The following is a 115,343-nucleotide window of genomic DNA, read 5'->3' on the forward strand; positions in this document are numbered from 1 at the left end:
TAATGCTAAGTATAAAAAGATGGTTGAAAGAATTATTAGCAACCGTGTTATAACAGGCATTTCGGTTATTGTAGGTATTGTGGCTTTGGTTATAACAATGGCAACCACAAAGACTGGACTTATCCCCGATGAAGATACAGGTGTACTTTTCGCAACTATTTCTTTGGAACCTGGTATGTCGCAAGCAGAAACGCAGAAGGTAACCAAGCAGATTGATGCGATGCTAAAGACAAACCCCTACATAGAACGCCGTGTGCAGCTCATTGGTTACAACTTCATTGCTGGTCAGGGTTCAGATCAGGCAACCTTTATTATTAAGCTGAAACCATTCGAAGAAAGAAAGTATGGTTTATTCGATCGTATAAAATCTGTATTTAATGGCGCAGGTATTGCTGGTTTATTTATTGACCCTACATCGTCTAATATGGTGTTGGGAATGATTTACAAGCAAACAGCAAGTATTAAAGGTGCACGTGTTTTGGCTTTCGGACCTCCAATGGTGCCTGGCTTTGCTATGTCGAACGGTTTGACTATATCTATGGAAGACCGTACGGGAGGCGATTTAAATAAATTCTTTACTATTACTCAAGAATATTTAAAGGCATTAAATGCACGACCAGAGATTAGCAATGCACAAACTTCGTACAATCCGAACTATCCGCAATATATGGTAAATATAGATGTAGCTAAGGCTAAACAAGCAGGAACTTCGCCTGCAGCCATTCTTTCTGTATTGCAAGGTTACTATGGCGGTATGTATGCATCTAACTTCAATGCGTATGGCAAGCTGTATCGTGTAATGATTCAAGGAACAGTGGAAAGCCGTATCAACGAAAATGGATTGAACGATATATATGTTAGAACTAAGGGTGGAATGTCGCCTGTAGGCGAATTCTGTTCTCTGAAACGCATATATGGTCCTTCTAACATCGCACGTTTCAACCTGTTTACATCTATCACAATAAATGCACAAGCTGCTGATGGCTATTCGTCTGGAGAAGCTATTAAGGCTGTAGAAGAGGTTGCTAAACAGAAGCTTCCTGCAGGATATACCTACGAATTCTCTGGTTTGACACGTTCAGAGCAAGAATCTTCTAATTCAACGGGTATTATCTTCGCTCTGTGTCTTGTTTTCGTGTACCTTATTCTTAGTGCACAATACGAAAGCTACATACTTCCATTGGCTGTTATTCTTTCCATTCCGTTTGGATTGGCAGGGGCTTTCATCTTTACAATGTTGTTCGGCCACAGCAACGACATCTATATGCAAATATCGCTTATTATGCTTATTGGTTTGTTGGCAAAGAACGCTATCTTAATTGTTGAGTTTGCATTGGAACGTCGGCGTACGGGTATGGCTATTAAGTATGCTGCCATTCTTGGTGCCGGAGCACGTTTGCGCCCTATTCTTATGACTTCTCTTGCAATGGTAGTTGGTTTGTTGCCACTAATGTTTGCAAGTGGTGTAGGTAAGAATGGTAACCAAACACTGGGTGCCGCAGCCGTAGGTGGAATGTTTATTGGTACGCTTTGTCAAGTGTTTATTGTGCCTTCGCTCTTTATGATATTCGAATATCTACAAGAGAAGCTGAAACCTATAGAGTTTGGAGACGAAGAAAACAAGCAAATTGCAAAGGAATTGAAACCTTTCCTTGGGGGACCAGCAAGTGAATACGAGGTAGAAGAGTAAGGATTACTAAGAAAGTAAGAAAGTTATGAATATAAGAAAGATAATTATTATAGGACTTGCAACTATGTCGCTGACTGGTTGCAAAAGCCTATATGGAACATACGAACGCCCAGAAGTGAAGATGAATGGAATTGTGCGAGACCCCGTAAACGATGAAGCAACGTTGGAGGGAACTAACAATTTTGGCCAGCTACCATGGCGCAGTATGTTTACCGACACATATCTGCAGGCAATTATAGAAAAGACTTTGGCTAATAATCCAGATCTTCTCAATGCTGCACTTAATATTGATATTGCCGAACAGCAACTCAACTCTGCCAAATTGGCGTTCTTGCCAACGGTTGCACTCACACCACAAGGCACCATATCGCACTTTGGTTCACACGTTGAAGCTACTAAGTCGTACACGTTGCCTATAACAGCAAGCTGGGAGATTGATCTTTTCGGTAAGCTACGCAATGCTAAAAAGGCGGCACAAATGTCTATGATACAAATGCAAGACTATAAAGTGGCGGTGCAAACAAAACTTATTTGTAACGTTGCTAACCTTTATTATACGTTGCTAATGCTCGACCGTCAGAATAAAATAGTTACCGATATGGCTACACTCACCAAAAGCACATGGGATATGATGCAACTGCAAATGGATTATGGTAGAGCACGTTCTACCAGCGTGCAGAGTGCACAATCGGCATATTACAGCGTTCAGACACAGGCAACTGATATTAAAAGACAAATTCGTGAAGCTGAAAACTCGCTAAGTTTACTAATGGGCGAGCCTGCGCACAGCATTGCTCGCGGAACTTTAGACAACCAGAATTTACCTTCTAACTTTTCTGGTGGCGTAGGCGTAGAGCTATTAAGCAATCGTGCCGATGTTCACGCTTATGAAATGTCATTAGCGCAATGTTTTTATAATGTGAACGAAGCACGTGCTCGCTTCTATCCGTCGCTCACCATAACAGGAACTGGTGGTTGGAGCAACGGCAATGGAATGGTAAATCCAGCAAAGTTACTTTTCAATGCTATTGCAGGTTTAACTCAGCCCATATTTATGCAAGGAAAACTTAAAGCCGGGCTACGTGTGGCTGAAGACCAATACAAAATAGCATACAACAAGTGGCAAAACAGCATACTCACTGCAGGCTCAGAGGTAAGCAATGCACTCGTAGCATACAATGCTGCTAACGAAAAGAACCAGCTTTACACACAACAGATAGATATTCTGAAAAAGAATGTAGAACAAACACAAATGTTGTACTCGCAAAGTTCAAGTTCGTATCTCGAAGTAATTACAGCACAACAAAACTTGCTTAACGCTGAAATATCGCAAGTGCAAGACCAATTCTCTAAGTTGCAAGCCATTGTAAACCTTTACTATGCACTTGGTGGAGGGTCGAAATAAGTTTCTTTAAAATACATTTACAAGTATGAGTAGTGAGATTAGTCCAAAAGCCGATGTTTCGCCAAAAGCTAAAATAGGCGACGGTTGCAAAATATTTCCATTTGTTTATATAGAAGACGATGTTGTTATTGGCGACAACTGTGTTATATTCCCATTCGTAAGCATCTTAAATGGTAGCCGAATTGGAGCCCGAAACAAAATTCATCAGTGCACTGTTATTAGTGCATTGCCACAAGATTTTAATTTCGTTGGCGAAAAAAGCGAATGTATTATTGGCGATAACAATATTATTAGAGAAAACGTGGTAATAAACCGTGCTACACATAGAGGGTGTAGCACCGTTATTGGGTCAGACAACTTTCTTATGGAAGGTGTACACATTAGCCATGACACCAAAGCGGGCAACCACTGCATATTTAGCTATGGAGCCAAAATTGCAGGCGATTGCGAGATTGCCGACCACGCAATCTTCTCGTCAAGCGTCATTCAAAAAGCAAATACACGTGTGGGAACTGCTGCCTATATAACAGCAGGAACTACCTTTGCGCGCGATATTCCACCGTATATCGTAGCAGGTGGCAATCCTATTGCTTACGATAGCGTAAATACATCTATATGTAGAGAACTGGGAATTAGCGAAAAGGTTATAAAACACATTGCTAATGCTTACCGCTTAGTGTTCCACGGACAAACTTCTGTGTTCGATGCTTGTTTACAAGTGAACGACCAGGTGCCCGATTCGCCCGAAATTAGAAACATAGTAGAGTTTATTCAGAAAACAGAACAAGGTATTATTTGCAAACTGTAAACACAAGAAAGATACTTAACAAAAGTCCTGCCAACTGCCTTAACCAGCGTTTGACAGGACTTTTGTTTTATACAGACCTGAGAAAACTGCAACAAGAAAGGCACAGACACAGACAGCAAACAGGTTTGCGCTTCTAAACGAAACAGACTTACAAGCTATGGAAACATACGCCGAAAAACACAGAAACACCTACAAGATTTTGCTATATAACGAGGAAACAAACACGATAGCACGTATACACCGTAATTTTCACCCTACTTTCTTTCGTTTCTCTCAGGATATTGTTGTATTTTTGTAGTTACCAAATTGTGTTACTTAAATTAAGCAACTATCTACTTAAACTTAAATAATAATCTATTTAAACTTAAGTAACTGTCTACTTAAATTTAAGTAATAACATTAGATAGGGATATAATTATGATTCATCAAGCATATAATCATCATTAAAACACCATTAAAATACCATTACAACGGTGATAAATACAAATTAAAGTGTATTTAAACAAAACAGAAACCCATAAATATAAAAAAAGAATCAATATGAGTGTAGATTACAAGCTATTAAAAAACTATAGTACATCGGCAAAAAAGACTGAATACAGAGCAGTGATTGTGGAAAACCAAAAGGTTGGCTTAAGGCGAATAGCCAAAAACATAGAAGGAGCTATGTCGCTTACAAGTGCCGATATTGTGGGAGCAGTGGCTGGTTTGTGCGATGAGATAGTACACAACCTGCAGTCGGGCAAGAGCGTACACTTGCCAGGACTTGGTCATTTCTCACTCTCCGTAAAGGGCGACGTGTACGAAGATCCGCGCACACATCACTACAGGCTGCGCAATGCCAAAGTTCGCACGGTGAAGTTTCGTCCCGATAAGGAGATGATGGAGGCACTCAGAAACACCGAATTCGTAAACGCTACCTATAAATACAACAAAACAAAAGTGCCCACAGAGTCTGAAATAGACGAAGCCATTGACGCATTGCTTGCCGAAAATACTTTCTTCACAGTAGAAGAGTTTCGCTTTCAGCTTAATTTGTCAAGTTCGTACGCATATCGTATCACAGCAAAATTAGAAAGCAAGGGCAAAATACGTAACATTGGGCGCGGTCGCACCAAACTGTTTACACGTGTTGAAACAGAAAAGTAAGCGCACAGAAAAAGGCACCAAACAGTTAGCGTTCGGTGCCTTAATAACATTTGTACAATTCTGCTTACATTAAAGCAAAGTTTTGAACTTTTCGTCGAGCTTGTCTTTAGATGCAGCACCCACAAACTTGTCTACCAATTCACCATTCTTAAAGAATAGAATTGTAGGAATATTGCGTACTCCATAATCAATGGCAATGTCGTCGTTATCTTCTATATTGCACTTTCCAACAACAATTTTGCCGTCGTAATCGTTAGCCAATTCAGATATAACTGGACCTATCATCTTGCATGGTCCACACCATGTTGCCCATAAATCAACTACCAATGGCAATTCGCCATTCTTATAACTCTCGAAGTTCTCGGTTGTAATTTCTACTTCCATGTCTTTTAGATTTTTGTTAAACAATTATATTTTAAATTTCATTTAATACTCCAAACACTGTGCCAACTTTCTTAGTTTGTCAGTTTATCTTATATTCCATATTCTCTTCGTTGGCAATAAAGTCGAGCAACGAGCGGTCTACATCAACCCCTTTGTTGCGATAGTGAAGCGTTACAGAAGCTTGGTCTGCCGTGTGTAGCTCAAAGTAAAGCTGCGTATCGCCTTCGTTTCGCTCTACCAACGAAACCAGTTCCGAAACAGTACGGTCGTCCACAGTAGATGTATCCATCATAATCGTAAACTTTTCCAGTCGGTGTTTCTTTACATCATATAGTTGCTCCACGTTCTGTATCTTCAGTTCAAACAAATTACTGTTGCGATATCGTGGCTGACATTTTGCCGTTATAAAGATAGTATAATTCTCTTTCATTAGTCCATTCCATCGCATCCAGTCGTCGCCAAACAAAGTAAGTTCGCCCGAGTTCTTAAAATCCTGAATGGTAACAATACCAAAAGGTTTGCCCGTTTTCTGCGAAAAGCGTTCATTTACGCTAGTTATAATTCCGCCAAACGTAATTTCATCGCGTTCCGACAGTTTTTCTAAATCAGCCCCTCGTCCAATTTCTTCTATATGCGTGTTACACATATTGTTCATTATCACGCTGTAATCATCTAATGGGTGGGCTGAAAGGTATATGCCAATTAATTCGCGTTCATTGTTCAGTTTCTCTACACTTGGCCAACGGTCGGCCTTTGGAATAGGCGGTTGCGCAATCTCTATCGCATCATCTCCACCAAAAAGCGAGTGCTGCATTTGTGCCTTTTCTTGTTGGAACAATTGTCCATACTTAATTAACGAGTCGAGAAAACACACACCTTTTGCATTTACACCAAAGTATTCTTCGCGCTGTAAGCCTAATCCATCAAAGCTACCACTCTTTGCTAAGTTTTCAAAAGCCTTCCGGTTTACATTGCTAAGGTCTATACGTTCAACAAAGTCGAATATGTTTTTATACGGTCCATTCTTATCTCTTTCGCTTACAATAGCCATAGCTGTACCCGTTCCCATTCCCTTTATAGCTGAAAGACCAAAACGTATGCCTCCCTTTTTATTCACGCTGAACCCTATCTGACTTTCATTTACATCAGGACAAAGCGTTAATATTTTAAGAGCCTTACACTCTTCCATCAGCTTTGTTATTTCGGTAATCTGACTGAAGCGGCGTGTCATTAAAGCTGCCATAAATTGTGCTGGATAGTGTGCTTTTAAATAAGCAGTTTGGTAAGCCACCCACGAATAACACGTAGCGTGCGACTTGTTAAAAGCATAGCTGGCAAACTTTTCCCAGTCGCCCCATATCTTTTCCAACACTTCGGGGTCGTGCCCATTGGCTTTTCCTTGCGCAAGGAACTTAGGTTTCATTTGGTCTACAATGGCTTTCTTCTTTTTTCCCATCGCCTTACGCAAAGCATCGCTTTCGCCACGCGTAAAGTTAGCAAGCTGACGACTAAGCAACATCACTTGCTCCTGATAAACCGTAATGCCATACGTATCTTTTAAATACTTTTCCATGCACGGAATATCGTACTTTACCAGCGAAGGATCGTTTTTACGCTTAATAAAGTCAGGAATATAATCCATAGGTCCCGGACGATAGAGTGCATTCATTGCAATAAGGTCTTCGAATACAGTCGGATGCAATTCGCGCAGATATTTCTGCATTCCTGCCGATTCAAACTGGAACGTTCCTACAGTTTGCCCACGCTGATAAAGCCGATAGGTGAGTTCATCATCAATAGGAATATTGTCAATATCTATTATATCGCCTGTGGTTTGCTTTATAACTTTACACGCTTCCTTTATTTCTGATAGGGTTTTCAAGCCAAGGAAGTCCATCTTAATAAGTCCTGTTGATTCTATGACGTGTCCATCATACTGCGTTACAGGAACCTTCTTTTCTGGGAAATCTGGGTCAGTGGCAGTAGAAACCGGCACCCAATCGCTAATAGGATCGCGACAGATAATGAATCCACACGCATGAATACCAGTGGTGCGCACCGTACCTTCTAACATTTTAGCATACTTAATAGTATTTCGTTCGCGCGCATCTTCACTTACTTCAGCTTCTTGCAATAATGGAGTGCAAGCAATGGCATTGTTTAAATTCATCTTCAAGCCATCTGGGAGACGTTCTGGAATAGCCTTACAAAGTCGGTTTGCTAATTCTATAGGTAATCCTTCTACACGTGCAACATCTTTAATAGAGTTTTTGGTTGCCATCGTACCATAAGTAATAATGTGTGCACAGTTCTCTTCACCATATTTATCTGTTACCCATTGTAACACTCTTCCACGTCCATCATCGTCGAAGTCGGTATCAATATCAGGAAGGTTTACACGGTCGGGATTTAAGAAACGTTCAAAAAGCAAATCATATTTCAAAGGGTCTATACGTGTTATTCCTAAACAATAAGCAACAACCGATCCAGCAGCAGAGCCACGCCCAGGTCCAACCATCACCCCAAGTTCATTGCGTGCGGCATTAATAAAGTCTTGAACTATAAGAAAGTAACCAGGAAAACCCATCGTTTTCATAACGTGCAACTCGAACGTTACAGCTTTCTGAACATCTTCTGGAATAGGATCGCCATAGAGTTTCTTAGCCCCATCGTGTGCTAATTTAGATAAATAGTCAGCCTCAAACTTAATACGATAAATCTCTTTATAACCTCCTAAACGTTTTATTACTGCTTGTCCGTCCTCTGGAGATAATGGATTCTCGTCATTCTCATCTGTAGTAAATTCTTCGTAAAGTTGCTGTTCCGTGAACTTTTTACGCCATTCTTCTTCTGTTCCAAAGCTCTCTGGAATTGGAAAGACAGGCATAATAGGTCCATTATCTATACTATACATCTCTACCTTATTGAGAATCTCCAAAGTGTTGCTCAGTGCTTCTGGTACATCAGCAAACACATCGTTCATCTCCTCGCGTGTTTTAAACCATTCTTGTTTCGAATAACGCATTCGTGTAGGCGAGTCCAAACTTTCTTGTGTTGCAAGACAAAGAAGGTGGTCGTGTGCTTCTGCAGTCTCCTTATCTTCAAAGTGACAATCGTTAGTACACACATATTTAATATTATATTCTTTTGCAAATTGCAACAATACCCTATTAACCTTCTGTTGTAATGGAAAAGCATCTCGATTGGCAACTAGCGTTGGGTCCTTTACTTCATGGCGTTGTAACTCTAGATAAAAATCATCGCCGAAAACTTTTTTATACCATTCCACAGTCTCGCGCGCTGCATTCATATCTCCCTTTAAGATATTACGTGGAATCTCACCAGCTAAGCAAGCAGAGCATACTATTAGCCCTTCATGGTATTTCTCTAAATCAACACGGTCAGTACGTGGGCGATAATAAAAGCCATCTACCCAAGAGTGCGATACTAATTTTATAAGGTTTTTATATCCTTGATAATTCTTTGCTAACACTATAAGGTGGTAACCAGAATTATCGTGCATATCCTTTACCTTATTCTCTTTTCGTCTTCGCGCTACATACATCTCGCAGCCGAAGATAGGTTTAAAAGGTTCTTCTCCATTCTTCTTCCGCTTCTTATTGATATTAGCACAGTAATCTGAGAATTCTTTTATTCCGAACATTACACCATGATCGGTAATAGCCATACCCTTCATACCATTTTTAATTGCCTTATCAACAAGATTAGGTATTTTTGACTGTCCGTCAAGCACCGAATAATATGTATGAACGTGTAAATGTACGAAATCTTCCATTGTTTATTATTATATACTGCTATTCTTTTTGGGATTTCAAAGATACTACTTATACACGAGATACCAAAAGAATAAGAGTAAAAATTTGTGAGAGTAATAAAAAATAATTATCTTTGCATTCGTTAAAAACCATACTACCACAGAATGGGAAGATTTAAGAGGAAACTCAAGAAAATAAGATTACATCACGAAGGCACAGACCAGCTTCTATATGGAGGTATCGGCATTGGACTGATAGCTCTTTTATTATGGTTTGGTATAGCCTCTAAAATACCTTTTTGGATATTTATAGCCATCTTTGGAACTATTTATTGTATAGTTTTAAACTTCTATCGTTGTCCTATCCGCTATTTTGATGGAGAAGATACGGAAAAGATTGTTGTAGCTCCAGCCGATGGGCATATAGTTGTTATAGAAGAAGTTGATGAGAATAAATATTTTCATGAACGACGAATTATGGTATCTATATTTATGAGCGTTTGGAATGTACATGCCAATTGGTTCCCTGTAGATGGAACTGTTAAGTTTGTGAAACACTTCAATGGAAATTATCATAAAGCATGGTTACCAAAGGCAAGTGAAGAAAACGAACATGCCGATATCATCATTACAACTCCTGATGGAAGAGATGTTCTATGTCGACAGATAGCAGGTGCTGTTGCGCGGCGTATTGTAACCTATGCGAAAGAGAAAGAAGAATGTTTTATTGATGAGTATTTAGGCTTCATAAAATTAGGTAGCCGCGTTGATGTCTTCTTACCAATAGACTCTGAGATTTGTGTAAAAATGGGACAATCTACAGTAGGAGACCAAACAGTGATAGCAAGACTTAGCTAATTAACAAATATACTTTGAATATGGCTATTAAGAAGCACATTCCCAACACTATAACTTGTTGCAATCTTATATCAGGTTGTATAGCCATTGCATACGCTTTCAGTGGCAAGATTGAAATATCGTTTACATGGATTATCATAGGAGCTGTATTTGACTTCTTCGATGGTATGTCTGCACGATTATTAAAAGTAAGTTCTCCAATAGGAAAAGAACTTGATTCTCTTGCTGATATAGTAACGTTTGGTGTTGCTCCATCTACAATTTTGTTTAGCAAACTGGGTATAATGTCTTATCCTTCCCTTCTTGAATCATTACGTGGCATTCTACCTTTTATTGCATATATTATGGCTGCATTCTCTGCACTACGATTAGCAAAATTCAATCTTGATGAACGACAGACTCTCGGATTTATTGGATTACCAACTCCTGCTAATGCTCTCTTTTGGGGTTCACTTCTTATCGGACTTGGTAAAAGAATAGATTCCTCTCCCCTTATGTGCATTTTCATAATCGTAGGAATCTTCATAAGCTCATGGTTAATGGTTTCCGAAATTCCTATGTTCGCACTTAAATTTAAGGAATGGGGATGGAAAAAGAATCAGATTAAATACATATTCTTGCTCACTTGTATTCCTCTAATTGCCATATTTGGTATTACAGGGTTTGCCATCATTGTAGCGTGGTATGTAATTATATCGTACATTATAAAGAAATAAAAATCAATGGGTTTTAACTCCAAGTAAGACCTATAAATAAGGAATTATGATTCTCTTAAAATTTATCTTTCTTATATTCATTGCATTCTTTGTCATTCTATTCTTTATAGCTTTCAAGTTCTATAAAGTTATAACACGTACGCAACGTAGATTTCGCCATGAAAATACAGAGGAAGGAATAAATATTAACGGTAACACCATCGTAGATCATCGCCCAAAATCTAAACGCGACAGAAAGATAATTGGCGACGATGAGGGTGAATACGTTGATTTCGTTGACAGCAATACTGAATCTAAAAATAATAAGTACTAATAGAATGCTCTTCTTTTAAAGAAAAGACGCAGAGAATATTTGTTTTCCAAAATATTTTACTTTTTTTAAACAAAGAAAGCTAATAACTCTTTTTTATAGCTATTGAAAGCTTTCATATAATAACTTAAATAAAGGGACTTATATTCCCCATCAGAATAAATAGCTTTCTGCTATCTTTATATAAGACCACAAAGATTATTATTTGTTATGATATCTAATTCGCAACTGACAGATATCTGAGACACAACTGACAGATATCTGAAACGAGCGTGACAGATATCTAAAACAAGAGTGGCTAAAATCTGATTATTCTTATATCCATCTGAGATATTTCGCCTGATTTGCGAATAAACGGTAAATGCTGTTTAGAATATCCTCTCCTATTTTCTATAGAGGCTTAATCTGCGTTCTCCTTAACCAAATCTCGCTAAAAAAAGAGTGCAAAGGTTTTCCATTCACCTTTACACTCTTTGCTGTCGGGATGACTGGACTCGAACCAGCGACCACTGGTCCCCCAGACCAGCATTCTAAACCTACTGAACTACATCCCGTTTAGAATTAACGGTGCAAAATTAATTACTTTTTAAGAGATTAGCAAACTTTTAAGAGTATTTTTCTAACATTCCCAACTTTTATTTGTATTTTTGTATAGCAAAAAGAAGACTTTAGAACAAATAGAAAAGGGTCTTAAAAATCCAATGGATTAACAATATGCAATACAAAATAACACCCCCATCACATATAGAAGAGACTATACAACTCCCTGCATCGAAGAGTATTAGCAATCGTGCACTAATTATTCATGCACTTGCAGGTGGAAAAATTGTACCCAACAACCTGTCTACCTGTGATGACACCGTAGTTATAGAACGCGCTTTTAAGAATAATCCTTATGAGATAGACATCAAAGCTGCAGGCACTGCAATGCGCTTTATGACCGCCTATCTAGCTGTAAGTAAAGGCGAACATATTCTTACAGGAACTGCACGAATGAAACAACGACCTATAAAAATATTGGTAGATGCTCTCCGTTCGCTTGGAGCGGATATTCAATACATAGAAGAAGAGGGATTTCCACCAATACGCATCAGAGGCAAAGAACTAAAAGGTGGATACGTAGAAATAGCAGGCAACGTTAGCTCGCAATATATTTCAGCATTGTTAATGATAGGACCTACATTCGAAAAAGGTTTAAAACTGAAACTTGTGGGTAATATTATTTCTAGACCATACATCGATCTCACACTGAATTTAATGCACGAATATGGTGCAGATGCAGAGTGGACAGATGTAGATACAATAACTATCTACCCTAAGCACTACACAGAACGCAACTACACAATAGAAAACGATTGGACAGCAGCTAGTTATTGGTATTCCATTCTCACGCTGATGAATGATAGCAAGTCGTACATTCGCTTTACAGGACTTAAGAACGGTTCTCGTCAGGGCGACTCTGCTATAAAATATATCTTTTCGTTATTAGGTGTAAAAACCATTTTTGCAGATAAAGAGATGGACGAACTTACAGATGTAACCATCACTAGAAAGCCACAGATATTGTCTCGTTTGGAATACGATTTTAAGAATCAACCAGACTTAGCACAGACACTAATAGCCCTCTGCCCCATAATGAATATTCCCTTTAAGTTTACCGGGCTAAGCAGTCTTAAACTAAAAGAAACTGACCGTATAGAGGCTATGAAAAACGAAATGGCAAAGCTAGGTTATGTACTACACGATTCTAATGATTCTGAAATGACGTGGAATGGTGAACGCTGCGAGGTTTCTAACCCCATAATAATAGACACTTATAAAGACCACCGTATGGCAATGACCTTTGCGCCTTTAAGCATTAAACTGGGTAAACTCTTCATAAATAATCCAGAAGTAGTATCAAAATCGTATCCACATTTCTGGGACGATTTACGAAAGGTAGGTTTCTCAATAAAAGAAATAGAACAAGAATAGAACAAAATTTATATGAATATTATACTTATAGGAATATTGATTATAGTAGGAATGGGCATTATTGTTGGTGTCTCAACTCTAATTAGTCGGCATAACAATGCAGAACCCGACATTATTATACCTGCATCTGGCGATTGCACTACTTGTAATGGCTTAGATGAAAGTTGTGAACAAACTTGTATGATGGAGGCTGCTATAAAAGAAGTAGAATATTACAACGATGAAGAACTAGACCGTTTCAAAGGAATAGAATCGAACAAATATACAAACGATGAAGCTGAAGAGTTCGCAGAAGTGCTCTACACAATGCGTCCTGACGAGGTAAAAGGTTGGAATAGAAGTCTTATTCTTCGTGGAATTAATGTTCCCAACCAGATAAAAGATGAGTTAATTGCAATGATTGAAGGCTAAGAAACAAGAAAAAACTATAAGTAATATACTTTAAAGACAATAAAAACAAACTTTCAAGAGTTTATTAATACGTGAAGTTGAAGTACGCAAAATATATCTATATCGCATTCGTAGTAGCACTTACTATACTTATAGTAAGCTGTTCAACCAAAAATAACACCTCGCAAACACGATGGTGGCATGCTTTTAATGCCAAATACAATACATATTATAATGGTGCACAAGCTTACATCGATGCATCGTTAGAAAAAGAAAATGGCAATAAAGACAACTTCACTGAGATGATTCCGCTTTACACTGTAGGCAACAAAGCTAGCAAAGACTTAGGAAAGGCTAACTTTGAACGCGCAATTGAAAAAGCAGAAAAGGCAATTGCACGCCACAGCATAAAGAAGAAACCAGAATGGAATAAGTCGAGACGTAAAACAGAGAAAGATATTGAATGGTTATCGCGTAGAGAATACAACCCATTTCTATGGAAAGCGTGGATGCTTATGGGGCGGTCGCAATTTTATAAGGGATCTTTCGAAGATGCTGCTACCACTTTTTCTTATATGAGCAGACTCTATCGAACACAACCTGCCATCTATGGTAAAGCTCGAGCATGGTTAGCAAAATCGTACATAGAGGCAGGGTGGCTTTACGATGCAGAAGATGTTATCCGCAATATACAACGAGATTCGATAGATTGGCGTGCTGTTCGTGAATGGGACTATACCTTTGCCGACTATTATATACATACGGGAGAGTTAGATAAAGCTGTACCCTATCTACGTAGAGTTATTAAACAGGAGATGCGACGCAAACAAAAGGCACGCGAATGGTATCTTATGGGACAAATTCAGGCTGCACTTGGTAATAAAGATGCTGCTTACAATGCTTTCCAACACGTAATTCGTTCAAATCCTCCCTATGAGTTAGAGTTTAATGCACGTGTTGCTGCAACCGAAGTGATGGCAGCTGGACAAACCAAACAAATGGTGAACCGCCTGAAACGTATGGTTGCATCTGACAAGAATAAAGATTATCTAGACCAGGTATTCTATGCAATGGGAAACATTTATCTTACCAACAAAGATACAATAAATGCTATTGCTGCCTACGAACAAGGATACAAAAAATCTACACGCAGCGGAATAGAGAAAGGTGTACTACTTTTGCGATTAGGTAACTTGTATTGGGAAAAGGAAAAGTTTAGCGATGCGCGTCGTTGCTATAACGAAGCACTTGGTCTACTAGATAAAGATCGTAAAGATTACGAACAATTGTCAGAGCGTACAAAGGTTCTTGATGAACTAACACCACATACAGAGGCTGTGCAGCTACAAGATTCGTTGCAATATCTAGCTAAATGTCCAGAATCAGAACGCTTTGCAGCTATCGATAGAGTAATAAATGCACTAAAGAAGAAGGAAAAAGAAGAACGAAACCGACAAGCTGAACAAGAAGCTACACAGCAAATGGCACAGAATGGAGGCATTAATGCAGACAACGACAATCCGCTTCAACGTCCAACTCGCCCCAACAGACAACAACAAGATGCCACATGGTATTTCTACAATCCCATAGCGGTGCAGCAAGGTAAGGCAACGTTCCAACAATTGTGGGGTAAACGTGAAAACATAGACAACTGGCAGCGTATTAACAAAACTGTAGTTGGAGGCATAACCAACACAAATGAACTCTCCAATGCTCAACGAGACTCTATTGCAAAAGAAGAGGCAAAGTTAGACTCAATTAGTAATAAACGAGATTCAGCACAAAACGATCCACACAAACGTGCATACTATTTAGCACAAATACCATTTACACCAGAACAGTTAGCAGCAAGCAATAAAATTTTAGAGGCTGGCTTACACCATTCAGGTGTCATTTTCAAAGATAGGTTAGACAATCTTCGCTTAGCCGAAAAAGCCTTACGCCGTGTAAGCGATAACTATCCTGACTACGAACAAATGGACGATGTGTATTATCATCTGTATCTTTTGTATATGCGTAAAGGCGAAACTACTTTGGCTAATAGCTATATAGACAAACTTAAAACGAAATATCCAAAAAGTCAATGGACAGCGTTGCTTACTGATCCCTACTTTAAAGAGAACGCAAAGTTTGGAGAACATATTGAAGATTCACTATATGCATCTACTTACGAGGCATTTAAAAACAATCGTTTCAGCGAGGTTGCTGCCAATAAACGCATTTCCGATGAACGTTTCCCAATGGGAGCAAATCGCGATAAATTCTTGTTTATAGATGGATTAAACAAACTTAACCAAGGTAACATCAATGGTTGCATAGACGAAATGAAGACCGTTGTAGAGAAATATCCACAAAGTCGTATCAGCGAAATGGCAGGAATGATTGTGAATGGTGTAAAAGCTGGAAAGAAAATACACAATAGCAAGTTCGACCTTGGTGATGTTTGGAACTATCGTACCAATGTGCTGAACGATAGCGACAGTATCAAACAAGTGAAGTTCTCACCCGATAGGGACATAGATTTCAAGTTCCTGTTGGTGTATAATCCTGACTCTTTATCAGAGAATAAACTGCTTTTTGAGATGGCACGCTTTAATTTTACAAGCTTCTATGTACGCAACTTCGAAATAGAAATTGAAAATATAGAAGGTTTACACCAAATGGCTTTGTCGGGCTTCAGAAGTTTCGATGAAGCATACCAATATGCACGCCAACTTTTCAATAATAAGAATGTAATAGCTCAGTTAAGCAAAGACACAAAGGCTATTATTATTAGCAACAAGAACTTACAACTCATAGGAACATCGTTTAGCTATAAAGATTACGAAGACTTCTATGCTAAACACTTTGCTCCATTGCAAGTAACGAAGCACTATCTACTGTCTGAGCCTGCTGAAGTGGCAACACCACGAGAGAAAGAACGTGATTTGCAAGAAGAAATAGAAAATAAAAATCCAACAGAAACCGACCTTAATGCTCGTGAACAAGGATTAGAGCCTATAGATAATGGAATGACCATTCCTATTGAAGATGAGAAAAAAACAGAAAACAAAAAAGTTGCTCCAACAGAAATAGTTGTTCCTGCAGAAGAACCTGCTAAAAAGGAAGAACCAAAGGGTAATACAAATAACAACGAAGTTATTATTCCTGTAGAAGAAACTACGAATAAGAATAATTCGAAGAACAATGTGAACAATACAGAAATAGTTGTTCCAATAGAAGATTCTTCTAAAAAGAAAAAAACAGGAAACACCATCAACAATACAGAAATGGTGATACCGATAGAAGGAACATCTAACAAAAAAACAGAAACAAAGCCAATTGAGCCTAAGAAAGAACAAAAAACTATAGAACAGATTGGTAAGAATGTTGTTACAATAGACAATAGTGTTATGGAGATTCCGTTAGATTCAGAAACTTCTTCACCTCAAACAACAGTTGGTGCGCCTTCGAATAAACAGAAAACAGTAAAAACAAAAAATAGTGAAACTACTTCTGATAAGAAGAAACTACAAAATAGCAAGAATGCTCAGAAGCCTCAACAGCCTTCTGAAAAGAAAGAACAACCAAAGAAAAAGAATACAGATAGTACTGTAATATATTTCGATGATGATGTTAAAACAACAGATAAAAAGAAGAAGGAATCACAGAAACAACAACCACTCGATTACGATTTCGATGACGAATACTACGATTTAGGCGGTTTTTAACAAACCACGAAATTACAAATAAAGAGTTGCATAAAGCAACGCTTCTAAAGAAAAAGAAAGGAAAAACAATATATGAGCAACGGACTTTTATTATGGGTAGATGACGAAATAGAACTTCTCAAAGCCCACATCATATTTCTTGAGAAAAAGGGATACGAGGTAGTAACCGTCAGTAACGGCGCCGATGCTATAGAACAATGTAGCATACAAACATTCGACCTTGTTCTCTTAGACGAGCAGATGCCTGGTTTATCAGGACTTGAGACCTTGCAGAGAATGAAGGAAATACAGCCTACAACACCCATTGTTATGGTAACAAAGAGTGAAGAAGAGAATATTATGAACCAAGCTATTGGTGCAAAAATTGCCGACTACCTAATTAAACCCGTTAATCCTAGCCAAATATTGCTAACATTAAAAAAGAATATTCATCGCCGAGAAATTGTAACCGAAGTGGCACAAACTGGATACCAACAGGAATATCAGCAGCTTACAATGCAAATAAGCAATTGCCGAGATTTCAACGATTGGGTGGAAGTATACAAAAGGTTGGTGAAATGGGAACTAGAACTTAGTAGCGCAGATAGCAATATGACTGAAATGCTAACTATGCAAAAAGAAGATGCTAACAATGGTTTCGCAAAATACATAGCCAAAAACTATCTGAATTGGGTGTCGCCAAACAATGGAAAAAATAAAGAAACAGTATCACGCCCACTAATGAGCCCCGATATATTTAAGACATGTATATTTCCCACAATAGATAAAGGCGAAAAGGTTTTCCTCATCGTAATAGATAATCTTCGGTTAGACCAATGGCGCATATTATCAGGAGAACTTGCTGAGCTATTCGATATAGACGAAGATTTCTATATGACTATACTTCCAACGGCTACACAATATGCTCGCAATGCCATTTTCAGCGGACTAATGCCTCTACAGATAGCGCAAATGTTTCCAAACCTATGGGTAGACGAGGACGAAGAAGAAGGCAAGAATCTAAACGAAAAACCTCTTATTCAGACACAAATAGAACGTTATCGACGACACGATAAGTTCTCCTATCATAAGGTTTTCGATTCTAACGGTGCAGAAAAGTTTATGCAGCAGCTTAACAATCTGCAACAAAATAATCTGAATGTATTAGTGGTAAACTTCATCGATATGCTTTCGCACGCTCGTACAGAGATGAAAATGATACGCGAATTGGCAAGCGACGAGAGCGCCTACCGTTCTTTAACTCTTAGTTGGTTCAAACATAACGTATTGGCAGACGTTTTCAGAGAATTGGCAAAATCCGATTATAAAATTATTCTCACCACCGACCACGGTTCTATTCGTACAACTAAACCTGTGAAAATAATTGGCGATCGCAACACAAACACCAATCTTCGATACAAGTTAGGCAAAAATCTTAGTTACAACTCAAAAGAGGTGTTCACAATAAAAAATCCACAACAAGCACAACTCCCTGCACCAAACCTTAGCACAAGCTATGTGTTTGCAACAGGCAATAGCTTCTTTGCCTATCCAAACAACTACAATTACTATGTGTCTTACTACAAAAATACATTCCAACACGGTGGCATCTCTATCGAAGAAATGATAGTTCCACTTATAACACTAACACCAAAAAGTGCTAAACTAACAAAGAACACAAAAAAATAACAACAATGGAAATTAAAATAGAAAGCTTAGACACCATTCACGAGGCTGCAAAACTGTTTATAAACAACATTGGTAACAACAAAGTTTTTGCCTTTTATGGCAAAATGGGTGTAGGCAAAACTACCTTTACCAAAGCCATTTGCGAAGTTTTAGGTGTACAAGATGTTATTACATCGCCTACTTTTGCTATTGTTAACGAATATACCGATGGAAATGGCAACCCTATTTATCACTTCGATTTCTATCGCATTAAAAAGTTAGAAGAGGTTTACGATATGGGCTACGAAGACTATTTCTACAGTGGAAACCTCTGTTTGTTAGAATGGCCAGAACTAATTGAGGACATTTTACCCGAAAATGCAGTTAAGGTACACATAGAAGAACAACCTGATGGCACACGCATTGTGTCGTTTTAACCCAAATATCGGTCGTTAGAGTCTAAACATATTTTGGTCTAATTATCAATTTGGGTTTAAGAATACCAGAATATGTAGAGAATGGCTTAAAGCTCTAAAAATACAAGCAATTTTAAAATACAACTAACAAAAAATGGGGCGCTCTTTGTGCCCCATTTTCATTATCTTTTATGGGTGTGGCTGTCCGCCACCTCCTCCAGCAGGTTTCTCTTCTGTCTCTTTCGGTTTCTTTCGTGCAGGATTGTCCACCTCTACCTTAATATCGCCCAAAGACTTGCGCACCGACTCTTTCCACGTTACCACTATATGTGGACGTTTCAACGATGTTACACTAACATCTTTTTCGTTGGCTTCCATCTTCGAGGTTATAACTGTGCGAAGCGAGAAAATATCGCCTAAGTCTAAGGCTCCACCCAACGATACAATCTCTTTCACAATGTTGCGCAACGTAATCAACACATTTCTTACATCGCCTTCGCTCAACGATGTTTCGCGCACAATACGCTCCACTAACCATGTAGACGAAAACCTGTTAGGTGCTTTAGGCACTGCACTGTAAGCCTTCTGACCTTTTCTAGGCCCCACTTTCAAAATACTCTCTTTTACTTTAAAAATTATCATACGTAAAAAATTAAAGATTAATAAATATAAGGTCCACCACATTTGGTAACACCTCTGTTAGTAACTCTATATTCAGTCTATTAGCCTTCTATTTCTAATTCGTTTTATTGTTCAACCAAAAGTTGTTTCATACTTTAAGTTAAAGTCCTCTTGTTGTTTAACTTAAAGTCCATTCGTTGTTTAAGTTAAAGTATCTTCGCACTTTAAGTTAAAGCACAAACAGTAGCATTTGTCAAACAGACATTCAGTAGATGTAGAGCAGATTCATTTCGCCCATATCCACGTAGATTCTCGAACCAATTGTATCAACAAATTTGTTTTTCACTTGTGCCATAGTATTCCTCGCACTCATGATATTTCTTAATATATGGCAGCGACTCACGTCGCCACCACATTTATAAAATAGATTAACTGAAACTATATTTGTATATCTTTTAGCGAACATTCGCTGTACAAATACTTTGTTCGCTACTACAATAATTTCTATTTGTTAGAAGGCACGTTGTTTGTATCTTCATCCATATCATCGAAAGAAAAAGTATTTTCTTTTGCCTGACCGCCACCACCGGGACCTGCTCCCTGTCCAATAGGAATTGACAGACAAAACATTTTCTCTGTTTCTACACGATGGTTCTTACACTCAGGTTGATTGTATGTTTTCTTTTCCATTTTCTTCGTTAGGTTTAAATTTTATAGAATTTCTTGCCATTCACAATATACATTTGTCCGCTCTCAAGCTTATTGTAGTCGTTGCCCATTTGTTTGCCATCTACAGAGTAGAATGGGTATTTGCCACTCTTAATATCAGTATTCGTTTCTGTTTCAAGCGCTTTAATACCATCTGCAGTGTTATCGTCTTCTAATACCATAAAGAAACTTGGGGCAGCTACTGCACCCGTAGGACTGCTAATGAAGCAGCGGAAAGGAGCAATAAAGTCGTTTGCAACACCACTTTGCACTTGCCACCACTTGTTGCCGTTAAGGTAGTAAGCTTTCTTAGCAAAAGCTTTATCGTTGCGTATCTTTAATGTAGTACCATAAAACTTCCAATTGCCATCGTTACTTGCAACAACCGCAGTGTTGTCTATATTAGGTGTCGCAGGAACTGTTACATTATGCATTGTAGGCAATGTATGGCTTTGTCCATCTGTAACCTGAACCAGATAAGGGGTGTTTGCTTGCAAGCGAGTTCCATCTGGTAATGGTGAAAACATAAATGCCTTGTCGCCATTAATATCAGTACCTTTACTTGTAAGTGTATAAGCACGCATACCAGTAGGCAGGTCAGTTGGGTAAGGAAGGTAGAGTGTGCTTACAGCTTTGCCAGCAACATTAGAGAATACACGATCGTAGCTTGCCTGTGTTGCAGTAAAAGTACGTGGACTTTCAAAGCTTTCTTCATCATCTATATGCAAAGTTGCACATACTCCTGCGCGCACTACGTTATCGGTACTTGTGAAAGTTGATTTACGGCGAATATGAAATGCTTGATTAGACACTGCGTTTGTAAAAAGAAGTGCATTGTCATGAGTCTCATAAAAAGGATATTCGGTAGACTGAACTAAAGGACATTCTGAGAAATCATAATAAAGTACACCTTCTGTCTCTTCAGGAAAATTAAAAAAATTATATGCAAAAGCAAGGTTCCCTAATTCATGTAATTGACAACCAGGCTCTGCTACAAATCGCCTAATTAATGTATGGAAAAAACCTTCCCCCATATTCTCATTATAACTATAATTTGAATACCCTGTTAATGTTGAGGGAAGAATCACTTTTTCAGCTGTAAAATAATAATTGAAAGCAAAACTACTAATATTTCTTACTGGATACGTATTAGTACCATCACTAACATAAGCAGGTATATGTAAGACATCACCAGTATAGATTGTATGTGTATTCGTCTGACCATTAGATGTTATTGTATTGTTAATAATTAAAGGACCACTTACGCAATGCTCTTCATTATCACCACGATCTAGCACAGCGCCACCATTTCCATCTAATGTAAATGTCCAAGTTAATCCCTCTGCGTCTGTATAATGATAATATGTTTTTGCTTGTATTTTTCCTGACGACAATCCTAAAAGGAGTAGAATGAGAGTCGTAATTTTTGTTTTCATAAATGTATTCATTGTTTTTGTTTGTATAAGTTTATTGTCGCATTTGTTATGTTGTGTTATGAATAAAAACAATCTTATTTTCGTCTTACGCACAATTGGTGTAAGCACAAAAAAGAACAAAGGAAACTCACAGGAGTCCTTTGTTTACAAGGGTTGCGTGCGGTCCTTCACGCGCGCGTACGCAAAAAATTAGAATTTTAGTTAGACCTGGCTTTACTAGAGAGAGAGAGAGAGAGAGAGAGTATACAAATATTTGGAACTACCAAATATTTAGCTATCTTTCTTTCATCATTTTCTTTCTTTAACATTGAGAGTAAAGCAGATGCCTTTTGAGAATATATATCTCCTAAACATAATTTTGCAAGCGAAACAGTTGCACTTACACCTTTATTATACAAGGCGTAGAACAATGTTATAATTTGTTGGTTTATTTGTATCACTTGTTAAATCTGTTTTAATCTGGGGGCAAAGGTAACAATATTAATTAAAAACTGCAAACAAATTAAGAAAAAATATCAAAATAACACGAAAACAAGTATAGAGAATATCGGCAGAGAGCCGTGTTTACTGTGGTTCAGGCTGTTTTTTCTCTATATTAGCAAAAGTACTTACACCTTATTATATAAGAGATACCCGAAGTTGAGTTATAAAACACACGAACGTATACATTGAATTTGGCAGAACGATGGAATAACTGTACCTTTGCACCTATGATAGATACATCTTCGTTTCAAGGAAAAACGGCAAAATATTACACCTTAGGGTGCAAACTTAATTTCTCTGAGACTAGCACTTTTGCTCGTATGCTGCGTGATATGGGTGTACGAGAAGCCAAAAAGGACGAAGTAGCCGACATTTGCCTTATAAATACATGTTCGGTTACAGAGGTTGCCGACCATAAATGTAGACAGGTTATAAACCGTATGGCAAGACAAAACCCAGGTGCTTTTATTGTGGTTACAGGTTGCTACGCACAATTAGAAAGCGAACGAGTTGCCAATATTCCAAACGTAAACTTGGTATTAGGAAGTAACGAGAAAGCAGACTTAATACAATATCTTAGCAATGCATGGAACAACTTTGACGGACAAGCAAAACAAGGTAGCTACCATTCGGTAAAAACAAAAGATATTGTGAAGTTTCAACCCAGTTGTTCCAGAGGTAACCGCACACGCTACTTCTTAAAAGTTCAAGATGGTTGCGACTACTTCTGCACTTATTGCACCATACCTTTTGCACGTGGGTTTTCGCGTAATCCTAATATAGAATCGCTCGTAAAACAAGCCGAAGAGGCAGCAGCAGAAGGAGGAAAAGAAATTGTATTGACTGGTGTAAACATTGGCGACTTTGGTAGAACAACAGGCGAAAGTTTCTTAGACTTGGTGAAGGCTTTAGACAAGGTGGAAGGTATTGAACGTTTTCGGATAAGTTCGCTCGAGCCAGATCTTATTGATGATAAACTTATAGAATTTTGTGCACAATCGCGTGCTTTTATGCCGCACTTCCATATACCATTACAGAGTGGTTCAGACAAAGTGCTAAAGCTAATGCATAGGCGTTACGACACAGCACTGTTTGCCCATAAAATAAACCTTATAAAAACAATTACACCAGATGCCTTTATTGGTGTTGATGTTATGGTAGGCTGTAGAGGCGAAGAACCACAACTGTTTGATGAGTGCTACAATTTTATTTCATCGTTACCCATCACACAACTCCACGTATTTCCTTACTCTGAACGGCCAGGCACATCGGCTCTTTCCATACCATATATTGTAGACAATAAGGAAAAGAAACGTCGTGCACAGAAGCTGTTGCAACTTTCTGACCAAATGACACACAATTTTTATGCAGAGCACATAGGACACGAAGCAGAAGTGTTGTTCGAGAAAGCTGTACGAGGAAAAGCAATGCACGGATTTACTAAAAACTATATTCGGGTAGAGCTTTCGCCTGCTCAAGTTAAAGAATCGTACGACAACCAGATTATGAGAGTACAACTCGGCGAATTTAACTTCGATAAATCTGCATTAAAAATAGAACTATTATGAAAGTAGCCATTGTTATTTTAAATTGGAATGGTAAGGCGATGTTACAGAAATATCTACCATCGGTAGTTAGATACTCGCAAGACGAAGCTGAAATTATTGTAGCCGACAATGCTTCTACCGACGATTCTCTACAATGGTTAGCCAAAGAATTTCCAAAGGTAAGAACCATTGTGTTAGACCAGAACTATGGTTTTGCTGGAGGCTATAATAAAGCATTAAAACAGGTAGAAAGCGAATACTACATATTGTTAAACAACGATGTAGAGGTAACACACCACTGGCTAACAGAACTAATAGAAGAAATGGACGCAAAACAGACTATTGCTGCTTGCCAACCTAAATTGCTTTCCATTTACAATAAAGATAACTTTGAATATGCAGGAGCTGCTGGTGGTTTCCTGGATAAATATGGCTACCCATTTTGTAGGGGAAGAATATTCGAAAATGTAGAAGAAGACAACGGACAATATGATACAAATTCGGAGATTTTTTGGGCTACAGGAGCTTGTCTTATGATACGCTCTAAAGATTACTGGTCGGTAGGTGGATTTGACGAACGTTTCTTTGCACACAACGAAGAAATAGATTTATGCTGGCGACTACAACTGAAGGGACGAAAGATATTTTGTTTCCCAACAAGTTGTGTTTATCACGAAGGCGGAGGCACACTACCAAAATCGAATCCAAGAAAAACTTTCCTTAACTTCCGTAACAACTTAACAATGCTATGGAAAAATCTTCCTGAGGAAGAATTAAAATATGTAATGCGTGTTAGATGGGTATTAGACTATATAGCGGCTCTACAAATGTTGCTATTAAAGTTTAATTGGCGCGATTGCTTTGCCGTTATAAAAGCAAGACGAGACTTTAAGAGATGGCGAAATTTGTTTGAACATACTAAACAACAAGGCTACAAAGACAAACGCACCCCCTACTCTATTCTCTGGCAATACTACGCAAACAAAAAAGATACATTCAGTAAATTAGAAAAAGAATAGGCATAGAACTATTGCACAAAATATGTGTAAAGATAGTAAACCGAATGCTGTATTTTAAGATTTTTAGCAGAGTAGTTGTACGATTAAATATTTTTAAGTACTTTTGCAGTTAAAGAACAGATTAAATTAGTCAAAAAAAAGAAGTAGTGAGAAGAGTTTATTACATATTGTTTGCATTGTGTATAGTTCTAACAAGCTGCCATATAAAAATTTCTTCTGAAGAGGAAGAAAATAGTAACATTGTGCAAATAGAACGTTACGATCGCTTAGAATATCGTTACCTAACTACAGGCGATTTCTCGGCGTTGCAACAAATGAACACTGAATATCCAATGGAAACACGTACGCTTATAGAAGATGTGGTAGAACTTGGGAGTGCTACCGACCCCGATATAAATGCTAAATTCTTAAAGTTCTATCAAGATACCACACTGCAAGCGCTTATTGCGTCTGTAGAGTCGGAATATGCAAATGTCGATGACTTAAACGAACAACTTAGTGCTGCTTTTAAATACTTAAAACATAAATTGCCAAATATAGACGTGCCGCGTATCTATGCGCAGATATCTGCATTAGACCAAAGCATTGTTGTGGGAAATGGAACTGTAGGAATTTCGCTTGATAAATATTTAGGTGAGGACTTTCCACTCTATCTAAAATACTACACACCATTACAAAGGCAGCAAATGACACGCGACCATATAGTCTCCGATTGTTTATCGTTTTATTTAATGAGCGTATACCAATTAAAAGACTTTGATAGTCGCCCACAGTTTGAGCGCGATCTTCATATAGGGAAAATTCATTGGGTAGTTAATCAGGCTTTAGGGCATCGTATATTCCGAACAAAATACGTTGTAGCAGTAGAAAACTATATGCAAGAACACAATAATGTATCGTTCGATGAGCTTTTAAGAATTACCGACTTCTCTAAATTTAAGATGTTGTAATCAATAGGTTTTCATAAAGTTTAATATAGTTTGCTCTACAATACATCAGTCAGCCATTAGACCACAACATATTACATCTTGTTTATTCCATTTGTTTCCGTCGGTCGCTAATGTAAAGGTAGTGGTTTAAACGTACTGATTTTTTTAGATATCTCTAACTTGCAAATTAGATATCTGTGACGTTCGTTACAGATATCTGTCGTGCTGCTATTAGATATCTCAATTTTTTCTATCTGTTTATCGTCGTTGTTTAAAGAATTGTTGCATCAACAGTTTACATTCTTCTTCTCGCACACCTTTTGTTACAATAGTTCGTTTGTGGAGTGCTTGTGGAGCAAAGGCAGAAAAGCCACGTTTCTCGTCGCTACAACCATAAACAACACGCCTTATTTGTGCCCACCCCAATGCACCTGCACACATTACGCAAGGTTCTACCGTTACATAGAGCGTACAGTCTTGCAAATATTTTCCGCCCAATTCGTTAGCAGACATCGTTATGGCTTGCATCTCTGCATGGGCAGTAACATCTATCAAAGCCTCTGTAAGATTGTATGCTCGTGCTATAATTTTATCTCGACACACTATTACAGCACCAACAGGAACCTCTCCCTTCTTAAAAGCTTCTTCTGCTAACATCAAGGCGTGTCCCATATAAAACTTGTCTTTTTCTATTTGTTCTTCGCTACTCATATCTTCTTATATATAGCACGCAAAATTACAATATTAATCTTATAATTGGGAAAAAAGCCATACCTTTGTGGCACAATAAGAACAGACAAGCTGTTTTCTTTTATTTTTCAACAATCTATCATTTCGAATAGTATGGCATTACACAACGAAACCGGCAAATGGGGCGAACAAATAGCATGCAAATATCTTATGCGCGAAGGCTACAGAATTGTAGAAAGAGACTGGAAATATGGTCAGCGCGATATAGATATAGTAGCCATTGAAAACGATGTTTATATATTTGTAGAGGTTAAAACACGTAGAAACGAACGATTTGCCAATGCCGATACTGCTGTAACACCACAGAAAATACGTTCCATTTCTATTGCAGCTAATGCATATATTAAGGGGCATTGTCTAGACCGTGAAATACGTTTCGATATAATAACCATTGTTGGAGTACCCGATAAATACGAAATACGACACGTTAAAGATGCCTTTCTACCATTTATTTGATGAGGAAAAACAAAAACAGCAACTATACTTTTACTTGTATGAACATTATTCGAAAGATACGAGCAGCTTTTCAAAAAGAAAAGATATCGACAACCAAAATAGTGCGGTTAGAAACGGTAAGTAGCACGAACGACTATTTAAAAACTTATACGCCTACAGAAACAGAACAAATGACGGTGGCTGTGGCTGACTTTCAAACTTCCGGACGCGGACAAGGTTCTAACTCGTGGGAAAGCGAAGCAGGCAAAAACCTATTGTTCTCTGTACTCTTACACCCCTCCGAAGTACCTGTTGCTTGTCAGTTTCTACTATCAGAATATGGTGCCTTATCGTTGCGAGAAGCATTGCTACACTACGTAAACAATGGTAGCATTACGCTGAAATGGCCTAACGATATATATTGGAACGACAAAAAACTAAGCGGTACACTGATAGAAACCAAATTAAGTTGTGGCAGAATTAAAGACTGTGTGTTTGGTGTAGGACTAAATGTAAACCAAACGGAGTTTAAAAGCGATGCACCTAATCCAGTTTCACTTAAACAAATCTTAGGAAAAGAAGTTGATCGAGAAGAATTATTGCAACATATTATTGAAGCATTTGAACGCAACTACGAACTTATTCGTAGTGCAAACTACGGTACAATTGCAGCAATGTATCACGATGCATTGTATCGGTCGAAAGGTTTTTATACTTACGAAGATGCAAACGGAGTGTTTGAAGGAGCCATCGTTGAAGTGGAAGACGATGGACACTTAATTCTTCGAGATAAAGAAGGAACTATTAGAAGTTACGAATTTAAAGAAATAAAGTATGGCAAGATTTAAAAGAATTCTACTAAAGCTTTCTGGCGAAAGCTTAATGGGCAAACAAGGATATGGCATAGATGCAGAACGCCTTGAAGACTATGCACGCCAAATTAAAGAAATACACGATATGGGTGTGCAGATTGGTATCGTAATTGGTGGAGGCAACATCTTTCGTGGCTTAACTGGTAGCCAGAAAGGTTTCGACCGTGTAAAAGGCGACCAGATGGGTATGTGTGCAACCGTTATTAATTCGCTCGCATTAAGTTCGGCGTTAGGTGCTTTTGGTGTTAAATCGAAAGTGATGACGGCAATACGTATGGAACCTATTGGCGAGTTCTACAACAAATGGAAAGCAGTAGAAGCACTCGAATCTGGATACGTTTGTATATTTTCAGCTGGTACAGGCAATCCCTACTTCACCACCGATACAGGTTCGAGCCTGCGTGGTATAGAGATTGAAGCCGATGTTATGTTAAAAGGTACACGTGTAGATGGTGTGTACACAGCAGACCCTGAGAAAGACCCAACAGCTACTAAGTTCTCTGAAATTACTTACGATGAGATTTACAACAAAGGATTAAAGGTTATGGACCTTACTGCCACTACTATGTGCAAAGAGAATAACCTTCCTATCTATGTTTTCAATATGGACATTGTTGGTAATCTAAAGAAAGTTATAGATGGCGAAGATATTGGTACGTTAGTACACAATTAAGTAAATGTAGCAAACATAGTATATCTCATATTCACACAATGAGTATCCTATAGTTATAAGAACTCTATTTATAGTGCTCGTATATTATTATGAGATAATTCATAATAAGAAATACATATTCTTCAGAGACACTATAAATAGAGTTCTACACTACTAACGCTATACCAAACGTTGCTTGGTATATTATAAATTGCTTCCATTCTCAACACAACTTGTTGAATTAAATATAGAAGTTATTCTTAATACATTTAAATGCACATTAAAACTAAATATCTATATAGTCGTTAATATAATACACCTTTCCTACTTGTGTTTAGAAAAAAAGTAGTATATTTGCGCTGCATTCGTATTTGCGGCATGCAACTATGAAAAAGAAATCTCAAAACATCAATGACTATGATTAAGAAATATGTAGATGAAAATGAAGCTAGAATGCTCGAAGAGCTTTTTAGCCTGATACGCATTCCAAGCGTAAGTGCACAACCAGCTCATAAGGAAGATATGGTACGCTGTGCTGAAAGATGGAAAGAATTGCTTTTGAAAGCAGGTGTAGACAAAGCAGAAGTAATGCCTTCAAAGGGCAATCCAATGGTTTACGCAGAAAGAATAGTAGACCCAAATGCAAAAACTGTTTTGGTTTACGGCCACTATGATGTAATGCCAGCCGAACCATTTGAACTATGGAAAACTGAGCCATTCGAACCAGTTATAAAAGATGGTCATATCTGGGCACGTGGTGCTGACGATGATAAAGGTCAATCGTTCATTCAAGCTAAAGCTTTTGAATATATCAACAAGCACGACTTGTTAAAGCATAATATGAAATTCATCTTTGAAGGCGAAGAGGAAATAGGCTCTGGTAGTCTTGGTCCATTCATCGAAGAACACAAAGATTTGTTGAAGTGCGATGTAATTCTCGTATCCGACACATCGCTTATTGGTGCTGATGTACCATCTATAACAACAGGTTTGCGCGGTTTAGCCTACTGGCAGATAGAAGTTACAGGTCCAGACCACGACCTTCACTCTGGTACATTCGGCGGTGCAGTGGCTAATCCTGCAAATGTTCTTTGTAAGTTGATAGGAGATGTAACTGGTCCTGATGGCAAAATACGTTTCCCAGGATTCTACGATGATGTAGAAGAAGCATCAAAAGAGGAACGCGAACTTGTTGCTTCTATACCTTTCAACGAAGAAGAGTATAAGAAATCGCTCGGCATAAAGAATATATTTGGCGAAGAAGGCTATAGCACAATCGAGCGTACAGGCTATCGTCCATCGTTCGATGTATGCGGACTTTGGAGTGGTTATCAAGGCGAAGGTGCAAAAACCGTAATTCCTTCAAAGGCGTACGCAAAGATATCTTCACGTCTTGTACCACATCAAGATTATAAAAAGATTGGGCAGCTTGTTGTAGACTATTTCAATAAGGTGGCTCCCGATACTGTTAGCGTGAAAATAGAAATGCTTCACGGTGGTTACGGTTACGTTTGTCCTATCGACTTCCCTGCTTATAAAGCTGCTGAACGTGGATTTGAAAAAGTATTTGGTAAGCGTCCATTGCCAGTTCGCATAGGTGGAAGTATTCCAATCATCTCTACATTTGAGAAATTACTAGGTACGAAGAGTGTGCTAATGGGCTTTGGTTTAGAGTCAAATGCAATTCACTCTCCAAACGAAAATATGCCAGTAGACCTTTGGAAGAAAGGCATAGAAGCCGTTATCAACTTCCATTTGGAATACGATAAAGAAGCATAAAAAACAATACTAACACATAAAAATCCCTGTCGCATCTGATTGTTTGAGACAGGGATTTATTTATATTTTGTAAAACAATTACACTTTATAGCCTTACAGCTTTCTTAATATCCTAAAAAGATAGCTTAAAGTTTTGTTATATCGGAAACTTACAATACCTTTGCACCCACATTTACAATATTTTTTGGGCTTGTATGGATTTGACGGCAAGACGAAATGGTATGTAAGCATGCGGAGCATTGATGACTGGCTCCTAAATCTCGGTTATCGAACAATTAATTGGCGAAAATAATTACGCTCTCGCTGCCTAATCGAAGTACAGTAGATTACTGGCTTTATTCGACTATTAGATAGTTGAACGAGACACTGCTCCAAAGATGTTGTTCCGAATCGTAGGATAAAGCGGTGCAGGTTAAATCGGAAATAGTTTGTGTAAGCCTCGTTGCACAAATGAAGATTTAGAGGATAAGGCATTGGTTGGTGGTTCAGGTCTTGCCAATGCTCGAAAACCAAAGGCTGAAATAAGCATGTAGAAAGCGTATGGTTTCCTTGTGCGGACCGGAGTTCGACTCTCCGCAGGTCCACTTTTAACAAACAAACTATTGGCAATTCACCAATAGTTTGTTTGTTTTTATATCTGCTTTTTACTGATTTAAACTATATTGTTTAAATTCAGAGAGCATATAGATGGGAGAGTTATAAGCAATCTCTACTAAATGTAGATTTATGCATCGGTCGCAAATATAGATAATAAATACATAAATTCAAATTTATCTGACACTTTCTCGAATAGTCTCTACTCTTATTTAGTCGGCCGTTTGCTTACTCTATCTCAATTTCTTGGGTACGTATGGAGATATCTTTACTACATTATATTCAGTTTCTCCGTAGGAACTATTAGTTTTATACCTACGAAACTGTGAGTTTATACGCAGGAACTATAAGTTTCATACCTACGAAACTGTAAATTTCTATGGAGAGACAATTTATAAAGTATATACTTTTCTGTTAAAAGTACCGTGTGTTCGAGAGTAAACGTTGTATAAAAAAGAGTGAAACCATTAGGGGTTCCACTCGAAACTATCAATGAATTCATCGAAATTCGGCTCTAAATCTGGGCAAATGGCTTTGAATACTTCTGCTATTTCGGCTTGCTGATTCTCCGAAATCAGCTTATCGCCTCGTCTGGCTTTAAAGTAAAACGATCGAGATGGAAAGCAATATTGCACCTCTTTGCGCATTAGTTTTAATTTCTTTGCCGGAACTTCGTCGTAAATGTGGCGCATTCCTTTGGCAAAACGTTTCAGCTTTGCTTCTACAAACCACTGGCAAGGTTGTGTTTCTGTGCGAGTTTGCATATAGCGCGGGTCTACAATTTCTATAATTTCGTTGTCGTTTTCTCTACGTTCCAACTTCATTGCCAGTGCTCGCAAACATTGTTCAGCCCGTTTACACTGCTGTTTTGTGGCTATGCAATGTGTGTAATTGTATGGTACGTCTTCTCGTTTTATTTCCATAATGTATTGATTTGTCGTAAAAATAGTACAAAGAATATACCAGTAAAACGGTGTCGAACGTATTTTTATTTCATTCGTTTGGTATTAAAGTATTTTTTAATTAATTTTGCAAATGAGTATTAATAACATCCCTAAAAGCTAACAAAAAACAATCTCATATGAAAAAAGTAATTGGTTTTATTTTGTGTTTAATGGTATTAGGTGCCTGCAGTAGAACACAAGAAGAGAAAGCTAACCTTCTTATTAAGGAAGATATTCAAAAAGTATTAGTGAAACCTGATACTTATGAACCTATTGAAACGAAGTTAGACAGCGCATTTGCACCATATGATACACCAGAGTGTATGGAAAACATATTAAAATGTGTGCAATTATTTATAGAATTTAAAAGATATGAAGAGAACATCAAAGATGCAAGATCTATGATGACGATATTTGAAGATAACTTAGGTTCTCCCTATTTAAAGAATGAGTATAATGAACATAAAGCTGAATATAAGGAAGCAACAAATAAAAAGAACGAAATAGAAAGACGTTTAAAACGTTCGGTCAATAAATTAAGAGAACTTGCAAATGCTAAACGTGAGTTTATTGGATACAAAACTATGCATCATTATCGTGCTGATAATAACGCAGGAAATACGGTCTTAGGAACAGTTTTTTATCTTTTTGATAAAGACATAAATACTATACTTATATCTTTTTCCGAAGAAGAAATCAAACTTATGCAAGAAGCTTCTGAAGAACTGGGGGCAATAGAATAAGTAAAAAACGAATAATCTACTGAATAAAAAAGAGCAATTATAATCGCTGATGAAACGATTATAATTGCTCTTTACTATATAGACGAATCGGATTTTATAGTCCTTTGTCTATCTCACGCAGCACGAATACGGCGTCGCCAACCGTCTTTATGTTTGAAACTATCATTGAGCGTTTGCCGTTTTTTTCCTTAATGTTGCAACGGCGAGGGTTTGCAGCAATATAATCAATACATTTTCCGAAGGCGTTGCTCTTATAGTATGCACTGTTTAGATTGGACACAAATTGCATTTGCAAGGTGCTTTGTTTCAAAATTAGCTTTTCACAACCAAGGTGTTTACCCAATCGGCGGAGCGAAACTACTTGCATTAATTCTATTCCTTGACGTGGAATTGGTCCGAAACGGTCTTCCAATCGTTTGCGATAGGCGTCTAATTGTACATCGTTTTCAATGTTATCGAGTTCGCGATAAAGCAACATTCGCTCTGAACTTCCAGGTACATACGTGTCGGGGAAATACATTTCGAGGTCACTTTCTACGGCACAATCGTCTACAAAATCATCGCCAGAGAGCTGTTTTCCTTCTGCCATTTCCTCCGTATAAAGGTCTTGAAACTCATCGTTCTTAAGTTCAGTTACAGCCTGATTCAATATTTTCTGATAAGTTTCGTAGCCTAAATCTTCCATAAATCCACTTTGTTCAGCTCCAAGAAGATTGCCTGCGCCACGAATATCGAGGTCTTGCATTGCCAAACTGAAACCACTACCAAGGTCAGAAAATGTTTCCAAAGCCTCCAAACGACGCCGTGCATCTGGATTTAAAGCTGCCAATGGCGGTGCAAGCAAATAACAGAAAGCTTTTTTATTAGAACGTCCCACGCGTCCACGCATTTGGTGAAGGTCTGAAAGTCCGAACTTATGTGCATCGTTTATTATGATGGTGTTGGCGTTTGATATGTCGATACCGTTTTCGACAATGGTTGTTGAAAGCAACACATCGTAATCGTGGTTCATAAAACCAATAATAATTTCTTCCAACTCTTCGGGTTTCATCTGCCCATGTCCTATTGCTACACGACAATCGGGCACATTTTTCTTAATAAGACTTGCTAATTCGGGCAAGTTTGCTATTCGGTCGTTCACAAAAAATACTTGTCCGTTGCGACTCATTTCAAAGTTTATTGCATCTGCAATTACGTCTGCCGAGAAAGTTGCAATTTCTGTTTGAATAGGATAACGGTTGGGCGGTGGAGTTCGCATAATACTCATATCTCTTGCTCCCATTAAAGAAAACTGTAAAGTACGTGGAATTGGTGTTGCCGACATAGTAAGTGTGTCGATATTACTTTTCAGTTGGCGTAGTTTTTCCTTTGTCGATACACCAAACTTCTGCTCTTCGTCAATAATAAGTAAGCCAATATCTTTCCATTTCACATTTTTGCTTATCAGCTTATGCGTTCCCACAAGAATATCTATCTTCCCTTCAGCTAAATCCGTTAAAACTTGTTTGGTTTGTTTAGCGGTTCTTGCTCGCGAAAGATAGTCTACTGTAACAGGCATATCCTTTAGTCTCTTCTTGAAAGTTTGATAATGTTGGAATGCGAGTACCGTAGTTGGCACGAGCACTGCCACTTGTTTTCCATCGGTTGCAGCTTTAAAAGCTGCGCGCACTGCAACTTCTGTCTTGCCAAAACCTACGTCTCCACAAACTAATCTATCCATTGGACGAGAACTTTCCATATCTTGCTTCAAGTCTTGCGTTGCTTTCAGCTGATCGGGTGTATCTTCGTACAGGAAAGAAGCCTCCAATTCATGTTGCATATACGAGTCGGGCGAGAAAGAATAGCCTTTTTCATGGCGACGTTTAGCGTATAGTTTTATTAAATCGCGGGCAATATCCTTAATGCGTTTCTTTGCTTTTTCCTTAAGTCTATCCCAAGCTCCAGAGCCGAGAACTGAAAGACGTGGGGCAGCATCGCCACTATCTGCACGGCGATACTTACTAATTTTGTAAAGCGAATGGATAGAAACGTCAACAATATCGTTGTGCTGATACACCAAACGTATCATTTCCTGATAAGATTCGCCAGCAGGAACACGCACTAAACCTGCAAATTTGCCAATACCAAAATCAACATGAACAAGAAAATCGCCTGGTTCCATCTCTTGCAATTCTTTCATTGTAAGAGCCATCTTTCCTTGTCGGGCTTTATCTGACTTTAAACTGTATTTATGGAAACGATCGAATATTTGATGGTCGGTAAAAAAACAAACTTTCAAATCGTTGTCTACAAAACCTTCATGAATGGTTCTGTTAACGGGTATAAAAGGAATGCTATCTGCTACTGAAGTTGTTTCGGCTTTGCTATCTATTTCTTTACTATTGAATATATCGCGCAAACGAGCTGTTTGTTTTTCGCTGTCTGCAAGAATATAAAGTTTATACCCTTGCGACAGATAATCTTTCAATGACTGCGTAAGCAATTCAAAGTTTTTGTGGAAAAGTGGCTGAGGCGATATATTAAAATGTATAATAGCCTTCGCATTTGTATGCTTTGTTCCAAATTCAATTCGCTTAAAATTTAGAGCATCATCATTAAATTGTTGTGCCGTTACAAGTTGAAGATTTGCCTGCAGTTGCTTTCTCAACTCGTTTTGTTCTATCTCTGTTTTGCCTTCAAGTTGTTCGGTAAGTGCTTGTGCAGTGAAGCCTTCGTTGTAAATACGCTCAATTGTGTCATGAATATACAACAAATCTTTCATAACGAGAACCGAATCTTTTGGAAGAAACTGCAAAAAAGGTATTTTCTCTTCGCTCAATGTTGCCAATTCTGGTACAATTTCTACCTTTTCTTTTTTATCCTTCGATAACTGTGTTTCCACCTCGAATGTACGAATTGTGTCTACATCGTTACCGAAAAAATCGATACGATATGGTAATTCACTCGAAAAAGAATAGACATCAAGAATGCTACCACGCACGGCAAACTGACCTGGTTCATACACATAGTCTACTTGTTGGAAGCCATAAGAGCGTAAAGTTTTCTCAGTTTCTGTTAAGTCTATCGTCTGTCCGACGCTTATAGACAAAGTATGTTCGTCTAATTTATGTTTGGCAACCACCAATTCTGCCAATGCCGAAGGTTCAGTAACAATACAAAGAGGCAACGAAGATGTAGTTTTTTCTTCGTTAATAACAGACAAATGCGACAAAACTTCAGTACGTAAAATCTCGTTTCCGGCATCGCGTTGACCATATTTTACAGCTCTGCGATAAGAGGAAGGAAAGAATAAAACTTCAGCAATTTGTTCGTTTGCATTGTCGGGCATTGCTATTGTCTTTAAATCATTATAGAAATAGCCCGCTTCGTCGTTATCGTTCAGCACAAAAAGTACTGTTTTTTGCCATCTTTTTACTATTGAAGCAAAAAACATTGGTGTGGCAGAAGCCAATAATCCTTGAAGAAAAATGGTTCGTACCGACTTTTCCTCCATTGTTTTTATCAAAGCATTGCCTTGAGGCAATACCCCATATAATTTCTGTATGTCTTGTATATTCATCGCAATTATTGCGTTTCAACAAACTGTTAGATTTTACCTTTTTGAAGTACAAAGATACAACTTTTGCCTTAAATATAGACTGGAATTTATGTAAGAAAGTTGTGGAAATGGTTGCAGAATGACAATGGATAATGGTAAACTTCTAAAAATGGGACTTATATAAAGCTTATGTTCTTTTGATTATTAGGAAGAACAAAGCACTACTTTTCAAATAGAAAGTAAAACCTTTCGAGAGGGAGAATATAACTAATGGAGAAAACATAATTAGATTTTATTAAAAATATAATTAGAATTTCTGAATTTATAATTATGTTTTTTATTTTTATAATTATATTCCACACTCCATCTAATTCCATTTCAAAAACTTCGATATATTCTCCGTTTTGATTTCTTAAAATAATACCAAAAGAATCAGTAAGTAATGCGTATATTTTTATAAAAACAAGAATATAGAGGCAGTAAATAAGTGTAAAACAAAGAATAAACACTTAGGATTGCAATAGAAGATATAAAAAGCTGTATTCTATTAAAGAAAACGTGCAATGGAGATAAAAACAGTATATATAAAAAAGGAGGTAAACAACTGTGAATGTGCTTACCTCCCTACTTAATAAGTTTATATTTCTATTTTACTTGTACTACAAGATATTTGCTTGTACTCCAGAATGTTTGAGGATCGTTAATGCGAAGAATATACTGTCCTGCTGCATCTTTCGTAAGAGAATAGCTGTTGCTTGGGTGAGCTGTAAGAATAGTAGCACTCTTACTGTACAATTTAACTTCGCGTGTAGAACGAATATCTATCTTTGTGAAATAGTTTTTGTTGAAACTGCCTTGTAAAACCTTTCCACCAGAGAGAATTTTTTGGTCCTTAAGCTCCTTCTTCGTACCAAAAACATACCAACCCGTATTTAGTTGTACATCTTGCGAAGAGATTGTTTCGCTCTTTTGGTTCGACTCAGTCTGTAAGTTTGCCTTTTCTGTTTCTAAGTTTTGCTTTGCAGTAGTCAGGTTTTCTTTATCTGCTTTTAAGTTAGAAACATCGCTGTTCAAGCCAGTAATAGTCTGGTCGAGTTCCTTTATGTGGATATTTTTAGAAGCTAGTTCCGCACGAAGTGCTTTAAGTTCATTATCCTTTTGTGCTAATTGTGCAGTCATCTGCGTAAGGGTCTTTTTCATTTCTTCACCCTTAAATCCAGTTTCTTGTAGTTGTTTTTGGAGTTTCTTTATCAAATCGCGATTTTCCTGCATACGTTGAGCAATAAATTGTATATTCTCTCTTATCTGTGCAGTTTTATCTCCTTTTTCTCCTTCTTTCGCTAAAGTAACTCTATTTTCTGCTGCATTAATCTCAGCAAATCCTTGTTGAATCTGATTAAGCGTAGCCATCATATCGTTTACTTCATTATCACGAGCATTAATAATAGCACGCAAAGAATCGTTTTGAATTTCTGCTGGATTAAGTGTAGACTTTTCTTGTTTGCAAGAAGCAAGTGCTATAGCACCGCAAGCTGCATAAATTAATAGCTTTTTCATATTCTATCTATTTTCATTATACTTCGAAGAGTGTTGATCTTCGTTTATATCTTTTCGTTTCTTCTCTTTTTCTTTTCCCGCCAACACTATAACAAACTCGCCTTTGGGTGTAGTTTCTTTGAAATGTGCAAGCACTTGAGCTAAAGTTCCACGAACACTTTCTTCGTACACCTTAGATATTTCGCGACAACAACTAACCATACGACTATCACCAAATACTTCTATGAATTGTTCCAATGTTTTTACGATACGATAAGGAGATTCGTAAAATATCATTGTACGAGATTCGTTGGCAAGACTTTCTATTTGCGTTTTACGTCCTTTTTTTTGTGGCAAGAAACCTTCGAAACAAAATCGGTCGCACGGAAAACCACTCGATACAATGGCAGGAATTAGGGCAGTAGCACCTGGAAGTGTTTGAACTGTAATGCCAGCTGCAATAGCTTCACGAGCCAAATAGAAACCTGGATCGCTAATTCCAGGCGTACCTGCATCTGATATAAGCGCAATTGTTTCGCCAGCTTTTAATCTGTCTACTATTTTTGCAGCTGTTCCGTGTTCGTTATATTTGTGATGGGATATTAAATGGTTTTTTATATCGAAATGTTTCAACAAGTTACTCGACGTACGAGTATCTTCACAGAGTATTAAATCTGCTTCCTTAAGAATACGAATGGCACGAAATGTCATGTCTTCCATATTCCCTACTGGTGTTGGTACAAGATATAAAATTCCCATAAGTGATGCAAATGTAAATGAAAAGTATTGAATGTCAAAATTAATTAGGATTTTTTACATGTAGTTTTATTTCATATTCATATAAAAACAAATAAAACACTGTTTTAGAACATAAGATATAATGTATAAAGAATGAATGTTTTGGATAGAAAAAGACCAACAAGTGTTTGTTCTGAGAACTAAACCTTGTTGGTCTTATTGTTTTTACTAACTCTTATTGCTTTTACTAATAAGGTTGTGTGTGTTACCTTATTAAGTTATAATGATAGGATATGTTTCCTACTGTATTTTACTTCTTATAGTTTTCAATACCTTTATTTAGGAAGTCGAGATAACCTGGAATGTCTTCTTTGTAAACGAAGCTACCACTAAGTGGTTTTCCATGATTGTCTACCGTTACATAGAATGGTTGTGCCAGATATCCGAATTTAGATTCTTCCAAATAACTCCATTTATCGCCGACTGTACGTAATGTACGTGTTGTTCCATCGGGACGTTTTACTTTAATAGGTTCTTTCAGCGGAGTTTTATCGTCTACGTAGAGCGAAATCAATATGTAGTCGTTGTTAAGTTTCTCTGCAACTTCTGCGTTTGTCCACACTGCACCTTCCATCTTACGGCAGTTCACACAACCAAATCCTGTAAAGTCGAGCAAGACTGGCTTTCCTGCTTGTGCAGCAGCACGCATACCTTCTTCGTAATCTTTGTATTTTGGTTCTACTTCTTGATGGTGCAAGTTGAAGTCTTGTGTGTAAATAGGTGGTGCGAATGCACTAACAGCTTTCAAAGGTGCACCCCAAAGACCTGGAACCATATATACAGTGAAGGCTAAAGATATCATACCAAGCATAATTGCTGGTACTGGCATAGCTGTTTGTGTTTGGTCGTCGTGTGGGAATTTAACTTTACCAATGAGGTAGAGTCCCATTATTCCGAAGATAACAATCCATATTGCGAGGAATGTTTCTCTGTCGAGTATACGCCAGCCGTATGCAAGGTCGGCAACTGACAAGAACTTGAAAGCGAATGCTAATTCTATGAAGCCTAATACTACCTTAATCATATTCATCCATGAACCTGATTTAGGTGCTTGCTTCAGCCATGTTGGGAACAATGCAAACAGTGTGAAAGGCAAAGCTAATGCAAATGCAAAACCAAACATACCTATTGCTGGTGCTACCCAGTCGCCACTTGTTGCTGCTTGTACAAGAAGAAGTCCTACTACTGGTGCTGTACAAGAGAATGACACCAAAGAAAGTGTGAATGCCATCAGGAAGATGGAAAGCAAGCCTGTTGTTGCTGCTGCTTTATTGTCGATTGCATTTCCCCACGATGCTGGCAAACGGAGTTCGAACCAGCCAAAGAAGCTCAATGCGAATACTACCAACATTAGGAAGAAGAAGATGTTGAACGGTGCGTTTGTTGCGAGTTCGTTCAGTTTCTGCGGACCGAACAGGGCTGTTATAACAGCTGCCAAGCCCATATAGATTACGATGATTGAGATTCCGTAGGTTACGGCGTCGCGAATACCTTTCTTCTTGTCGTCTTTAGCACGTTTTAGGAAGAAGCTTACTGTCATTGGAATAATAGGCCATACGCAAGGTGTTAGCAAGGCTATGAAACCTCCTACGATACCCATAAGAAAGATTCCCAATAACGACTTGTCGTTGTTGTCTTTTTCTGCGCTAAATGCTTTCAGTTCTTTAATTACGGGTTGCCAAAGTTCTGAAGCTGTTGCTGCACTTGTTCCTGCTGATTGCACAGAGTCGCCTGACATTGTTCCGCCCAATTCGGCTGTCTTTGCTGTATCTGTGGTTGCACCTGGTGCAGCTGCCACTTCGCCTATTTCGTTTTCTCCCTCTTTGGCTGCTGTGTTTTCTGTTGCTGCTGGTGCATCAGCCGGTCCGTTTCCTGAATAGCTAAACTCTACTGAAGAAGGTGGCATACACATTTCGTCGTTGCATGCGCCATATTCCATATAGCCTGCTATCTTATAAGTTTTGCCTGTTATTTTATATTTCTGTACGAAGCTTACACTGTGTTCGAAGTAGCGTAGTTTCATTTCGAACACTTTGTCGAATACGTTTATTTCTTTACCACGTGGTGTTAGCTTACCCATTGGCTGTGCGCCTTCAGCTTTTTCTGTGGTGAGTGCTGCTGATGTTGGTCCGCCAGATGGTAGTCCTGTTGAATATACGTGCCAACCTGCATCGATTTTACCTGTAAAAATAACATCTACCTCTGTTGGCGATACTTTCTTTTGTTGTACACTAAAGCGTACTGGGGTTTGCGCCATTGTTGTAAGACTGAATAACGCAAACAAGGCTAAAAGAATCTTAGATTTCATTGTTGTTAGCTTATTTAAATTGTTGCTATTTTGTTCTGTTTTCATTTGATGTTGTTTGAGAATGGAAAGATTACTGTTTGCAAAGGTAATGTTATTTTTTTAAAAACAAAATCATTATGTTATATTTGTGCTTTCTTACTGTTGTTTTTTCGCCTTGTAAATGCTGTGAAGCCCGTATTACGGTGGTGTTAAAGAGTATATATAATAAGGTGAAACCAACGAGCTGAATGGTTCAACGCATAAAACATTACGAACTAAACAATGCCTATTCAGTGTGTTTTCAAGCAATTACTATTAATAACTTCATTGTTCTTTATTAGTTTATTGGCAATTTCTTATTAGCTTATTACCAATTACTTATAAGTTTTTGATAGAAAGCTTATAAGCTTTCTGTAAATAGCTTATAAGCTTTTAGCGAATAGCTTATAAGCTTTTTGATAATAACTTATAAGCTTTTTATTTATAGCTTATAAGTTTTTTTGGCTCTATCTGTTGTAAAAACCGAAGGAATTAAGTATCTTTGTGCTGTTAATGTAGTAAAAAGGCTTCTGAAGACTAATTCCTTCGGCTTCGGAAAGACAGAATAAGGGAGGAGTTATTACTAACTTATGGCAGGAAAATCATTGAGTTACATTTTGGTAGAGCGCAAACTAAATGTTGGTCCGAAAGGCAAACAGATTATGCAGATTGCACAGCCTACGAATCGTCGTCGGGTTGATTTTGAAAACTTTTGTGCACAAGTGGCTCGTGCTACCACATTCACCCGCCAAGAGGTGGCGGCTGTTTTAAGCTATTCAACAGAGATAGCACGCGAGATTGTTGCAAGTGGCGACATTGTGGAATTTGGCGATTTGGGTACACTTAAACCATCGTTTAAAAGTAAAGCGGTGCCTAAGGGCGAGAAGTTTAAGCCCAATGTGCATATAGAGAAAGCTGTGGTAAAGCTTTCGCCATCGGCTAAATATTTCACGTTGAACGATGTGTCGTACGAACAAGTGAGTAAGTCGGAGAAGAAAAGTAAGCTGTAGGGAACCGAATTTGATGGGTTTCGTATATACTATGATGCCTACAAACACAAAGTATGCCGTCTAGAAGTATCTGGACGGCATACTTTGTGTAGAATATAATGTGGCGGTTATGGCCGAATAAGTTTCAACGAACAACTGCGCTTAGCTCCACAGAGTGTAAGAACGTAGACTCCTGAAGGTATGCTGGTTGCATCTATTCGGGCATTGCCTGAATGTATTGCAACTTCGGCAAGTTTACAGCCTGTAAGGTTGTAGATTGCAACTGTATTGAAGTGGTGCGATACGTTCGATAGAACTATGCTGTTTTCGTTGTTCTGCACGGTTGGTGTTTCGCTGTTCACAGCCTCTACGGCATCTGGCGTGGCTTCAACAATGTTAAACTCTTTCCAAGTGTGCGAGGTGCTGTAAGCCTGCTTGCTTCCTACTGGTACACTTAGCGTGCACGTTTCGTGTTTTACACCTTCGAACACATCGTCTGTGTAGGTGTTCTCTACTGGTTTAATGTTCTTAACTGTTAAGCTGTTTAAACCGCTGCAGCCACAGAATGCTCTGTATCCGAACTCGTTGAAAGCAGGCGAAAACTCTAGTTTCTCAATATTTTTGCAGTACCAGAAGGCAAAGTCGGCAATCTTCTTTGTGCTGACATTCATCGTAAAGGTCTTGTCGTTCTTTCCGTTTGGATAAATGTAGAGCGTTGTGTAATTCTTGTTGTAAAGTACACCATTCTCTACAGCATACTTTTCGTTGTTGGCATCAACTTCGAACAATTGGAGGGCAGCGCAACCAAGGAACGGATTGTCTATAAGTTTGGCAGCCGACATACCTAACGCCACTCGCTTCAGTCCGAGACATTCGGCAAAGGCAGCGTAGTCTATCATCTCTGTCGCCATAGGTATTTCGAGCGATTCTATGCCGTGATTGTGGAAGAATGCTTTCTCGCCAATTGTCTTCAATCCGCTTCCTAACTTTAGTCCTGCCATATCGTTGCAATTCAGAAATGCTTCGTTTTCAATGATTTCCAATGAATTTGGAAGCGTAACGTTGTGTAGTTTCTTACAGTTCTGAAACGCATATACAGCAATGTGTTTTAGCCCTTCTTTCAGTTCTATAGTTTCTAAGTTGTGGCAATCTTGAAAAGCATTCTTGTCTATCTTTGTGAGCGATGCGGGCAGTTCTGCTTTCTTCAGTGCCTCGCACATACCAAAAGCACCTTCGGGCAAGGTGGTGATGCCTTCAGGAATTTGAATCTGTTCCAGTCCGTTTGCACCAAAGAAAGCTTCAATTGCCAGGTCTTGGAGCGATTTTGGCAGCGTCAGCTTCTTTAGCATGGGTGTTTGGTCGAATGTGCGCTTGTTTATCTTTGTTACACCATCGGGTATAGCCACTTCCTTTAGCTTAGCACAATAGGTAAACACGTAGTTGCCCATTGTTTTTAGTTTAGATGGCAGCTGAATGGTTTCCAATGCATCGCAAACACCAAATGCTGTGCTTTGTATCTCGGTAACTTCGTCTGGAATTACAACTTCTTTCATACTGACGCATTTAAAGAATGCACCGATGCCTATTTCTCGAATATGTTTTGGAAGCACCACCGACTCTATGCTGCAACACTTAAAGAATAACTTTTCGGGCAGCAAGGTGGGTTTTGTTCCATCAACAAAATACTTTCTGTCCTTCCCCATATCGTCGGTAAAGATGTAATAGCTATCCGATGTGTCGCCTGTAGATACAAAAGAAACTTCGGATAGGTCTATTCTTTTCAGCGTTGTGGGTATCAGCGCACCATATTCATCAGCCCCGCAGAACTTTCTTACCCAACGCAGGTCGTAACTGTTCAGTGGTCCAACTATCTTTAGAGTGTCCACAACATCGAGCCACACATTCTCGGGAATCTTGTCTTCAAGTTCTCCTGCTTTATCCACACTTACCACTACCTTCTTTATTCTATCGCCTACTTCTTCCTGACAGCCTGTTCCATCGCCTACTACTGAAACCAGCCAGCCCTTGTCTGTTGCAATCTTCGTGTTGCTCACTTTGGCAGCTCCTGGCACATCATTATATAGCAGAATGCCGTGCAAATCGCTCTCGTCGTCCTCTGGTCGTTTTTCTCTCAACGAACGATACATTGCATTCAGGGCACACGCATCTAACTTTGTGTTGTTCACCGAAACATAGCGCAGATTTTTACAGTTATCGAAACCAATGCCAGTGCTGATGGGATTGCCCGCAATGACAACGTCGAGCAGACTTGTACAGTTGCTGAAATCGAGTTGCTCAATTTTGTTGTTACCACAATTTATAGCAGAGAGCTTTGTTTGTGCAGTCAGGTTGAGCGTGCCTATTTGGTTGCCGTCACAAGTAAGATTGTTTAGCAATGGTAGTTTTGTTGTTTCTATCTGTGCAAAATTGCAACTGCTGCAATTGAGCGAGGTGAGCGAATGTGGAAAATCTGCCGTGTTTAATTTCGGATTTACCGAGCAGTCTAAGTTTTTCATACTTGTACAGCCTGTTAGGCTCAGTGTGGCAAGGTTGTTAGAAAAACAGGTAAGTGTTTCCAATTTATTCAGTCCGCTGACGTCGAGTGTAGTTAGCTGATTGTTGTTACACACCAGCGATTCAAGGTTTCGACAGGCTGATAGGTTCAGACTTGTAAGAGCGTTGCCTTCACACGATAGAGCTTTAAGTTGTGTCATTCCCGTTAGGTCGAGTTGAGAAAGCTCGTAGTTGTTGTCTATTCCTAACAGCTTCAGTTGTTTTGTTTGCGATAAATCGATTGCCTTTAGTCCAGCAGCAGGCACCATCAACGTGTCAATCTTGTTGTTTGTTGGTAGTGAGAGTGTGCGCAATGGCCGTCCTAATCCTACGGCTACATACCTCAATTCGCTATTCTTGCTCAAATCGTATTCGTCCACAAGCGTCTGCAAGGCGTCAAGATGCTTTAGTTTAGGACAGTTCTTTAGGTTCAAGTGTTTTAGTTGCGCGTTAGATGTGCACATTAATAATTCCAATGTAGGGTGCGATGCAAGCGTCAGTTCCTTAAGTCGGTTATTGGTAAGAATAAGGCTATCTATCTTAGAATTATGCGTTAGGTCGAGTTTTTCTAACGGAGAGTCTTGCACGTATAGAAGTTTCAGTTCTGGATTGTCCGATACGTTCAGGTCTTTTACAAAATTCTTTCGCGAAATAAGGTGCGTTAGCATAGGCAGTTTCGTAACGTCAAGCGTTGTTAGTTGGTTGTTGGAACACTCTAACACTGCAATGTTGCCATAAATAGTAAGGTCTTGTGTTTCGATGTTTCCCTGTATTCGTGTGGCTGTCTTGTTGAGTTTTCCCTTGTGAGAGTTTCCATCGCCCCAATTAAGCGTATACTCTCCCTCTTCTGCACCCATAATTAAGAGTGCATATTTACTACCAATCTTACCCGCAAAGTGCATCTTCACACAAGGGGTATTAGGCTGATTGTGTTCTGCTCGCATAACGTTCAACGAGCCTAATAGCATAAAAATAGCTACTAATAGCATTTGTTTCATATACTTTTTCATACAGTCTTTAGTTATAAGTTGTTCTTGTTTCAGAACACTAAGGTTATTACTACTGAGCAAAGTTAAAGCAAATTATGCAATAAACAAAATATTCGAACTAATAAAACAAGCTATATACATATTCTATTTACACCTTATTATATTATATATAGTAGATTGCAGAAGAATGTCTAAGAAATTAATAATTATTGCAAAACAACCATTGCTTCACATTTCTATTTATACAGAATATTTATTTTAAATATTAGAATAGACATCTTTGATACACAAAATTACCTAATAGATTATCGTTGCTAAACAGCTGCATAATATTAAATGGTATAAAAAGAAAATCTCATTCTATAATATTAGAAATGAATTTACGTTAATTCATTACATATTACATAACTGATTTAATTCGGAAAAAGAGTTATCAACTTAACCGAATTAAGATGCATTTACGCTAGTTATTGTATATTTGTTACATAGCTGCATACTTAAAATAAAAGTGAAATTTATGAATAAACATTTTAAAAGAGGACTAATATCTATGAGTTTATGGATATTATTCGTTATAGTAGTCTGGGGTTCATATCTGTATATAACTAAAAGACCATTTAGTTATTTCATAGACGAAGAAACTGGAGGTTTTATATCAGCAACTTTTTTTCTATCGTGGGCACTCATTTGGTTTGGTATCGGACAACACTACAGTAAAGATTATGACATAAAGAGAAATATATTCGAGCAGAAAAATCAAGGTATTGATACTAAATATCTTAACTTAATGTTCAGAAAAATATACTTTGCAAACTTTGCTAAGACGCTATCTTCGCTCTTCTTTATTTCTGTTCCGTTTTATTTGGCAGCCAACGTAAGAGATTTACCATCTTTAAAAGATTGCATAATAATTGGTCTACTTATGCTGCTTTCTATCACTTCTTATCTATATTATAAAAAGAATAAAGAGAAAATATAAACAGTTGCTACTGTCTGTCCAGCAATCTAATAGAATGTTTCTGAATTTAGAAACAACAACTAAATGTTAGTTACTCTTCTTTCAGATATCTGTAACTTCCGTCGCAGATATCTATCGCGTTCGTCTCAGATATCTGTGAGTTGTGAATTAGACATCATAACAAACAACAGATTTTATTTAGTGATATTATAATGCCTAATAGTTATTTAGTCTGCTGCAGAGTTAGGAAATCTTTTACTTGCATTGTTTTAATTTAATCATTATTATAAGCCTCTAAGCAACAACACATTATTCAGAATTTTGTTATATCGGAGCGGAAATCATTATATTTGCCAGCTTTTTCAAAATATACTCTTTTCTTTTTCACAGAGTCTACATTTAGACACATAAACAGACAACTATAATGCAAAAAAAATAAGAGTACTTATTTAAAAGTACTCTTATTTGAGCCTCTTGTCGGATTCGAACCAACGACCCCGAGATTACAAATCACGTGCTCTGGCCAACTGAGCTAAAGAGGCGAGGTGGGCAAGCGGTTCTTATCGCGTCGCTACAACCTTCTGCCCTTGCTACGTTCCCGTCCTGGGGGATTAAAAGGGAGCTGACCGTAAGAGACTTGCCCATTTCTCTTTTCATTATTGAAAAGCGAGTGCAAAGATAGCAAGTTTTTTCTGAATAAAACAAGTTTGTGGTCCTCTTTTTGCGTTTTTAACAAAAAAATATAATTTTACGATGGCTATACATTATATATTATATAATTTCCGTATTTTTGCAGTATGAATAATGAAGAAATAAAACAACTTCGCGTTTACGCACGATACGATGGAATATACTTAGCAATAATATGGGCTGTTAGCTTTACTTGCTTTTTATTATTACCATTGTCTCCTATTTTCTCTACTTTCAGTTCATTGCTAACAATATCAACACCTTTCTTTGTAGCATACCGACTGAAAATATATAGAGAAATAGGTTTGAATGGAGTTATTTCGTTTAAGCGTGCCTATTTCTATTGTATGCGTGTCTTTGTAAATGCAGCCTTGCTTTTTAGTTTATTGCAATGGCTTTATATGACTTATTTAGACAATGGAAAGGTGATACGCATAATAACTTCTGTAACATCTCTTTCCGAATACAATAGCTTTTTTGCTGCAATGGGAATAGATAGAAAAGAATTTATTGCAATGTTACCAGAAGCTTTTTCGCCAACACCAATGGCTGTAAATAGTTTAATGTACGAAGTTCTTTTCGGTGCTATTATTAGTCTTATAGTATCGGCTATAATGGCACGTAATAAGAAATAACAGAAAATAACACTCGAAGAAATAAACAATATGGATATATCGGTTATAATACCACTCTACAATGAAGAAGAAAGCTTACCAGAACTGCATGCTTGGATTTGCAGGGTAATGGATGCGAACCACTTCTCGTACGAAATAATTTTTGTAAACGATGGTTCTACCGACAAAAGTTGGGAGGTTATTCAACACCTTAGTAAAGAAGACAAAAATGTACGAGGCATTAAGTTCCGTAGAAACTATGGAAAAAGTCCTGCACTTTTCTGTGGTTTTAAAGCTGCACAAGGTAATGTTGTTATAACAATGGACGCAGACCTCCAAGATTCGCCCGATGAAATTCCTGCACTTTATAAAATGATTACTGAAGATGGTTATGATCTTGTAAGTGGTTACAAACAAAAACGTTACGACCCATTAACAAAAACCATTCCTACAAAACTTTTTAATGCAACAGCACGAAAGATTAGTGGCGTAAAAAATCTACACGACTTTAATTGTGGACTAAAAGCGTACAAGAAAGACGTAGTAAAAAATATTGAGGTATATGGGGAAATGCATCGTTATATTCCATACCTGGCAAAAGAAGCTGGATTTAAAAAGATTGGGGAGAAGGTAGTACACCACCAAGCACGTAAATACGGAACAACAAAGTTTGGGATTAATCGTTTTTTTAATGGTTATCTCGATTTAATAACACTTTGGTTTCTAACCAACTTTGGTAAGAAGCCAATGCATGTATTCGGATTGTTAGGCAGTTTCGTTTTTCTTGTCGGATTTATATCTCTTCTTTGGCTAATTATTGAAAAGACCATAAATCTTTTCAATGGTATTTATGGCGATTTGCTCACTAACCATGCTACATTCTTCATTGCATTAACAGCAATGATTTTAGGAACACTACTCTTCCTATCTGGATTTTTAGGCGATTTAATCAGTCGCAATAGCGATAGACGAAACGACTATCTTATTGAAGAGGAAATAAACTTATAAAGTAAATATAGAATAGGAATATGACACTCCATATTTCTATTCTTTCGTTTTCTATATTTTTTAGTTCAACCGCTAAACTCAGATGAATTTATGGAAAAAAAAACAAATAAGAGTCTATTATGGCAATTGCCTTTCTTAGTATTGCTTATAATAGGTACTGTGTTCATTATAAAACAACAAAACTCTACACCCTATCAATACAATGAGGGACAAATTTTTGGAACGTTCTACCATATAACTTATCAAAATAATGAAAACCTACAGAAAGAAATAGAAGCAGAGTTAAAGAAAGTGGATAATTCGTTATCTACGTTCAATAAACAATCTATTATTTCAAAAATAAACAGAAACGAACCTACCCAGCTCGACGAACTATTTATAGATGTTTTTGATAAAGCAAAAATAATATCAAAAGAAACCGATGGTGCTTTCGATATTACAGTTGCACCACTTGTAAATTTATGGGGATTTGGATTTGGAGTAAAAGAAAACCAAAAGCCATCAAAACAAAAAATAGATAGCTTAATGCAATTTGTTGGCTATAACAAAATATCGCTTATTGGAAAACAAATAAAGAAAGCAAACCAACACATAATGATAGATTGCTCTGCAATAGCAAAAGGATATGGTTCTGATGTTGTAGCACGGTTGCTCAGAAAGTACGATATTAAAAACTTTATGATAGAAATTGGTGGAGAAATTGTTGTTAGTGGAATGAACGAAAAACATCAGCTATGGAAAATTGGCGTAAACAAACCTATTGAAGATAGTACGAATATGGATACAGAAATACAAACTGTACTTGGCATAACCAATAAAGCAATGGCAACCAGTGGAAACTATCGTAATTTTTATTATAAGGGAGGGAAAAAGTTTGCACATACTATCGACCCAAAGACAGGTTATCCGGTACAACATTCATTGCTTTCTGCAACAGTATTAGCAAACGATTGTGCAACTGCCGATGCTTATGCTACAGCCTTTATGGTAATGGGTATAGAAAAAGCAAGAAGAGTTTTGGAAAACCATAAAGAAATAATGGCATATTTTATTTATTCCGACCCAAAAGGAACACTTAAGGTTTGGTATAGTCCTAAACTAAAAAAGAAAATTATACAATAATGACTTTGCCATAAAATCGTCTTCAAAGAATGCTTCAGATATACAATAGACTTCTTGAATTGCCTTTGTTCCTTGGTATTGGAGCTACTGACTTAGCAGAAATTGTTAGAACTACAAGATTTGGATTTCTCAAATTAAAACCAAAAGAAATATTGGCAAAAGAGAATGAAAAAAGTGGGAAACTCTATTTTCTTATGGACGGGATATTATCCGTAGAAAGCTATGCCGACAATCATAGTTATAGCATCATTGAAGAGGTTGAGAAGCCTTCTGCCATACAACCAGAACGCATATTCGGGCTTATGCAATATTATTCTAAAACATTTGTAGCAAAAACAAAATGCAATATCTTATATATTGATAAAAGCGAAGTTTTAAATCTTATAAAGAATTACTTAATCTTTCGATTAAATTTTCTAAATATGCTCTCTTCACAGGCTCAACGTGGCAGTAGAATATCGTGGCAACAACAACCAAAAGATATTAAAGAAAAGTTTATTTACTTTATAAGGACACATTGTGTTTATCCTGCAGGCAAAAAGATTGTAAAAATTAATATGCAAACATTGGCAAACGAGTTACACGAAAGTAGACTTAATGTTTCAAAAATGCTTAACGCTTTAAACGCAAATAATGTAATTGCATTAACAAGAGGACAAATAAACATTGCTTTATTAGAAAAATTGCGTTAAATCTAATATACTCTTTCGTTCATACATAGTTTTTTCTGTATCTTTGTAGCATATTAGAGAAAGCAAAATATGACAAAGAATATTAACAGAAAGGGGCAAACACGATTGAACCCTTTCTTTGAACCGTATAATACACCACACGAAACTATTCCATTCGACAAAATAACACTTGCCGATTATGAGGAAGCAATGTTAGAAGGAATACGCCGAGAAGATGAACAAATAGAGAAAACAATAAACGACCCAGAAGAACCAACTTTCGAAAATACACTTATTCGCGAAGACGAAGTAAAAGGACGTAATCATTATTACGACCTACTTTCGCGTGTAGAAAGTGCATTCTTCAATATGCTTAGTGCAGAAACAAACGACGAAATGGATGCTTTAGCACAAAAAATGAATCCAATTCTAACTAAGCATGCAAACGATGTTAGCCTTAATCCTAAACTTTTTGAACGTATAAAAGCCGTTTACAATAAACATAGAGAACTTACTCCTGAAGAAAATAAGCTATTGGAAGAGAGTTACGATGGCTTTGTACGTAGTGGTGCGTTATTGAATGAAAACGACAAAGAGAAGTTACGCAAACTTACAGAAGAAGCTAGTTTGCTTGCATTGAAATTCTCACAGAATGTATTAAAAGAGAACAAAGCATACAAACTTCATATTACCAACGAGGAGAAACTTGAAGGATTACCTGATTCTATTCGTGAAGCTGCTGCAACAACTGCTAAAGAACAAGGTATTGATGGCTGGATTTTCACATTAGATGCTCCAAGTTATGGTCCATTCTTAATGTATAGCACTCAACGAGACTTAAGAAAAGAGCTATATATGGCACACAATACATTATGTATTAAGGCTAATTCGGAGAATAATATCGAAGTTTGCAAACGTTTAGTGAATCTCCGTAGAGAAATGGCACAATTATTAGGATACGATACTTATGCCGATTTTGTTATGAAATATCGTATGGCTAGCAACGTTAAGAATGTTTATACATTGCTCGACAAACTTATTGATGCTTATAAACCAACTGCAATTGAAGAATACAACGAACTTTGTTCTATTGCAAAAGAACAAGAGGGAAACAATTTTAAGTTGATGCCATGGGATACTGCATACTATGCACATCAATTAAAATTAGCAAAATACAATCTTGACCCAGAAATTCTGAGACCTTATTTTGAACTGAATAACGTTATAAAAGGTGTTTTTGGCTTAGCAACTCGACTTTATGGAATTACATTCAAAGAGAATAAAGATATTCCTGTTTATCACCCAGATGTAAAACCATACGAAGTATACGATAAAGATGGTTCATATCTTGCAGTGCTTTATGTTGATTTCTTTCCACGAAAAGGTAAGCGTGCTGGTGCATGGATGACAGAATTTCAAGGACAACGTATTACGAAAGAAGGTGAAAACATACGACCACACGTATCGTTAGTAATGAATTTTTCTAAACCAACAGACGAGAAACCTGCATTATTACGCTTAGGCGAGGTTACAACTTTCTTGCACGAATTTGGTCATTCACTACATGGTATATTTGCAAATAGCCGATTCGAAAGCCAATCTGGTACAAATGTTTGGTGGGATTTTGTAGAACTCCCATCGCAATTTATGGAGAACTTTGCTGTAGAAAAAGAGTTTTTACGCACTTTTGCTTTCCATTATGAAACAGGCGAGCCTATGCCTGATGAACTTATTGAGAAGATTATTGCCAGTCAGAATTTTAATGTTGCAATGGCTTGTTTACGACAGGTAAGTTTTGGATTATTAGATATGGCATACTATACACAAAAAGATAAGTTTGAAGCAGATATTATTCCATTTGAAAAGAAAGCATGGGAAAAAGCCATTATTGGCGAACAAATAGATGGAACATGTATGACTACTCAATTCTCTCATATTATGTCTGGAGGATATGCAGCAGGATATTATAGTTATAAATGGGCAGAAGTGCTCGATGCGGACGCATTTAGCTTATTTAAAAAGAATGGTATATTTAATCAGACTACTGCTCAAAGTTTCCGAGATAATGTTCTTTCTAAAGGAAGCACCGAACATCCAATGACACTTTATAAACGTTTTCGTGGGCAAGAACCTACTATCGATGCTCTTTTAGAACGTAATGGCATAAAGAAAGTAAACTAGAACAAGCAATACATATATCTATTTGGACAACATGAAGACTGAAAAGCAAGAACTTCTTGACTATCGTTACCTTCGTATGGCACGTGTTTGGGCAGAAAATTCTTATTGCAAACGGCGAAAGGTTGGAGCATTGGTAGTAAAACAAAAAATGATTATTAGCGATGGATATAATGGAACACCAAGTGGTTTCGAGAATATTTGCGAAGAAGAAAATGGAATTACCAAACCATACGTTTTACACGCAGAAGCAAATGCTATTACCAAATTGGCTCGAAGTGGTAATAATAGCGATGGTTCTACATTATATGTAACGGCTTCTCCTTGTATTGAATGTGCCAAACTCATTATTCAGGCAGGCATAAAACGTGTGGTTTATGGAGAGAAATACAGACTTACCGAAGGTATCGACTTGCTTAAACGTGCCAATATAGAGATTGAATTTTTAAATATAGAAGATGATGAGTCAGAACAAAAGTAATCGTTTTATGCCTTTATGGTTGGCATTATGCGTTGTTATAGGTGTACTCGTTGGAACATTCTATGCCAATCATTTTTCAGGAAACAGATTAAATATCATAAACAGTGGTAGTAGCAGATTGAGTAATTTGCTTCACATAATTGATGATCAATATGTAGATTCTGTTAATATAGATGAATTGGTAGACAAAGCTTTGCCACAAATTCTTGCAGAGCTTGATCCTCACTCTGTTTATATTAGTGCGAAAGATGTACAAATGGCAACCGACGACCTAAAAGGGTCGTTTTCTGGTGTTGGCATAGAATTTACAATTCAACAAGACACTTTACATATTCAAAATGTTATAAAGAATGGACCTGCTGAAAAAGCAGGAATTCTTGCTGGCGATAAAATTGTAAGCATCGATAACAAACCTTTTGTTGGAGATAGCGTAACTAACGAAGAAGCACAACATAGACTTAAAGGACCTAAGGATTCTAAAGTAAAGATTGGTATAAAACGCTTTGGCGAAAATAAAGTAAGATATTTCGTTCTTACTCGAAACGATATTCCAATGAAAAGCATTTCGGCTACTTATATGCTAAACGATTCTATTGGTTATATACGGGTAAAGAATTTTGGCGAACGAACTTATGCAGAAATGCTTTCTTCATTGCAACAATTAAACTTGCAAGGAGCCGACAAACTTGTTATAGACTTACGCGATAATTCTGGCGGATACTTAGAAAGTGCTGTGCAAATGGCTGAAGAATTTTTGAGAAAAAACCAACTTGTTGTATATACACAAGGAAGAAAAAGTCCACGACGTGAATACCGTAGTCGTGGAAAAGGCAGTTATCAACAAATTCCATTGGTAGTTCTTATTAATGAAGGCACAGCATCTGCTGCCGAAATTTTCGCAGGAGCAATTCAAGATAACGACCGTGGTACTATTATTGGACGCCGATCATTTGGAAAAGGTCTGGTTCAACAGCAAATACAGTTCCCAGATGGTAGTATGATTCGCCTAACTATTGCACGTTATTACACGCCTTCTGGTAGATGTATACAAAAACCTTTTAAACCTGGAGGTATTGCTGCATACGAACAAGATATGCTAACACGATATCAACATGGAGAATTCTTTTATCAAGATAGCATTAAACATACTGGTCCGGCATACCATACTAACAATGGACGCATTGTTTATGGAGGTGGTGGAATTACACCAGATATTTTTGTTCCAGAAGACACTACCGATGTAACTTCTTATTACAAGGAAGCTGTAATGCGTGGACTTCTTTTACAATATGCATTTAAATATACCGATGATAATAGGCAGACTTTAAATAAATATACCGAAATGAAGTCGCTGGCTAACTATTTGAAGAGTAAGAACCTTGTTAATAGTTTTGTGAACTTTGCTGAAAAGAATGGATTGCAACGAAGAAACAACCTTATTCACAAATCGCACTCACTGATAGAAAGGTATATTTGTAGCCGAATTATCTACAATATGCTCGACGAACAGGCTTGGAATGAATATCTAAACAGAAACGATGATATGATAAAAATGGCTATTAAGGTGCTCGATAGTGGCAAAGCTTTCCCAAAAGCACCGATAAAAAAAGCACATACAACGAAAAATAATTAGAACAAAAATAATTTTGAAACGAATAGGGACCTGATGTTTTTCACATTCAACAGGTCCCTATTCTTACAAAGATAAAACATTCACCCACAATTCCATAACTATGAACAAAAAAGAACTAAGAAAAGAAATACGAAACCGTAAACAGCAATATACACAAGAAGAATTAAAAAAACTTTCGGAACCTATTATTAATCGTTTACGTCATCACCCTAAACTAATTGAGGCAAAAACTATTATGCTTTACCATTCATTGCCAGATGAAGTTTTTACACACGACTTTGTAGACGAGATGGTGAAAACTGGGAAAAAAGTGCTTTTACCAGTAGTAATTAACGAGACTGAAATGGAAATACGTTGCTATACTGGTTCGAAAGATATGAAAATAAGTTCATTTAACATCTTAGAACCTATTGGAGAACTCTTTACCGACTACAAAAATATTGATTTTATTGCTGTACCGGGAATGAGTTTTGATACCGATAGAAATAGACTCGGACGTGGAAAAGGATATTACGACCGCTTTCTAAAACAAGCAAAACAAGCTTATAAATTAGGCATTTGTTTCGATTTCCAGAAACTCGAAAGCATTCCTACAGATGAATATGATGAAAAAGTTGATGCTGTGCTATAGAATTTATCTACTAAAAATATAAAATTTTCTATATAAACAGCGCAGATTAACAAGATAGCCCTTATATGTTTGGTTGCATATAAGGGCTTTTTCATATCTAAAGAATAAAGTTCTTAATATATTTCGATCCAAATTTCCACTCTTTGTGGGTAGAAAAGACTGTAAAAATAGCTTTTCTTTTAATTCAATATTACTTTCTTTCCTAAACAATACTACCCTCTTCCTTTAACAAAAAAAATTATTATTAAAAATGATAGAATTTATTATTAAAAATCATAGAGTTTATTATTAAAAACAATAGCATTTTTCATTAAAAAAAATATTATGGTTTTTAAGGTTTAACAGTTCCTGATTTTACTATAGGCATTTTTGCTATATTAACTATCTTTATGGACACTTTCTTGTTATGCTTAATAGATAATTATAAACAAATGAATAATTTATACTACAATAATAGGCGCTATTTTCGAAAAAAGTTGATTCGCTTAAAAAGGAATACATAGAATACGCTCTATAAAATGTGCTTGATTACGCCAAAAGAATATAACTGCGTTTTTGCAATAAGAAATTATACTATGCCATTTAGAGAACAAACCTGCAGAAGCTTTACTTATACCAAATAAAAATAAAAGAAAAATATGATATAGAACATAAATATTAATAAATGCGGATATCGGAAATAACAAACGAACCTACATAGTCGTTTAAACGCTTTACCAACTGACTTCGCATCATAGAAAGGTCTTGACGCAAGGCAGGATTAGATATTTTTACGAATAATGTTTGGTTTCGAATACCTTTTTCTTGTGTATATCGTGTAATAGTTGGTCCAACAACTATATCCCAAGCCGTAATAATTCGCTTCTGAAGTAAAGGAGATTCGAGTCCGCCATCACGCAAAAATTTACTAATAACTTCTGAAATAGGCTTAACTTTACGTCTAAACATTAGAAGAACTCCTTTCTGTAACTTCACCATTTTCAACCGAAAACATCTTATAATCAAAGCTACTATTACCCAAAATACTATCTAAATGCTCACGATTAGTATCTGTAATGAATATTTGTCCAAAACTATCGCCCGAAACTAATTTTACAATCTGCTCTACTCGACTAGCATCTAACTTATCAAAAATATCATCGAGCAACAGTAATGGAGTTCTATTTCCTCCAGTTTGTTTTAAAAAATAGAATTGAGCAAGCTTTAAAGCCAATACAAATGTTTTGTTTTGCCCCTGACTTCCTTCACGTTTCATGGGAAAACCATTCATCGACATAACAAGGTCGTCTTTATGAATACCATGCAATGAATAGCCCATTATTCGATCTTTTGCTCTATCGCGCTGTATAACATCGAGCAAATTTCCTCGTTCTCCATGCGATACATATTGTAATAAAACCTGTTCTCTGTTTTGCGATATTGTTTGATAGATGGATTGAAATACAGGAATAAGTTGTTTTATAAAAGCTGCTCGTTTATTATAAATTTCTGTTCCATATTCAGCCATCTGCATTTCTAATAACTCTAACAATGTTGTGTCAGGTTCGGTTTCTTGTTTCAACAAACTGTTACGTTGTTGCAAAGCTTTATTATAACGTACTAACGATTCTATATAAAGACGGTCGTATTGCGAAATAACAACATCCATCAATTTACGTCGTTCTTCGCTTCCGCCTTCTATAATAGAAATATCCGATGGAGAAACAAAAATTAAAGGTATTAATCCAATGTGTTCAGAGAGCTTTCTATATTCTTTTTTATTCCGTTTGAAATGCTTTTTTGTTCCCCTCTTCATACTACAATATACCTGTTCACAGTCGTTAGTATCAGTAGTATAGTCGCCTTCCAAAACAAAAAAATCGCTATTATGGCGCATTACCTCCGAATCTTTAGAGTTTAATGCACTTTTGCAAAACGATAGATAATAAACAGCATCTAATAAATTTGTTTTTCCTTCCCCATTATGGCCAATAAAACAATTCAATTTTGCCGACAAGTTAAGTGTTGTCGCTTCTATATTTTTGTAATTTATAATTGAAAGTTTATCTAATCGCATCGCAGCTTCAGTAATTTTGTTTAAAGAACTTAATTATGCAAAGGTACAGAAATTACTAATTATAATAAGCACAAATGGGCTTTTATTGGATAAAAAAAGAAAAGAGCTACCTTTCGGTAACTCTTTTCTCTAACAACCGCTACCATCTATATTACAAGATGACTTGTATTCCTGTTCGTTTTGTAAGCCAGCCTCCTCAGGATTCAGCGTTACTGTACCATTTTCTAGTACAAAACAAGGAATACCAACATAACCTTTCTTTCGAGCTTCTGTAAATACAGAGTTGTTTTCGCGTAAGCGTAAAAACTCTTTTAAAAAGCGAACGTGTTCGCCTATATCTATAATCTCATAACGGTTGTTATTTTTTACTTGTTCAGTTATAGCTGTACAATCTGGACAAGTCTTCATTCCATATATTTTAATCATAGTTATTACCTTAGTGATTACATATTTTACTTGTGTCTACCGTAAAATCATCATTATTTGAAGGCATAAACTTCCCGCGAGCCTCAAGAAAATCAACTAATTCTTCAGCTGTCATTCCTTCTGCAGAACAAGTATAAAAACGCTCATCAGGACCAAATTTGTTTATAATAGCCTCTACTAAGCTCTCTCTATTACTATAGTTGTTACCCTCCATCATGTGGAGAACTTCGTGTCCATGTATCATTTTGTGTATCCTTATATTAATAATTGTATTACTAAAAACATATTTTTCGCTAAAATGTCTCAAAGAACTAATAAGAATTGGTTTCTTTGCAAACATAAAATGCTAAAATGCTTTGCAAAGATAGAGAATATATATTAAAAAACAAGCATTTAACAATGTTTTTTAATTTACTAAATGCTGATAAGTGCAATAAAAGTTGCAACGATACAGTAGCTTTCAATCTACCAAATATACATTATATATTTCTCCCGCTTATAATTACAGATGCAAACTATATAAGAATGGGCTAATTGCTTTCTGCAATCAGCCCATTCAGATAAATAATAGTTTTGATGTGTAGATATTAATCTGCTATTGCTATTTTATTTCACTACACGTTTCTTACCATTAATAATATACACACCACGTTGGAGATTGTTATAATTCTTAGTATTCGTGCGAACTTTTACACCATTAAGTGTTGTAACATCGAAAGTTTGTGGCTCATTTTCTATTGTTTCAATAGAGGTTGTATTTATAGAAGCATCGTTAGAGAAACCAGATTCGTTTATTTCACCAGTTTTTGCAGTGTATATTGCCGTAACATTATAAATATGTTCGCCTGTAACACGATTATTGGTATAAGTGTGTTGGCTACCTTTTACACTAGCAATTTTCTTTCCATCTCTATAAATAATGTATTCTGTTATATCATCGTCTGCGCCTGTAGCTACTTGTTCATAGCTAATATCGTCTATACCAAAAATATAAGCTTTACCCTTTGGTGTATTGTGATGAATAGCAAAATACTTTGCACCTTCTGGCACTTCAATAGTAATACGCTTCCAGTTAGCACCTTCGTTAAAAGCAATAGTTCCATCGGCTTGTTCACTCTTGATTTTTACGAATGAGGCTGTGTCGGTACTTTCTGTAGAATAAAGCACATCGAAACTTTCTGCATATTTTGTATCGCCTGGCCGTGTAGCAACATTCATTACATAGAATGTTATTTCTTGCTTTCTACCCGATAAACGTGGAGATATAAGCCAATTGTTTTGTTCAACAAGTTTCTGATTTTCGTTAAGCGCATATACAGCAGCAGCATATTGATTTCCATTATGAGGAGCTAATCCTGGATTTACATTGGTCATATCTTCAATCCACCAATTAGGATTGAAAGCTGTAAATGCAAAAGGCTCTCCTTGTCCAGGATATGTAGACGAAGGTTGCAATGCTCCTGTAAGACCTTTATCTCCATCTATCATTGTCCAAGGGCTCATATTTTTTGCGAACGGAGAATAATTTTCGAAGCCATCATATATACGAATAGGCTCTGGTAATATAGGTTGTCCCCATGTAAGCACAACTTTATGTTCTCCTCCCATTTCAGCTTTTAAATCGTTTATTCTACCATAAGGCGATTGAATAACACTTACAGCTTTTGTTTCTGTTTCATTATCATTTATCAGCATATCACCATCGTATATTACCATAGCTTTTACTTGTAACGATGTAGCTGATTCGTTAATAGCAACAGGCAACTTCAAGTTGATTGTGTCGTTAGCCATTGATGGAAGTTGTTTGGTTCTGCTCACTGCATCGCATTGGTTTCCATTTGCATAAAGAATAACGAAATATCTGGTAGCATCAACTGCCCCTTGATTCTTAACAACAACTTTCACTTGTCCCTTCTTTCCTGCAACAATATTCTCTGGTGTTTCAATGCTTACAGCTGTAAGATTGCGTTCGAGTTGGTTTATAATATTAATATTATCTATTCCAATCATAACCTTAGAACCTTGTGCTACCCCTTCGAATTTAACAATAATGTATCGTTCTTTAGCAAATGGTGCTAAATCTACCGATTGTTTTGTCCAACCGTTTTGTGTTGTTTTGCTAAGGTCGTACTGAGCAGCTACGTGGTCTTTCCCATCAGGAGTCTGAATTAATACCTTCAACGTAGATTCGTTGCCAATAAGCGAATAAAGATCAAAGAAGAGTTTAGGATTTGTTGCTCCAGCAAGTGCAACCTTTGGCAAATTAACTGAAGTTTCATCGCCTTGTTGTATTGTAAAATTCACATCATTTCCTGCGTATTCTTCTGTATAGTTAGCCCAAACAAAACTACCTCCATCGTTATCAGAAGCAGCATCGGTTACAACACGCCATGCTGCAGCCGTCTTTCTGCTATTATATTGTTCGTTGCCTAAAAGAGAAGCAAAGCCATTATCTAACTGTCCATTCGACATACTCTCTTTGAAAGGCAACGAAATACACGGGCCAACAACTATTCCACGCGCCGTAACACAGTCGCTTTCTCCAGTACTATTGTTTGCTTTAACACCGAACCAAGCTAATGTTTGTGTTTTACCATCGTCCATAGTTGTTTTATTTGGGTCAAAAGGCAAAATAGTACTGGTTTCGCCAGGCTTACTTGTTGTTAGCGAATCGCCTAATTCAAATCCAAAATCGCCCTTTGTTAATGTATAGAAAGTTACACTAACATCTTTTGGATTAAGATATCCACCATTTGCACCAACAGTTTGGAAAACATTCCAAAAAGCTTTTAAAGTTGTACCTTGATCGGTAAATGTAATGCCTGTAGGATTGTGTGGACGATCGATACCAATAAGATTTTTATTTGTAGATTTACGTCCTGGGTGTCCATCAAGATATGGTATTATTGTATAGGTATGAAAACCATTTGTTGGAACGTTCTGGTCTATCCATTCCATTCGAGTTCCAATTGCTGCTGCATTTATGCGTGCAATGTTTATACCATCTCTATTTACAACAAAGCTATCTATACGTGCAAGTGCAGAACCATTAATACGAACCTTCGGAGTTATAAAACTGATAGTAGCTTGTAAAGCTCCTTTTGGTGCAGGAGTAATAGTCAGCGACTTCACTGAATCTGGCGCTGTAGCGTATGCTGTCTTGGTTACAGTAATACTATCAATAGCAATTTGATACTTATCAGTAACACTTGTATTATCGTGGAATCCAATATAGACATTGCCTGTCGCATCGGGAATAATATCAGCTGTGCATACTTGCCATTGTCCATTAGTTTCAGAAAATTCTGGAGTAAAGGTTTCCAACAATACATTTGATAGCTGTTCTACATTGCTTCCTTTACCCCATTTTACTTCAAGTGTATTCTTAGGCTCAGCCATTACATTGCGTACTTTAAATGCAACAGTATAAACACGGTCGGAAGAAAGATGTATAGCAGGAGTTATAAGCCAATCATCACTATTCTTCTTAACATTAGTTTGATGGCTCATTGCACCATAACCAGGAAAACCATTACACCACCATGTAGCTTTATCGTTATTTGCATCAATAATCTTAAACATAGATAATGCAGATTGTCCTTCAAATTTATAGTTCCAGTCTGGCTCTATTGCTGACCCTGCAATAATAGGAGTAGTATTTGTCCAACGCAAACCTTTAACATCACCACTAATTGCCCTAATGGCGTATGTATAACTTGCATGTTCTGCCCCAGACAAATCATCGGTACATATTGTATTTGTAATACCAGTTGCTACATTGGTTGTATCTCGTCCTTGTATACGAATAACATCATAAGTTAGTGCGCCAAGTGTTCCTTGATGTGTACCTGTTGTAGGTGCCGACCACTTTATAGTTACAATTCCGTTCTCTAATTTAGCTGTTGGATTGCCTACCCTCTCTGGTTCATCGAAACCTATCCATTGTTTAAGAGTAGCCATTGGAGACTCTCCCTTTGCATTTGATACAGTAACATTAAAATTATATTCGCCGCTACAAGGTAATTGAACTGACTTACTTATAGATGATCCTGATTGTTCCGTACCATTAAATAGCTGTTTACCATTAGCTGTAACTACATAATCAACATTTCCATTCAGAGCATCTCCCTTAACAGTCTTATTAGGTAAAATAAAATTTATAACACCGTTAAGGCTTGTCCCACTAAATACAGCTGATAAATTAGAAACTACTGCAGGTGCATTTATATTGGCTGGAGTAGGAGCTATTACCATTCCATACATTGTTATTTCAGAATCGGCAATTTTAGTAGCTGCGCCTGTAGCTAAATTTACAACGTAGAGCGCAGTATTATAATCTTTATCTTGTGCATACCAATAGAAAGTATTATCTTTGGGATCAATCTCTCCAGTTTGTTGATAAGGACCACCATCTTCATCGGTGAGTATTAATCCTGTTGATCCAATACTAGTTTCAGATCCATCAGTAATAGATATTTTATAAAGTATTCCATCAGAAGCAATACCATAAAGTTTATTATCAGATGTTATACCCATAGCTACATATCGACGCGTAGTAGTTCCGAATGTTGTTCGTGTTCGTGTACGATAGTCTACAGTACCTAACTCATATTGTTTATTACTAGCAGAACTATTATAAAATTCGCCATATACTGTACCATCTTTTGCTTGTGCTGTCTCTATGGCAGCAAGTGAAAAATCGTTATATTTCTGTCCGTTGCCTTTCCACGTGGATATATCGTAGGTATAAAGTGTTAGATCTCCGTTCGAAGGTCCATAGCGTTCAAAATCTACTGTGTACAACTTTCCATCGGCTATTTGTACACCATTTCGAGCAATACGCTGACTTTGGGATCCTAATTGAGTAAAACTAATCGTTCCAGCAGTGTTTTTAGGTTGGAAAGAGTAATAGCCCCACATTTCATTAATAGTAGCATTACCCCAGAGAATAACAGAAGAATCAATAGTTCTTAAGCCTCTATTAGGAGTTTTTAGTACAATAGATTCTTTAACGGGAGTAATGCTTGTTAGTTGCTCGGTTTGAGTTCGGTTTGGCTTCATCAATTTATGAGCTTTCTGAGCCATACTTGTTGGCGGTACAGATAAACTCAATACCAATAAAATGATGCTTGTAAATACTTTCTTCATATAATGTTTAAATAGTTGATTTGTTCTAACGTTAAATATAAAGTTTCTTCATAAAGCTTTTATAATAAAGCATATCCTAAAACCCTTTGGCGAGAGAACTGTTCAAAGATTTGTTTTAGAATATGCCTAAGTGTATATTTATTGTGGCTTAGCATATTATACCAGCCACAATATATATAATACTGATAATAGAAAGTTTTATTTCTTCAACACTTTCTTTCCGTTTACAATATATACGCCAGCTGGTAAGTTCTCAAATTTAGCATTGATGCGAACACCTTGTAAATTGTAGATTGTTTGAGCCGCTGCATCTATAGTTTGTATGTTTATACCTGTTGGCTTCTTCCATGTTCCGTGTGGATAAATATTAGCTGTTGCACCTACTGCAAGAAGTTTATCTCTTGCATCTTTTGCATCAGCTTCCGTCATATTCTCCTTAATCATACAAGGGGCTGTTTCTATAAGTTTCTTTACTGCCATCATTCCCATACCCGTTATATCTTTTACGATAGCAATAACTGCAATATCTCTATCACCAACAGCTTCTAACACGAGGTCGTAAGTTACAGGAGCATCGTTTGATTGAATTGTTACCCAATCGGTTACAACCTTACCATCTGCACCAAAGAGAGACTGGAATTTATAGCCACTCTTATTGAGTTCTTTCCACACTGTTCCTTCAGGAGATACAATCTTACAGTCGGTAAATTCTGGAATAACATTCAATCTACCCATACTACCTTTGTATTCATCATTCGTGCTTCCGTTACCTTTTACACGAACATTACATTTATTAAACTTCCAACGACCACTGGCAATACCATTTACACCGCCACTGATTTCTAATGAGGTTCCATCTACAGTGATTGTATTATGATTAAGTATACCATAGCAATAGTCTTCGTTACCAGCTTGTGCACCAGTTACGGTAAGTTTACCTGTGCCTGCAAATGTAAGTTTATCGTAGTTTACAACACCACCACTCTTTTCTGAAGTTATAGTATTTTCACCAACTAATTTTATAGTTAGGTTCTTAATAGAATTCCAAAGTGCTACACCTGCAGCTTTTTCTGAAGCATTAGAAATTGTAGCATTCTCAAGAGTTAGAACGTTACTTGTTGCATCGTAAGTAACCTTACCTTTTACACCTTCAATAGCAGTAAGGTCGCTGCAGTTTTCTGATGTTACTTGTTTTCCATTAATCAACAAATTATACTTCTCAGGTGCTGTGTTAGGTTTAATTGTTACCCAATCGGTTACAACCTTACCATCTGCACCAAAAAGAGACTGGAATTTATAGCCACTCTTATTGAGTTCTTTCCACACTGTTCCTTCAGGAGATACAATCTTACAGTCGGTAAATTCTGGAATAACATTCAATCTACCCATACTACCTTTGTATTCATCATTCGTGCTTCCGTTACCTTTTACACGAACATTACACTTATTAAACTTCCAACGACCACTGGCAATACCATTTACACCGCCACTGATTTCTAATGAGGTTCCATCTACAGTGATTGTATTATGATTAAGTATACCATAGCAATAGTCTTCGTTACCAGCTTGTGCACCAGTTACGGTAAGTTTACCTGTGCCTGCAAATGTAAGTTTATCGTAGTTTACAATACCACCACTCTTTTCTGAAGTTATAGTATTTTCACCAACTAATTTTATAGTTAGGTTCTTAATAGAATTCCAAAGTGCTACACCTGCAGCTTTTTCTGAAGCATTAGAAATTGTAGCATTCTCAAGAGTTAGAACGTTACTTGTTGCATCGTAAGTAACCTTACCTTTTACACCTTCAATAGCAGTAAGGTCGCTGCAGTTTTCTGATGTTACTTGTTTTCCATTAATCAACAAATTATACTTCTCAGGTGCTGTGTTAGGTTTAATTGTTACCCAATCGGTTACAACCTTACCATCTGCACCAAAAAGAGACTGGAATTTATAGCCACTCTTATTGAGTTCTTTCCACACTGTTCCTTCGGGAGATACAATCTTACAATCGGTAAATTCTGGAACATAACCCAATCTGCCCATACTACCTTTGTATTCATCACCTTCCAATCCGTTTCCTTTTACACGAACATTACACTTGTTAAACTTCCAACGACCGCTAGTGATACCATTCACACCACCACTAATTTCCATTGTACACCCATCTACAATAATAGTCCCTGGATTTAGTATACCATAGCTGTAATCTGTATTACTAGACATTACACCTTTTATAGTAAGTTTGCCTGTCCCTGTAAAGGTTAGCTTCTCATAATTTACAACACCACCACTCTTTTCTGAAGTAATGGAGTTTTCACCTACTAATTTAATGGTTAAGTTCTTAACAGAATTCCAAAGTGCTACACCTGCAGCTTTTTCTGAAGCATTAGAAATTGTAGCATTCTCAAGAGTTAATACGTTACTTGTTGCATCATAAGTAACTTTACCTTTTACACCTTCAATAGCTGTAAGATCACCACAATTCTCCGAAGTTACTCGTTTTCCATTGAGCAAAAGATTGTAGTTCTCGGCCTGTAACTGCTGTGGCAGAACGAAAGATGTGACAAACAATGCAACTATTGCTGCATACATGTTCCTAAGTAAATTGTTTTTCATTGTTTTGAAATGCCTCTCCATGACCCCTTTAGTTAAAGAGAAACGCCTTACTGAGGCTGGGGCGTTGATTATTATTTATTGTTCGGCTATTCGACCACAAATATAGTTATTTTTTGCAATCTATGCAAAAACATTATATAAATATTGAATAAAATGTCCAAGAGACTTGTCAAAAGGTATATTTCTATACATATTGTATAGCTATTTTGGCATCTATATCACAAAAAACAAAGTGAATTTACTTTCAAACACTATTTAGAAAATAAAGTAATGTCCAACATTTATCTTGTTTTGTTTTATTTTTAAGCTGATATTCGGTAGAATGAGTAAATGGAGGCTCTGTAGAAAAGAAATGGAGATATTATAAACAGTATTTACAGTTTATTGGCAAAACAAATGGCTTATATGACAAACAAATAATCCATCTCAGATGCTTATAAAAATCTATTAGATGTTATTTTCTCATTTAATTAATACAAGTATTGTCTTAATATTTTAGCAAAATCTTTTCGTTCTATCTTTTTTTGTTATCTTTGCAAGTATGAACAAAGCGATATTTACATTATGTGCATTTCTCTTTTCTATCTTTACGCTACAGGCAACAGCAAAAGATTGGAATGCCAACAATATACCAATGGTGCATCTTCAAGATGCAAGACAATATGTCTGCGATCCTGAGGGTTTAATGTCTAATGCTATGCGCGATTCCACCAATTACTACATAGGGAAATTGGAAAAAGAAGCAAAAATACAAGTAGTATTTGTTGTTGTATCGCACGTTGAGAATAGTGATCCTTTCCGAGTTGCACAGGATATTGGAAATAAGTATGGTGTAGGCAACAAAAATACCGACAGAGGATTGGTAGTTGTAGTAGCCGTAGACGATAGAAAATACTTTATTGCGCCGGGTGAGGGATTAGAAGGAGACCTAACTGACGTTGAATGCGATGACATAGCAAGAGCTTGTATCGTTAAAAATATGAGAAAAGGAAATGTAGACGAGGCAATGCTGTCTACTGCGAAAGCTGTTTATAATAAGTTTAAAACAGGAAGTACAGGGCTCGACAAACAGGAAGAGCCAATAGAGACTGCAATAGCAATAGGCATTATTGGTGCTGTTGTTTTCTTTTGGGTTATATGGTCAATAAAAGGTAAAAACAATAATGGACGCGGTGGTAGAAATGGGGGCGGTGGTCCTTTCATATTCTGGGGTAATCCTGGACACTTAAACGATAGTTTCTTTGGTAGAGGTTTTTCTGGAGGAAGTTTCGGCGGAGGAAGCTTTGGTGGCGGCGGTGCTGGTGGTGGCTGGTAACATAAATGTATATGTGGACATATATATAAGGTATATATATAAGGTGGGAAATATAATATTTAAATAAAAAGATATGAAGAATAAAGCACTTTTAATTGTAATTGCAATTGTAGTTATAATAGGTTTATGGGCCTTTTCTGGCTACAACGGAATGGTAGACAAACAAGAAGCGGCAACAACTGCTCTTAGTAATGTAGAGGCACAATATCAACGTAGAGCCGATATGATGCCACAGCTGGTAAAAATTGTAAAAGCGTATGCAAAGCATGAAAAAGAAACTTTCGATGCAGTAACAAAGGCACGCAATGCTGCGACACAAATTCATCTTGATGCTGACAATTTGACACCTGAAAAGATGAAACAATTTGAAATGGCACAAAACCAGGTGGCACAGGCCTTCTCTCGATTAATAGCTGTAGCGGAAGCTTACCCAGAGTTGAAAGCAAGTGAGAATTTCAAAGCCCTGCAAATACAAGAAGAAGGGACTGAGAACCGTATAAACGAAGCACGAAAGAAATATAATGAGTCTGTGCAAGCATACAATCAGACAGTCAGACACTTCCCTAACTCGTTGTTAGCTGGCATGTTTGGTTTCGAAAAGATGACAAAGTTTGCAGCAGCAGAAGGTGCAGAGAAAGCACCAGACTTGGACATTTAAGACTTAAGAGCTAAGCTACGATAGGCTTAGCTCTTTTTTTATTTACGATAGATGCTATACATTGAACGAATGTAAAAAACACTAATAATCTAATAAATATTGGTTAAGCTGCTTTTTCTAATTGTTAAATACGAATAAAGAAAACTGACAGATTAGCACATTTCCATATTTTGGGCTTATATTTGCATTCGCTTTCACGACTATTAGTGCCGAAAGCGTAGGTAAAACTAACTAATAGTGTAATGAATGCGAGCTTTCTAACTGATAAATGTGAATGATTCGTTTAGATTGTAACAACAATAATATTAATATTTATAAGATAAGAGAAATATGAAGAAGATTGAAAAAATTTGTGTTAGTGCGGCTTGCGTGCTTGCACTGACTTTCTCAACAGGGGCTTTCATCAAAGTGTATGCTGCAGAAACACCTGTAAGTACTCCAGGACAACCTGTAGACCTGACTTATGCTGCTGAAAAGGCATTGCCTGCTGTTGTACACATTAAGAATGCACAGAACTCAAAAACACAAACCGTAGAAGTACCTGACGACCCATTCGGTGGATTCTTCGACTTCTTTGGATTCGGTAATCCTGGTGGCGGTTCACGTCAGCAGCAAATACAAACACCAAAACGAAGCATAACGGGTAGTGGTGTTATTATATCGCCCGATGGTTATATCGTAACAAACAATCACGTTGTAGAAGGCGCCGATGAGCTAACAGTTACTCTGAACGACAACCGTGAATTCTCTGCTCGTGTAGTAGGAACAGACAAGAGTACTGACCTTGCTTTGATTAAGGTGAATGCAAAGAACCTTCCTACTTTGCCTATTGGTAACTCCGACAATCTGAAAGTGGGTGAATGGGTTATTGCCGTAGGTAACCCTTACAACCTTAACAGCACTGTTACGGCTGGTATTGTTAGTGCAAAGGCTCGCGGACTTGGCGCAACACAAGGTGTTGAAAGTTTTATTCAGACAGATGCTGCTATTAACCAAGGTAATTCTGGTGGCGCATTGGTTAATGTTCAAGGCGAATTGGTGGGTATTAATGCAATGCTTTATTCGCAGACAGGTGCCTACAGTGGTTATGGCTTTGCTATTCCAACAGCCATTATGAATAAAGTGGTAGAAGACATTAAGAAGTATGGTAGCGTGCAACGTGTAATGTTAGGTATTCAAGGTGGCGACGTTATTAATTATATTAATGCACAGAAAGAAGAAGGAAAGAACGTAGATCTTGGTACAAATGAAGGCGTTTATGTAGACAAGGTAAACGAAGATGGTAACGGTGCAGAGATTGGATTGCAGAGCAAAGATGTTATTACTAAGTTCGATGGTAAGAAAGTAACGAAGATGGCTGAACTGCAGCAACTTCTCAATAGCAAACGTCCTGGCGACAAGGCTACAATAACATTCTTGCGCAATAAAAAAGAGATAACAAAGGCTGTTACTCTAAAGAATGCACAAGGCACTACAAAACCTATAGAACAAGCTGATATTGATGTGCTTGGTGGACAGTTCCGCCCTGTTACTGAGGCTACGCAGAAACAATTGAACATTAAATATGGTCTTGAAGTATTGAAAGTGAATAGTGGCGCTTTGCGTAATGCGGGAATCAACCGTGGCTTTATTATTCAGAAGATAAACGACCAGACTGTCAATTCAATCGATGCATTGCAGAAGATTGTTAAGTCTGCCTCTACCAGCAGCGATCCTGTACTCTACATTCAGGGTATTTATCCTACAGGAAAGAAAGCATACTTTGCAGTGCCATTGTCTGAGTAATATTATTCTGACCGAAGAAAACAGAACTGTTGTTCTGAAATGCTCTAATAAATAAAAAAGTCTTGCTGTTCTTATATGGAATAGCAAGACTTTTTTTGTTATTTCCATTACAATACGAATACCTTAGTTCAGCTCAATAGAAAAGAAGGCTATTGTGAAGAGTTACACTCCTATACTATGAATTTTTAAGCAATATATTACTATTCAACAAATTATAGTAATATATAAATTAATACTGTATAGAATAAAGAATGTCATAATTATCATCTAAAAAAAAATCTTTTAGGCACTATAATACAGAATCATAAAGGTCGTAGTTTTTTGTGATATCTAATTCGCAACTGATAGATATCTGAAACGAACGTGACAGATATCTGAGACGAACATTACAGATATCTGAAACAAAAGCAACAAATACCAGCTTTATTTTATTTCATTTGTGAGTAACTTCAGAAACTGTTTATAATTTTCGCATCTATTTCCTACAGAACCTTTCATTCTGCTTTCTTGTAACGAATAATAGTCTGTATACGCCTCATCAGAAAAAACTTAAAATTATATTCTTACTATAGAGCAGACATATTTTTATAAACAATAGAATCTGTTCTACCTTTACTGCTAATATAGACTCAATAAAAACATAAGGTTGTATCTCTTTATACAGTCATTAAAGTTAATCCATCTTTTCAAGTTCTAAATAACAAAATAAGACAAGACAATTATTTGGGTTAAAAAAAAGTAATAAAATACTTGTTTACAAATAAAATGTGTAACTTTGGACGATAGTACAAGTATAATGTGTTTACAACACAAAATAAAGCTTCTAACAACTAAATATAGACAAAAAGCGATAAGAGTATGGGATACCTTAAATTTGAAAAGGCCTCGATGACGAACCTACAAGATTCGCTACCAAGAGAGCTATTACGCACCAATAGGTCGGGAGCATATTCGTGCTCGACCATTGTAGATTGCAACACCCGAAAATATCATGGACTATTAGTGGTACCAGTGCCAGAACTCGACAAAGAAAACCATGTGTTGCTGAGTTCGCTCGATGCAACGGTAATACAACATGGCGCAGCTTTTAACTTAGGACTGCATAAATACCATGGTGGAAACTTCAGTCCGAATGGGCATAAATATATTCGTGAGTTCGATTGCGATAGAGTTCCCACAACTATATATAGAGTAGGTAACGCCGTGTTAAAAAAAGAAGTGGTGTTCCAACACTATGAAGACCGCATACTTGTGCGTTACACTTTGTTAGATGGGCAAGGAACAACCCTATTACAGTTTCGCCCATTCCTCGCATTTAGAAGCGTGCGAGAATTTACACACGAGAATGCTGCAATAAACCGTGAGTTTCATAATGTTGAAAACGGAATAGCAACTTGTCTCTACAACGGATATCCCCATTTGTATATGCAATTCTCTAAAGACAACGAATTTCATTACGAACCTTATTGGTACAGAGGTTTAGAATATCCAAAAGAAGAGGTTCGTGGCTATCATTCAGATGAAGATTTGTATGTTCCTGGCTATTTCGAGATGAAGATACGAAAAGGAGAAAGCATTGTTTTTTCAGGTTCAACATCAGAAATTAAATCATCAACCCTTAAGCGACTCTTCGATAAAGAAGTAGAGGCACGCCAGCCACGCGATAACTTCTTTCATTGTTTAGTAAATGCAGCTCACCAGTTTCATAACCGAAAAGAAAACGACGACCGCTATATACTTGCAGGTTATCCGTGGTTTAAGTGCAGAGCTCGCGACCAGTTTATAGCATTACCAGGATTAACACTCAACATAGAAGAACAAGACTATTTCGAGTTGGTTATGAAAACTGCGGAACGAGGTTTGCGCGAGTTTATGAATAACGAACCGCTAACAGTAGATATAGAAGGTATAGAACAACCTGATGTACCTCTATGGGGCATTTGGGCTATTCAGCAGTATGCTAAAGAAGCAGGAAAGGACAATTGCATAAAACTCTATGCAGATTTGTTGTACGACTTAATGAACTATATAGAAAGCGGACAACACCCCAATCTATCTTTGGAAACAAATGGACTGCTGTTTACAGATGGTAAAAACAAACCAATAACATGGATGGACGGTACAATAGACGATAAACCAGTAAATCCGCGCTCAGGCTATATTGTAGAGTTTAATGCACTCTGGTATAACGCACTGAAGTTTGTAGCATGGCTATTTAGCGAAACACCAAAAGCAGAATATGCAGCACATTTAGAAGCAATAGCAACCACTTGCAAAGATTCATTTGTAAACACATTCTTAAACAACTATGGCTATCTATACGATTATGTAGATGGCAATATGATTGATTGGAGTGTTCGTCCAAATATGATAATGGCTGCAGCACTCGATTACTCACCATTAGATCAAGTTCAAAAACGAAACGTAATAGACATTTGTACACGCGAACTACTCACACCGAAAGGGTTACGTTCGCTCTCACCAAAAAGCGGAGGATACACACCTATCTGTGTAGGCGACAAAGAATATCGCACGCGTGTGTACCACCAAGGAACTGCATGGCCTTGGCTGGGGTGCTTCTATCTTGAGGCTTGTTTAAAACTATACAAACGCACCCGGTTGAGTTTCGTTGAACGACAACTAATAGGATACGAAGACGAGGTGGTGAACCACTGCTTAGGCACTATTCCAGAATTCTTCGATGGTAACCCACCATTCAATGGTCGTGGTGCCATATCGTTTGCAATGAATGTTGGTGGAGTGTTACGCACATTAGCACTGCTCGAAAAGTATAAATATTAAAGTTAGGAGGATACAATATGAAAGTATTAATGTTCGGTTGGGAATACCCACCACATGTGTATGGCGGACTAGCCACTGCTAATTTTGGTATTTCGGAAGGCTTACACGTACAAGGCGACATAGAAACTACACTATGCTTGCCACATCCATTTGGCGACGAAGATAAAACTTTTGCCAATATTGTTGCTATGAACTGTGTGCCTATTGTGTATCGCGATATAGACGATGGCTATTTGCGACAACGTTTAGGCAACATTATGGATACAGACTTATATTACAAATTGCGCAATAACATATATGCCGACTTCAACAATATGAATGTAAACGACATTGGTGCAATGGAGTTTGCTGGCGGTTATCCTGGTAATTTGACTGAAGAGATAAACAACTATTCTATAATTGCTGGTGTGGTGGCTCGCACGTTAGACTACGATATTATTCATGCGCACGACTGGCTAACTTTCCCAGCTGGTATTTATGCAAAGAAAGTATCGGGTAAACCTCTGTGCATTCATATCCATGCAACAGACTTTGATAGGTCGGGTGGAAAGGTTAATCCTACTGTTTATGCTATAGAGAAAGATGGAATGGACAATGCTGACTGCATTATGTGTGTTTCGGAACTTACTCGACAGATTGTTATTAAACACTATTATCAAAATCCAGACAAGGTGTTTACGGTGCACAATGCGGTATATCCATTGCGTCAAGATATATTGGATATGCCTCGACCATCGCACAAAGGTAAAGATAAAGTAGTTACTTTCCTTGGGCGCATCACTATGCAAAAAGGACCAGAATATTTTATTGAAGCTGCCAATATGGTATTGCAACGTACACGAAATGTACGTTTCTGTATGGCTGGCTCGGGCGATATGATGGACCAAATGATTATGCTGGCTGCCGAACGTGGTATTGCCGACCGTTTCCACTTCCCTGGTTTCATGAAAGGCGATCAGGTGTACGAATGTCTGAAAGATTCCGATGTATATGTTATGCCATCTGTAAGCGAACCTTTTGGCATTTCGCCATTAGAAGCAATGCAATGTGGTACACCCACCATTATATCTAAACAGAGCGGCTGTGCCGAAATACTACATAACTGCATAAAGTTAGATTACTGGGATATAGAGGCTATGGCTGATGCTATCTATTCTATTTGCCACAACGAAAGCTTGTTTAACTACTTGGCAGAAGAAGGCATACGCGAAGTGAATAACATTACGTGGGAGAAGGTGGGAGCATGGATACGCGAACTTTATCTCCGCACATTAGGCTGGAACAGTTAAACATAAACGCAACACAGCATTACTTAAATTAAACAACATTTAAAACAACAGACAATGAAAACAATTTGCTTATACTTCGAGATACATCAAATTATACATTTGCGCCGCTATCGATTCTTCGATATTGGAACAGACCATTACTATTACGACGATTTTGAAAACGAACGTAGCATTACCGATATTGTGAAGCGAAGCTATATACCTGCTCTCGACACATTGCTGCAGATGATTAAAGATAGCAACGGATACTTTAAGGTGGCACTATGCCTTTCGGGCGTTGGAATAGAAAGCCTAGAACAATATGCGCCTGAAGTAATAGAAAAAATACAGGAACTTGCCAAAACCGGCTGTGTAGAATTTCTTGCCGAACCCTATTCACACGGATTAGCATCGCTGGGAAATGAAGATAGCTTTAAAGCCGAAGTAAAGAGACAGAGCAAAAAGATAAAAGAATACTTTGGATATACACCGAAAGTGTTGCGCAACTCTTCTCTAATATATAGTGATGAGATTGGTAGAATGGCTGCAGATATGAAATTTAAGGGAATGATTACCGAAGGTGCTAAACATGCGCTGGGGTGGCGAAGCCCACACTATCTTTACGAATGCGCACTGGCTCCACAACTAAAACTAATTCTGCGCGATGTAACACTCAGCGACGATATTTCGCTCCGTTTCAACAATTCGGAATGGCAGGGATATCCACTATTTGCCGACAATTTTATAAACCAAATTGCCGACCAACCAGCTGAAGAACAAATTTATGGCTTGTTTATGAACCTCACAGCTTTAGGCATAGAACAGCCTTTGTATAGCAACATATTAGAGTTCTTTAAAGCCCTGCCCGAATGCGCTCGGCAACGTGGCATCACCTTCTCTACTCCTACAGAGATATGCGACCGTGTTAAAAGCGTAGACAAGTTTGATGTTCCCTATCCATTAAGCTGGCGAGACGAAGAGCGAGACATAAGCACATGGCTCGGAAATCCAATGCAACGCGAAGCATTCAACAAACTATACAGCATTGCCGACAGAGTACGCATTGCCAACGACCCCCGGATTAATCAAGATTGGGACTATCTGCAAGCAAGCGATAACTTCAGTGCAATGAGCACCAAACCTGTTCCAGTGGGCGTGGACCGTGGTATTTATAGCACACCATTCGATGCTTTTACTAACTATATGAACATTTTGGGCGACTTTATGAGCCGTGTAAATGCACTCTATCCAGCAGATATCGACAACGAAGAACTAAATGCTCTGCTAACAACAATACACAACCAGGAATCTGAATTGGAAACAAAAGACAAAGAAATTGTATTGCTGAAAGCAAAAGCAGAGAAGTTGGCAAACGAAAGCGACAAACTGCGTGCTAAGTTAGACCAAACTACAGACAGCACGAAAACAGCGAAGCCAAAGAAAAAGACTGCAACCACAAAGGCAAAATCAACAACCACAAAGAAGACTGCACCCAAGAAGGCATAACACAACTCTTACAAAATATATGTAACAATACAAACGGAGAGTATATCCAACAAGCGATATACTCTCTTTTTTATGCGCCTACAGCATTCGGCGCATATTGTAAATCTGCCCGTAACCACTATATAAAGCCATTGTCGGCTACAATCGTAGAACCTGCACACCTTACACCCTCTCACAGCAAACTTGTGTGTTTATCCACTAACACCAGTCATTTCTTAACAAAACACTATAGATATTCTGCCAAAAACTTATAAGCTATCCATAAAAAGCTTATAAGCTATTCACAAAAAGCTTATAAGCTATCCATAAAAAGCTTATAAGCTATCTACAAAAAGCTTATAAGCTATTCAACAGAATCTTATAAGTTTCTATTAAAAAGCTTATGAATAATTGGGAAGAAATGAATAGTGATACAAAAAAAAGTCTATTGCTTTGGTTGAAGAATAGACTATACTTACATCAGCAACAGATGCTGAATGGAAGAGTAATTAAGCCGTTAAGCCTCTATTTACTATAAGGCTTTGTGGAGTTGTTATGCAGGAATCAAGAAGTTTATTACTTCCTTTTCCACAGTTACTTTGAAAGGTCCAGCAGGTGTTTTCGGCATCAATCTGCCATCAATACCAACAAGTGTGCGCGGTTCAACATGCATCGTAACCTCTTGTGTGCGATAGGGGTGCACACTTTTATAATTTAAGAATCGCCCTCGCAAGAAGAGATAAATACCTTCAAAAAGCTGAGTAACCTCTGAGTGATATACCACCGACACATCTAACAAGCCATTATACGGCACCGCATTAGGCGTTTGTCCATAGCCGAGAGCATTGCCAATACAAACAGTAGTAACCTTACGTTTTATCTCATCGGTATTAATCTTAAGATGCATATAGAATTCCATACGCTGGAAAAACAATAGAATGAACGAAAAGATGAACGAAAGGCTACGCGAACCAAACAAATTACGAGTGCGACGACGTAGATTCATAATGGTAGCAATAAGTCCAATGTTAATACAATTCAGGAAATAGCGATGACAACTGTCGCCTTCTCTATTCTTATAGCGAATACAGCCAAGGTCAATCTTACGCACCCTACGAGCCTTCAGCCACTCTATGGTTTGTTCAATATTGTCTTCATCGAAGCCCCAAAAATGGGCAAAATCGTTCATAACACCATTAGGAATTACCCCCAACGCAATACTTTCGCGCACCTCCCTCTTTTCTTGCATTAGGCAATTCACAGTATCGTTAAGTGCCGAGTCGCCACCAAAAATAACAATAGTACGATATCCATTTCCTATCATCATACGAACTAGACGATCAACCCCAGCCGAACTTTCACTCTGAACCATATCAAAGTCAATATTATGTGCCTTTAAACAGGCCTCAACACGTTCCCAACGCTTTTGTGGACTACTCAAAACTCCACCTTTTGGACAATAAAGTATGCCCCATCTCTTCTCGTCTACCATATTATATTAAATTCCTTTCTGCTTTCTAAACCTCTTTCAAAAGAGCCTGCACATACGCTATTTTTTCATTCAATGGTGTTGCAGCATCAATCCAATGAATATTGAAACCACGCCGTTCCATTCCTCTGAACCATGTCATTTGTCGTTTAGCAAACTGATGTATAGCAATCTCCAAGTTACGATACATCTCATCGTAACTTAATTTGCCAATAATATATTGTGTAACAAACTTGTATTCCAAACCATAATAGATAAGGTCATCGGCAGAAATACCCGAATTGAGTAACGCCCGCACCTCGTCTACCATACCTCCATCTAATCGTGCTTTCAAGCGTTTACTTATTTTGCGCCGACGCTCATCGCGACTAATATCTACCCCTATAATAATAGAATCTACAGCAGGCATTAAACGGTCAGGAGTTGGATTCTCAAGTTCAAAAGTCTCTATCTCAATGGCACGAATAGCACGATTATTAGTATCAACATCGGTACGATTGTGCATTGCCGAATGGTTTCTTTTCTTTAAATCAACAAGTATATTGGTAAGTTCATCGAGCGACTTTCCAACTAACGAAGCACGCAAAGCATCGTTCTGAGGCACAGGAGAAAGAGCATAACCCTTTAGCACAGCTTCTACATAAAGTCCAGTTCCACCACACAGAATAACAGGTTTGCCACGTGCAATAATATCTGTATAAGAAGCCAGAAAGTCTTGCTGATACTGAAAGAGATTATATTTTGTTCCAGGTTCCGCAATATCAATCAAATGATAAGGTATTTCTATACCGTCCACCTTGTAATCTGCAAGGTCTTTCCCCGTGCCAATATCCATACGCCTATATACTTGGCGACTATCGGCACTAATAATCTCAGCCCCCATTGAGGCAGCTAACGCAGTAGCAAAAGTTGTCTTTCCACTTGCAGTTGGACCTATTATCGTAAGCATTTTGTTCATTTACCGCACAAAAATAATAAAAAAAAGCCATTCGGCAAGACCCGAATGGCATTTTAATATTGTTTTCTTACGAAATCAGAGACTTAGCCATTAACTTTCGCCATGTGCTTAATCAACTCGATAACTTTGTGTGAGTAACCAATTTCGTTATCGTACCAAGATACAACCTTAACGAAAGTATCAGTCAAAGCAATACCAGCCTTTGCATCGAAGATAGATGTACGTGGGTCGCCAAGGAAGTCAGAAGAAACAACAGCATCTTCTGTGTAACCAAGAATACCCTTCAATTCGCCTTCAGAAGCTTCTTTCATAGCAGCACAAATTTCTTCGTACTTAGCAGGTTTAGCCAAGTTTACAGTGAGGTCTACTACAGAAACGTCCAATGTAGGAACACGCATTGACATACCAGTAAGTTTACCGTTGAGTTCAGGAATTACCTTACCCACAGCTTTTGCTGCACCTGTTGAAGAAGGAATGATGTTGCCAGAAGCAGCACGACCACCACGCCAGTCCTTCATAGAAGGTCCATCTACAGTCTTCTGTGTAGCTGTTGTAGAGTGAACAGTAGTCATCAAACCATCTTTGATACCAAACTTATCGTTCAAAACCTTAGCGATAGGAGCCAAGCAGTTTGTTGTACAAGATGCATTAGAAACAAACTGAGTACCCTTTACATACTTATCGTGGTTAACACCGCAAACAAACATTGGAGTGTCGTCCTTAGAAGGAGCTGACATTACAACGTACTTAGCACCAGCTTGTATATGAGCTTGAGACTTCTCCTTTGTTAAGAAGAGACCAGTAGACTCAACTACGTACTCTGCACCAATTTCGTCCCACTTCAAATCAGCAGGGTTGCGCTCTGCAGTTACACGGATAACGTTACCGTTTACTATAAGCTGAGACTTCTCAACATCAGCTTCGATAGTACCATTGAATATACCGTGCATTGTGTCATACTTCAACATATAAGCAAGATAATCCACTGGGCAGAGGTCGTTAATACCAACTACAACTACTTCTTTAGCGTTTGCCTCTTCAAGACTTGCGCGGAATACGAAACGACCGATACGGCCAAATCCGTTAATACCAATTTTAATCATTTGTCTTTATTTAAAGTGAATACTAAACTATAATACCTAAAATTAATTATTACCTAAAGTCTAATCTAGTGAAAAGTAACTTTTTACCTCTCGTATGCTGCAAAGTTACAAAAAAGTTCTTATATTTGCAACCGAAAAGAGTATTAAACATTATTAAATAAAAAAGTGTTTGCAGGATAACTTGACTTATATTAACAAAATAAGATTATTGCTTTTTCTTGCGGCATTACTAAAAAATTAATTTATGGGTATCCTTAAAGAATTTAAAGAATTTGCCATGCGTGGTAACGTTATGGACATGGCAGTTGGTGTTATCATTGGTGGCGCATTTGGGAAAATTGTATCTTCATTGGTAGACGATGTTATTATGCCAGTTATCGGTGTATTAACAGGAGGAGTAGACTTCAGTAAATTGAGCCTAATGGTTGGAGATGCAGAAGTTAAATATGGTATGTTTATTCAGAATATTATAGACTTCCTTATTATTGCTATCTGTATTTTCTCAATGATAAAGGTAATGAATAGTATTTCTGCAAAGAAGAAAGAAGAACCAGCAGCACCTGCAGAACCTTCGAATGAAGAAAAATTACTAAGTGAAATTCGCGACTTATTAAAGAATAAACAATAAGAAGAAGGCTTCAAAAGTTACTTATAGGTTGTTTATAATAACTTATATGGACTTCTGGAAGAAAAAAATAGAAAGAACAAAGGCGCATCGTTTATGGTGCGCCTTTAATATTTATATACTATTTAGTTAAACATTTTCCTTGAGATATTAGTATCTTACTATAACTTATTCCCACTCTATGGTTGCAGGTGGTTTAGAAGAGATGTCGTAACAAACACGGTTTACTCCTTTCACCTTATTAATTATCTCGTTCGAAACTTTTGCCATAAAATCGTAAGGAAGTTGCGCCCAGTCGGCAGACATAGCATCGGTACTGGTCACGGCACGCAAAGCTACAGGATGTTCGTAGGTGCGTTCATCGCCCATAACGCCAACACTGCGAATTGTAGACAATAGAACGGTGCCTGCTTGCCATACTTTATCGTAGAGAACTTCTCCATCTTCACAAATGTAGTTGTGCATATTCTCGATGTAAATGTCATCAGCATCTTGCAGAATACGTACTTTCTCACGAGTAATATCTCCAAGAATACGTACAGCCAAACCTGGTCCTGGAAATGGATGGCGCTTTATTAAATGCTCTGGCATACCTAACTCGTAGCCCACACGGCGCACTTCGTCTTTAAAAAGCCACTGTAGAGGTTCGCAAAGTTTCAAATTCATCTCCTTAGGAAGCCCTCCTACATTGTGATGGCTCTTGATAACCATACCCGTAATGCTTAAACTTTCAATACGATCGGGATAAATTGTACCTTGTGCCAACCACTTCGCATCGGTTATTTTTTTAGCTTCAGCATTGAATACTTCTACAAAATCGCGACCGATAATCTTGCGCTTTTGTTCAGGATCAGTAACCCCAGCTAAGTCGCTAAAGAATTTTTCTGATGCATCAACACCAATAACGTTTAATCCTAAGCCTTCATAAGCTTCCATTACTTTTGCAAACTCATTCTTACGAAGCATACCATGATCTACAAAAATACAGGTAAGATTTTTTCCTATGGCTTGATTGAGCAAGGTTGCACATACCGATGAATCAACACCTCCAGACAGTCCGAGTATCACACGGTCGTTTCCCAACTGTTCTTTCAATTCTTTTACGGTTGTTTCCACATACGAAGCGGGGCTCCATTCTTGCTTACTACCACAAATATCTACCACAAAATTCTTTAAAAGAAGAGTTCCTTGTGCTGTATGGAATACCTCTGGATGGAACTGAACTGCCCACAGAGGTTGCGTTGTCGAAGCATAAGCAGCAAATTTCACATCGCTCGTAGAAGCTATAATTTTGCAGTTTGAAGGAATGTCTGTAATGGTATCACCATGACTCATCCATACTTGAGAGTTACTATCAAAACCGCGAAACAGTGGATTTTCTGTGTCCACACTAGTTAAATTAGCACGTCCATACTCACGTGTACCCGTTTGTTCTACTTTACCTCCGTTTTTATGCGAAATGTATTGCGCACCGTAGCAAATGCCAAGTACAGGGACTTTCCCTACAAACTGGTTTAAATCTACTTGAAATGCTTCGGGATCATGAACCGAATAGGGAGAACCAGAGAGTATAACGCCAATCACCGATGGATCGTTTTTGGGAAACTTGTTGTATGGAAGTATCTCACAAAATGTGTCTAATTCACGCAATCGTCTACCAATTAGCTGCGTTGTTTGTGAGCCGAAATCCAAAATGATGATCTTTTGCATATATTATTTATTGTTATTTCTTCTATTTTATTATAGTTGTTCTGTTTAATATCCTAATTGTTTTACGAAAGCATCAGCCGCTGCAAGTGTATCCAATTTACCAACATCCATAAGTTTAAGGTCGTTTTTCACCTTTCCAACGAAGTGTAAATCCTTTGCATACTGCAGATAAAAGTCCATTATGGGGAATTTCGCAGAATATTCGTTCATCGCTTCAAATACTTTGTTGCCTATAACATGTATTCCAGAGAAAGCAAAAAGTGTATACCCATACTGTTCGTTGGTAACGTTGTTATTGTCGTAAGGTTGCGTAAAGGTGAGTTCATGCAAGGTTTCGTATGGCGATTTCACTTCGCCTGTATCTACATTTGTCCATCCTACTAAACGCATATCCTTATTAAAAATAAGATAACGTTTCGTTTTTCTTAAACTTACAAGTAGAACTGCATCAACCTTTTGCTCTATTTCTGCTTCACAAGCGTAATTGTATAACGCACGTAAGTCTACATTGCTAAGTATATCTACGTTATGAATAAGTACAGGTTCGCTAGTGTTGAAAAATGGTGCTGCATTTTTTATTCCACCACCTGTATCAAGCAACATTTCTGTTTCATCAGAAACACAAATATCTACACCGAAATCGTTCTGCTGTAAATATTCAATGATTTGATTGGCAAAGTGGTGTACGTTCACCACGATACGCTTACTACCTGCTGCTACCAGATTTTTAAGAGCATATTCTATAAGCGGTTTGCCTCCAACTCTTACCAATGCTTTGGGTATTTTGTCGGTAAGAGGTTTCAGACGCGTGCCAAGTCCGGCGGCAAATATCATTGATTGCATTGTATTCTGCTTTTAATGCGTGCAAATTTACTAATTAAATCTCAGACAGCAAAGAAATAAACTTATAACCTTAATTATATATGTTAAGTGCCAAAGCAAGGAGAATAACCTTCTTAATCTCTTTTATCTTCTCGCTAAAGTTTGTTTTATACCCTGTTCGCGATGTATAATATGCACTTCTATACCATACTTTTTGTTTAAATGTTCTGCCAAATGTTGAGCACAATATACGGAACGGTGTTGTCCTCCCGTGCACCCGAACGAAAACATAAGGTTTGTGAAACCACGCTGCATATAGCGTTCTACATGGTGATCGGCGAGTTCGTAGACTGGACGAAGAAATTCTACGATTTCACCATCGTCTTCTAAGAAACGAATAACAGCCTCATCAAGTCCCGTTATCTTCTTATAAGGTTCGTAACGACCAGGGTTGTGAGTGCTACGACAATCGAATACATAACCGCCACCATTACCAGAAGTGTCTTCAGGAATGCCTTTCTTAAAAGAAAAGCTAAATACCCGCACCACCAATGGACCTTTTCCATCGTATTTGGAGAACGTGGCGGGACCGTCTAATGGGTTTGCTGTGTACACATCTTGCTCGGCGATTTTATAACCATCGGTTCTATTCTTTGTAGTTTGGACCGTCTTCTTAAATTGTGGCAATTGTGTTAGTTCCCGCAGCAATGTAAACAGATATGGATAAGGAAACATTTTCTCACCCAAATCTAATACGTCGCTGAGGTTTTGAATGGCTGGTGGAATGGATTCTATGAAGTGTTGTTTTCGTTCAAAGTAGCCACGAAAACCATACGCACCCAACACTTGCAACAAACGGAATAGTACAAAGAGAGAAAGACGATTAACAAAATGGCGTTTCGATGGTACTTCAGTAAAATGTTTCAGACTGTTATAATAATCGAAAACCAATTCGCGACGTAACTTAAACGGATATTTTGCACTTGCTTGCCATAAAAATGAGGCAAGGTCATAATAGTATGGACCTTTACGACCGCCTTGAAAATCAATAAAGTGAGGATTTCCTTTACTATCGAGCATTACATTGCGTGCTTGGAAATCGCGATATTGAAAGGCTTCTATCTTCTCCGATGTAAGGTCTTTTGCAAACATTCGGAAGTTGGCTTGTAGCTTTAGTTCATGGAAATCTATTTCGGTTGCTTTCAGAAAGCAGTATTTAAAGTAGTTCAAATCGAAGAGAACGCTCTCTTCGTTAAACTCTGCTTGGGGGTAACAATAGCTATAATCTAACCCACGTGCCCCACGAAGCTGAAAGTTAGGTAGTTCTTTTATGGTTTTGCGTAACAGTTCTTGTTCGGCTAAATTATATCGTCCGCCTGCCTCTCTCCCACCTCGAATAGCATCGAAAAGAGATATTACACCCAGATCGGTCTGTAAATAGCACATTTCATCAACAGAAACAGCAAGCACATGGGGCACAGGCAACTGTCGTTTAGCAAAGTGTTTGGCAAGATAAATAAAGGCATAGTTCTCGTCGCGACTCGTACCTATAACACCAATTACCGTTTTTCCTTCACTATCAGTAAGGCGATAGTATGCTCGATTACTGCCTGCACCTGCCAATTTTTCTACATTTGCAGGAGCGCTACCTGCCCATTTTCTGTATAGTTCTACGAGTTTCTCCATCACTCTGTTAATATTTATCTTTTAATTTGTGCCTTCTTCTTCGTTTTCTTTCTCTTCTTTTGTATCTCGTTCTATTTCTTTTAAAATTTCTTCTGCTTGTTTTTTACCTTGTTTTTTCAGTTCATATTCGCGTAAGAAACCGTCTATAAGTAACAAGATAACCATTATGCCAGAAGTTATCAAGATACTTTTTGTTATTATGTAAAGCCCCCCTATGATTCCAAAGAAGACTATAAACATTTTCCAATTAAGCTTTATCTTCATGCTACAAAGTTACTCAAAAGTTTTTAGATAACGAGAAATGAGGTCAGAATTATTAGCATTTGCTAAGGTTGAAATTTTATAGCACACCCCTATAAACCCAACCAGGACATAAAAAAAGAAGGAGAAATAGAAGCAGAAATGTAGCTCCACTTAACAGTTTGGCTATCAATGCAATACAAAAGACATAGTTTTTATATTGTAAAAACCACCATTTTACACGCTAAAAACCATACTTTTGCAACGTAAAAACCATACTTTTGCGTTGCAAAAGTGTTGTTGCATAATTATAATTCCATTTGTATAAGAATTTAAACAGGATATGAATATAGAGAAATCCTATATCTTTTATAACAATATCGTAACAATACAGCGTATCATTATTCGCCATTTAAAATAGACAAAGACACTTGTTTGCCGTTTCAAATAAATAGGAAAGAAAGTTCTTAGAGTTTGTTAAACTCTGCCAAAGTTGCAGAATTTAAAAAATAAATAGGTAAATTTGTCAGCAGAATGAATAATATTGAACTTCAACACATAAAGCAACGTTACAACGTTGTGGGCAATTGCGATGCACTAAACAGAGCTTTGGATATAGCATTGCAGGTTGCACCCACCGACTTGTCTGTACTTATAGTAGGCGAAAGCGGAGTGGGTAAAGAGATAATTCCTCATATCATTCACGATAATTCGCCACGAAGACGAGAAAAATATTTTGCAATTAATTGTGGATCAATACCAGAAGGAACTATTGATAGCGAACTTTTCGGACACGAAAAAGGTTCGTTTACAGGAGCTATTGGCGAAAGCGATGGATATTTTGGTATAGCAAACAAAGGAACTATCTTCCTCGATGAGGTAGGCGAACTCCCCTTAGCCACCCAAGCAAAACTGTTACGCGTATTAGAAACTGGCGAATATATAAGAGTGGGAGGTCAAGATATACGTAAAACTGATGTACGTATAGTGGCAGCAACCAATGTAAATATGCGTAAAGCTGTTAGTGAAGGAAAATTTAGAGAGGATTTATTCTACCGATTAAACACAATTCCTATCCAGATGCCTCCACTCCGCGACCGTGGTGAAGATATTCTTTTGCTGTTCCGACTCTTTGCTATGCAAATGGCAGAAAAATACCATCTTCCAAAAATAACATTGTCTGAAGATGCAAAGAAGATACTATTGCACTATAAATGGCCGGGAAATGTACGACAATTGAAGAATATTACCGAACAGATGTCGGTGCTAAGTGAGCAACGTGAAATAACTGCAGAGATGCTAACCAACTTTATTCCACGCGATTCAGACACTACACAATTAGCAATTATAGGCAAAGATGGAGAGCATAACTACGAAAGTGAACGCGATATACTATATCAAATATTGTATGAATTACGTGGTAACGTAAGCGATTTGCGACGTGATTTAAACAATGTTAGAAAACAGTTAGAAGAAACACGCGCATTAAACGGAGCGCAAGGGTTTGAACCTTTGCCCGAAGAACATCATAACACAATGCCTATCCCTCGCAAACATACATTATCAGAAACATCTCCTTCAAATGGTTTAGTAGAATTTGCAGATGCAGAAGAAATATCAGAACCCGAGATATTAAATCTGAGTGATGTGGGCAGACAAATGGTAGAGAAAGCTCTGGAACGCAATAATGGTAATAGGAAAAAGGCTGCACAAGAATTAGGAATAAGCGATAGAACACTCTATAGACGAATAAAACAATATGGTTTGGATAGTAAATAAGTTAAGAAAAATACACCTTATATATATAATAGTAGCATTGATGGGACTCACAGCTTGTTCTGTGAGCTATAAATTTAATGGAGCAAGCATCAATTATACTAAGGTGCATACTATCCAAATAGCCGATTTCCCTATTCGTTCAGCTTATGTTTGGGGACCAATGGGACCAATGTTCAATAATAAACTGAAAGATATGTATGCCAATCATACTCGTTTGGAACAGGTGAAACGTAATGGCGATTTAAAGATAGAGGGCGAAATAACACAATATCAACAACGCAATAAAAGCGTATCAAGCGAAGGTTATTCTGCACAAACAGAATTGTCTATAACCGTAAACGTACGTTTTGTAAATAACACAAACCATAACGAGGATTTTGAAAAGCAGTTTACAGCAACAGCAAGCTACGATACAACTAGAAGTTTAAATTCTGTACAAGAAGAATTGGTAGAGCAAATGATAAAGGATTTGACAGAACAAATATTCAATGCAACTGTTGCTAATTGGTAATAATACTGAAACAAACTCTGTAAAGCAAAAGAAAAATGGATATAGCGCATTATTTTAATTATCCAGAAGAACTGAATAAGGAAACATTATACGATCTTCGGAAGCTTATAGCTATCTATCCGTTCTACCAACCAGCTCGTATACTGCTTCTAAAAAACTTATTCTTGTTACACGATGCAACTTTCGATGAAGAGTTGCGACGTGCAGCTATCTACATTACAGACCGTAGAGTGCTTTTTAATCTTGTTGAGGCAGCACATTGTCAACTACATATCGAAAAAACACAAGAAAGTGTTCTACAACCTGCAAAAGGTCAGGAACAAACAGAAATATCTACCAATAGAACAGTATCACTTATTGATAATTTCCTCGAACAAATTCCCAATATTCCAGAAAAGGAAGGAAAAGAACACAGAAAGCCTACTCCTATTGATGCAACTGTAGACTATGTGGCTTTCTTAATGAACTCGAAAGAAGAAGAAAAGAAAGAAAATGAAACACCAGAATTACGAGGACAAAGCTTGATAGATAATTTTATTCACAACGAAGGCGGAAAAATTATCTTACAAGAAAACACAGAATACGAACCAGAAGACATAGACGAAACCGATGAGGAAATAGCTACAACAGAAGATAATGGCTATTTTACTGAGACTTTAGCACGTATATATATAAAACAAGGAAGATATTCTAAAGCCTTGGAAATAATTAATCGATTAAATTTGGTATATCCAAAAAAAAATCGTTACTTTGCAGACCAAATTAGATTTCTACAGAAATTAATAATAAACAATAATAAAAAATAACATAGAAATGTATACGCTTTTAGTAATACTCATCGTTATTGCAGCTATCTTGATGATTGGTGTAGTTCTAATTCAAGAATCTAAGGGCGGAGGGTTATCATCAAACTTCTCCTCTTCTAATGCCATTATGGGTGTCCGCAAAACTACCGACTTTGTTGAAAAACTCACTTGGGGTTGCGCTATCTTTATGGTTGTGCTCAGTGTAATATCAACTCGTATTGCACCACAAGCAACAACAGACCAAAGTGTAATCGAAAAAGCAACAAAAGACGACGGAGCAACAAACCCAAATAACCTACCTAATTTTGGCGCAAGTCAACAAAAACAAGCAGCTCCTGCAGCACAAGGACAGCCAACAAAAGCTCCTGCAGCTCCTGCAAAATAATGAATAATAATAAAAAGTGCGAATTTTATTTGCATAAAACAAATAAAGTTCGTAACTTTGCAATCGCTTTTTAAAGCAATAATATATGGTGGACGTAGTTCAGTTGGTTAGAGCGTCAGATTGTGGTTCTGAATGTCGTGGGTTCGAGTCCCACCTTCCACCCCATAAAAAACAAGCGGAAATCCAATAAAAAAAGGATTTTCGCTTTTTTTTGTGTTTCATAAATAACACTCAATCTCTATAAGTATTGCTTAAATACTACAAGTGAAGCCAGAATATTAACTAAATATTGATTGAAATATGGCTACGTTTAAGGCAATAATAAATATGATTACGAAACAATACAAAAAAAATAGAGGCGACTAAAGCCCCTAAATAGATTGGCGAAGGAGTTGAACCTTGCAATATGCAGCCTTTCGGGTGCCCCGCTACCGATGCGACCATCAACCCATTGCAAATGTAAAGAGAATATTCGATAAAAGCAAATTATAATCGTTAAAAGATATGGCAGGACCAGTGCGATATCTAATTAAAAATTTAGGCGTATAAATCAAAATCTACTAATATCTAAAACAAAACAGACTGATGCCTAAGAAGAATACAACAGATATCTGTTACACGAGTAAATATATCCAGCTAATTTTCCTAAACATTTGAGTTGTTCTATTAGATTGTTTAGTAAACAGCAATCACCCTCTATAATTTTCCCACATATCTCTCTATTGAATCATTATTCTTCCTATCTGTTTATACGAAATATACAAATCTATTTATGGTTACGCTTATAGTAAATAATAAGTCTCCTGTTTAAGTAATTCACAATAAAAGTATTTCTGTCTTATCACTCAATGATGGTTAAAAGATAATCTGTACATCACTGCCATGTTTTTTCTTTATCAAATCCACCACTTCCTCTATTGTATACTTCCGCTGGTTTTGAATAGTGAGGAAAACTATCTGAAACATTACGTCCAAATCTTCATTATATCCAGTTGGAATCTTAGGACTTTTTGCCATATTAGTAGAAAACAATTCGTTTTTGATTTGAGGAACATCTAATCCCAAATATTTGCGCACCTTTTGCAAATTAATCAGCTCCATAGGAATCATTCCTGAGGTCAAAAACTCTTCATTTTCCCATTTCTCACCACGCTGTAATCCTATACCTTTCAAATGATATTCACACAGTTCGTCCCAATAACTATTATCTATTTGTGAAAGATCTTTCCAATTATCAATAATTTTTTGATAGATACCATAACCAGTTCCATAGTTCATAACAAGTTCTTTCACCGGATTATACCCAAGCCATTTCTCCAATAGAAAATGAATCAATTGCGTACTCGCATACAGTTTTTGTTTCTTAAAATACTTATCCGACAAGTTTTGTTCGTTTGTCAATATAGATAAAAGAAAATCAAACAATTGGTCTATTAAGTCTTTCCGTTCTACATATAAAGCATACGCAAGAGGAAAGCTCATTTCCTCAATCCAATCGGCATTACTATGACCATTTGTTAAAAATACAGCTGTTCTTTCAAAATATTTCCAACAGTCTTCATCTCCTTGAAACAAAAGTTTCTTAGCCTTAATATGTGTACTATTTGGAATTCCAGATAAACACAATCGTACTGTTTTTATATTCTTACGCAAATCTTCTTTTTGGGTATAAAGATCGTACATATTCAAAAAAGTCTTTACGCTCTCATCCCTATCAATAGGCTCAGCATATTTATAATGCTTAACAGCCCTATCTATCCATTTTTTCATTATTCGAATTATAACATAACAGAATGTAACTCTATATTTATCCAAAGAAACTTGTTATTATACGTTATTAAAGTGTGCAGTTTCAAATGCAACCATTTATTTTTGTTCATCTGAAAACTATTCCACTATGCAGCACATACTTTAACTTCTGCTAAAAGTTCCCCCAACTCAACAATTTTTTTATTGTTCTCAACTATCTATACCCATCAAGAATAACTCTTGTAAGTCTCCACTTATCACATTTCCGTTTATTGTAAGTTCAAAATCGCCTTTTTGGTTTGCAAATGAAGAAATATTATCTAACTTTCCAAATATCATAGATACCACATCTTGCATAACCATTTTTGTAAAAGTCTGCATTTGTTGTTTTTGTTCTTCGTTTAAACTATGATATAATTCCTTGCTCGCTTTCCAATTTTTATCTGTCCCAACTATCGAATTAGGAAGCGTTTTAAAATAATACTCAAACGTTTCCTTAAAAACTTCATCTTTTACGTTACTTACAAATTCTTCTGCGGTCATATTCGTATTGCCGTTTCTATATTTTTATAATATTATGAGTGTAAATCTATTAAGTGCTGCGCTTGTTTTTTTAGATAATCTGGAATTTCCATCTTTAAAATACTTTTCAGCATTTCCATATATCCTTCTTTTTCTTTAGTATCAGAAGTTCCGTTTATTATTCTGTTCAACATCCACAACGTATAAAAAGTTGGTTTTCTGTTTAACGACTTAAATAATTCTTCTTCTAATCCTTTCTTATAATGTTTTTCTAACGTGTGTACTATTTGCCCAGGCATACCAAAATCGAAATCAGAATTTTCCTCAAGAATTCTGAAAAGTGGGTCCATAAGTATTGCTGTATCCCAACCTTCATTATTCAATTCTATTATGTCTTCACACAATGCGTCTAAATCACTTATGTTAGAATCATCAATCGTATCAATAATTTCTATCTCTTTTTTTATCTCATCTATTTTATCCATATATACTATTTTTGTATTCTTATTACCACGTTATAGTTCATTACCATACAAAAGTAAAGAAACTTAGACAACCGAACAAATAAAAAGCAGTTAAGAAGATAAAATTATGAAAACAAAATAAGGGCATATAAAAGTAAACTACTACATTTGTAGCGATAAACTTTGGTGTAACATAAATGTAACGCTATATGAATATAGAAGAGCAAGAAAAAGTTTTGAGAAATCTGTTCTCCAGCGATATCTCTTCTCTCTTCAATCAGAAGAAAGAATTTGAATATTCTTATTGCATTTGGGGAACATCAGTCCTATTTGAAATTTACCCTTTTGATATGGAAAGAAAGAATATTAAAAGAGGACGAAAATTAGCTAAAGAGCCAACAAAAAAGAGTGGTAAGTTTCAGCATTTTTTAGATGCTGAAAATAAAGTTGTTGCTATTTATGGCTATACCGACAATTACGATTTGCCCGCCCAATATATATTCTTTGAATATCGCAGTTCGGAAATTATAGTTTATAGCTTTAATATTGTTGAGCAGATTGATTATATACAGCACGCAATATTAAAAGATGGACAAATGATATCTATGTTGAATATGGATAACAAAGGAAATTTTATAGCAGAAGAATACTTCTACAACGAAAATAATCGGATAATATCCATTGACAGGCAACATAAAGATAAGTCGTTATTTAAGAATACAGAATTCTTCCCCAACAACCTGTATAAAAGTAAGTTTATCTTAGAATATGCACACGGCAATTTGTCGCAAATAAAATGGAATGCCAATGCAGAGAATAAAATGAAAATAATATTTCCTTTTTAAGAATGTGGTTATTTAGTACAGTACCAAAAGGATAAGAAATTGCAAAATAAGATGGAAAAAATGAATATTGATTGGCAACATTATCATGCTCCCAACAAAGAGGCTATTGAAGAAATACCTACTCAATTAGATTATTTATTTTCTGCCAATGACTCATCAGAAAATATTGAATATTTTCTTTATAACGAATTAGCGCCCAACATAAAGCATCAATTTAAAATATATAACGTAATAGAACCTGTCATTGAAGTCATAGAGTGCAACATTCTCCAAGAAGGAAAGACTCAATATAAAAATGAGATTCTAAACTTCTTAGGCTATATATTTCAAGAGTTTATTCGAGACGAAAATTCCATTTTGGTACAGCCTATAGAATATCAGATTGCAGCACAAAAATTGTCTTTGCAATATTCTAACGAGTTTAAATTTTATAAGCGTTTTCAATTCTTTGTAAAAAGCGTATTTACTGACAATATAGAAACGCAATCGCCAGAAGTTATTTTTTATAAATCAGCATTAAACAACAATCAAAAAACTTTTGAAACGTTGATTCATCATGCTAACTTGCAAAATATTAGAGAGATACTTTTTGCATGTGGATTGATGAGTTTCAAAAATCCGAATTTAAAAATCCACGATTTAAATATTACCACCCAACAAGATGGTATTACCAATTTGGGCTTCTGTATAAATGGAATGGAGTTTGACAAAGAACTTGCTATTACTTCTCTTTCTATACCCAAACAACAATCATTTGTATGGGGAAATGGTTATGAATGTGTTTTAGCAACATCTGCTATGATGATTGATAGTTTACATAAAAATGCAAGATGTCAGAAAAACACTATCAATCATATTATGAATGGATACGACACAATAAGAAAAATAAATATTGACGAAGATTTTAATTTTCCACCCCATAAGTTTATGTTAGAAGATTTGAGCAGCATCTTATTTCATGAATATCTTGGTAAAGGTATATTGATTGATAAAAAGATGCTTACTGAAGCACAATTATATTTTTATAATTTAATGACTGAAGAATTTTGCACTCACACTTACTCGCTCCTTTATGCAGGAATAATGCCCGAAGGAATGTCTATTGAGAGCGCAAACAATATAGACGATATTTACAATTGCTACAACTAAAAAATAAATGGAAGAGTTATTAGTTTTTTCGGACAACAAGACTGGCGAAAAAGTTGGTATGTATTATAATGCATGGTTATTTATCATCAGATGCATACTGGTGAAGTATGTACATAAAACAACCGAAGAGGCAGATGAAATTCTAAAGAAACATTATTATAAAAAGCCAGCCGATTTTGATGATGTAATATGTATAAGTCATGAAACTGAATATCATTGGGCAATGTTGGGTGCTTATGGCGAACAATATTGGCTAAAAGGAATGAGTGCCGAAGTACCAATAGATTATAACGAATGGTATGATAACTGCATAAAAGACAACCATTTGCTTTCTCTTTTTGAATGGTTTTAATTCTCATAATAAGGACATAAAATCAGGCTATAATAGTCTTCCGAAATTTTATTATTATAATTTTTAATTTTATAATTACAAAATAAAAAATTATAATAATAAACTTGTGCGTTTTTTATTATAAATTTTCAAGTCATAATTATCCCTTCCTCACGCAAGGGCTAAATCGCTCGTTCAAAGTGAGATATTGGGTATATCGCTACATGAAAACGAACAAAGAAAAATCAGTTCGGAAACAATCTATAATAACAAAATAACGGCATGGAAAGGCGTCTTTCAAAATTTTTAATACGTTTATTAAAAGCTTTTATTTCTTTGGCTGTTACATGCAAAATACCTAAATTTGCAAGTATGCTAAGAAGTTGTAACTATAAAAATTTTAAAGATGAAATCACAAGAAATACATAGAGTTGTCTCTAACCAAACAATAAAGAATACTTACTTAGTCAAATACTTTGTTTCATTCTTTGTTTTGTTTAACTTATTGTTTGTTTCTTCTGTTACAGCAAAAGATACAAGTTCGTGCAATACAACCCTACAGTTTTCGCATAAAGATTCTTGTAAAACAGATTTCAAGGTTTTAGAGTTCATAGAATATGCTTGGAATAAAAAAGCATATCCTAAGGAGACACATACCGCTATTCCTCAAATAGAACATATACATCGACTATATATTATTCCTTTCTTTGAATCGCTCACCCAAAGGGATAGAAAATCGTTACATCTAAAAATCAATAACATAAAATACAATTGTCAGCATTCCTTTTTAAATGCTCCATACAAAAACGATATTGATAGCATTTGCAATACGCATTTCGTTATAGACAAACTTGAATTTCCGTCCAATCAACAAAATCTATTGAATTATCTAAAAAGAAAGATTGGTAACGAACCTATAAACGTAGACGTTGTATCGGAATCCCCCACTCTATGTTTTACTTTTTGGAGAAAAAATGCTTTAATAATCGTTTATTACAATATTTTTGATGATAAAGAAATGATACAGAAAACAATTGATGCTTACTTGGGGGAAAAATATGAATAAGAAAAACTCCTGTCAAATAGAGGGTTATAGTTGTCAAACTAAAATTCAAACAAAAAATAGTATAAGAAGCTATCAAAATAAATAACTATATTTGCAGCAATAAACGCTGTTTGAAAAACGTATAGTAAATTGAAAAAGGCGAGAGAAACATATCAGCTTTAAATTAAAAATGGAACATTATGTGCTTAAGTACAGATGAAAAATATACAGAATTGATAGAAGCAATAAACTCTTTAGACTGTAAAGAGGATATTATAGAAGTCCAAAATAAAGAAAAAGATGATATCATAACTGCTATCATGGACAAATATGTTGTTGGAAATCCCAGAGTTTGGTGGTTAGCTTTTAAAAAGAAACCTAAATCTTTTTCTTACGAGGACGAATTTCAATATCAAAGAATTAATCAATTTTTTAATGATGACGAGGTTTGTTATCTTATAACAGAGTTAGAAACAATCCATGTATTTAAATTATCAGTTAGAAATATTATCAAAATTTTAGGAGAATGTTCCTTCTTCGAATATTACATAACAGATTTAAAAATCCAAAATTTGTTATGTGAAACAGATCACGGCGATTTACTCTATTTGTAAAGTTACATAAATATACCATATTAGATATGAAAAAAACAATAGAAATAATTCCTTTAAAAGGAGTAAAAATGGATAATTTGGATATTGACTTAGGAAATGATATGAAATCTATTATCAACATCTTAGGTAAACCAAATATTCAAGAAGAAAATCAACTCTATTATGATAGATATGAGTTCAGATTGGATTTTGATATTAACAAAAAACTAGAGTTTATAGAACTACAAGGACCAAATACCAAGTATATAAATCCCACAATTTATGGCATCAATCCTTTTGAAATAGAAGCAGATGAATTAGTAAAGCTTTTAAAAGAAAAGAATGGAAGTAACATTGACGATACAGAAACACAATATAGTTACTGCTTTTCTGATATTTCTGTTGGTATATGGCGACAGAATATTCCTGAAAATTTTTCTGAATATGAAATAAAAGATGCCACAGAAGAAGAAAAAAATATTTGGAAAACTGAAAAAAATAAAGCAAAATTCTTTTGGACAATTGGCATTGGAAATGTTGGCTATTATGATATTTAAATAAACAAAAAAATATGGCAAGATATTTAGAACATTTTTAGCAGAAGTAAAGATAATAAGCAACTTATATCTGTTAAAGACTTTTCAGAAATATATTTGAATATTCCAAAACTAAATTGTTCTATTCAGTATACATAAACATATTTCTCATTAGATAATGTTATTTCATATACGTTGCCATATTTAAAAGTAATATTGATATCGTACCATAATCACCGACTTTCGGTTAATTTGCCAAAGGTTTTTGTTGCTAAATCAAAAGAAATAGAAAAGTCGTTATTACGTATAATTAAATGAAATAAGAATGTTGAGCCTTCGCAAATAACTCCTTCTACAAAACACAAATTAGAAATGCCATTTGCTATATTATTAAAGAGTAGTTTTTTAAAATCGTTAATCATTAATTTGTTTTCTGCATTTACGATATACACATTATTAAATGCCTTTGAATAAGGAGCTTCTACAACAGCAATAGCATTATAACTTTTAGAATAATCGGCTATTAATCTGTCTGTTATATTTTCTCTTTTATACGTTTTACCTTTGAAAGACCAAGTAATAGCTATTGGAGTTCTATCAAAAATATTTGAATGTTCTTTTAAAACATCTGAATAAAGATACTCAAAGTCTTTTATTTCTTCCATTTTATTTATTCCATAACTGTTCAACGTTATACAAAAGTAATGAAATCTAAGAAATGAACAAAACAAAAATCCATTTCACTATATATTATTCGTTATAATTTGCGACTACTTCTTCTATAATTTGGCGCTTATTCAAATATAATTTCGCAAAGGTTTAGCTTTGTCTGATCGTCGCTAATAAACATCTTGTTGCCCCATATATCCAATATACGGAAGGAAGTATAACCTCTTGGCATAACAACATCTATTAGTGTACAGTCTGAAAGACGTAACAGTTTAGGTTTTCCTTTCCATTCATCATTCTTGAATATAGGTGAAATAATCAAGTAATTCTGGTCTGCTGAAAACTTGCCCCTTACTCCATGCTTTCCTGGTAATTGATTTAAGTTATCTTTACCCCATAATTTTCTTCTAATCAATCCATCTTTGCTTATTTCTACATAAGAGTAATATCCCATCATACTTAATCCTGCTGGATTTATTGTACTGCTTTCCAGAAAGGCATACAACTTCTCATTTTGTTCATAGATTGAACCTATCAAAGGATAATTATAATTATAATCGGCTAAAGCAAAATTTCCATTTACCTTTTTTACAGCATCAAGATGTTGCTGACGAATTTTTTCTTTGTTATATATACACGAGCCGTTATGAGTCCAACGGGCAGTTTTCTTATCAAAATCAACAGAAAGTATAGCAAAAGAATTGGTAGCTTCTAACATAGAATCAACCCTACATACTATTGGAAAAGTATCATTTATTCCTGTAACAGCCACTTTCATAGGTATTCCTCTGAGCGTCCACTCTTCAATTGAAATAGGTAACCATTCACTTTCCTGACTTTGTAATAACCATAATGTATTACTAGCACCACAAAGCAGCAATATTCCTTTATCGCAGGATAAAAGTACAGGTATCTTCCAAATATCCTGTTGTTCTTTGGCTTCTGGAGTAGGAAAAAAGCGGACGTTTTTGCCCTTTATCCATAGTATTCCATCTTGTTTTTTCTCTGAATGATAAATAGAAAATACTATTTCGTTCTCACCACGCATCACCATTTCTTTACCACCGGTTGGACTATATTTAAAGGAAGTTCTAGATAACTGTATATCTTCAAACTCCCAACTGTCTATTACTTTTAGTTTTGCTTTCATATAAATTTATATTTTATTGTGCAGTTAAAGCCAAATATTATTTATTAGAAATATATTGGCTATTCGTTTTCTCATTTACTCTGTACATCTTACACAAGACAATCGTATGCATCTCCTATACTTTCAAAGTCTTCTTGTAACCAATAAAAATAATCGCCTTTGCTTTGATATAATTGTTCTAATAGTTCTGTAAATGAATTTGCAATAATTGGCTGTTCTCCTACAACTCCATGCCTATCCCAAAAGCTATCATAACATCTTCCTAAACGTTCTTTAAATAAATCTATTGTTATGAATTGTGGATTATCTTCTGCTATTATAAACCAATTATTACTAATATCATCAGGAACATCTTCGCCTATTATAATAGGGTTGGCTTTTTTTAAACCTTCTATTCTGACTATTTTCACAGAATAATTTGATTTTTCCCAAAACGTAATAGAAGTATAATTTTCAAAATAAAATCTCAAATCATCAGGTAATATAAATCCTACTTCTATATTTATAGGCTTTTCTCTTTTCACCAATTTACAGGCGTTTGTTTCTGAAATTGACTTAAGAATTCTTTGAAGTCTTTCCATAACGTTCTTTTTCATTACCATTGTGCAAATATACATTTTTATTGGTAACTAACAAAAACACTTACTTAATTTTTGGGGACTTACTTATGTATTTTCTTTTTATAACTACTGCTTGAAAAATTATAATTAGAAAATTAAAAAACATAATTACAATTTTAAAATTTATAATTATATTTTTGGTGGAATATAATAAGAATTTTCTTCTCTGTAATTCTCTTCTTTTTTGAACAGACTCATTTTTCTTTGAAGTGTTGGTGATATCAATATTTATAACTATATTTGCAGCTGTACACTTTGGTTTAACAACATACAATTTAAAAGCTTTTTTGCTAATGAAACCCATTCGGAAGGGTTGAAAATAATCATAGATACAGAAAAATAAAATAAGGTATTGAAGGAGAAATTAGCATTAGAGGAAAATACGAAATAAGAACATACAATGAAATATGAAAGCATTGGTATCGCCTGAAAAAAGGGCTGAATGGAAAATAAATAGGCAAGAATTTATTTCAGAATTACAAGAAAAATATAAAGTAATTGAACTAAATGAGATAACAGATATAAAAAGACATTATTGTTATGAATGGACTATAAAAGAAGATAACCATTTTATAGAAGGTATGCTTGACAACACGTTGAATTGTGTGTGCATTGACACAGATTCTATAGGCTTGTGTTGCTCTTTTGCCCTTTGGGTAAGAACTTTTATGCCAGATAATGCAGATATTATGCTGTACGATGAGGATTTTATAAACCACATCTATTTTAAAAAAGATACAGACATTGGTAAGTTGATTGAGGTTTTTTCAAAATAGTTAGCCACACTTTGCATATATTTTGAAGTTACTCCCGAACATAGTTTCATAACAAAAATGCTTAACATGCATTGAAAGAAAAGAATGTTGTTGGTAATATGAGAATAGGCAAAGAAAAAATATTTGGTTGATAACAACGATGATTAAAAATTAGTTTATGAAAGAGAATATTGAAGCTTTAGAAGGACTTAAGGATAAATTGTGCAATTGGAAATGTTACGATGAAACAGAATTGCAAATACTGATGAACGAGTTTGAGAAATTTCCAAGAAAAGAGTTTTCTTTAAACTACACTCCCATTTTTACCAATAATATTTTAATTGAGAATATTGTAGAAATAGGTAAAGTTTTTCATTCCAATCAAAAAATAAGCATAAACGTTATTTCAAGTTTGGGTTATATTGTGTGTCGTTATATGCCAAACCCTTCTTCTGAAATATTTAATTTGTTCGTGGAAGCCACAAAGGACAAGAAAGTTAATTACTATGTGTCGTTGAATATAAGTTCATTTCCTCACTTTAGCACATGGGAAGATAAATGGGAATATTTGCTATCAATGCCTTTAATTTCTCCTAAAAAGAAATCAATAGTAAACTTTCATAGAGAAGTAAAAAAGCTGCTTAGTTCTAACGAGCATATTCCTTCAGATATTCTAAAGAAAATTATAGAAACTCTAAAATCGCAAATCAGTTCTAATGAGTTAAGCGAATATAGCAAGGTTGATTATTTAAAAACCATTAGTTTATTAGAACAAAAAGAGGTGTAGAACTTCAGAAGAATAATTAATAAACATAGCTACATAAACAAGTTTGGGCTAAATGTTATAGATTCTATCTAAACTATACTCGTAAACTTGATGTTGTTAGCAAAACAATTTGAATAAACATTTTGAGAAACGGAAAGAATAGATAGAAAACAACAAACTATTTTTATTGAAAGAAACAAAATGAATAAAGTTGAATTGTCTAAACAGCTACAGTCTATGGGAATTTCTCCCAATAAATATTCGTTAGAAGGCTCTGTAGCCACTTGGGATACCATTGTATTAGTCGAAAACTATAATATCTGGAAAGTATTATACATAGACGAACATGGTAATCAAAACGAACTTGCATCTTTTAAAACAGAAAATGAAGCATGCAAGTTTATTTATAATGAGTTTAAATGAAAAGAGAGGTAAACTTTTTTAGCCTAAATTTCTCACTAAAAAAGCTTAGAATGAAAACATATTCTATACTTTTTAGGGAAATAATAGCCGAATTTACTTCGTACGCTTTAAATCTTCTATGCCAGTCCAAATAGCATTTTCGAAACGTGCCATAGAACTTGCTCTATAATGATTTACCCACGTATCTGAATTGCTTTGAATGTTTATTTCAATTGTGCATAAAACATCGTCTTCGGTTGTATATTGTGGTAAATCTTTTATGAAATACGCATCTCTATTATTACCAGATGTCGTTATTGTATCGAGTGGAATATTTGCTAAACGAAAAAAATCTGTAGAACTAGCAAAGTCTAACTCACCCTTTTTACTAATTGAAGCTGATTCTTTTTGGTAAACTTCGTCTTTATTTTTACCATCAAGTGGTGGACCAGAAACAAATTGTCCTAACACAAAAGGCTGACAATAAGCAAGCGTAAATGTTTTAAATCCTGGGCAAATAATATCTAATTCATCGAAAAGTGCATTACCTTCTCCAAACTGTTCCATAGTTTGGCGTACAGTTTCGTCTAAAGTAGGAACATCGTTGTTTAACTCTTCAGCTACTTGTGTATTGTTTGCTACTGTTTTCCACAGGTTTAGTCCAATTTCTTTTATCAGCTCGCGTTTATTGTTAATTATCAAGCTGCTCATATCTTTTGGAAAAGTAATAATTGGCTTTACATTTTGAAAAGCTTTAGTTACAGCATCTATAATTTTACGTTCTTGTTCGGTTACTACTTTTGTTATGTTGCAAGGCTTTATAATATCAAGCTCCATAGTATAAGTATAGTTTGTAGCTTCTATTAACCGCAGAGAGAAAGCATTGTCGTAAACTTCTCCTGGTTTTGCTCCTTCAAAAATGTTATTCATATTGTCGGCTTGCAACAATTGGTAGCCATTTATAGTGTTATTTGTTTTTCCATCTGCTATATTTCTACAAATAACTTTATATGAATATTCATAATTTACGCATTGTCCTTTTTGAAAATATGGTTGATAAGTTTGTTGCGATTGCGCCATTACAATCACAAAAGCATATAAAATAAATATAAGCGTTATTAATCTTTTCATTTTAAAGACCTAAAAAACAATTGTGGTTTCTTTTATAGATACCCATTGTCTGGCTATTGTTGTTTATAGGGGACAAAAATAGCCAAAAGTTTTTTTATAACAAAATAAAGACTGCATTTTTACTTTTATTAAGTAGGCTTCAAAATGGAACATTTATGTAATTTATTTTTTTAGTTTTGTCTTTCAATTAATAAAGAATAGCCAGTTATAAAAAGAAAAATCCTAAAATATTTCTTTATCCAACCAAAGTTGGTCAAGAAACATTTCAGGATTTACCTTATTTGTTTATTGTAGTTTTGTTATTTCATATCCTCGTAAAATTGAATTTTTAAATATACTAGGATATTAATAACATAAACATTCTTATTTTTATTGCTCTTCGAATGCTGTCATCAATGTTGATACTACAAATGCTGTTGTTGCTAATAATGCTGTTATCATAATCAATCCTTTCTTTTTTGTGTTTAAACAATATACTGCTTCACAGTTTTTTATTTGCTATTATCCTAAATTATAGCACAAAGTTAATAAAAACCTATCTTTTACGACACAATTAAAAGCATTTTTACTTATATACAACCTATTTTATAAGCATCTTATGATATAAATCAAAAAAAAGAAGAATTCATTTCTGCAAAATTTTATTTGCAATTAACCATTAACTTCATATAAAATACCGTTAGATTGCCGAACATATTGATTGTTTTACAATAAAACAGAACAGAATATAGAGGTTAGAGAGCTATTAAAATTATACAAGAAAACGAGAGATAGCATTATATATATTATAGTAATAACGAGAAATAATGATATTACGCCTGATAATCCAATTTGATATTTATTAAAATTATACTATCTATCACAATAAAAAAATTATCATTGCTGTAAAATCACTACTTATTTTATCTCATAGCCTATAAGCACAAATACAAAATATAAAATCGAATAAGTTTATATTTTTTTACAGCAAAAAAATCAATCTTACATTTAATAAGAAATTAAGTAGAATATTTTTTTTTACAGTCTAAATATTCACTTATAGCAATTCGCTATGTTATATTTTTCTATCTTTATTAAGTTGAATAAAAAGAATTATTCCCTACAACGCCAAAAGCTTTAAACGAAATATTATAAGATTTATAAATATATATACAGAAAACATAAACAACACAAAGAAAGGAAAATGAAATAAAAATGAATAAAAAGACACAAATTATTGCCCATATCCATTATAAATTTAATTATAATTAGAACTATAAATACATTTAATAGGAGTAAATAGCCAGTAGAAAATGCTCTATTTTGCAACAGAAATGGAAAATAAAAAACATAAAAAAGCCTTGATTGATATCACATCAATCAAGGTTCCAATACTAAAACTAAATTAACCACTAAAAAAACTGAGACAAAGGTAATGATTATATTTCATACTACCAAATATTTCTAATATTTTTTTTGTATATTTTTTTGTACAGAAATAAATAAACAAAATGCAGCAATTTTTCTATTAGTAGTTTAAATACTAATAAAAAAACGAATATTGTAAATTTCTACCACCAAAAGAATGTATGTTTATCCTGGTAATAGGATAAATATGTTATTTAAATAATAGTATTTTTATAACTCTTTACCCTAAAACAACATCTAAGGTCATCATTAATGCGAAACCAATTGCGAAACCAATTGTAGAAAGATTAGAATGTTCGCCTTCTGAAGCCTCAGGAATAAGTTCTTCTACAACCACATAAAACATTGCACCAGCAGCAAAACTTAATAAATATGGTAGAGCTGGCGTTATAGTACTAGCCAAAAGAATTACAAGAATTCCGCCAATAGGTTCAACAATACCACTAAGAGAGCCTATTATAAACGATTTTAAACGAGAATTTCCTGCTTCACGCATTGGCATTGAAATAATTGCCCCTTCAGGAATGTTTTGAATAGCAATACCAATTGCCATTGTCATTGCAGCTGCAGTAGAAATAGCACTCCCAATTTGTAAAGCTCCGGCTAAAACAACACCAACTGCCATACCTTCTGGCAAATTGTGAATAGTAACTGCAAAAGTTAACATTGCCGTACGACTCAATTTTGTATGTGGTCCTTCTGGCTTATCACTTCCAATATGAAGGTGTGGGGTTATATAATCGATAAGCAATAAGAAAGCTATTCCGATAAGAAAGCCAACTAAAGCTGGAATTATTCGTAAACGGCCCTGATCTGCCCACATATCCATAGATGGAATTATGAGCGACCATATAGAAGCTGCTACCATAACGCCTGAAGCAAAACCTAATAATGCTTTTTGTAAACGTGCAGGCATCTCGTTTCGCATAAAAAACACGAAAGCAGAACCTAATACTGTTCCCATTAGTGGTATTAATAAACCGAATATTGTTACTATCATTGTATTACCTTTCTTTATTCTTAATGTCTATTTTACAAGAAACTTATTCTTATTGTGTGGTGATATGCTTTTAAATCTTATAACCTCGGATATATTTATGGGGTAACTTCAGATTGCGTTTTCTTTCCTCGTAAGAATTCGTCCAGTATCCCAAAGCAAATTTTTAGCCCAATGGGCTGCAATAAGTGCTGAAATAATGGCAACAACGGCATCAATCCACAAAATACCCCAAAGCATTGCGCATACTATACCTATAACTATACCAGTTTTAGATAAGATATCGGATAGCAAATGCAAATAAACTGCATGGCTATTATAGTCGGTTATGCCTTTCTTATCGTGCATTACGCATGCACAAATAATATTCGCTATTAATCCTATAACAGCAGCTATTATAGCAAAGTTATGATTTATGATATGTTCTGAATGTCCGCCCAAACGTTCAAATGCTTCTACAACAATAAATATAGCCGTTGCAAGTAAAAATATACCACTTGCGAAAGCAGATAGGTTTAATATCTTATTTGTATCGTAACTTTCCGACTGTTTATTTTGCAAACGACGCACTAAGATGTATGCTGCCCAATTTAATCCTAATATTAATTCATGAGAGATTAGGTGAATTGCATCGGCTAAGAGTGCCATAGAATGCGAAACTATACCAACAGCAACTTCTATAGCCACTATAAATAATGTAAAAAGCACTACAAAACGTACACGTTTTTCTTGTTTGGTTGTCTCTATATATTCAGCTTCCAACTTATTTTTTCTTTTTAATGATTTCTTATTGTATTGTGCTTTATCCCTTCAAAGAAAATAGTTTATAGAACGAAAATAACTTTTGCGCTTATTCGTTTCTTATAGCATTGAAATGTTTTAGTGCATTCCAAATACCATTTTCGTCTACTGATGTTGTAACATAATTTGCAACTGCCTTAACATCATCATTTGCATTCCCCATAGCAACACCAATTCCTGCAGCTTTTAATATTGAAAGGTCGTTTCCTCCATCACCGAAAGCAATACATTCGTTAATATCAAGCGCTAATTGCCTTGCTACAGTAATTAAAGCATTTCCTTTGTTAGCTCCTTTTACTGTTATATCGGTAAATGCAGGGTGCCAACGTGCCGAAACGCAATGTGGAATCTCTGGCATTATTACTTTTTCTTCGTCTTCTGTAAAGAAAGGTGTCATCTGCAATATTGGCTGTCCTTTTAAATTGGCTATAGTTTTATTTTCATCTACATTGTTCACGCCTAATTCGTTTACAAATACATCGGTAAAAACTTTTTTGTAATTATGTATTATCACCTCTTTCTTTCCACATACAGCAACACAATAATTGCGTTTTTCTGCATCGGCTAACATTGTTTGTACATCACTTTCTGGAATAGGAGAAAGCACAAACTCACGATTTCCCATAAAACAGTAGGCACCATTAAAAGTAATATATCCGTCTACTAAATGTTTTATATCGTTAATATTATTAATAAGCGCAACTGGTCGCCCTGTTGATATAAATATTTTTATACCATTTTGCTTTGCTTTTGTTAAAGCACTGATTGTTGATTGTGGAACTTTGTGGGTTTTAAACGATATAAGTGTACCGTCTATATCAAAAAAAGCAGCTTTTATTGTCATATCCTATCTTTTTACGAATGCAAAGGTACTAAAAGATTTTGTTATATAAGTGTGATAAAGAAAAATACCAAGAAATGGGGAGAGCAAGGAATAATAAACCTATTACTTTAAACTTATATTTATATGGCATATTCTATCATAATAAATAAAACCGCTAAAGGAAGAAGTTTATTAAGAATAAGTTATAATTATAATTCGCCAAAAATATAATTATAATTCACCGAAAATATAATTACTATTTTTTAATTTATAATTAAAACTGCAAGGACTTATAATTACGAAGTTGTAGTTTTGAATTTTGGCTCTTATTTTCTTTGCTGTTTTACTTATTTTATAGTCTTCTTTCTGAAGCTTATTGTCTTCTAAAATTTTCCCGTTTTGAAGAATAATATTTCAGAAGAAGTGAGCTTATCCTATTTTACAACTAAAAAATAAATCAATCGGTTATATTAACAACCTATCTTAAAACAAATTCTACTTTTATTCTACAAATATTGTGGTAAAACTTACTTCTTAAAAGTTAAACAGTTCAATCTCTTTTCAGAAGAACAACCCTATTGGGTATAAAAACAGTTGCCTCGTCTCCAATAGTTTCAAATACCCATAAACTTTTCCAATGTTTATCTTTCCAACAATGTTTTTTGAGTTTTCTGAATAAAGATTGTACTTTGCTTTTAAATTCAGGAAACTCATTACTTGCAAAATAGACTAAACGCCCTTCTACATATATATTTTCATCTCTATTTTTTGAAGGAGTGTACTCTAAAATAGGACTAATATACTTACTTACAAATCTGTCTTCATCTTCTATTATAAGCTCTTTCTCTTTAATTGATGTTAGCAATAGCCTTTTACCTACAAATGGTGTGAAGTTAGATATATTTTCAATGGAACATTCAAGGGGCTCTTTATTATTTTCCCAATACTCCCTTATATAAAGAGAACCAAAACAATTTAAGAGTTCTTGTTTTATAATTTGCTCTCCCTTTTCATTTGCAAAGTAATTGAATTGTATTGAGCTCATAATTAACTATAACTGTTTTTTTTAATTTACTTCTTGATCTTTTTAACTTTCTGCATTATTTAGGTACTATAAGGTTACGCATTATTTTTATAACAGAAAACTATTCTTACATATCATCTAAAGTTTCCCTAATATTCATAATTGCTTTTTACCCTATTTATAATGCAGTAAAGTTATATGTTTTTAAACTAAAGTACACAACTGCAAATGTAGTTATTTATGCGGATATCCTATGTTTTCATTTGCAATATTTCTTTTGTTCATTAAATTTTGTTTTATGGTTTATTCATTTTCTTAGTTACTTCTGTAGTCTTTACGGCTACAAAAAAGGGATTGTATTAAAATATTCAATACAACCCCTTATTTTTTTATTTATTGTTCCCAATAATATGGGAAGTTTCGTCTATTATTTCACTACAACTTTTTTGCCGTTAATGATATAAACACCTTTCTTAGTTGCAGCTTCAGCTGGAAGACGGCGACCTTGGAGGTCGTAAACAGTCTTTATTTCTGTTTCGTTGTTATTGATGCCGTTAATACCAGTTACAAAATCGTTATTAAACAAGATATTAAGTTTGTTTAAACCATCATGTCCAATAATATATGCACGGAAAGCATCAACTGTTGCAGCTGGTTTTAGCTCGAATGACTTAGCATCAGCAGAGAGAACATAACCATTTTCGCCTAAAGTTGTCTTACCAGAAGTACCTGCAAATATAAAGTTATTATTGTTTACAGCACTGAAACGTGAAACGTTGTCAAGAACCTGAACATTATTTGCGCTAAAAGTGATATTTTTTCCTACAAGAGTTTGTGGAACAGCCATCAAATATGGAACATTGCAATTGAATGTTTCGTTAGCATAAACAAAATTCAAGTTATCTGCATTAGAACCAGCAAACTGCATCAAATAGAAATCGTTAGCTTCACCATCTTTAACTTGCCATTTTAAATTCTTAGTTCCATCTGTTATAGCTGTTGGATTGAATGGAACATAAATAGCTTCGTAGTTTGTTTTTCCATCAGAAGCCTTGTCGAATTTACGTGTGTAAGAAATTTGGTCGGCAGTAAATGCAGAAGGACAATAGAAGTCGTTACCATCGGTAAGAACAACCTTCGCAGCTTTTCCATCTACAACCACGTTTTGTGCTGGCAAACCTGTAGTAGATGCCTTATCAGAATCTACATAATATAGCACATTTGGATTATTATTTCCTTCAACAGCTGTGAAATTACTACCACGTAAGTCTACTGCAGCTACAGTTTCTGGAATTTTTATGGTAGTAGCTGGAGCATAACCTTGTCTAGAACCATCGCCATTATACATAACGATACCTTTCTTTACTGTTGTATACTTAAATGAACCAGACTTAATTGCTAATTTTTGACCATTCATGTATGTTACAACTAATACATGCTGACCAGGTACACAGTCATCGAATGAGAAATTGATTGTAGTTGATTCACCTGGTTGAAGAGAAACGTCTTTAGATGTGCCAAAAGCTTGGTCAGCATTTACGCTAGAATTTACTCTTGCTATTGTAAGTTTGTCGCTGAATACGCCAGTTCCGTTATTTGTAATTTTAACGCTACCAGATATTCTACTATCGTAGATAGTTGAACCAGAAGCACCGTTCAAAGTATATGAATAAGCTAATTTTTCTGGTGCAGTAGATGCGCTCACAACATTAATTTTACCAGTACCAAGTGCTTGATAATTGCGATAATCTTCGGTTACACAAAGAGAAATATTATGCTCGCCAACTTTATCTGCATAGAAGCCCATTGGTATTTCTATACTACTATTTGCAGGAATTGTAATAGGAGCTTGAGAATGAACTTGCTTTCCAGCTTTTCCTGCTGCATTTGTTGTTTCGTATACCAAATAAACTGTAGTATGAACTTCGTGATCGCCTACATTTTTCACAGTAACATTCACATTATTCATTTTGCCAACGACACCACTTGATGTTACATAGAAATTTGAAGCTCTCAACTTAGTGAAATCACCATAATTTTCATATCTTAGTTCAGTTGTTTTACCTGTAGCATCAACTGTTACTGTAGCATAAACATAAGGATCGTACAGCCATCTGCCATTAGTATCTTTTGGACGTTGAATAGGAGTTACTTTATATACACCTGCAGTATTTAGTCCTGTTACCTGAACAGTATTTCTTCTTAAATAACCAGATTCTACAGTCATTGTAGATAGCGCAGAAATTGGAGTAACATTTCCATTATCTTCTATTTTACCTAAACCAGTTTGAACAGCAACTGACTCATTATTAAAGTTAGATAATGTATATGAAACTGTATTTTGATATTTTGACACGCCAGTAATGTCTGGTTGTAACATTAAAGTAATAGGGTTACCTGATGTATTAGGAGAAAGATCCACAATTGCACTTTGTCCCATACCATAACCGTCAGAAGTTGAACTTGCTCCAATACCAGCTGTACTTTCTGGATTAAGAATAGCTACTTTAAAATATCCGTTAGATGAGCCACCCCAACCCCAGTTTACATGGAAATATCCTTTTCCATCATATCCATCGAGTACAAAACAGTGTCCACCTCCAGTAGATTGACCACAGAATATTACAGGACGTCCTGCTGCTATTTCATTATAAATTCTTGTTTCAAAGTCTGCTAAATTATAATCTTCGCGCATAATGCAAGAAGCATTGTAATTGAAATACTTATTTAGAGCTGGAGCAATAGTAAAGTTTGTAGTACCAGAGCCACCATTTATAGCTCTATCGTATTCCATTTTAACAGAACGACCAACATACGACATAAGTTCAGCAACAGCTTTTCTTTTTTCTGTTGATGTATTTGCACTATATGTTGCTTCTATATTGTCCCAATCTATTTTAGTTCCGGCAGCAACACCGTCTACAGAGATTGTTTTATATTTACTCTGACCCAATCTTGCAAGGTTTTCGTGAACATTACATTTATAAGGGCTCATTGTGCTCATTACTTCGCTTGGCCATTTATATTTAAACATTGCTTGAGCCATAGCTGTAGCAACACAACCTGTTACAAGTTTTTCGCCAGATGTGCTATATGGATCATCAGGACATAAATCGTTATAAGGAGAATCTTGGTTCCATAACGATCCTACTATTGGAGCAATTGGAGTTCTTGCTTCCATTTTACTAGGAGCTTTCGCAGCCTTTTTTACATTATATTTATCTAATAGGCTGATTTCTTTTGCCATTCCGTCCATAAAGCTTCGCATATTTTCAGACAAATTGTTTATGTCGAAGCTTGTTGTTGTACTATAACCTAGGATTTCAGAAGTACGATCATCGCCCGATACTATAACAAATCCTTTTCCATCTTGAGCATTAAATACATAATAAGGTGCTGTTGCATTAGCACTTTGTACATTCATTCTCGGAGCATAGGCAGCATTTGTTCCTTTTAATTGCTTACCATACTGCTGTAAAAACCTTTTAGCAGTCTGGCTTGCTGTGCTTAACTTCACTGGTGCTGCCCACAAAACTGGTGTAAACAACAACAAAAGAAGCAGGCTCGTTAGAGTTTTTTTCATGTTTGTGTAATATTTAAATGAAACTTAGTATTAAAATCTGAGATTATATTTCTTCAGTGGTTGCAAATTTAAATAAATAATTGCAAACCACAATACTTTAAATGCAGTTTTTTTAAAAAAACTTTCCATTTTGCTAAGAGAGTTATGAAAAATTATGCTCCTTTTTCATAATATTTCAACTCATTAACTCATTGCTTATTCGCTATACCTCTTTCGAAAGTATATTAGCAGTTCCTGAAAAATTAATTATGATTTTTAATTTTGTAATTATAAATCGCTTAGTTTCTTATTATATTTTTCTATTTTCTTATTATATTTTCCTTCACAATTATAGAGTATTGATTATTAACAATTTACTACTCTATTTCTTTTTAATACCAAATTGGGATATTATACCTAATATCATTATATTTTACTTATAATCTTAGCTACTATCTTTCTTCATTTTCTTGCCAGTTATCTTGATATACTTTATAACTTTACGCAAACCGTTACGCCTTTACAATAGAGTTTACTGGTTTGCTTAACACTAAAACAAAATCTAACAAGAAATAAAGGGTCGTTTTAGATGAAAAGAGCCGTAAGACTTTGCGTTTTCAGTAATTTTAAGTATTTTTGCACTATGATATTCTATTTTTCAGGTACTGGGAATAGTCATTGGGCTGCAACATTGTTAGGAAAGCATCTCAACGAACGTATTGTTTCTATAAGTGAACTTACTGAAACTGATACTGAATTTGTTTTAGAAAAAGACGAGATTGTTGGTTTCGTTTTTCCTGTTCATGGTTGGAGAGTACCTCGCATTGTATCTGATTTTATGCAGACTCTTGAGTTTAAGGAGGGCGATTTTCAGAATAAAAATAGCCATTATACCTTTTGTTTGCTAACAGCTGGCGATTCTATTGGCCGTACTATGGAGCGTTTTGTAAGCGAACTAAAAGAGGTGAAAACTGAAACTACATTAGAATTAAATGCTGTTGAAGCGGTAATAATGCCAGAATCGTATGTTGGATTGCCTGGTATGAATGTAGATAAACCTGAAAAGGAATTGAAGAAGATAAAATCTGCCGAAAAAGTTATTGACCGTTTCGCATCAATTGTCGATAGAAGAGATTTTAGCCAAAACAATCTTCCTTTAGGTTGGAAGAATTTGAAACGTGGTCCGATACCCGATTTCTTTTCAGGACCAGTAGGAAGTTTCTTTACTCGTTTTCTTATTACAGATAAACCTTTCAAAGTGGAAAGCAAAAAATGTATTCGTTGTGGAATATGTGCGAAAGTTTGTCCTGTAGAAGATATTGATGGTGGGAAAGGAAAGACACCAATATGGAAGAATAATAAAAAATGCTTAACTTGTTTTTCATGTTATCATCATTGTCCAAGCCACGCTATTGAATATGGTAACCGAACAAAACATAAAGGACAGTATTTTTTTGGAAGAAGAGAGAGATAAATGTATATGTGAAATGAAACAGACTATATTTTTCTATTAATAATATAACTGAAATAATAAGAACTAAGATATAAAAATGAAAAGACTATTATTCACTTTCTATTTGATTGTTATAACAATCACAATAAAAGCAGCTAAAGCTGACCCAACTCCATTTACTATAATTCAGCCCGATGGTACAAAAATTACGTTGATTTTACATGGAGACGAACATTTTAGTTGGATTTCTACGCTCGATGGTGTATTGGTTACTAAGAAAAATAAAGGCTATTATGTAGCAAAGGTTACATCTAACGGAACTTTAGAAGCAACAAACTTATTGGCACACAACGAAGAAACTCGAACTTCGGCTGAAATAAAGATAGCCAAAACACAGAAAAAAGTTTTATTCTTTAAGAATGCAACTCAGAAAATAGCAACTATCCGGCGTGCAATTGGTATAGGTCAGGCTTCTATTCCTTATTTTCCACACGAAGGTAGCCCAAAAGTATTAACTATCTTGGTAGACTTCGAAGACAATCCATTTACAGTGAAAGACCCTAAAGCTAGTTTCGAGCAATATCTTAATGGCGAAGGTAAGCCTGTTTCCTTTGGAACGAAAGAAGAATTAAACTACGGTAGCGTTGGACAATATTTCAAAGACATGAGTAATGGGAAATTTACTCCAAAATTTGGGTTAGTTGGTCCGTACAGAATGCCAAAACCGTTAGCTTATTATGGCAAAGATGCAGGAGCATCGCACGATGTAAACATAATGGAATTAATAAAAGATGCCTGCGAAGCTGTAAACGGTAATATTGATTTTAAAGATTACGATAGCAATAGCGATAAAATTATAGACTTGGTTTATGTTATTTATGCTGGTTATGCGCAATCTATGGGTGGAAATAAATCTACAGATATTTGGCCTAAATCGTCGTTCTCGTATGGAGGAATTAATATTGACGGATATACAATTGGTCGCTACGGTGTTAGTAATGAATTGAATGCGAACAGGACTTCTCCGACAAAAGATGGAAAAGTTGTGAAAATGATTAATGGTATTGGTCTTTTCTGCCACGAATTTTCGCATACAATGGGCTTACCAGATTTCTATCCTCTTACTGCAGAAGCACAAATTGATAATCAAGGAATGGAATATTGGGATTTAATGGACGGTGGAGAATATACAAATAATGGCTACTCACCTACTCCTTATACTCCATGGGAAAAGGAAGTTATGGGCTGGACTTCATTAAAAACACTAAAAGATAGCACGATAAACGTTACATTACAACCCGACGATGCATGGAAAATAGAGAGCGATAATAGCGATGAATATCTTATTGTGCACAACATTCAGAAGAAAGGTTGGCACACTGGTATTGCCAAATTAGGGCATGGTATGCTTGTTTATCGTATAAACTATGGTAAAAATAAGGTGAATATGTACGACCGCGTGAACGATATTCCAGGAAAACCGGGTATGACTATTGTTCCTGCCGATGGTATATTATATTCTAGTTATACAGCAATTACAGACGAAGAACAAAAAAGATATAAAGAAAGCCATGCTAGCGACCCTTTTCCTGGTACACATAATGTTACAGAATTAATGGAAGTACAACTAAATTTAAGTACGTTAAAGAAACCTCTATATAATATAAAGGAAGATACAAACGAACAAACCATTACTTTCGACTATCTTAAGAAGCCAAATCCTACAGGTATTAGCACAGTTTCTAAAAATGACAATCCTACTTATGAGAGAATTTATACGCTCGATGGGCGATATATGGGTACAAATGAAACTGAATTGCCAAAGGGAATATATATAAAAGGTGGAAAAAAATTGATGAAGTAAATAGAATTATACACATAAAGCACCTGAGTTTTTTAATAAAACAAACAATAACAAATCAACGTATTAATAATAAAAAAACGAACTTAATTATGAACAAAATTTTACGTAATGTATGTGTTACAGCATTGGCTATGATTGGTATGATAGCTAATGCACAAACTGTGGTAACATTCGTTCCAAACGAAACAAAAGGAGAATCTAGTGCAAATGATTCACCAGACAAAATGACAAAAGATGGAATTACTATTGAGTCTACAGATGCTGCTTTCAATGCAAATGGCAACAAACACTATCGTTTCTACCAAAATTCTACAACAACCATTACATCAACTGCAGGAAATATCACAAAAATAGAATTCACCTGCGATATTGATAAAAAGGGGAAATACGGAAGTAATGGCTTTGATGGCACAGAAGGTTACACCTTTACAGAAGATAAAAAAGAAGGAACATGGGTTGGTAATGCAACTTCTGTTCAATTTGCTGCGAAATATCAGGTTAGAGCAAGTAAAATTGTTATAACCATTGGTGGAAGTTCTAATCCCGTAACTGTTAGTGCTCCTACAATAGATGGTACAACTCCTTTTATAAACAAAACAACCGTTACTATAAATGCGGCTGAAGGTGCTAAAATTTACTATACAACAGATAACAGTGTTCCTACAACTACATCTAATTTATATAGTGCTCCATTTGAACTTACAGCTACTACAACTGTAAAAGCTATTGCTGTAAAAGATGGTAAAGAAAGTTCTGTTGCAGAAAAAACTTTTACGAAAGAAGAACTTGCTGTTGCTAACTCTATTGCCGAATTTAAAGCTCTTGGAAAAGATCAATATGGCATATTAAAACTCAATGCTGCAAAGGTTCTTTACACATGGACTTCTAATAACGGTAACACAAGTGTATATGTTCGCGACAATTCTGGTGCTATTCTTCTATACAAACACTCTTTAGGTTTGAAAACTAACGAAGATCTTAACGGAGAAATTGCTGGTCAGTACAAAGAATATAATGCTATTCCTGAATTGATTGAAATAGATGGTGTAACAAATATTAATAAGCTTAACCACGTAGATGGCGCTGCTGCAGAACCAAAAGTTATAACACCTGCAACTGCTTCAGAAAATTTGTGCGACTTAGTGAAATTAGAAAAAGTGAAGATTACAACAGAAGATTCTAAAAAATATTATGTTGTAGAGGGCGAAAAGAAAGTTCAACTTTACAACGGTTTCCATCTTTCTGAATTCGATAATATGGCAGAATTTGCAAATTCTGACGATTATGATGTTGTAGGTATTGTTGCTTCTGTTTACAAAGGTACACCTTCTATTAATATTATAAGCATTAAGAAGAATGTTCCAAATGCTATAGAAAACATAGAAGTGGCTAAAAACGAGAATGCACCAATATACAATCTCGCTGGTCAGCGTGTAGATAAAAACTATAAAGGTGTAGTAATTCAGAATGGAAAGAAGTTCATTAACAAATAATGGATATTAAATTACGATAGATTACACCCTATAACATTAGAGGTACTTCCCATAAAAAGAAGTACCTCTTTCCATAAATACTAAGCATTATTATACCCTACTCTCTTAAAAACAAAAGGCTATAAAACAAAAAACACATACCATTTTAAGAAAACGTATATGTGTTTGTTGTAAACTAAAAAAGAATAGTAGAAACATTATAATTAAAAACAATTACGATATGAGACAGGAATTTGTTTATTTAACAGAACTTGGAAGAATGCCCAATGAATCGCTCTCAGACGATGAGTCTATTGACAAGTTAATTAATCTCTACGATGAGCTTCTTGAGAATATCACATTGCCTCTTTCGTACGAAGAAGCGTTGGTTTTAGTTCGTATATTCCCCGAATCAGCATTTTACGACCTTCAATGGGCGCTTTTACGATTGGTAGAATCAATGGTTAAATATGAAAACGAGGTTAATTATCTTCACTTAATTAAGCAATGTCCAAGCGAAGAATGGAGAAATGCTATGATGGATAGATATAAGAACCGGAAGAAAACAAACAGTAAAGAGAAATGAAAAACTAAAGAGAAGAGGAATATTTCTCAACCTTCAAACAAATGAGAAAAATGTTTTAGAAAAAAGCAATTACATTTTATCAAAAGAATAATTATGAATTAAAAAAATATAATTATAAATTTTGATTTTATAATTATATTTTTTGGCAAAAGCACTTTATACTTTCATTGTATCTAAATATTACATTGCTATTTTGTTTCCTACTTTAACAATGGAATATTTAGCAGTCGCAATATTTGTATGCAACTACTTTAAAATAGTTTATATTAGCATTATTGTCTAATTAGGTTTCTTCCTGCATCAATACGCAAGAATATAAATAAAAGCAGTGTGAATCCCCATAAAGAAGAGCCTCCATAACTAAAAAATGGTAGCGGAATACCAATAACAGGAGTCAAACCGAGCACCATTCCAACATTAATAAACACATGGAAAAGGAAGATTCCTGCCACACAATAACCATAAACTCGCCCAAATTTAAAAGGTTGCCGCTCTGCCACGTACATTAATCGAAGAATTAAAGCCAAAAATAACAACAAAACTGCAGCAGAACCAAGGAAGCCTTCTTCTTCGCCTACGGTACAAAATATAAAATCGGTGTCTTGCTCTGGCACAAAATTCAGCTTAGTTTGTGTACCATTTAAAAAACCTTTTCCTTGCAATCCGCCCGAACCAATAGCAATTTCGCTTTGATGCACATTATAACCAGCTCCTGCAAGGTCTTCGTCTAATCCTAATAATACATTAATTCGCACACGTTGGTGTGGTTGCATTACATCGTTTAACACATAGCTTGCAGAATAAAAGAACGCAATAGATCCAACAGCAAATAAAGCAATGAAAAAGTAATGACTAATGCGTGTACTCAACGCATTATAAACCAAATAACCAATTAAAGCAGCAGAAATTACAAGTTGTACCCAAACTATATCGAACGGTATAACAAATTCGGAGAATAAAAAACATAGCAAAGTAATACCAAAAGAGAATAACAACATTTTTTGTACCTTCGCCTTATCGTATAAATACGTCCAAACCATACCAGCACTAAATAGCTGAACAAGCAACAAAACACAGAATTTTCCTACAGATGTTGGCGTATCCCACAACATAACATCATCGTATTTCACACCTACAACGAAATAAACAATCATTGCAACGCCAGTAAAAAGAAACGAGCCGGGCATTCCTTCTCTATAAAACATTAAGAAAAACGATAGATAAACAAGTGCCGAACCAGTTTCACGTTGCCCTACAATACACAACATTGGTAGGATAATTATACCTGCAGCTGCTGCCAAATGTTTCCAATTAGAGATGGTAAAACCGTATGCCGACATAAATTTTGCTATTGCTAAAGCGGTTGCAAATTTAGCAAATTCGGCAGGTTGTAACCGTAATGGACCTAAAACAATCCAAGAACGTGAGCCTTTTATGGAATGTGGATTAAAAATTGTAAGAAATAACAGTAGTAACAACAACGCATAAATAACAT

The 115,343-nt window shown here is 36.0% G+C and carries 92 protein-coding genes, 3 tRNA genes and 1 other RNA gene (2 of these 96 only partly in view); 56 read left to right on the forward strand and 40 right to left on the reverse strand.

The annotated features are described in order from the left end of the window. From DX009_RS06840 to DX009_RS06855, 4 genes are all read left to right on the forward strand, one after another. Window positions 1-1,690: the 3' portion of an efflux RND transporter permease subunit gene (locus tag DX009_RS06840; protein WP_115083474.1), read on the forward strand. It extends 1,571 nt beyond the left edge of the window; only the last 1,690 of its 3,261 coding nucleotides appear in the window; the start codon falls outside the window, past its left edge; its stop codon occupies window positions 1,688-1,690. Between the two features lie 25 nt (window positions 1,691-1,715). Further along, on the forward strand, window positions 1,716-3,095 hold the full coding sequence (locus tag DX009_RS06845) for a TolC family protein (RefSeq protein ID WP_006044575.1): 1,380 nt from the start codon (window positions 1,716-1,718) through the stop codon (window positions 3,093-3,095). A 25-nt stretch (window positions 3,096-3,120) separates the two neighbouring features. Then, on the forward strand, window positions 3,121-3,903 hold the full coding sequence (lpxA, locus tag DX009_RS06850) for an acyl-ACP--UDP-N-acetylglucosamine O-acyltransferase (protein WP_115083475.1): 783 nt from the start codon (window positions 3,121-3,123) through the stop codon (window positions 3,901-3,903). Window positions 3,904-4,443: 540 nt separating this feature from the next. Next, window positions 4,444-5,052, forward strand: coding sequence for an HU family DNA-binding protein (locus DX009_RS06855; RefSeq protein ID WP_115083831.1), 609 nt, complete (start codon window positions 4,444-4,446; stop codon window positions 5,050-5,052). A gap of 69 nt (window positions 5,053-5,121) precedes the next feature. On the opposite strand, the gene trxA is transcribed toward DX009_RS06855, so the two are convergent. Continuing rightward, window positions 5,122-5,436, reverse strand: a complete 315-nt coding sequence (gene trxA / locus DX009_RS06860; RefSeq protein WP_004361992.1) for a thioredoxin — start codon at window positions 5,434-5,436, stop codon at window positions 5,122-5,124. A 79-nt stretch (window positions 5,437-5,515) separates the two neighbouring features. After that, on the reverse strand, window positions 5,516-9,232 hold the full coding sequence (gene dnaE, locus DX009_RS06865) for a DNA polymerase III subunit alpha (RefSeq protein WP_115083476.1): 3,717 nt from the start codon (window positions 9,230-9,232) through the stop codon (window positions 5,516-5,518). A gap of 144 nt (window positions 9,233-9,376) precedes the next feature. Between dnaE and DX009_RS06870 the strand changes: the two genes are divergently transcribed. The 3 genes from DX009_RS06870 to DX009_RS06880 are packed head-to-tail and all read left to right on the forward strand — an operon-like array spanning window position 9,377 to window position 11,098. Next, entirely contained in the window at window positions 9,377-10,069 is a 693-nt protein-coding gene (locus DX009_RS06870; RefSeq protein WP_115083477.1) for a phosphatidylserine decarboxylase family protein, read from the forward strand. A gap of 20 nt (window positions 10,070-10,089) precedes the next feature. Next, entirely contained in the window at window positions 10,090-10,785 is a 696-nt protein-coding gene (gene pssA / locus DX009_RS06875; RefSeq protein WP_040595380.1) for a CDP-diacylglycerol--serine O-phosphatidyltransferase, read from the forward strand. A 46-nt stretch (window positions 10,786-10,831) separates the two neighbouring features. Further along, complete coding sequence (locus DX009_RS06880; RefSeq protein WP_006044567.1) at window positions 10,832-11,098, forward strand: hypothetical protein; 267 nt, start codon at window positions 10,832-10,834, stop codon at window positions 11,096-11,098. 476 nt (window positions 11,099-11,574) lie between these two features. Here DX009_RS06880 and DX009_RS06885 read toward each other — a convergent pair. After that, a tRNA-Pro gene (locus DX009_RS06885) sits at window positions 11,575-11,649 on the reverse strand. Window positions 11,650-11,809: 160 nt separating this feature from the next. Between DX009_RS06885 and DX009_RS06890 the strand changes: the two genes are divergently transcribed. The 5 genes from DX009_RS06890 to tsaE all read left to right on the forward strand — a co-directional run bounded on the left by DX009_RS06890 (window position 11,810) and on the right by tsaE (window position 19,253). Further along, the gene (locus DX009_RS06890) at window positions 11,810-13,069 is read left to right on the forward strand and encodes a 3-phosphoshikimate 1-carboxyvinyltransferase (RefSeq protein ID WP_115083478.1); all 1,260 of its coding nucleotides are present in this window, start codon (window positions 11,810-11,812) and stop codon (window positions 13,067-13,069) included. Between the two features lie 12 nt (window positions 13,070-13,081). Continuing rightward, complete coding sequence (locus DX009_RS06895) at window positions 13,082-13,480, forward strand: hypothetical protein (RefSeq protein WP_115083479.1); 399 nt, start codon at window positions 13,082-13,084, stop codon at window positions 13,478-13,480. Between the two features lie 71 nt (window positions 13,481-13,551). Then, window positions 13,552-17,169, forward strand: coding sequence for a type IX secretion system periplasmic lipoprotein PorW/SprE (gene porW, locus DX009_RS06900; protein ID WP_115083480.1), 3,618 nt, complete (start codon window positions 13,552-13,554; stop codon window positions 17,167-17,169). Between the two features lie 72 nt (window positions 17,170-17,241). Beyond that, window positions 17,242-18,837: a T9SS response regulator signal transducer PorX gene (porX, locus tag DX009_RS06905; protein WP_115083481.1), complete on the forward strand. Its 1,596-nt coding sequence runs from the start codon at window positions 17,242-17,244 to the stop codon at window positions 18,835-18,837. Window positions 18,838-18,842: 5 nt separating this feature from the next. Further along, window positions 18,843-19,253 (forward strand): tRNA (adenosine(37)-N6)-threonylcarbamoyltransferase complex ATPase subunit type 1 TsaE, encoded by a 411-nt coding sequence (tsaE, locus tag DX009_RS06910; protein WP_115083482.1) that lies wholly within the window; start codon window positions 18,843-18,845, stop codon window positions 19,251-19,253. Window positions 19,254-19,421: 168 nt separating this feature from the next. Here tsaE and DX009_RS06915 read toward each other — a convergent pair whose 3' ends face one another. The 3 genes from DX009_RS06915 to DX009_RS06930 form a co-directional block, all read right to left on the reverse strand. Beyond that, on the reverse strand, window positions 19,422-19,874 hold the full coding sequence (locus DX009_RS06915; protein ID WP_115083483.1) for an HU family DNA-binding protein: 453 nt from the start codon (window positions 19,872-19,874) through the stop codon (window positions 19,422-19,424). A gap of 483 nt (window positions 19,875-20,357) precedes the next feature. Next, window positions 20,358-20,543, reverse strand: coding sequence for a hypothetical protein (locus DX009_RS06925; RefSeq protein ID WP_115083485.1), 186 nt, complete (start codon window positions 20,541-20,543; stop codon window positions 20,358-20,360). Window positions 20,544-20,557: 14 nt separating this feature from the next. Continuing rightward, on the reverse strand, window positions 20,558-21,997 hold the full coding sequence (locus tag DX009_RS06930; RefSeq protein ID WP_181792320.1) for a hypothetical protein: 1,440 nt from the start codon (window positions 21,995-21,997) through the stop codon (window positions 20,558-20,560). A 710-nt stretch (window positions 21,998-22,707) separates the two neighbouring features. On the opposite strand from DX009_RS06930, the gene mtaB reads away from it, so the two are divergent. The 3 genes from mtaB to DX009_RS06950 all read left to right on the forward strand — a co-directional run bounded on the left by mtaB (window position 22,708) and on the right by DX009_RS06950 (window position 25,996). Next, window positions 22,708-24,048, forward strand: coding sequence for a tRNA (N(6)-L-threonylcarbamoyladenosine(37)-C(2))-methylthiotransferase MtaB (gene mtaB, locus DX009_RS06940; protein ID WP_115083488.1), 1,341 nt, complete (start codon window positions 22,708-22,710; stop codon window positions 24,046-24,048). Then, a complete protein-coding gene (locus tag DX009_RS06945) occupies window positions 24,045-25,046 on the forward strand; it encodes a glycosyltransferase family 2 protein (protein ID WP_115083489.1) in 1,002 nt (333 codons plus the stop codon). The genes mtaB and DX009_RS06945 overlap by 4 nt, the downstream gene beginning before the upstream one ends. Before the next feature lie 146 nt (window positions 25,047-25,192). After that, window positions 25,193-25,996 (forward strand): gliding motility protein GldB-related protein, encoded by an 804-nt coding sequence (locus tag DX009_RS06950; protein WP_181792321.1) that lies wholly within the window; start codon window positions 25,193-25,195, stop codon window positions 25,994-25,996. Window positions 25,997-26,233: 237 nt separating this feature from the next. Here the strand turns inward: DX009_RS06950 and DX009_RS06955 are convergent, their stop codons facing one another. Then, window positions 26,234-26,686, reverse strand: a complete 453-nt coding sequence (locus tag DX009_RS06955) for a nucleoside deaminase (protein ID WP_006044554.1) — start codon at window positions 26,684-26,686, stop codon at window positions 26,234-26,236. A gap of 132 nt (window positions 26,687-26,818) precedes the next feature. Here DX009_RS06955 and DX009_RS06960 point away from each other — a divergent pair, with 132 nt between their 5' ends. From DX009_RS06960 to ssrA, 5 genes are all read left to right on the forward strand, one after another. After that, complete coding sequence (locus tag DX009_RS06960; protein ID WP_115083490.1) at window positions 26,819-27,181, forward strand: YraN family protein; 363 nt, start codon at window positions 26,819-26,821, stop codon at window positions 27,179-27,181. 38 nt (window positions 27,182-27,219) lie between these two features. Further along, entirely contained in the window at window positions 27,220-28,008 is a 789-nt protein-coding gene (locus DX009_RS06965) for a biotin--[acetyl-CoA-carboxylase] ligase (protein ID WP_181792342.1), read from the forward strand. Next, window positions 27,995-28,705: a UMP kinase gene (pyrH, locus tag DX009_RS06970; protein WP_115083492.1), complete on the forward strand. Its 711-nt coding sequence runs from the start codon at window positions 27,995-27,997 to the stop codon at window positions 28,703-28,705. The genes DX009_RS06965 and pyrH overlap by 14 nt, the downstream gene beginning before the upstream one ends. Window positions 28,706-29,101: 396 nt before the next feature. Further along, window positions 29,102-30,463, forward strand: coding sequence for a dipeptidase (locus tag DX009_RS06975; RefSeq protein ID WP_040595559.1), 1,362 nt, complete (start codon window positions 29,102-29,104; stop codon window positions 30,461-30,463). A gap of 186 nt (window positions 30,464-30,649) precedes the next feature. Then, window positions 30,650-31,050: a transfer-messenger RNA gene (ssrA, locus tag DX009_RS06980) on the forward strand. A 474-nt stretch (window positions 31,051-31,524) separates the two neighbouring features. Here the strand turns inward: ssrA and DX009_RS06985 are convergent. Beyond that, complete coding sequence (locus DX009_RS06985) at window positions 31,525-31,980, reverse strand: DUF6078 family protein (protein ID WP_115083493.1); 456 nt, start codon at window positions 31,978-31,980, stop codon at window positions 31,525-31,527. A gap of 158 nt (window positions 31,981-32,138) precedes the next feature. Here DX009_RS06985 and DX009_RS06990 point away from each other — a divergent pair, with 158 nt between their 5' ends. After that, window positions 32,139-32,744: a hypothetical protein gene (locus DX009_RS06990; protein ID WP_115083494.1), complete on the forward strand. Its 606-nt coding sequence runs from the start codon at window positions 32,139-32,141 to the stop codon at window positions 32,742-32,744. A gap of 94 nt (window positions 32,745-32,838) precedes the next feature. Here the strand turns inward: DX009_RS06990 and mfd are convergent, their stop codons facing one another. From mfd to DX009_RS07015, 4 genes are all read right to left on the reverse strand, one after another. Then, the gene (gene mfd / locus DX009_RS06995; protein ID WP_181792322.1) at window positions 32,839-36,303 is read right to left on the reverse strand and encodes a transcription-repair coupling factor; all 3,465 of its coding nucleotides are present in this window, start codon (window positions 36,301-36,303) and stop codon (window positions 32,839-32,841) included. Window positions 36,304-36,927: 624 nt separating this feature from the next. Then, window positions 36,928-37,839 carry a Cbp1 family collagen-binding glycoprotein adhesin gene (locus tag DX009_RS07005; RefSeq protein WP_006044545.1) on the reverse strand — a complete coding sequence of 304 codons (912 nt, stop codon included), beginning with the start codon at window positions 37,837-37,839 and terminating at the stop codon, window positions 36,928-36,930. Between the two features lie 3 nt (window positions 37,840-37,842). After that, on the reverse strand, window positions 37,843-38,577 hold the full coding sequence (gene rsmI / locus DX009_RS07010) for a 16S rRNA (cytidine(1402)-2'-O)-methyltransferase (protein ID WP_115083497.1): 735 nt from the start codon (window positions 38,575-38,577) through the stop codon (window positions 37,843-37,845). A gap of 289 nt (window positions 38,578-38,866) precedes the next feature. Next, the gene (locus DX009_RS07015; protein ID WP_115083833.1) at window positions 38,867-40,924 is read right to left on the reverse strand and encodes a protein-disulfide reductase DsbD family protein; all 2,058 of its coding nucleotides are present in this window, start codon (window positions 40,922-40,924) and stop codon (window positions 38,867-38,869) included. 608 nt (window positions 40,925-41,532) lie between these two features. On the opposite strand from DX009_RS07015, the gene DX009_RS07020 reads away from it, so the two are divergent. Further along, on the forward strand, window positions 41,533-41,952 hold the full coding sequence (locus tag DX009_RS07020) for an HU family DNA-binding protein (RefSeq protein WP_115083498.1): 420 nt from the start codon (window positions 41,533-41,535) through the stop codon (window positions 41,950-41,952). 107 nt (window positions 41,953-42,059) lie between these two features. Here the strand turns inward: DX009_RS07020 and DX009_RS07025 are convergent, their stop codons facing one another. Next, window positions 42,060-45,494 carry a leucine-rich repeat protein gene (locus DX009_RS07025; RefSeq protein ID WP_115083834.1) on the reverse strand — a complete coding sequence of 1,145 codons (3,435 nt, stop codon included), beginning with the start codon at window positions 45,492-45,494 and terminating at the stop codon, window positions 42,060-42,062. A 496-nt stretch (window positions 45,495-45,990) separates the two neighbouring features. Between DX009_RS07025 and DX009_RS07030 the strand changes: the two genes are divergently transcribed. Beyond that, window positions 45,991-46,452: a hypothetical protein gene (locus tag DX009_RS07030; RefSeq protein ID WP_115083499.1), complete on the forward strand. Its 462-nt coding sequence runs from the start codon at window positions 45,991-45,993 to the stop codon at window positions 46,450-46,452. A gap of 447 nt (window positions 46,453-46,899) precedes the next feature. Here DX009_RS07030 and DX009_RS07035 read toward each other — a convergent pair. Beyond that, window positions 46,900-46,973: transfer RNA gene (locus DX009_RS07035), tRNA-Thr, on the reverse strand. Window positions 46,974-47,228: 255 nt separating this feature from the next. Between DX009_RS07035 and DX009_RS07045 the strand changes: the two genes are divergently transcribed. The 8 genes from DX009_RS07045 (at window position 47,229) to DX009_RS07080 (ending at window position 55,459) form a co-directional block, all read left to right on the forward strand. Then, window positions 47,229-47,756, forward strand: coding sequence for a DUF4199 domain-containing protein (locus DX009_RS07045; RefSeq protein WP_006044538.1), 528 nt, complete (start codon window positions 47,229-47,231; stop codon window positions 47,754-47,756). A gap of 30 nt (window positions 47,757-47,786) precedes the next feature. Beyond that, the gene (locus DX009_RS07050) at window positions 47,787-48,743 is read left to right on the forward strand and encodes a glycosyltransferase family 2 protein (protein ID WP_115083500.1); all 957 of its coding nucleotides are present in this window, start codon (window positions 47,787-47,789) and stop codon (window positions 48,741-48,743) included. 90 nt (window positions 48,744-48,833) lie between these two features. After that, complete coding sequence (locus DX009_RS07055; protein WP_115083501.1) at window positions 48,834-49,865, forward strand: FAD:protein FMN transferase; 1,032 nt, start codon at window positions 48,834-48,836, stop codon at window positions 49,863-49,865. 29 nt (window positions 49,866-49,894) lie between these two features. Beyond that, complete coding sequence (locus tag DX009_RS07060; RefSeq protein WP_006044535.1) at window positions 49,895-50,557, forward strand: Crp/Fnr family transcriptional regulator; 663 nt, start codon at window positions 49,895-49,897, stop codon at window positions 50,555-50,557. 69 nt (window positions 50,558-50,626) lie between these two features. Next, a complete protein-coding gene (locus DX009_RS07065) occupies window positions 50,627-52,717 on the forward strand; it encodes a M3 family metallopeptidase (protein WP_115083502.1) in 2,091 nt (696 codons plus the stop codon). Between the two features lie 31 nt (window positions 52,718-52,748). Continuing rightward, complete coding sequence (locus DX009_RS07070; RefSeq protein WP_006044533.1) at window positions 52,749-53,195, forward strand: deoxycytidylate deaminase; 447 nt, start codon at window positions 52,749-52,751, stop codon at window positions 53,193-53,195. After that, the gene (locus DX009_RS07075) at window positions 53,176-54,828 is read left to right on the forward strand and encodes a S41 family peptidase (RefSeq protein WP_040595377.1); all 1,653 of its coding nucleotides are present in this window, start codon (window positions 53,176-53,178) and stop codon (window positions 54,826-54,828) included. Before DX009_RS07070 ends, DX009_RS07075 begins: the two co-directional genes overlap by 20 nt. A gap of 100 nt (window positions 54,829-54,928) precedes the next feature. Then, window positions 54,929-55,459 (forward strand): 5-formyltetrahydrofolate cyclo-ligase, encoded by a 531-nt coding sequence (locus tag DX009_RS07080; RefSeq protein WP_115083503.1) that lies wholly within the window; start codon window positions 54,929-54,931, stop codon window positions 55,457-55,459. A 657-nt stretch (window positions 55,460-56,116) separates the two neighbouring features. Here DX009_RS07080 and DX009_RS07085 read toward each other — a convergent pair. From DX009_RS07085 to DX009_RS07115, 6 genes are all read right to left on the reverse strand, one after another. After that, complete coding sequence (locus DX009_RS07085) at window positions 56,117-56,407, reverse strand: DUF721 domain-containing protein (protein ID WP_115083504.1); 291 nt, start codon at window positions 56,405-56,407, stop codon at window positions 56,117-56,119. Then, window positions 56,400-57,515: a DNA replication/repair protein RecF gene (gene recF, locus DX009_RS07090; RefSeq protein ID WP_115083505.1), complete on the reverse strand. Its 1,116-nt coding sequence runs from the start codon at window positions 57,513-57,515 to the stop codon at window positions 56,400-56,402. The genes DX009_RS07085 and recF overlap by 8 nt, the downstream gene beginning before the upstream one ends. A gap of 129 nt (window positions 57,516-57,644) precedes the next feature. After that, on the reverse strand, window positions 57,645-57,941 hold the full coding sequence (locus tag DX009_RS07095; protein WP_006044527.1) for a hypothetical protein: 297 nt from the start codon (window positions 57,939-57,941) through the stop codon (window positions 57,645-57,647). Window positions 57,942-57,951: 10 nt separating this feature from the next. After that, a complete protein-coding gene (locus DX009_RS07100; protein WP_040595556.1) occupies window positions 57,952-58,185 on the reverse strand; it encodes a YecH family metal-binding protein in 234 nt (77 codons plus the stop codon). A gap of 362 nt (window positions 58,186-58,547) precedes the next feature. Beyond that, window positions 58,548-63,089, reverse strand: coding sequence for a choice-of-anchor J domain-containing protein (locus DX009_RS07110; protein WP_115083506.1), 4,542 nt, complete (start codon window positions 63,087-63,089; stop codon window positions 58,548-58,550). A 198-nt stretch (window positions 63,090-63,287) separates the two neighbouring features. After that, window positions 63,288-65,705, reverse strand: coding sequence for a ribosomal protein L7/L12 (locus DX009_RS07115; protein WP_245944602.1), 2,418 nt, complete (start codon window positions 65,703-65,705; stop codon window positions 63,288-63,290). Window positions 65,706-66,246: 541 nt separating this feature from the next. Between DX009_RS07115 and DX009_RS07120 the strand changes: the two genes are divergently transcribed. The 6 genes from DX009_RS07120 (at window position 66,247) to DX009_RS07145 (ending at window position 75,039) form a co-directional block, all read left to right on the forward strand. Next, a complete protein-coding gene (locus DX009_RS07120; protein ID WP_115083507.1) occupies window positions 66,247-67,020 on the forward strand; it encodes a TPM domain-containing protein in 774 nt (257 codons plus the stop codon). Window positions 67,021-67,093: 73 nt separating this feature from the next. Continuing rightward, window positions 67,094-67,678, forward strand: coding sequence for a LemA family protein (locus tag DX009_RS07125; protein WP_006044521.1), 585 nt, complete (start codon window positions 67,094-67,096; stop codon window positions 67,676-67,678). A gap of 330 nt (window positions 67,679-68,008) precedes the next feature. Beyond that, entirely contained in the window at window positions 68,009-69,463 is a 1,455-nt protein-coding gene (locus DX009_RS07130) for a trypsin-like peptidase domain-containing protein (protein ID WP_115083508.1), read from the forward strand. An 858-nt stretch (window positions 69,464-70,321) separates the two neighbouring features. Further along, the gene (locus tag DX009_RS07135; RefSeq protein ID WP_115083509.1) at window positions 70,322-72,265 is read left to right on the forward strand and encodes a glycogen debranching enzyme N-terminal domain-containing protein; all 1,944 of its coding nucleotides are present in this window, start codon (window positions 70,322-70,324) and stop codon (window positions 72,263-72,265) included. Window positions 72,266-72,282: 17 nt separating this feature from the next. Continuing rightward, on the forward strand, window positions 72,283-73,554 hold the full coding sequence (locus DX009_RS07140; protein WP_115083510.1) for a glycosyltransferase family 4 protein: 1,272 nt from the start codon (window positions 72,283-72,285) through the stop codon (window positions 73,552-73,554). Window positions 73,555-73,608: 54 nt separating this feature from the next. After that, entirely contained in the window at window positions 73,609-75,039 is a 1,431-nt protein-coding gene (locus DX009_RS07145; RefSeq protein WP_115083511.1) for a glycoside hydrolase family 57 protein, read from the forward strand. 532 nt (window positions 75,040-75,571) lie between these two features. Here the strand turns inward: DX009_RS07145 and DX009_RS07150 are convergent. From DX009_RS07150 to gap, 3 genes are all read right to left on the reverse strand, one after another. Then, window positions 75,572-76,510 (reverse strand): diacylglycerol/lipid kinase family protein, encoded by a 939-nt coding sequence (locus tag DX009_RS07150; protein WP_115083512.1) that lies wholly within the window; start codon window positions 76,508-76,510, stop codon window positions 75,572-75,574. Between the two features lie 25 nt (window positions 76,511-76,535). Beyond that, the gene (gene miaA, locus DX009_RS07155; RefSeq protein ID WP_115083513.1) at window positions 76,536-77,465 is read right to left on the reverse strand and encodes a tRNA (adenosine(37)-N6)-dimethylallyltransferase MiaA; all 930 of its coding nucleotides are present in this window, start codon (window positions 77,463-77,465) and stop codon (window positions 76,536-76,538) included. Between the two features lie 83 nt (window positions 77,466-77,548). Further along, window positions 77,549-78,568 (reverse strand): type I glyceraldehyde-3-phosphate dehydrogenase, encoded by a 1,020-nt coding sequence (gene gap, locus DX009_RS07160; RefSeq protein WP_115083514.1) that lies wholly within the window; start codon window positions 78,566-78,568, stop codon window positions 77,549-77,551. 244 nt (window positions 78,569-78,812) lie between these two features. Between gap and mscL the strand changes: the two genes are divergently transcribed. Continuing rightward, window positions 78,813-79,196, forward strand: a complete 384-nt coding sequence (gene mscL, locus DX009_RS07165) for a large-conductance mechanosensitive channel protein MscL (RefSeq protein WP_006044512.1) — start codon at window positions 78,813-78,815, stop codon at window positions 79,194-79,196. Between the two features lie 165 nt (window positions 79,197-79,361). On the opposite strand, the gene guaA is transcribed toward mscL, so the two are convergent. From guaA to DX009_RS13520, 4 genes are all read right to left on the reverse strand, one after another. Then, the gene (gene guaA, locus DX009_RS07170) at window positions 79,362-80,903 is read right to left on the reverse strand and encodes a glutamine-hydrolyzing GMP synthase (RefSeq protein WP_115083515.1); all 1,542 of its coding nucleotides are present in this window, start codon (window positions 80,901-80,903) and stop codon (window positions 79,362-79,364) included. A 45-nt stretch (window positions 80,904-80,948) separates the two neighbouring features. Then, the gene (locus DX009_RS07175; protein WP_115083516.1) at window positions 80,949-81,746 is read right to left on the reverse strand and encodes a nucleotidyltransferase family protein; all 798 of its coding nucleotides are present in this window, start codon (window positions 81,744-81,746) and stop codon (window positions 80,949-80,951) included. 123 nt (window positions 81,747-81,869) lie between these two features. After that, complete coding sequence (locus tag DX009_RS07180; protein WP_115083517.1) at window positions 81,870-83,411, reverse strand: RapZ C-terminal domain-containing protein; 1,542 nt, start codon at window positions 83,409-83,411, stop codon at window positions 81,870-81,872. A 21-nt stretch (window positions 83,412-83,432) separates the two neighbouring features. After that, window positions 83,433-83,576 carry a hypothetical protein gene (locus DX009_RS13520; RefSeq protein ID WP_245944603.1) on the reverse strand — a complete coding sequence of 48 codons (144 nt, stop codon included), beginning with the start codon at window positions 83,574-83,576 and terminating at the stop codon, window positions 83,433-83,435. 609 nt (window positions 83,577-84,185) lie between these two features. Between DX009_RS13520 and DX009_RS07190 the strand changes: the two genes are divergently transcribed. From DX009_RS07190 to DX009_RS07210, 5 genes are all read left to right on the forward strand, one after another. Further along, window positions 84,186-85,430, forward strand: a complete 1,245-nt coding sequence (locus DX009_RS07190; RefSeq protein ID WP_115083518.1) for a sigma-54 interaction domain-containing protein — start codon at window positions 84,186-84,188, stop codon at window positions 85,428-85,430. 40 nt (window positions 85,431-85,470) lie between these two features. After that, a complete protein-coding gene (locus DX009_RS07195) occupies window positions 85,471-85,941 on the forward strand; it encodes an LptE family protein (RefSeq protein WP_370992415.1) in 471 nt (156 codons plus the stop codon). 35 nt (window positions 85,942-85,976) lie between these two features. Next, entirely contained in the window at window positions 85,977-86,747 is a 771-nt protein-coding gene (locus DX009_RS07200) for a tetratricopeptide repeat protein (protein ID WP_115083519.1), read from the forward strand. A 7-nt stretch (window positions 86,748-86,754) separates the two neighbouring features. Next, on the forward strand, window positions 86,755-87,132 hold the full coding sequence (secG, locus tag DX009_RS07205) for a preprotein translocase subunit SecG (protein ID WP_006044503.1): 378 nt from the start codon (window positions 86,755-86,757) through the stop codon (window positions 87,130-87,132). Between the two features lie 88 nt (window positions 87,133-87,220). Next, window positions 87,221-87,297: transfer RNA gene (locus tag DX009_RS07210), tRNA-His, on the forward strand. 690 nt (window positions 87,298-87,987) lie between these two features. Here DX009_RS07210 and DX009_RS07215 read toward each other — a convergent pair. The 3 genes from DX009_RS07215 to DX009_RS07225 all read right to left on the reverse strand — a co-directional run bounded on the left by DX009_RS07215 (window position 87,988) and on the right by DX009_RS07225 (window position 89,888). Then, entirely contained in the window at window positions 87,988-88,902 is a 915-nt protein-coding gene (locus tag DX009_RS07215) for a hypothetical protein (protein ID WP_115083520.1), read from the reverse strand. A 189-nt stretch (window positions 88,903-89,091) separates the two neighbouring features. Then, the gene (locus DX009_RS07220; protein ID WP_115083521.1) at window positions 89,092-89,424 is read right to left on the reverse strand and encodes a hypothetical protein; all 333 of its coding nucleotides are present in this window, start codon (window positions 89,422-89,424) and stop codon (window positions 89,092-89,094) included. A 32-nt stretch (window positions 89,425-89,456) separates the two neighbouring features. Continuing rightward, on the reverse strand, window positions 89,457-89,888 hold the full coding sequence (locus DX009_RS07225) for a hypothetical protein (protein ID WP_115083522.1): 432 nt from the start codon (window positions 89,886-89,888) through the stop codon (window positions 89,457-89,459). Between the two features lie 188 nt (window positions 89,889-90,076). On the opposite strand from DX009_RS07225, the gene DX009_RS07230 reads away from it, so the two are divergent. From DX009_RS07230 to DX009_RS07255, 6 genes are all read left to right on the forward strand, one after another. Beyond that, window positions 90,077-90,712: a hypothetical protein gene (locus DX009_RS07230; RefSeq protein WP_115083523.1), complete on the forward strand. Its 636-nt coding sequence runs from the start codon at window positions 90,077-90,079 to the stop codon at window positions 90,710-90,712. A 51-nt stretch (window positions 90,713-90,763) separates the two neighbouring features. Further along, a complete protein-coding gene (locus DX009_RS07235) occupies window positions 90,764-91,861 on the forward strand; it encodes a hypothetical protein (protein WP_115083524.1) in 1,098 nt (365 codons plus the stop codon). A gap of 7 nt (window positions 91,862-91,868) precedes the next feature. Next, window positions 91,869-92,213: a hypothetical protein gene (locus DX009_RS07240; protein ID WP_115083525.1), complete on the forward strand. Its 345-nt coding sequence runs from the start codon at window positions 91,869-91,871 to the stop codon at window positions 92,211-92,213. A gap of 385 nt (window positions 92,214-92,598) precedes the next feature. Next, window positions 92,599-93,258: a hypothetical protein gene (locus DX009_RS07245; RefSeq protein ID WP_025000908.1), complete on the forward strand. Its 660-nt coding sequence runs from the start codon at window positions 92,599-92,601 to the stop codon at window positions 93,256-93,258. Between the two features lie 179 nt (window positions 93,259-93,437). Then, window positions 93,438-93,851 carry a hypothetical protein gene (locus tag DX009_RS07250; RefSeq protein ID WP_025000907.1) on the forward strand — a complete coding sequence of 138 codons (414 nt, stop codon included), beginning with the start codon at window positions 93,438-93,440 and terminating at the stop codon, window positions 93,849-93,851. Window positions 93,852-93,877: 26 nt separating this feature from the next. Continuing rightward, complete coding sequence (locus DX009_RS07255; protein WP_025000906.1) at window positions 93,878-94,387, forward strand: hypothetical protein; 510 nt, start codon at window positions 93,878-93,880, stop codon at window positions 94,385-94,387. A 212-nt stretch (window positions 94,388-94,599) separates the two neighbouring features. Here the strand turns inward: DX009_RS07255 and DX009_RS07260 are convergent, their stop codons facing one another. From DX009_RS07260 to DX009_RS07270, 3 genes are all read right to left on the reverse strand, one after another. Beyond that, complete coding sequence (locus DX009_RS07260) at window positions 94,600-95,031, reverse strand: hypothetical protein (RefSeq protein WP_115083526.1); 432 nt, start codon at window positions 95,029-95,031, stop codon at window positions 94,600-94,602. A 128-nt stretch (window positions 95,032-95,159) separates the two neighbouring features. Beyond that, a complete protein-coding gene (locus tag DX009_RS07265; protein ID WP_115083527.1) occupies window positions 95,160-96,185 on the reverse strand; it encodes a hypothetical protein in 1,026 nt (341 codons plus the stop codon). A gap of 89 nt (window positions 96,186-96,274) precedes the next feature. Continuing rightward, window positions 96,275-96,766: an SMI1/KNR4 family protein gene (locus DX009_RS07270; RefSeq protein ID WP_245944604.1), complete on the reverse strand. Its 492-nt coding sequence runs from the start codon at window positions 96,764-96,766 to the stop codon at window positions 96,275-96,277. A 446-nt stretch (window positions 96,767-97,212) separates the two neighbouring features. Here DX009_RS07270 and DX009_RS07280 point away from each other — a divergent pair, with 446 nt between their 5' ends. The 3 genes from DX009_RS07280 to DX009_RS07290 all read left to right on the forward strand — a co-directional run bounded on the left by DX009_RS07280 (window position 97,213) and on the right by DX009_RS07290 (window position 98,749). Beyond that, window positions 97,213-97,581 carry a hypothetical protein gene (locus DX009_RS07280; RefSeq protein ID WP_115083530.1) on the forward strand — a complete coding sequence of 123 codons (369 nt, stop codon included), beginning with the start codon at window positions 97,213-97,215 and terminating at the stop codon, window positions 97,579-97,581. A 157-nt stretch (window positions 97,582-97,738) separates the two neighbouring features. Beyond that, window positions 97,739-98,347, forward strand: coding sequence for a hypothetical protein (locus DX009_RS07285; RefSeq protein ID WP_115083531.1), 609 nt, complete (start codon window positions 97,739-97,741; stop codon window positions 98,345-98,347). Between the two features lie 180 nt (window positions 98,348-98,527). After that, window positions 98,528-98,749 carry a hypothetical protein gene (locus tag DX009_RS07290; protein ID WP_004365578.1) on the forward strand — a complete coding sequence of 74 codons (222 nt, stop codon included), beginning with the start codon at window positions 98,528-98,530 and terminating at the stop codon, window positions 98,747-98,749. Window positions 98,750-98,842: 93 nt separating this feature from the next. Here the strand turns inward: DX009_RS07290 and DX009_RS07295 are convergent, their stop codons facing one another. The 6 genes from DX009_RS07295 to DX009_RS07320 all read right to left on the reverse strand — a co-directional run bounded on the left by DX009_RS07295 (window position 98,843) and on the right by DX009_RS07320 (window position 108,494). Further along, a complete protein-coding gene (locus DX009_RS07295; RefSeq protein WP_115083532.1) occupies window positions 98,843-99,859 on the reverse strand; it encodes a hypothetical protein in 1,017 nt (338 codons plus the stop codon). A gap of 1,627 nt (window positions 99,860-101,486) precedes the next feature. Beyond that, window positions 101,487-102,266: a ZIP family metal transporter gene (locus DX009_RS07300; protein ID WP_006044482.1), complete on the reverse strand. Its 780-nt coding sequence runs from the start codon at window positions 102,264-102,266 to the stop codon at window positions 101,487-101,489. A 108-nt stretch (window positions 102,267-102,374) separates the two neighbouring features. Continuing rightward, window positions 102,375-103,025 carry a cation diffusion facilitator family transporter gene (locus DX009_RS07305; RefSeq protein ID WP_115083533.1) on the reverse strand — a complete coding sequence of 217 codons (651 nt, stop codon included), beginning with the start codon at window positions 103,023-103,025 and terminating at the stop codon, window positions 102,375-102,377. A gap of 88 nt (window positions 103,026-103,113) precedes the next feature. After that, a complete protein-coding gene (locus DX009_RS07310; protein ID WP_115083534.1) occupies window positions 103,114-103,908 on the reverse strand; it encodes a Cof-type HAD-IIB family hydrolase in 795 nt (264 codons plus the stop codon). Window positions 103,909-104,437: 529 nt separating this feature from the next. After that, a complete protein-coding gene (locus tag DX009_RS07315) occupies window positions 104,438-104,932 on the reverse strand; it encodes a hypothetical protein (protein WP_115083535.1) in 495 nt (164 codons plus the stop codon). 406 nt (window positions 104,933-105,338) lie between these two features. Beyond that, complete coding sequence (locus DX009_RS07320) at window positions 105,339-108,494, reverse strand: C10 family peptidase (RefSeq protein WP_115083536.1); 3,156 nt, start codon at window positions 108,492-108,494, stop codon at window positions 105,339-105,341. Between the two features lie 622 nt (window positions 108,495-109,116). On the opposite strand from DX009_RS07320, the gene DX009_RS07325 reads away from it, so the two are divergent. The 4 genes from DX009_RS07325 (at window position 109,117) to DX009_RS07340 (ending at window position 113,848) form a co-directional block, all read left to right on the forward strand. Further along, the gene (locus tag DX009_RS07325; RefSeq protein WP_115083537.1) at window positions 109,117-109,947 is read left to right on the forward strand and encodes an EFR1 family ferrodoxin; all 831 of its coding nucleotides are present in this window, start codon (window positions 109,117-109,119) and stop codon (window positions 109,945-109,947) included. A 76-nt stretch (window positions 109,948-110,023) separates the two neighbouring features. After that, window positions 110,024-111,790, forward strand: a complete 1,767-nt coding sequence (locus tag DX009_RS07330; RefSeq protein WP_115083538.1) for a M6 family metalloprotease domain-containing protein — start codon at window positions 110,024-110,026, stop codon at window positions 111,788-111,790. An 89-nt stretch (window positions 111,791-111,879) separates the two neighbouring features. After that, on the forward strand, window positions 111,880-113,283 hold the full coding sequence (locus DX009_RS07335) for a chitobiase/beta-hexosaminidase C-terminal domain-containing protein (protein WP_115083539.1): 1,404 nt from the start codon (window positions 111,880-111,882) through the stop codon (window positions 113,281-113,283). A gap of 220 nt (window positions 113,284-113,503) precedes the next feature. Beyond that, window positions 113,504-113,848 (forward strand): hypothetical protein, encoded by a 345-nt coding sequence (locus DX009_RS07340; RefSeq protein WP_115083540.1) that lies wholly within the window; start codon window positions 113,504-113,506, stop codon window positions 113,846-113,848. 272 nt (window positions 113,849-114,120) lie between these two features. On the opposite strand, the gene rodA is transcribed toward DX009_RS07340, so the two are convergent. Beyond that, window positions 114,121-115,343, reverse strand: the 3' portion of a protein-coding gene (rodA, locus tag DX009_RS07345) for a rod shape-determining protein RodA (RefSeq protein ID WP_006044473.1). The gene runs 253 nt beyond the window's last position; the window shows 1,223 of its 1,476 coding nt (coding positions 254-1,476); its start codon lies beyond the right edge, outside the window; it ends in the stop codon at window positions 114,121-114,123.

Origin of the sequence: Prevotella pallens (assembly GCF_900454935.1) — a bacterium.
Taxonomy (GTDB): Bacteria; Bacteroidota; Bacteroidia; order Bacteroidales; family Bacteroidaceae; genus Prevotella; species Prevotella pallens.

Excerpts from the sequence above, each read along its gene's own strand:
- DX009_RS07310 (WP_115083534.1), bottom strand. The coding sequence starts at position 103,908 with ATGACAATAAAAGCTGCTTTTTTTGATATAGACGGTACACTTATATCG.
- DX009_RS06990 (WP_115083494.1), top strand. The coding sequence starts at position 32,139 with ATGAAAAAAGTAATTGGTTTTATTTTGTGTTTAATGGTATTAGGTGCC.
- DX009_RS07250 (WP_025000907.1), top strand. The coding sequence starts at position 93,438 with ATGTGCTTAAGTACAGATGAAAAATATACAGAATTGATAGAAGCAATA.
- lpxA (WP_115083475.1), top strand. The coding sequence starts at position 3,121 with ATGAGTAGTGAGATTAGTCCAAAAGCCGATGTTTCGCCAAAAGCTAAA.
- DX009_RS07060 (WP_006044535.1), top strand. The coding sequence starts at position 49,895 with ATGCTTCAGATATACAATAGACTTCTTGAATTGCCTTTGTTCCTTGGT.
- DX009_RS07235 (WP_115083524.1), top strand. The coding sequence starts at position 90,764 with ATGGAAAAAATGAATATTGATTGGCAACATTATCATGCTCCCAACAAA.
- DX009_RS07140 (WP_115083510.1), top strand. The coding sequence starts at position 72,283 with ATGAAAGTATTAATGTTCGGTTGGGAATACCCACCACATGTGTATGGC.
- mfd (WP_181792322.1), bottom strand. The coding sequence starts at position 36,303 with ATGAATATACAAGACATACAGAAATTATATGGGGTATTGCCTCAAGGC.
- DX009_RS07240 (WP_115083525.1), top strand. The coding sequence starts at position 91,869 with ATGGAAGAGTTATTAGTTTTTTCGGACAACAAGACTGGCGAAAAAGTT.
- gap (WP_115083514.1), bottom strand. The coding sequence starts at position 78,568 with ATGATTAAAATTGGTATTAACGGATTTGGCCGTATCGGTCGTTTCGTA.
- rsmI (WP_115083497.1), bottom strand. The coding sequence starts at position 38,577 with ATGGGAATTTTATATCTTGTACCAACACCAGTAGGGAATATGGAAGAC.
- DX009_RS07075 (WP_040595377.1), top strand. The coding sequence starts at position 53,176 with ATGAGTCAGAACAAAAGTAATCGTTTTATGCCTTTATGGTTGGCATTA.
- DX009_RS06870 (WP_115083477.1), top strand. The coding sequence starts at position 9,377 with ATGGGAAGATTTAAGAGGAAACTCAAGAAAATAAGATTACATCACGAA.
- miaA (WP_115083513.1), bottom strand. The coding sequence starts at position 77,465 with ATGAACAAAATGCTTACGATAATAGGTCCAACTGCAAGTGGAAAGACA.
- DX009_RS07245 (WP_025000908.1), top strand. The coding sequence starts at position 92,599 with ATGAAATCACAAGAAATACATAGAGTTGTCTCTAACCAAACAATAAAG.
- tsaE (WP_115083482.1), top strand. The coding sequence starts at position 18,843 with ATGGAAATTAAAATAGAAAGCTTAGACACCATTCACGAGGCTGCAAAA.
- DX009_RS06915 (WP_115083483.1), bottom strand. The coding sequence starts at position 19,874 with ATGATAATTTTTAAAGTAAAAGAGAGTATTTTGAAAGTGGGGCCTAGA.
- DX009_RS07290 (WP_004365578.1), top strand. The coding sequence starts at position 98,528 with ATGAATAAAGTTGAATTGTCTAAACAGCTACAGTCTATGGGAATTTCT.
- DX009_RS07095 (WP_006044527.1), bottom strand. The coding sequence starts at position 57,941 with ATGATTAAAATATATGGAATGAAGACTTGTCCAGATTGTACAGCTATA.
- DX009_RS07055 (WP_115083501.1), top strand. The coding sequence starts at position 48,834 with ATGGAAAAAAAAACAAATAAGAGTCTATTATGGCAATTGCCTTTCTTA.
- DX009_RS07295 (WP_115083532.1), bottom strand. The coding sequence starts at position 99,859 with ATGAAAAGATTAATAACGCTTATATTTATTTTATATGCTTTTGTGATT.
- DX009_RS07230 (WP_115083523.1), top strand. The coding sequence starts at position 90,077 with ATGAATATAGAAGAGCAAGAAAAAGTTTTGAGAAATCTGTTCTCCAGC.
- DX009_RS07325 (WP_115083537.1), top strand. The coding sequence starts at position 109,117 with ATGATATTCTATTTTTCAGGTACTGGGAATAGTCATTGGGCTGCAACA.
- DX009_RS06965 (WP_181792342.1), top strand. The coding sequence starts at position 27,220 with ATGAACATTATTCGAAAGATACGAGCAGCTTTTCAAAAAGAAAAGATA.
- DX009_RS07120 (WP_115083507.1), top strand. The coding sequence starts at position 66,247 with ATGAACAAAGCGATATTTACATTATGTGCATTTCTCTTTTCTATCTTT.
- DX009_RS07135 (WP_115083509.1), top strand. The coding sequence starts at position 70,322 with ATGGGATACCTTAAATTTGAAAAGGCCTCGATGACGAACCTACAAGAT.
- DX009_RS13520 (WP_245944603.1), bottom strand. The coding sequence starts at position 83,576 with ATGGTTATCTTGTTACTTATAGACGGTTTCTTACGCGAATATGAACTG.
- DX009_RS07330 (WP_115083538.1), top strand. The coding sequence starts at position 110,024 with ATGAAAAGACTATTATTCACTTTCTATTTGATTGTTATAACAATCACA.
- DX009_RS06880 (WP_006044567.1), top strand. The coding sequence starts at position 10,832 with ATGATTCTCTTAAAATTTATCTTTCTTATATTCATTGCATTCTTTGTC.
- DX009_RS07110 (WP_115083506.1), bottom strand. The coding sequence starts at position 63,089 with ATGAAGAAAGTATTTACAAGCATCATTTTATTGGTATTGAGTTTATCT.
- recF (WP_115083505.1), bottom strand. The coding sequence starts at position 57,515 with ATGCGATTAGATAAACTTTCAATTATAAATTACAAAAATATAGAAGCG.
- DX009_RS07315 (WP_115083535.1), bottom strand. The coding sequence starts at position 104,932 with ATGAGCTCAATACAATTCAATTACTTTGCAAATGAAAAGGGAGAGCAA.
- DX009_RS07050 (WP_115083500.1), top strand. The coding sequence starts at position 47,787 with ATGGATATATCGGTTATAATACCACTCTACAATGAAGAAGAAAGCTTA.
- mscL (WP_006044512.1), top strand. The coding sequence starts at position 78,813 with ATGGGTATCCTTAAAGAATTTAAAGAATTTGCCATGCGTGGTAACGTT.
- DX009_RS07115 (WP_245944602.1), bottom strand. The coding sequence starts at position 65,705 with ATGAAAAACAATTTACTTAGGAACATGTATGCAGCAATAGTTGCATTG.
- DX009_RS06955 (WP_006044554.1), bottom strand. The coding sequence starts at position 26,686 with ATGAGTAGCGAAGAACAAATAGAAAAAGACAAGTTTTATATGGGACAC.
- DX009_RS06985 (WP_115083493.1), bottom strand. The coding sequence starts at position 31,980 with ATGGAAATAAAACGAGAAGACGTACCATACAATTACACACATTGCATA.
- pyrH (WP_115083492.1), top strand. The coding sequence starts at position 27,995 with ATGGCAAGATTTAAAAGAATTCTACTAAAGCTTTCTGGCGAAAGCTTA.
- DX009_RS07100 (WP_040595556.1), bottom strand. The coding sequence starts at position 58,185 with ATGATACATGGACACGAAGTTCTCCACATGATGGAGGGTAACAACTAT.
- DX009_RS06925 (WP_115083485.1), bottom strand. The coding sequence starts at position 20,543 with ATGGAAAAGAAAACATACAATCAACCTGAGTGTAAGAACCATCGTGTA.
- DX009_RS07280 (WP_115083530.1), top strand. The coding sequence starts at position 97,213 with ATGAAAGCATTGGTATCGCCTGAAAAAAGGGCTGAATGGAAAATAAAT.
- DX009_RS06895 (WP_115083479.1), top strand. The coding sequence starts at position 13,082 with ATGAATATTATACTTATAGGAATATTGATTATAGTAGGAATGGGCATT.
- guaA (WP_115083515.1), bottom strand. The coding sequence starts at position 80,903 with ATGCAAAAGATCATCATTTTGGATTTCGGCTCACAAACAACGCAGCTA.
- DX009_RS07225 (WP_115083522.1), bottom strand. The coding sequence starts at position 89,888 with ATGGATAAAATAGATGAGATAAAAAAAGAGATAGAAATTATTGATACG.
- DX009_RS07300 (WP_006044482.1), bottom strand. The coding sequence starts at position 102,266 with ATGATAGTAACAATATTCGGTTTATTAATACCACTAATGGGAACAGTA.
- DX009_RS07200 (WP_115083519.1), top strand. The coding sequence starts at position 85,977 with ATGGATATAGCGCATTATTTTAATTATCCAGAAGAACTGAATAAGGAA.
- DX009_RS07005 (WP_006044545.1), bottom strand. The coding sequence starts at position 37,839 with ATGAAAAAGCTATTAATTTATGCAGCTTGCGGTGCTATAGCACTTGCT.
- DX009_RS06945 (WP_115083489.1), top strand. The coding sequence starts at position 24,045 with ATGAAAGTAGCCATTGTTATTTTAAATTGGAATGGTAAGGCGATGTTA.
- DX009_RS07335 (WP_115083539.1), top strand. The coding sequence starts at position 111,880 with ATGAACAAAATTTTACGTAATGTATGTGTTACAGCATTGGCTATGATT.
- trxA (WP_004361992.1), bottom strand. The coding sequence starts at position 5,436 with ATGGAAGTAGAAATTACAACCGAGAACTTCGAGAGTTATAAGAATGGC.
- DX009_RS07340 (WP_115083540.1), top strand. The coding sequence starts at position 113,504 with ATGAGACAGGAATTTGTTTATTTAACAGAACTTGGAAGAATGCCCAAT.
- DX009_RS07220 (WP_115083521.1), bottom strand. The coding sequence starts at position 89,424 with ATGACCGCAGAAGAATTTGTAAGTAACGTAAAAGATGAAGTTTTTAAG.
- DX009_RS07270 (WP_245944604.1), bottom strand. The coding sequence starts at position 96,766 with ATGGAAAGACTTCAAAGAATTCTTAAGTCAATTTCAGAAACAAACGCC.
- DX009_RS06975 (WP_040595559.1), top strand. The coding sequence starts at position 29,102 with ATGATTAAGAAATATGTAGATGAAAATGAAGCTAGAATGCTCGAAGAG.
- DX009_RS07260 (WP_115083526.1), bottom strand. The coding sequence starts at position 95,031 with ATGGAAGAAATAAAAGACTTTGAGTATCTTTATTCAGATGTTTTAAAA.
- mtaB (WP_115083488.1), top strand. The coding sequence starts at position 22,708 with ATGATAGATACATCTTCGTTTCAAGGAAAAACGGCAAAATATTACACC.
- DX009_RS06960 (WP_115083490.1), top strand. The coding sequence starts at position 26,819 with ATGGCATTACACAACGAAACCGGCAAATGGGGCGAACAAATAGCATGC.
- porX (WP_115083481.1), top strand. The coding sequence starts at position 17,242 with ATGAGCAACGGACTTTTATTATGGGTAGATGACGAAATAGAACTTCTC.
- DX009_RS07065 (WP_115083502.1), top strand. The coding sequence starts at position 50,627 with ATGACAAAGAATATTAACAGAAAGGGGCAAACACGATTGAACCCTTTC.
- DX009_RS07180 (WP_115083517.1), bottom strand. The coding sequence starts at position 83,411 with ATGGAGAAACTCGTAGAACTATACAGAAAATGGGCAGGTAGCGCTCCT.
- DX009_RS07020 (WP_115083498.1), top strand. The coding sequence starts at position 41,533 with ATGGCAGGAAAATCATTGAGTTACATTTTGGTAGAGCGCAAACTAAAT.
- DX009_RS07045 (WP_006044538.1), top strand. The coding sequence starts at position 47,229 with ATGAATAATGAAGAAATAAAACAACTTCGCGTTTACGCACGATACGAT.
- secG (WP_006044503.1), top strand. The coding sequence starts at position 86,755 with ATGTATACGCTTTTAGTAATACTCATCGTTATTGCAGCTATCTTGATG.
- DX009_RS06845 (WP_006044575.1), top strand. The coding sequence starts at position 1,716 with ATGAATATAAGAAAGATAATTATTATAGGACTTGCAACTATGTCGCTG.
- DX009_RS07150 (WP_115083512.1), bottom strand. The coding sequence starts at position 76,510 with ATGGTAGACGAGAAGAGATGGGGCATACTTTATTGTCCAAAAGGTGGA.
- DX009_RS07130 (WP_115083508.1), top strand. The coding sequence starts at position 68,009 with ATGAAGAAGATTGAAAAAATTTGTGTTAGTGCGGCTTGCGTGCTTGCA.
- pssA (WP_040595380.1), top strand. The coding sequence starts at position 10,090 with ATGGCTATTAAGAAGCACATTCCCAACACTATAACTTGTTGCAATCTT.
- DX009_RS07215 (WP_115083520.1), bottom strand. The coding sequence starts at position 88,902 with ATGAAAAAATGGATAGATAGGGCTGTTAAGCATTATAAATATGCTGAG.
- DX009_RS07015 (WP_115083833.1), bottom strand. The coding sequence starts at position 40,924 with ATGAAATCTAAGATTCTTTTAGCCTTGTTTGCGTTATTCAGTCTTACA.
- DX009_RS07030 (WP_115083499.1), top strand. The coding sequence starts at position 45,991 with ATGAATAAACATTTTAAAAGAGGACTAATATCTATGAGTTTATGGATA.
- DX009_RS07265 (WP_115083527.1), bottom strand. The coding sequence starts at position 96,185 with ATGAAAGCAAAACTAAAAGTAATAGACAGTTGGGAGTTTGAAGATATA.
- DX009_RS07125 (WP_006044521.1), top strand. The coding sequence starts at position 67,094 with ATGAAGAATAAAGCACTTTTAATTGTAATTGCAATTGTAGTTATAATA.
- DX009_RS07025 (WP_115083834.1), bottom strand. The coding sequence starts at position 45,494 with ATGAAAAAGTATATGAAACAAATGCTATTAGTAGCTATTTTTATGCTA.
- DX009_RS07190 (WP_115083518.1), top strand. The coding sequence starts at position 84,186 with ATGAATAATATTGAACTTCAACACATAAAGCAACGTTACAACGTTGTG.
- DX009_RS06855 (WP_115083831.1), top strand. The coding sequence starts at position 4,444 with ATGAGTGTAGATTACAAGCTATTAAAAAACTATAGTACATCGGCAAAA.
- DX009_RS07255 (WP_025000906.1), top strand. The coding sequence starts at position 93,878 with ATGAAAAAAACAATAGAAATAATTCCTTTAAAAGGAGTAAAAATGGAT.
- DX009_RS07085 (WP_115083504.1), bottom strand. The coding sequence starts at position 56,407 with ATGTTTAGACGTAAAGTTAAGCCTATTTCAGAAGTTATTAGTAAATTT.
- DX009_RS07070 (WP_006044533.1), top strand. The coding sequence starts at position 52,749 with ATGAAGACTGAAAAGCAAGAACTTCTTGACTATCGTTACCTTCGTATG.
- DX009_RS07145 (WP_115083511.1), top strand. The coding sequence starts at position 73,609 with ATGAAAACAATTTGCTTATACTTCGAGATACATCAAATTATACATTTG.
- DX009_RS07195 (WP_370992415.1), top strand. The coding sequence starts at position 85,471 with ATGGGACTCACAGCTTGTTCTGTGAGCTATAAATTTAATGGAGCAAGC.
- DX009_RS07175 (WP_115083516.1), bottom strand. The coding sequence starts at position 81,746 with ATGCAATCAATGATATTTGCCGCCGGACTTGGCACGCGTCTGAAACCT.
- DX009_RS07080 (WP_115083503.1), top strand. The coding sequence starts at position 54,929 with ATGAACAAAAAAGAACTAAGAAAAGAAATACGAAACCGTAAACAGCAA.
- DX009_RS07285 (WP_115083531.1), top strand. The coding sequence starts at position 97,739 with ATGAAAGAGAATATTGAAGCTTTAGAAGGACTTAAGGATAAATTGTGC.
- DX009_RS06890 (WP_115083478.1), top strand. The coding sequence starts at position 11,810 with ATGCAATACAAAATAACACCCCCATCACATATAGAAGAGACTATACAA.
- DX009_RS07320 (WP_115083536.1), bottom strand. The coding sequence starts at position 108,494 with ATGAAAAAAACTCTAACGAGCCTGCTTCTTTTGTTGTTGTTTACACCA.
- dnaE (WP_115083476.1), bottom strand. The coding sequence starts at position 9,232 with ATGGAAGATTTCGTACATTTACACGTTCATACATATTATTCGGTGCTT.
- DX009_RS06930 (WP_181792320.1), bottom strand. The coding sequence starts at position 21,997 with ATGAAAACAAAAATTACGACTCTCATTCTACTCCTTTTAGGATTGTCG.